Annotated in this window: 96 protein-coding genes and 1 tRNA gene (1 of these 97 only partly in view); 41 read left to right on the top strand and 56 right to left on the bottom strand. The window is 62.7% G+C overall.

Annotated features, from left to right (window positions below; translation table 11 throughout):
* Positions 1–578: the 5' portion of a LysR family transcriptional regulator gene (locus M5G11_RS05475; RefSeq protein ID WP_273910909.1), read on the bottom strand. Its footprint begins 349 nt before the window's first position; 578 of the gene's 927 nt are visible here — the first part of the coding sequence; the start codon lies at positions 576–578; the stop codon falls past the left edge of the window.
* Positions 579–762: 184 nt separating this feature from the next.
* On the opposite strand from M5G11_RS05475, the gene M5G11_RS05470 reads away from it, so the two are divergent.
* Positions 763–1,668 carry a TauD/TfdA dioxygenase family protein gene (locus M5G11_RS05470; protein WP_273910908.1) on the top strand — a complete coding sequence of 302 codons (906 nt, stop codon included), beginning with the start codon at positions 763–765 and terminating at the stop codon, positions 1,666–1,668.
* Between the two features lie 93 nt (positions 1,669–1,761).
* Here the strand turns inward: M5G11_RS05470 and M5G11_RS05465 are convergent, their stop codons facing one another.
* The 4 genes from M5G11_RS05465 to M5G11_RS05450 all read right to left on the bottom strand — a co-directional run bounded on the left by M5G11_RS05465 (position 1,762) and on the right by M5G11_RS05450 (position 9,107).
* Positions 1,762–3,015, bottom strand: coding sequence for an OprD family porin (locus M5G11_RS05465; protein ID WP_273910906.1), 1,254 nt, complete (start codon positions 3,013–3,015; stop codon positions 1,762–1,764).
* Positions 3,016–3,357: 342 nt separating this feature from the next.
* Positions 3,358–4,803: an AdeC/AdeK/OprM family multidrug efflux complex outer membrane factor gene (locus M5G11_RS05460; protein ID WP_273910905.1), complete on the bottom strand. Its 1,446-nt coding sequence runs from the start codon at positions 4,801–4,803 to the stop codon at positions 3,358–3,360.
* Positions 4,800–7,952, bottom strand: a complete 3,153-nt coding sequence (locus M5G11_RS05455; RefSeq protein WP_273910904.1) for an efflux RND transporter permease subunit — start codon at positions 7,950–7,952, stop codon at positions 4,800–4,802. The genes M5G11_RS05460 and M5G11_RS05455 overlap by 4 nt, the downstream gene beginning before the upstream one ends.
* A gap of 3 nt (positions 7,953–7,955) precedes the next feature.
* The gene (locus tag M5G11_RS05450; RefSeq protein WP_273910903.1) at positions 7,956–9,107 is read right to left on the bottom strand and encodes an efflux RND transporter periplasmic adaptor subunit; all 1,152 of its coding nucleotides are present in this window, start codon (positions 9,105–9,107) and stop codon (positions 7,956–7,958) included.
* 257 nt (positions 9,108–9,364) lie between these two features.
* Between M5G11_RS05450 and M5G11_RS05445 the strand changes: the two genes are divergently transcribed.
* On the top strand, positions 9,365–9,997 hold the full coding sequence (locus M5G11_RS05445; RefSeq protein ID WP_273910902.1) for a TetR family transcriptional regulator: 633 nt from the start codon (positions 9,365–9,367) through the stop codon (positions 9,995–9,997).
* 37 nt (positions 9,998–10,034) lie between these two features.
* Here the strand turns inward: M5G11_RS05445 and M5G11_RS05440 are convergent, their stop codons facing one another.
* Both M5G11_RS05440 and pobA read right to left on the bottom strand, forming a co-directional pair.
* Positions 10,035–11,435 (bottom strand): MDR family MFS transporter, encoded by a 1,401-nt coding sequence (locus M5G11_RS05440; RefSeq protein ID WP_273910964.1) that lies wholly within the window; start codon positions 11,433–11,435, stop codon positions 10,035–10,037.
* A gap of 129 nt (positions 11,436–11,564) precedes the next feature.
* The gene (gene pobA, locus M5G11_RS05435; protein WP_273910900.1) at positions 11,565–12,755 is read right to left on the bottom strand and encodes a 4-hydroxybenzoate 3-monooxygenase; all 1,191 of its coding nucleotides are present in this window, start codon (positions 12,753–12,755) and stop codon (positions 11,565–11,567) included.
* Between the two features lie 138 nt (positions 12,756–12,893).
* On the opposite strand from pobA, the gene M5G11_RS05430 reads away from it, so the two are divergent.
* Positions 12,894–13,781: a helix-turn-helix domain-containing protein gene (locus M5G11_RS05430; protein ID WP_273910899.1), complete on the top strand. Its 888-nt coding sequence runs from the start codon at positions 12,894–12,896 to the stop codon at positions 13,779–13,781.
* Here M5G11_RS05430 and M5G11_RS05425 read toward each other — a convergent pair.
* Positions 13,765–13,938, bottom strand: a complete 174-nt coding sequence (locus tag M5G11_RS05425; RefSeq protein ID WP_273910897.1) for a hypothetical protein — start codon at positions 13,936–13,938, stop codon at positions 13,765–13,767. The two genes, M5G11_RS05430 and M5G11_RS05425, sit on opposite strands and share 17 nt — an antisense overlap.
* 74 nt (positions 13,939–14,012) lie before the next feature.
* On the bottom strand, positions 14,013–14,918 hold the full coding sequence (locus tag M5G11_RS05420; RefSeq protein ID WP_273910895.1) for a LysR family transcriptional regulator: 906 nt from the start codon (positions 14,916–14,918) through the stop codon (positions 14,013–14,015).
* Between the two features lie 106 nt (positions 14,919–15,024).
* On the opposite strand from M5G11_RS05420, the gene M5G11_RS05415 reads away from it, so the two are divergent.
* Positions 15,025–15,909 (top strand): MBL fold metallo-hydrolase, encoded by an 885-nt coding sequence (locus M5G11_RS05415; RefSeq protein ID WP_273910894.1) that lies wholly within the window; start codon positions 15,025–15,027, stop codon positions 15,907–15,909.
* Between the two features lie 30 nt (positions 15,910–15,939).
* Positions 15,940–16,554 carry an NAD(P)-dependent oxidoreductase gene (locus M5G11_RS05410; protein WP_273910893.1) on the top strand — a complete coding sequence of 205 codons (615 nt, stop codon included), beginning with the start codon at positions 15,940–15,942 and terminating at the stop codon, positions 16,552–16,554.
* Here the strand turns inward: M5G11_RS05410 and M5G11_RS05405 are convergent.
* Positions 16,538–17,419 (bottom strand): LysR substrate-binding domain-containing protein, encoded by an 882-nt coding sequence (locus M5G11_RS05405; protein ID WP_273910892.1) that lies wholly within the window; start codon positions 17,417–17,419, stop codon positions 16,538–16,540. The two genes, M5G11_RS05410 and M5G11_RS05405, sit on opposite strands and share 17 nt — an antisense overlap.
* 113 nt (positions 17,420–17,532) lie before the next feature.
* On the opposite strand from M5G11_RS05405, the gene M5G11_RS05400 reads away from it, so the two are divergent.
* Positions 17,533–19,170: a 5-guanidino-2-oxopentanoate decarboxylase gene (locus M5G11_RS05400; RefSeq protein ID WP_273910891.1), complete on the top strand. Its 1,638-nt coding sequence runs from the start codon at positions 17,533–17,535 to the stop codon at positions 19,168–19,170.
* Positions 19,146–20,612 carry an aldehyde dehydrogenase family protein gene (locus M5G11_RS05395; RefSeq protein ID WP_420793884.1) on the top strand — a complete coding sequence of 489 codons (1,467 nt, stop codon included), beginning with the start codon at positions 19,146–19,148 and terminating at the stop codon, positions 20,610–20,612. The genes M5G11_RS05400 and M5G11_RS05395 overlap by 25 nt, the downstream gene beginning before the upstream one ends.
* Before the next feature lie 132 nt (positions 20,613–20,744).
* Here M5G11_RS05395 and M5G11_RS05390 read toward each other — a convergent pair whose 3' ends face one another.
* The gene (locus M5G11_RS05390; protein ID WP_273910889.1) at positions 20,745–21,674 is read right to left on the bottom strand and encodes an AraC family transcriptional regulator; all 930 of its coding nucleotides are present in this window, start codon (positions 21,672–21,674) and stop codon (positions 20,745–20,747) included.
* Between the two features lie 205 nt (positions 21,675–21,879).
* On the opposite strand from M5G11_RS05390, the gene M5G11_RS05385 reads away from it, so the two are divergent.
* On the top strand, positions 21,880–22,188 hold the full coding sequence (locus tag M5G11_RS05385; RefSeq protein WP_273910888.1) for a putative quinol monooxygenase: 309 nt from the start codon (positions 21,880–21,882) through the stop codon (positions 22,186–22,188).
* Between the two features lie 39 nt (positions 22,189–22,227).
* Positions 22,228–22,458: a hypothetical protein gene (locus tag M5G11_RS05380; RefSeq protein WP_273910887.1), complete on the top strand. Its 231-nt coding sequence runs from the start codon at positions 22,228–22,230 to the stop codon at positions 22,456–22,458.
* Between the two features lies 1 nt (position 22,459).
* Here the strand turns inward: M5G11_RS05380 and M5G11_RS05375 are convergent, their stop codons facing one another.
* The 6 genes from M5G11_RS05375 to bglX all read right to left on the bottom strand — a co-directional run bounded on the left by M5G11_RS05375 (position 22,460) and on the right by bglX (position 30,716).
* Positions 22,460–23,065, bottom strand: coding sequence for a flavin reductase family protein (locus tag M5G11_RS05375; protein WP_273910885.1), 606 nt, complete (start codon positions 23,063–23,065; stop codon positions 22,460–22,462).
* A gap of 105 nt (positions 23,066–23,170) precedes the next feature.
* Positions 23,171–23,458: a hypothetical protein gene (locus M5G11_RS05370; protein WP_273910884.1), complete on the bottom strand. Its 288-nt coding sequence runs from the start codon at positions 23,456–23,458 to the stop codon at positions 23,171–23,173.
* A gap of 326 nt (positions 23,459–23,784) precedes the next feature.
* Entirely contained in the window at positions 23,785–25,104 is a 1,320-nt protein-coding gene (locus tag M5G11_RS05365) for an MFS transporter (protein WP_273910882.1), read from the bottom strand.
* Between the two features lie 172 nt (positions 25,105–25,276).
* Positions 25,277–26,611, bottom strand: a complete 1,335-nt coding sequence (locus M5G11_RS05360) for a sigma-54-dependent transcriptional regulator (protein ID WP_273910880.1) — start codon at positions 26,609–26,611, stop codon at positions 25,277–25,279.
* Positions 26,605–28,362, bottom strand: coding sequence for an ATP-binding protein (locus M5G11_RS05355; protein ID WP_273910879.1), 1,758 nt, complete (start codon positions 28,360–28,362; stop codon positions 26,605–26,607). Before M5G11_RS05355 ends, M5G11_RS05360 begins: the two co-directional genes overlap by 7 nt.
* Positions 28,363–28,424: 62 nt before the next feature.
* Entirely contained in the window at positions 28,425–30,716 is a 2,292-nt protein-coding gene (gene bglX, locus M5G11_RS05350; protein WP_273910877.1) for a beta-glucosidase BglX, read from the bottom strand.
* A 184-nt stretch (positions 30,717–30,900) separates the two neighbouring features.
* Between bglX and M5G11_RS05345 the strand changes: the two genes are divergently transcribed.
* From M5G11_RS05345 to M5G11_RS05330, 4 genes are all read left to right on the top strand, one after another.
* A complete protein-coding gene (locus M5G11_RS05345; RefSeq protein WP_273910876.1) occupies positions 30,901–31,497 on the top strand; it encodes a LemA family protein in 597 nt (198 codons plus the stop codon).
* Entirely contained in the window at positions 31,497–32,237 is a 741-nt protein-coding gene (locus tag M5G11_RS05340; RefSeq protein ID WP_273910875.1) for a TPM domain-containing protein, read from the top strand. The genes M5G11_RS05345 and M5G11_RS05340 overlap by 1 nt, the downstream gene beginning before the upstream one ends.
* A gap of 30 nt (positions 32,238–32,267) precedes the next feature.
* Positions 32,268–32,885, top strand: coding sequence for a TPM domain-containing protein (locus M5G11_RS05335; protein ID WP_273910873.1), 618 nt, complete (start codon positions 32,268–32,270; stop codon positions 32,883–32,885).
* A 101-nt stretch (positions 32,886–32,986) separates the two neighbouring features.
* Complete coding sequence (locus tag M5G11_RS05330) at positions 32,987–34,204, top strand: class I SAM-dependent methyltransferase (RefSeq protein ID WP_273910872.1); 1,218 nt, start codon at positions 32,987–32,989, stop codon at positions 34,202–34,204.
* A 103-nt stretch (positions 34,205–34,307) separates the two neighbouring features.
* Here M5G11_RS05330 and M5G11_RS05325 read toward each other — a convergent pair whose 3' ends face one another.
* The 5 genes from M5G11_RS05325 to M5G11_RS05305 form a co-directional block, all read right to left on the bottom strand.
* The gene (locus M5G11_RS05325; protein WP_273910871.1) at positions 34,308–35,195 is read right to left on the bottom strand and encodes a DMT family transporter; all 888 of its coding nucleotides are present in this window, start codon (positions 35,193–35,195) and stop codon (positions 34,308–34,310) included.
* Between the two features lie 136 nt (positions 35,196–35,331).
* Positions 35,332–37,872 carry a TonB-dependent receptor gene (locus M5G11_RS05320; RefSeq protein ID WP_273910869.1) on the bottom strand — a complete coding sequence of 847 codons (2,541 nt, stop codon included), beginning with the start codon at positions 37,870–37,872 and terminating at the stop codon, positions 35,332–35,334.
* Positions 37,873–37,988: 116 nt separating this feature from the next.
* Entirely contained in the window at positions 37,989–38,945 is a 957-nt protein-coding gene (locus M5G11_RS05315) for a FecR family protein (RefSeq protein WP_273910868.1), read from the bottom strand.
* Positions 38,942–39,481: an RNA polymerase sigma factor gene (locus M5G11_RS05310; protein WP_273910866.1), complete on the bottom strand. Its 540-nt coding sequence runs from the start codon at positions 39,479–39,481 to the stop codon at positions 38,942–38,944. The genes M5G11_RS05315 and M5G11_RS05310 overlap by 4 nt, the downstream gene beginning before the upstream one ends.
* 208 nt (positions 39,482–39,689) lie before the next feature.
* Entirely contained in the window at positions 39,690–40,718 is a 1,029-nt protein-coding gene (locus M5G11_RS05305; protein WP_273910864.1) for a DUF4917 family protein, read from the bottom strand.
* A 112-nt stretch (positions 40,719–40,830) separates the two neighbouring features.
* Between M5G11_RS05305 and M5G11_RS05300 the strand changes: the two genes are divergently transcribed.
* Complete coding sequence (locus tag M5G11_RS05300; RefSeq protein ID WP_420793810.1) at positions 40,831–41,904, top strand: glycerophosphodiester phosphodiesterase; 1,074 nt, start codon at positions 40,831–40,833, stop codon at positions 41,902–41,904.
* Positions 41,905–41,974: 70 nt separating this feature from the next.
* Positions 41,975–42,616, top strand: coding sequence for a LysE family translocator (locus tag M5G11_RS05295; RefSeq protein WP_273910863.1), 642 nt, complete (start codon positions 41,975–41,977; stop codon positions 42,614–42,616).
* Positions 42,617–42,628: 12 nt separating this feature from the next.
* On the opposite strand, the gene M5G11_RS05290 is transcribed toward M5G11_RS05295, so the two are convergent.
* The 8 genes from M5G11_RS05290 to M5G11_RS05255 form a co-directional block, all read right to left on the bottom strand.
* Positions 42,629–44,338, bottom strand: coding sequence for a SulP family inorganic anion transporter (locus M5G11_RS05290; RefSeq protein WP_273910862.1), 1,710 nt, complete (start codon positions 44,336–44,338; stop codon positions 42,629–42,631).
* Between the two features lie 39 nt (positions 44,339–44,377).
* The gene (locus tag M5G11_RS05285) at positions 44,378–44,779 is read right to left on the bottom strand and encodes a type II toxin-antitoxin system HicB family antitoxin (protein ID WP_273910861.1); all 402 of its coding nucleotides are present in this window, start codon (positions 44,777–44,779) and stop codon (positions 44,378–44,380) included.
* Positions 44,780–44,799: 20 nt separating this feature from the next.
* Complete coding sequence (locus M5G11_RS05280; protein WP_273910860.1) at positions 44,800–45,000, bottom strand: type II toxin-antitoxin system HicA family toxin; 201 nt, start codon at positions 44,998–45,000, stop codon at positions 44,800–44,802.
* A 276-nt stretch (positions 45,001–45,276) separates the two neighbouring features.
* Positions 45,277–45,350 (bottom strand) — tRNA-Gly (locus M5G11_RS05275).
* A gap of 153 nt (positions 45,351–45,503) precedes the next feature.
* Positions 45,504–46,388 carry an alpha/beta fold hydrolase gene (locus M5G11_RS05270; protein WP_273910859.1) on the bottom strand — a complete coding sequence of 295 codons (885 nt, stop codon included), beginning with the start codon at positions 46,386–46,388 and terminating at the stop codon, positions 45,504–45,506.
* Positions 46,389–46,708: 320 nt separating this feature from the next.
* Positions 46,709–47,401 carry a pseudouridine synthase gene (locus tag M5G11_RS05265; RefSeq protein ID WP_273910858.1) on the bottom strand — a complete coding sequence of 231 codons (693 nt, stop codon included), beginning with the start codon at positions 47,399–47,401 and terminating at the stop codon, positions 46,709–46,711.
* A gap of 32 nt (positions 47,402–47,433) precedes the next feature.
* Positions 47,434–47,655 carry a cysteine-rich CWC family protein gene (locus M5G11_RS05260; RefSeq protein ID WP_273910857.1) on the bottom strand — a complete coding sequence of 74 codons (222 nt, stop codon included), beginning with the start codon at positions 47,653–47,655 and terminating at the stop codon, positions 47,434–47,436.
* Entirely contained in the window at positions 47,648–49,135 is a 1,488-nt protein-coding gene (locus M5G11_RS05255; RefSeq protein ID WP_273910856.1) for a sensor domain-containing diguanylate cyclase, read from the bottom strand. Before M5G11_RS05255 ends, M5G11_RS05260 begins: the two co-directional genes overlap by 8 nt.
* Positions 49,136–49,347: 212 nt before the next feature.
* Between M5G11_RS05255 and M5G11_RS05250 the strand changes: the two genes are divergently transcribed.
* Entirely contained in the window at positions 49,348–49,704 is a 357-nt protein-coding gene (locus M5G11_RS05250) for a hypothetical protein (protein ID WP_273910855.1), read from the top strand.
* Between the two features lie 178 nt (positions 49,705–49,882).
* Here the strand turns inward: M5G11_RS05250 and M5G11_RS05245 are convergent, their stop codons facing one another.
* A complete protein-coding gene (locus M5G11_RS05245) occupies positions 49,883–50,989 on the bottom strand; it encodes an enoyl-CoA hydratase/isomerase family protein (protein WP_273910854.1) in 1,107 nt (368 codons plus the stop codon).
* Positions 50,990–51,118: 129 nt separating this feature from the next.
* On the opposite strand from M5G11_RS05245, the gene ung reads away from it, so the two are divergent.
* A complete protein-coding gene (gene ung, locus M5G11_RS05240; protein WP_273910853.1) occupies positions 51,119–51,811 on the top strand; it encodes a uracil-DNA glycosylase in 693 nt (230 codons plus the stop codon).
* Here ung and M5G11_RS05235 read toward each other — a convergent pair.
* The 5 genes from M5G11_RS05235 to M5G11_RS05215 form a co-directional block, all read right to left on the bottom strand.
* Positions 51,797–52,846 carry an AbrB family transcriptional regulator gene (locus M5G11_RS05235; RefSeq protein ID WP_273910851.1) on the bottom strand — a complete coding sequence of 350 codons (1,050 nt, stop codon included), beginning with the start codon at positions 52,844–52,846 and terminating at the stop codon, positions 51,797–51,799. The two genes, ung and M5G11_RS05235, sit on opposite strands and share 15 nt — an antisense overlap.
* On the bottom strand, positions 52,839–54,353 hold the full coding sequence (locus M5G11_RS05230; RefSeq protein ID WP_273910850.1) for a tripartite tricarboxylate transporter permease: 1,515 nt from the start codon (positions 54,351–54,353) through the stop codon (positions 52,839–52,841). Before M5G11_RS05230 ends, M5G11_RS05235 begins: the two co-directional genes overlap by 8 nt.
* Before the next feature lies 1 nt (position 54,354).
* Positions 54,355–54,813, bottom strand: a complete 459-nt coding sequence (locus M5G11_RS05225; RefSeq protein WP_273910848.1) for a tripartite tricarboxylate transporter TctB family protein — start codon at positions 54,811–54,813, stop codon at positions 54,355–54,357.
* Between the two features lie 168 nt (positions 54,814–54,981).
* A complete protein-coding gene (locus M5G11_RS05220) occupies positions 54,982–55,962 on the bottom strand; it encodes a Bug family tripartite tricarboxylate transporter substrate binding protein (protein WP_273910847.1) in 981 nt (326 codons plus the stop codon).
* A gap of 32 nt (positions 55,963–55,994) precedes the next feature.
* Positions 55,995–57,284, bottom strand: a complete 1,290-nt coding sequence (locus M5G11_RS05215; RefSeq protein ID WP_273910846.1) for an OprD family porin — start codon at positions 57,282–57,284, stop codon at positions 55,995–55,997.
* Positions 57,285–57,486: 202 nt separating this feature from the next.
* On the opposite strand from M5G11_RS05215, the gene M5G11_RS05210 reads away from it, so the two are divergent.
* Both M5G11_RS05210 and M5G11_RS05205 read left to right on the top strand, forming a co-directional pair.
* Positions 57,487–58,158: a response regulator gene (locus M5G11_RS05210; protein WP_273910845.1), complete on the top strand. Its 672-nt coding sequence runs from the start codon at positions 57,487–57,489 to the stop codon at positions 58,156–58,158.
* Positions 58,151–59,533: a sensor histidine kinase gene (locus M5G11_RS05205; RefSeq protein WP_273910844.1), complete on the top strand. Its 1,383-nt coding sequence runs from the start codon at positions 58,151–58,153 to the stop codon at positions 59,531–59,533. Before M5G11_RS05210 ends, M5G11_RS05205 begins: the two co-directional genes overlap by 8 nt.
* A gap of 3 nt (positions 59,534–59,536) precedes the next feature.
* Here M5G11_RS05205 and M5G11_RS05200 read toward each other — a convergent pair whose 3' ends face one another.
* Both M5G11_RS05200 and ygfZ read right to left on the bottom strand, forming a co-directional pair.
* Complete coding sequence (locus M5G11_RS05200; RefSeq protein ID WP_273910843.1) at positions 59,537–60,343, bottom strand: HDOD domain-containing protein; 807 nt, start codon at positions 60,341–60,343, stop codon at positions 59,537–59,539.
* 37 nt (positions 60,344–60,380) lie between these two features.
* The gene (gene ygfZ / locus M5G11_RS05195) at positions 60,381–61,322 is read right to left on the bottom strand and encodes a CAF17-like 4Fe-4S cluster assembly/insertion protein YgfZ (protein WP_273910842.1); all 942 of its coding nucleotides are present in this window, start codon (positions 61,320–61,322) and stop codon (positions 60,381–60,383) included.
* A 165-nt stretch (positions 61,323–61,487) separates the two neighbouring features.
* Between ygfZ and M5G11_RS05190 the strand changes: the two genes are divergently transcribed.
* Together M5G11_RS05190 and M5G11_RS05185 are read left to right on the top strand one after the other, a co-directional pair.
* A complete protein-coding gene (locus M5G11_RS05190; protein WP_273910841.1) occupies positions 61,488–61,742 on the top strand; it encodes an FAD assembly factor SdhE in 255 nt (84 codons plus the stop codon).
* On the top strand, positions 61,726–62,178 hold the full coding sequence (locus tag M5G11_RS05185) for a protein YgfX (protein ID WP_273910839.1): 453 nt from the start codon (positions 61,726–61,728) through the stop codon (positions 62,176–62,178). Before M5G11_RS05190 ends, M5G11_RS05185 begins: the two co-directional genes overlap by 17 nt.
* Here M5G11_RS05185 and nadB read toward each other — a convergent pair.
* On the bottom strand, positions 62,147–63,763 hold the full coding sequence (nadB, locus tag M5G11_RS05180; RefSeq protein WP_273910838.1) for an L-aspartate oxidase: 1,617 nt from the start codon (positions 63,761–63,763) through the stop codon (positions 62,147–62,149). The genes M5G11_RS05185 and nadB overlap by 32 nt on opposite strands.
* A 459-nt stretch (positions 63,764–64,222) precedes the next feature.
* Between nadB and rpoE the strand changes: the two genes are divergently transcribed.
* The 10 genes from rpoE (at position 64,223) to pdxJ (ending at position 74,282) form a co-directional block, all read left to right on the top strand.
* A complete protein-coding gene (gene rpoE / locus M5G11_RS05175; protein ID WP_273910837.1) occupies positions 64,223–64,804 on the top strand; it encodes an RNA polymerase sigma factor RpoE/AlgU in 582 nt (193 codons plus the stop codon).
* A 31-nt stretch (positions 64,805–64,835) separates the two neighbouring features.
* Positions 64,836–65,429, top strand: coding sequence for a sigma-E factor negative regulatory protein (locus tag M5G11_RS05170; RefSeq protein WP_273910835.1), 594 nt, complete (start codon positions 64,836–64,838; stop codon positions 65,427–65,429).
* Positions 65,430–65,441: 12 nt separating this feature from the next.
* Positions 65,442–66,407 carry a MucB/RseB C-terminal domain-containing protein gene (locus M5G11_RS05165; RefSeq protein WP_273910833.1) on the top strand — a complete coding sequence of 322 codons (966 nt, stop codon included), beginning with the start codon at positions 65,442–65,444 and terminating at the stop codon, positions 66,405–66,407.
* 312 nt (positions 66,408–66,719) lie between these two features.
* The gene (locus tag M5G11_RS05160; RefSeq protein WP_420793811.1) at positions 66,720–68,099 is read left to right on the top strand and encodes a DegQ family serine endoprotease; all 1,380 of its coding nucleotides are present in this window, start codon (positions 66,720–66,722) and stop codon (positions 68,097–68,099) included.
* Between the two features lie 171 nt (positions 68,100–68,270).
* Positions 68,271–70,070 (top strand): translation elongation factor 4, encoded by a 1,800-nt coding sequence (gene lepA, locus M5G11_RS05155; RefSeq protein ID WP_273910831.1) that lies wholly within the window; start codon positions 68,271–68,273, stop codon positions 70,068–70,070.
* A 5-nt stretch (positions 70,071–70,075) separates the two neighbouring features.
* Entirely contained in the window at positions 70,076–70,930 is an 855-nt protein-coding gene (gene lepB, locus M5G11_RS05150; protein ID WP_273910830.1) for a signal peptidase I, read from the top strand.
* Positions 70,931–71,168: 238 nt separating this feature from the next.
* Positions 71,169–71,858 carry a ribonuclease III gene (gene rnc, locus M5G11_RS05145; RefSeq protein WP_273910828.1) on the top strand — a complete coding sequence of 230 codons (690 nt, stop codon included), beginning with the start codon at positions 71,169–71,171 and terminating at the stop codon, positions 71,856–71,858.
* On the top strand, positions 71,851–72,753 hold the full coding sequence (era, locus tag M5G11_RS05140; RefSeq protein WP_273910827.1) for a GTPase Era: 903 nt from the start codon (positions 71,851–71,853) through the stop codon (positions 72,751–72,753). Before rnc ends, era begins: the two co-directional genes overlap by 8 nt.
* A 57-nt stretch (positions 72,754–72,810) precedes the next feature.
* Positions 72,811–73,494 carry a DNA repair protein RecO gene (recO, locus tag M5G11_RS05135; RefSeq protein ID WP_273910825.1) on the top strand — a complete coding sequence of 228 codons (684 nt, stop codon included), beginning with the start codon at positions 72,811–72,813 and terminating at the stop codon, positions 73,492–73,494.
* Positions 73,495–73,538: 44 nt separating this feature from the next.
* Positions 73,539–74,282 (top strand): pyridoxine 5'-phosphate synthase, encoded by a 744-nt coding sequence (gene pdxJ, locus M5G11_RS05130; protein ID WP_273910824.1) that lies wholly within the window; start codon positions 73,539–73,541, stop codon positions 74,280–74,282.
* Positions 74,283–74,377: 95 nt separating this feature from the next.
* Here pdxJ and M5G11_RS05125 read toward each other — a convergent pair whose 3' ends face one another.
* A complete protein-coding gene (locus tag M5G11_RS05125; RefSeq protein ID WP_273910823.1) occupies positions 74,378–75,760 on the bottom strand; it encodes a heavy metal sensor histidine kinase in 1,383 nt (460 codons plus the stop codon).
* On the bottom strand, positions 75,757–76,431 hold the full coding sequence (locus M5G11_RS05120; protein WP_273910822.1) for a heavy metal response regulator transcription factor: 675 nt from the start codon (positions 76,429–76,431) through the stop codon (positions 75,757–75,759). The genes M5G11_RS05125 and M5G11_RS05120 overlap by 4 nt, the downstream gene beginning before the upstream one ends.
* A gap of 199 nt (positions 76,432–76,630) precedes the next feature.
* Between M5G11_RS05120 and M5G11_RS05115 the strand changes: the two genes are divergently transcribed.
* The 4 genes from M5G11_RS05115 to M5G11_RS05100 are packed head-to-tail and all read left to right on the top strand — an operon-like array spanning position 76,631 to position 82,599.
* Positions 76,631–77,857 carry a TolC family protein gene (locus M5G11_RS05115; RefSeq protein ID WP_273910821.1) on the top strand — a complete coding sequence of 409 codons (1,227 nt, stop codon included), beginning with the start codon at positions 76,631–76,633 and terminating at the stop codon, positions 77,855–77,857.
* Between the two features lie 24 nt (positions 77,858–77,881).
* Entirely contained in the window at positions 77,882–79,159 is a 1,278-nt protein-coding gene (locus M5G11_RS05110; protein WP_273910820.1) for an efflux RND transporter periplasmic adaptor subunit, read from the top strand.
* A 19-nt stretch (positions 79,160–79,178) separates the two neighbouring features.
* A complete protein-coding gene (locus tag M5G11_RS05105; protein ID WP_273910819.1) occupies positions 79,179–82,352 on the top strand; it encodes a CusA/CzcA family heavy metal efflux RND transporter in 3,174 nt (1,057 codons plus the stop codon).
* A 52-nt stretch (positions 82,353–82,404) separates the two neighbouring features.
* Positions 82,405–82,599, top strand: coding sequence for a DUF2790 domain-containing protein (locus M5G11_RS05100; protein WP_273910818.1), 195 nt, complete (start codon positions 82,405–82,407; stop codon positions 82,597–82,599).
* A gap of 269 nt (positions 82,600–82,868) precedes the next feature.
* On the opposite strand, the gene cmoB is transcribed toward M5G11_RS05100, so the two are convergent.
* Positions 82,869–83,825, bottom strand: coding sequence for a tRNA 5-methoxyuridine(34)/uridine 5-oxyacetic acid(34) synthase CmoB (gene cmoB, locus M5G11_RS05095; RefSeq protein WP_273910817.1), 957 nt, complete (start codon positions 83,823–83,825; stop codon positions 82,869–82,871).
* Positions 83,822–84,601 (bottom strand): carboxy-S-adenosyl-L-methionine synthase CmoA, encoded by a 780-nt coding sequence (gene cmoA / locus M5G11_RS05090; RefSeq protein WP_273910816.1) that lies wholly within the window; start codon positions 84,599–84,601, stop codon positions 83,822–83,824. The genes cmoB and cmoA overlap by 4 nt, the downstream gene beginning before the upstream one ends.
* 240 nt (positions 84,602–84,841) lie before the next feature.
* Here cmoA and M5G11_RS05085 point away from each other — a divergent pair, with 240 nt between their 5' ends.
* Positions 84,842–86,068, top strand: coding sequence for an alpha-xenorhabdolysin family binary toxin subunit A (locus tag M5G11_RS05085; RefSeq protein ID WP_273910815.1), 1,227 nt, complete (start codon positions 84,842–84,844; stop codon positions 86,066–86,068).
* Positions 86,065–87,075, top strand: coding sequence for an alpha-xenorhabdolysin family binary toxin subunit B (locus tag M5G11_RS05080; protein ID WP_273910814.1), 1,011 nt, complete (start codon positions 86,065–86,067; stop codon positions 87,073–87,075). Before M5G11_RS05085 ends, M5G11_RS05080 begins: the two co-directional genes overlap by 4 nt.
* On the opposite strand, the gene M5G11_RS05075 is transcribed toward M5G11_RS05080, so the two are convergent.
* Both M5G11_RS05075 and lon read right to left on the bottom strand, forming a co-directional pair.
* Entirely contained in the window at positions 87,072–87,470 is a 399-nt protein-coding gene (locus M5G11_RS05075) for a protease inhibitor I42 family protein (protein ID WP_273910813.1), read from the bottom strand. The genes M5G11_RS05080 and M5G11_RS05075 overlap by 4 nt on opposite strands.
* Positions 87,471–87,564: 94 nt before the next feature.
* A complete protein-coding gene (gene lon, locus M5G11_RS05070; RefSeq protein ID WP_273910812.1) occupies positions 87,565–89,985 on the bottom strand; it encodes an endopeptidase La in 2,421 nt (806 codons plus the stop codon).
* 285 nt (positions 89,986–90,270) lie between these two features.
* On the opposite strand from lon, the gene M5G11_RS05065 reads away from it, so the two are divergent.
* The gene (locus M5G11_RS05065) at positions 90,271–90,717 is read left to right on the top strand and encodes a ubiquitin-conjugating enzyme family protein (RefSeq protein ID WP_273910811.1); all 447 of its coding nucleotides are present in this window, start codon (positions 90,271–90,273) and stop codon (positions 90,715–90,717) included.
* 58 nt (positions 90,718–90,775) lie between these two features.
* Here the strand turns inward: M5G11_RS05065 and M5G11_RS05060 are convergent, their stop codons facing one another.
* From M5G11_RS05060 to M5G11_RS05050, 3 genes are all read right to left on the bottom strand, one after another.
* The gene (locus M5G11_RS05060) at positions 90,776–93,184 is read right to left on the bottom strand and encodes a glucose/quinate/shikimate family membrane-bound PQQ-dependent dehydrogenase (RefSeq protein ID WP_273910810.1); all 2,409 of its coding nucleotides are present in this window, start codon (positions 93,182–93,184) and stop codon (positions 90,776–90,778) included.
* A 46-nt stretch (positions 93,185–93,230) separates the two neighbouring features.
* Complete coding sequence (locus M5G11_RS05055) at positions 93,231–94,586, bottom strand: carbohydrate porin (protein WP_273910809.1); 1,356 nt, start codon at positions 94,584–94,586, stop codon at positions 93,231–93,233.
* A gap of 200 nt (positions 94,587–94,786) precedes the next feature.
* A complete protein-coding gene (locus M5G11_RS05050; RefSeq protein ID WP_273910808.1) occupies positions 94,787–96,829 on the bottom strand; it encodes a TonB-dependent receptor in 2,043 nt (680 codons plus the stop codon).
* A gap of 199 nt (positions 96,830–97,028) precedes the next feature.
* Here M5G11_RS05050 and M5G11_RS05045 point away from each other — a divergent pair, with 199 nt between their 5' ends.
* Together M5G11_RS05045 and M5G11_RS05040 are read left to right on the top strand one after the other, a co-directional pair.
* Positions 97,029–97,250 (top strand): VF530 family protein, encoded by a 222-nt coding sequence (locus M5G11_RS05045; protein WP_273910806.1) that lies wholly within the window; start codon positions 97,029–97,031, stop codon positions 97,248–97,250.
* Between the two features lie 4 nt (positions 97,251–97,254).
* Positions 97,255–97,905, top strand: coding sequence for a Pr6Pr family membrane protein (locus M5G11_RS05040; RefSeq protein WP_273910805.1), 651 nt, complete (start codon positions 97,255–97,257; stop codon positions 97,903–97,905).
* 8 nt (positions 97,906–97,913) lie between these two features.
* Here the strand turns inward: M5G11_RS05040 and M5G11_RS05035 are convergent, their stop codons facing one another.
* The 3 genes from M5G11_RS05035 to M5G11_RS05025 form a co-directional block, all read right to left on the bottom strand.
* Positions 97,914–98,681, bottom strand: a complete 768-nt coding sequence (locus M5G11_RS05035; protein ID WP_273910804.1) for a siderophore-interacting protein — start codon at positions 98,679–98,681, stop codon at positions 97,914–97,916.
* The gene (locus M5G11_RS05030) at positions 98,678–99,250 is read right to left on the bottom strand and encodes a PadR family transcriptional regulator (protein WP_273910802.1); all 573 of its coding nucleotides are present in this window, start codon (positions 99,248–99,250) and stop codon (positions 98,678–98,680) included. Before M5G11_RS05030 ends, M5G11_RS05035 begins: the two co-directional genes overlap by 4 nt.
* 126 nt (positions 99,251–99,376) lie before the next feature.
* Positions 99,377–102,535, bottom strand: a complete 3,159-nt coding sequence (locus M5G11_RS05025) for a transglycosylase domain-containing protein (protein WP_273910801.1) — start codon at positions 102,533–102,535, stop codon at positions 99,377–99,379.
* A gap of 438 nt (positions 102,536–102,973) precedes the next feature.
* On the opposite strand from M5G11_RS05025, the gene M5G11_RS05020 reads away from it, so the two are divergent.
* The gene (locus tag M5G11_RS05020; RefSeq protein ID WP_273910800.1) at positions 102,974–104,389 is read left to right on the top strand and encodes an amino acid permease; all 1,416 of its coding nucleotides are present in this window, start codon (positions 102,974–102,976) and stop codon (positions 104,387–104,389) included.
* Between the two features lie 84 nt (positions 104,390–104,473).
* Here M5G11_RS05020 and M5G11_RS05015 read toward each other — a convergent pair whose 3' ends face one another.
* The 5 genes from M5G11_RS05015 to M5G11_RS04995 form a co-directional block, all read right to left on the bottom strand.
* Complete coding sequence (locus M5G11_RS05015) at positions 104,474–105,595, bottom strand: OpgC family protein (protein WP_273910799.1); 1,122 nt, start codon at positions 105,593–105,595, stop codon at positions 104,474–104,476.
* Between the two features lie 131 nt (positions 105,596–105,726).
* Positions 105,727–106,059, bottom strand: a complete 333-nt coding sequence (locus M5G11_RS05010) for a DUF3077 domain-containing protein (protein WP_273910798.1) — start codon at positions 106,057–106,059, stop codon at positions 105,727–105,729.
* A 312-nt stretch (positions 106,060–106,371) separates the two neighbouring features.
* Positions 106,372–106,950, bottom strand: coding sequence for a hypothetical protein (locus M5G11_RS05005; RefSeq protein WP_273910797.1), 579 nt, complete (start codon positions 106,948–106,950; stop codon positions 106,372–106,374).
* Positions 106,951–107,014: 64 nt separating this feature from the next.
* Positions 107,015–108,634: an FMN-binding glutamate synthase family protein gene (locus tag M5G11_RS05000; protein WP_273910796.1), complete on the bottom strand. Its 1,620-nt coding sequence runs from the start codon at positions 108,632–108,634 to the stop codon at positions 107,015–107,017.
* 207 nt (positions 108,635–108,841) lie between these two features.
* The gene (locus M5G11_RS04995) at positions 108,842–113,113 is read right to left on the bottom strand and encodes a DNA glycosylase AlkZ-like family protein (RefSeq protein WP_273910795.1); all 4,272 of its coding nucleotides are present in this window, start codon (positions 113,111–113,113) and stop codon (positions 108,842–108,844) included.
* Positions 113,114–113,286: the final 173 nt, after the last annotated feature.

The following is a 113,286-nucleotide window of genomic DNA, read 5'->3' as shown; positions in this document are numbered from 1 at the left end:
AGCGGGTAGTCGAACATGTCGTTGGTCGACAGGCTGTCCTTGGCCAGCAGCGGGTGCCCGGGTCGGCAGAAAAACAAACCGCGACGCGGGCTCAGGGGCTGGGTCTGGAAGTTCGGGTCGGCTTCGAAGTGGCGGATGTCGGCGACGAAAAACTCGATCTCCTCACGGCTCAGCGCGCGGCTGAGCTTTTCCCAGTTGTCCACTTCAAAACAGGTGCGCACCTTGGGGTGCGCGCCGATGAACTGCGCCACCGCCTGCGGCACCAGGTTCACTGCGGGCGCCGGGCCGCAACCAAAACGCAATTCGCCGGCATCGAGCTTGGTCATCTGCTGCACTTCGCAGCTCAACTGCGCCGCGCCCTGGACCAGGCGCAGGGCGTGTTGCAGCACCACCTGGCCTTCTGGGGTGGGGCGCAGGTCCTTGTTGGCGCGGTCCACCAGGACACAACCGAACTCGTGCTCCAAGCCCTGGATGCTGCGGCTGAACGCTGGCTGGGTGATGCCCATGGCGTCGGCGGCACGCACGAAACTGCGGTGTTCGGTGAGGGCGATGAAGTAACGCAGTTGGCGAAGATCCATATGCTTTTCCGGCATTCCAAAAATAGGGCGAAGGTATTTGCCGCCACGGGAGACTGAGGTTTTAAATGCAAGCTCTTATTCCGTCAATGAAGCATTAATCTATCTAATAGAGCTTATTTGCATATAGATAGCGCGAGTGTTTCTGAGGCACTTTCCGTGTAAGCCACCCAATGAGGGACGTACCATGAGCAATGCCGCACTCGCCGTAGCCTCTGTCAGCCCTGTGCTGGACATTCACCGGGTCGCCGGGCGTATCGGTGCCGAGATCCGCGGTATCGCCCTGGGCGCCGACCTGGAGCCGGCCGTGATCGACGCGATCCAGGCCGCGCTGGTCGAGCACAAGGTGATTTTCTTCCGGGGCCAGGGGCATCTGGATGACCAGGGGCAGGAAGCCTTTGCCCACCTGTTGGGCGAGCCGATTGCCCACCCGACCGTGCCGGTGCGTGACGGAACGCGGTACTTGCTGGAGCTTGATGGCGGGGAAGGGCGTCGGGCCAATTCCTGGCACACCGACGTGACTTTTGTGGAGGCTTACCCGAAGGCGTCGATCCTGCGTTCGGTGGTCGCGCCGGTATCGGGTGGCGACACGGTGTGGGCCAATACCGCGACGGCCTACAACGACCTTTCGCCGGAACTGCAGGCGTTGGCCGATCAGCTCTGGGCGGTGCACAGCAACGAGTACGACTACGCGGCGACCAAGCCCAATGTCAGTGCCGAGCAGTTGGAAAACTATCGCAAGATCTTTACCTCGACGGTCTACGAGACCGAGCATCCGGTGGTGCGGGTGCACCCGGTCAGCGGGGAGAAGAATCTGCTGCTGGGGCATTTCGTCAAACGCCTGAAGGGCTATTCGCAAGCCGATTCCACACATTTGTTCAGCTTGCTGCAAAGCCATGTCACGCGCCTGGAGAACACCGTGCGCTGGCGCTGGCAGGCGGGGGATGTGGCGATCTGGGACAACCGCGCCACCCAGCATTACGCGGTGGATGACTATGGCACCCAGGGCCGGGTGGTTCGCCGGGTGACACTGCAGGGGGATGTGCCGGTGGGTGTGCAGGGGCAGCGCAGCCGGACCACCAGAGGCGCGTAATCCTCGTACTGTGGGAGCCGGCCTTGCCGGCGAGGGGCCGCCACTGTTGGCGCCGAATCGCCGGCAAGGCCGGCTCCCACAGGTTTGCGCCGTCTAGAGAATCCCGATGGGGTAACTCACAATCAGCCGGTTCTCATCAAAGGCATTGCTGCTGAAGTCCCGGCGCATGGTCGAGTTGCGCCATTTGAACGACAGGCTCTTGAACGTCCCGGACTGGATCACATACGCCAACTCCGACTCCCGCGCCCACTCCTTGCCGTCATCAACGCTGCTGGTGTGCACGTTGTCGCCCTTGATATAGCGGTTCATCAAGGTCAGCCCCGGCACGCCGAGGGCCGCGAAGTTGTAGTCATGGCGCAACTGCCACGAGCGTTCCTGGGCATTGTCGAAGCTGGCGTTGTAGCTGTCGTTGGCCAGGGTGCCGCCGCTGGTGCCGTTGACCCGCAGCCAGGCATCGTCGCCACTGACTTTCTGCAAGCCGACATAGAAGGTGTTGCCACCGTAACGCGCCGACAGCAGCGCCGAAGCAGTGCGGTTGTCCAGCTTGCCGGCGCGTTGCGCGCCGTCTTCCTTGCCGGTGAAATAGCCGAGGTTCGCCCCCAGGGTCCAGTCGCCCAGCGGCTGGCTGTGCACCAGGTTCAGGTACTGCTGCTGGTAGATGTCCTTGAGCTGGGCGCTCCACAGACCGACCATCGTACGTTTTTCATTGAAGCTGTATTCGCCACCGGCAAAGTTGAAGCGGTCTGAGGTAAACGCCGGTTTACCGTTGAGGAACATGTCTTCCATGCTCGCGTCGTTGCGCGGGCTGTTGCCGCGAAACTGGCCGGCATACAGGGTCAGGCCGCTGATTTCCTGCGAGGTGAGCTGCCCGCCGCGAAAGGTTTGCGGCAGCGAGCGGCCATCGTCCGAGCGCAGGATCGGCAGCACCGGCATCCATTCGCCCACCTTCAGCTCGGTGTTCGAGAGCTTGGCCTTGAGCGCCACGCCCAGGCGGCCGAAGTCGTCCGCCGGCCGGCCGTCGTCATGCACCGGCAGCAGGTGCGTGCCCGCCGTGCCTTTGCCGCCGTCGAGCTTGAGCGAGTACAGGCCGAGAATGTCCACGCCAAAACCGACCGTGCCCTGGGTGAAGCCGGACTTGGCGTCGAGGATGAAGCTCTGGGTCCATTCCTCGCCCTTGGCCTGGGCGTTGTTCGGGTCGACGAAGTTGCGGTTGATGTAGAAATTGCGCAAGTTGAGGCTGGCCTTGGCGTCTTCGATAAAACCGCCATCGGCGGCGACGGCGGGTAGTGTGCAAGCCATGGCCAGGAGGCCGGGAACCAGGTGTCGTGCGGGTTGAAGAATGGTCATTGGGTGGTGTCTCTTGTTTTTATGTAAGCCGAAACCGTGCGCTGCGACGGTTGAAGGTCACAGGCCGAGGAACGATCTTTGGGGGTGCGCTTTGGCGAAAGCTGCATTGCGATGGTGGGGGAGTGCGCGGGGGGGAATCAATTCGTTGCGGGCGGAACTGGGCGATCACCGAACGCTATGCATGGTCTTGTAGCCGCTGCCGTCAGGCTGTGCTGGAGTCCGCAGGGCTCCCAGCACTCGTGCGCCTGCTATGCAGGCGAGCGCAGCCTTACGGCAGCGGCTACATGCGGGCAATAAAAAGCCCACCGCAAGGGGTGGGCTCTTGTGCAACACGAACGGCAATCAGCCCTTCGGCGTTTCCACCTTGGCCTGTTGCGCGGTCTGCTCGTACCAGCCGCCACCCAGCGCCTTGTACAAGTTGACCTCGCTGACCAGTTGCGACAGTCGATCAGAAATCAGCGATTGCTGCGCGCTGAACAGATTGCGCTGGGCATCAAGGAAGGTCAGGTTGCTGTCGATGCCGATCCGGTAACGACGCTCGGCCAGGCGGTAGTAGTCCTGGTTGGCGGCAACCAGGTCACGCTGGGCCTGCAACTGCTGGTTGAAGGTCAGGCGCGCAGCGAGGCCATCGGAGACTTCCTGGAAGGCGGTCTGGATGGTTTTCTCATACTTCGCGATGTTGATGTCTTTCTGGATTTTCGAGTAATCCAGGCTGGCCTTCAGGCTGCCGGCGTTGAAGATCGGGATGTTGATCTGCGGCTGGAACAGCCAGGTACCCGAGCCACCCTTGAACAGCCCACCCATGTCCGGGCTCAAGGTCCCGGCATTGGCGGTCAGGCTGATGCTCGGGAAGAACGCCGCACGTGCCGCGCCAATATTGGCGTTGGCAGCCTTGAGCAGGTGCTCGGCTTCCATGATGTCCGGACGACGTTGCAGCAGGTCGGACGGCAAGCCGGCCGGTACTTCACTGAGCAGATCGGCATCGAGTTGCTGCGCTGGCGGCAGGTTGCCCGGAATACCGGTACCGACCAGCACGGTCAGGCTGTTCAGGTCCTGCGCCACCAGGCGCTGGTACTGTGCCAACTTGACCCGTGCGCCTTCAACCGACGTACGCGCCTGGCTCACGTCCAGTGCCGAAGCCACACCCACTTCATTGCTGCGGCTGGTCAGCGCGTAGCTTTCTTCGTAGGTCTTGAGGGTTTCGCCGGTCAGCTTGAGCAGCGCCTGGTCAGCCTGCCAGGTGAAGTAGGCATTGGCGACGCTGGCCACCAGGGCGATCTGCGTCGAACGACGTGCCTGTTCACTGGACAGGTAGGTTTCCAGGGCCTGCTCGCTCAGGCTGCGCACCCGGCCGAACAGGTCCAGCTCGTAGGCGCTGACGCCGACGGTGGCCGAGTACTGGCTGGTGATGCTGGCGTCACCGGTCTGCGAAATGTTCGCCGGCACGCGTTGACGCTGGCCACTGCCATTGGCGGTGACCGCCGGGAACAGGTCCGCACGTGCAATGCGGTACTGCGCCCGGTAGGCATCGATGTTCAGCGCCGCGACACGCAGGTCGCGGTTGTTTTCCAGGGATGTCTGGATCAACTGCTGCAAGGCCGGGTCGTGGAAGAACTGGCGCCAGCCCTGCTCGGCCGCAGCGACCGCAGCCGACTCGGTCGGCGTGTACGCCGGCCCTTGCGGCCACTGGGCCGCCACGGGCGACTCAGGGGCCTGGTAATCAGGGATCAGCGAGCAGCCGCCCAGAATGAATGCGGTGACCGCCAGCGATAATAGGGACTTACTCATTGCCCAGCCTCAGTGCGTGGAGTTTCGGGGGTGGCGTCGGTTTCGGGCTTCTTGCTGCCGAACCAGGACGACACACTGACAAAGAACAGCGGTACCCAGAAGATTGCCAATATCGTTGCAGTCAGCATCCCGCCGATTACACCGGTACCAATGGCGTGCTGGCTACCCGAGCCGGCGCCGGTGGAAATGGCCAACGGCACCACGCCCAGGATGAATGCCAGCGAGGTCATGATGATCGGGCGCAGACGCATCCGGCAGGCCTCGATGGCCGCGTCGATCAAGCTGCGGCCCTGCTCGTGCAGTTCCTTGGCGAACTCGACGATCAGGATCGCGTTCTTCGCCGCCAGACCAATGGTGGTCAACAGCCCCACCTGGAAGTACACGTCGTTGGACAGCCCGCGCAAGCTGGTGGCCAACAGTGCACCGATGATCCCCAGGGGCACCACCAGCATCACCGCGATCGGGATCGACCAGCTTTCATACAACGCCGCCAGGCACAGGAACACCATCAGCAGCGACAGGGCATACAGCGCCGGCGCCTGGGAGCCGGACAGGCGCTCCTCGTACGACAGGCCGGTCCAGGAGTAGCCGATACCGGCCGGCAGTTTCGCGGCAATGCGCTCGACCTCGGCCATGGCCTCACCGGTACTGTAGCCAGGGGCTGGCGCACCGAGAATTTCCATGGCTTCAACGCCGTTGTAACGCGACAGCTTCGGTGCACCGTAGATCCACTTGCCGGTGGCAAAGGAGGAGAACGGCACCATTTCACCGGCAGCGTTGCGCACGTACCACTTCTGCAGGTCTTCCGGGCTCATGCGCGAGGCGGCTTCACCCTGGATGTAGACCTTCTTCACCCGACCTCGGTCGATGAAGTCGTTGACGTAGCTGGCACCCAGGGCAATCGACAGGGTGGCGTTGATGTCGGTAATGGTCACGCCCAAGGCACTGGCGCGTTCGTCATCGACGCTCAACTGGTATTGCGGTTCATCGTTCAGGCCGTTCGGACGCACTGCCGAGAGGATCTTGCTTTGCGACGCCATACCGAGGAACTGGTTGCGCGCTTCCATCAGCTTGTCATGGCCAACACCGGCACGGTCTTGCAGGAACACGTCGAAGCCGGTGGCGTTACCCAGCTCCAGTACCGCAGGTGGCGCGAAGGCGAACACCATGGCATCACGGAACGTGAAGAAGTGCTGCTGGGCACGGGCTGCCAGGTTGAACACGCTGTTCTCGGTAGAACGCTCGCCCCACGGCTTGAGCATGATGAACGCCATGCCCGAGCTCTGCCCACGACCGGCGAAGTTGAAGCCGTTTACGGTGAACACGGAGGCGACGGTGTCGGCTTCCTTGTCCAGCAGGTAGGCACGCATCTCGTCGATCACCACCTGGGTGCGCTCGGCACTGGAACCTGCCGGGGTCTGTACCTGGGCAAACAGTACGCCCTGGTCTTCTTCCGGGAGGAACGCGGTAGGGATGCGGGTGAACAGCCAGATCATGCCGACCACGATCAACAGGTAGGCCAGCAGGTACGGCGCCTTGTGCCGCAACATGTTGCCGACGCCGCGCTCGTAGCTACGCACGCTGCGGTCGAAGTTGCGGTTGAACCAGCCAAAGAAGCCGCGCTTGGCAACGTGGTGCTCGCCTTTGGGGATCGGCTTGAGCATGGTCGCGCAGAGCGCCGGGGTAAAGATCAGGGCGACCAGTACCGACAGGGCCATGGCCGAGACGATGGTGATCGAGAACTGCTTGTAGATCACCCCGGTCGAGCCGCCGAAGAAGGCCATTGGCAGCAGTACTGCCGAGAGCACCAGGGCAATACCGACCAGGGCGCCCTGGATCTGGCCCATGGACTTCTTGGTCGCTTCTTTCGGGGACAGGCCTTCTTCGGCCATCACCCGCTCGACGTTTTCCACCACGACGATGGCATCGTCCACCAGCAAGCCGATGGCCAGTACCATGCCGAACATGGTCAGGGTGTTGATGCTGAAGCCGGCGGCCGCGAGGATCCCGAAGGTACCCAGCAACACCACCGGAACGGTCATGGTGGTGATTACGGTAGCGCGGAAGTTCTGCAGGAACAGGAACATCACCAGGAACACCAGCACGATCGCTTCGACCAGGGTATGGATTACCCCGCTGATCGACTCGGTCACCACCGGGGTGGTGTCGTACGGGAATACCGCCTTCATGCCTTGCGGGAAGAACGGTTCCAGGTCGCTGATGGTCTTGCGCAGGGCCTTGGCGGTATCCAGTGCGTTGGCACCGGTAGCCAGCTTGATCGCGATACCGGACGCCGGCTTGCCGTTGAACTGTGCGGCGACCGCGTAGTTCTCACCCCCCAGGGCTACCTTGGCGACATCGCCAAGACGCACTTGCGAACCGTCACGGTTGACCTTGAGCAGGATCTTCTCGAACTGCTCGGCAGTCTGCAGGCGGGTCTTGCCGATGATGGTCGCGTTCAGTTGCTGGCCGGCCAGGGCAGGCAGGCCGCCGAGTTGACCGGAAGACACCTGGACGTTCTGCGCCGCCACGGCGGTGCGCACGTCGACCGGGGTCAACTGGAACTTGTTGAGCTTGGCCGGATCGAGCCAGATACGCATGGCGTACTGTGCACCGAACACCTGGAAGTCACCAACGCCGGCAGTCCGCGAAATCGGGTCCTGCATGTTGGAGACGATGTAGTTGGCCAGGTCGTCCTTGCTCATGCTGCCGTCTTCGGACACCAGGCCGATCACCAGCAGGAAGTTCTTCACTGCCTTGGTCACGCGGATACCCTGCTGCTGTACTTCTTGCGGCAGCAGCGGGGTGGCCAGGTTCAGCTTGTTCTGCACCTGGACCTGGGCGGTGTCGGAGTTGGTGCCCTGCTCGAAGGTCGCGGTAATGGTCATGCTGCCATCGGAGTTACTTTCCGAGGACACATAACGCAGGTTGTCGATACCGTTGAGTTGTTGCTCGATCACCTGGACCACGGTGTCCTGCACGGTCTGCGCCGAGGCGCCCGGGTAGGTCACGGCGATGGCGATGGCCGGCGGCGCGATGCTTGGGTACTGGTTGATCGGCAACTTGAGGATCGACAACGCGCCGACCAACATGATCACCAGGGCGATCACCCAGGCGAAAATCGGGCGATCGATAAAGAATCTCGACATGGTTTATTCCCCTTTGGCCCCTGCAGTTGCAGCATTGGCCTGGGTTGGCTGGGCAGACTTGACGTTGGTGGCCGGGTTGGCCTTGACTTCAACCCCAGGTTTGACGAATTGCAGACCTTCGGTGATCAGGCGATCACCCGGGTTCAAGCCTTCCTCGATCAGCCAGTCGCTGCCAACGGTGCGGCTAGCCTTCAGTTGACGCAGCTCGACCTTGTTCTCCTGGTTGACCACCAGTGCGGTTGGCTGGCCTTTCAGGTCGCGGGTCACGCCTTGTTGCGGGGCGAGGATCGCGGCGCTGTTGACGCCGGCGCCGAGCAGGGCGTGGACGAACATGCCTGGCAGCAGGTTGTGGTCAGGGTTGGGGAACACGGCGCGCAGGGTGACCGAACCGGTGGTCTGGTCGACCGACACTTCGGAGAACTCCAGGCGGCCTTCGTGGGCATATTGACTGCCGTCTTCGAGCACCAGCTTGACCTGGGCGGCGTTGGCACCCACTTTTTGCAGTTGGCCGCTTTCCAGCTCGCGACGCAGCTTGAGCAGCTCGGCGGAAGACTGGGTCACGTCGACGTAGATCGGGTCGAGCTGCTGGATGGTTGCCATGGCATCGGTCTGGCCGTTGCTTACCAGTGCACCTTCGGTGACCGAAGAACGGCCGACACGGCCGCTGATCGGGGCCATGACCTTGGTGTAGCGCAGGTCGATCTGGGCGCTTTTCAGGCTGGCTTCAGCCTGCAAACGTTTGGCTTGCGCGTCGTCGTATTCCTGACGGCTGACCGCCTGTTCGGCAACCAGTTGCTTGTAGCGCTCGGACAGCGAACGGGTTGATTGCAGGTTGGCCTGGGCGCTGCCCAGGGTCGCCTCGTACACCGACGGGTCGATCTGGTAGAGCTGCTGGCCTTCTTTTACATCGCTGCCTTCTTTGAACAGGCGCTTGAGAATGATGCCATTCACCTGAGGACGAACCTCGGCAACACGGAACGCAGTAGTGCGCCCCGGCAGGTCGGAGGTGAGGGTATAGGCTTGTGTTTGCAGGGTTACGACGCCGACCTGAGGAACCTGCGCCACAGGCGCCGCTTCTTCCTTTTTACAGCCGCTGAGCAGGGTTGCCAGGGCGACGGCGGAAACCAGAGCGGTAACAGCTGGCTTGAATTGCATGAAGATCCTCGGGTCAGAAAGAGCTGAAGACGCTCAAGAGTAATGGAAACGGGATGTCAGAAAAAACCATTCTGAGTGGATAAGTAGCTTACTAACGAATATACTTACATTCATGGTTGTTTGTAAACACCTCTCTTGTGGTCCAGCATGACCCGGGTAGAGCGAATAAAGTCATCCGGGGGCCTTCTGCCAAAGGCTGCACCGGCTTAGAACCCCGATGCCAACAGCGCGTCAGGTCTTGATGAGGTTGTACTGCCATGGTCCGTAGAACCAAAGAGGAAGCTCAGGAAACCCGTAGCCAAATCCTCGAGGCTGCTGAAAAAGCTTTTTACAATCGCGGGGTCGCTCGTACGACCCTGGCGGACATTGCACAACTGGCCGGGGTCACCCGCGGCGCCATCTACTGGCACTTCAACAACAAGGCCGAGCTGGTACAGGCCATGCTCGACAGCCTGCGTGAACCACTGGCAGCCCTGGCCCGGGCCAGCGAGAGCGAGGAAGAACCCGACCCGCTTGGCTGCATGCGGCAGTTGCTGGTGCAACTGATGCAGCAGATCGTCCTGGACCCGAAAACCCGGCGCATCAATGAAATCCTCCACCACAAGTGCGAGTTCACCGATGACATGTGTGACATTCGCCAGCAGCGCCAGACCTCTACCCTGGATTGTCACCGTGACATCATGCTGACACTGGGCAATGCAGTGAAGCGTGGGCAATTGCCGAGCGACCTCAACCCTGAGCGTGCTGCGGTGGCGATGTATGCCTATATTGACGGCCTGATCAGCCGTTGGTTGCTGCTGCCAGACAGTTTCGAACTGCAAAAAGACGCCGACAAGTGGGTCGAAGCAGGGCTGGATATGCTGCGCTTGAGCCCCGCACTGCGCAATTGAGCATTTGTGAGCGATTGTTAAAGTGTGTGCATCTCTCTTAATGACCGCGCAATTCACCATTGGGCAGTGCCAGGGCGGCAGATAAACCCAGCAGCGAAACCGCCGCACTGCCCAGCAATAGATTGCGGAAGGTGCTCAGCAGTTCCAGCTGAACCGCTGCTGTCGCTTCACCGGTCTTCAGGCTGCCGAGCAGCGCTTCGCCGGCCAGGCTCAGGCCGCCATCCTGCAACATCGCCAGCAACAGCGCCGACATGCACGCCACCCCCATGGCCCCGCCGAGCGAGCGGAACAGGTTGGTGGTGCTGGTGGCCACGCCGATGTCCTGGGCTTGCACGGCACTTTGCGTAGCAACCAGCGAGGTCGGGAATTGCAGGCCCGAAGCGATCCCGGTCAACAGCATGAACACTCCACTGAACCATATGGCCTGCGGCGGGCTGAAGGCCATGCCGACAATGGCGAACGGCATCAGCAGCGCACCGCCGAGGATCTGCGGCTTGAAACGTCCGGTCAGGGTAGTCAGGCGCCCGCCACAGTAGGCGCCGATCGGCAAGCCAATCGCCAATGGCAGCAGGTGCAGGGCCGCGCTGTCGGCCCCGGCCCCAGTGATGCTCTGATAGCGCAGCGGCATCAGCATGGTCAGCGAGATAGCCTGGAAGCTGGTGAAGAAGATCGTGCACCAGCACAGCACCGCCACCCGGTTGTTGAACAGTTTCAACGGTAGCAGGGGTTCTGCGGCACGCCGCTCCTGAAGGATGAAGACCGTCAGGCCAAACACGGCGGCCAGCAGCAGGCTGGCCACGGGGCCTGATTGCACGGCCTGGCCCTGACCGATCAGGGTGATGCCGAGCAGCAATGCGCCAAGGCCGAAGATCAGCAGGACGGCGCCGGGGTAGTCGACTTTTGCCTGGCGTTGCGGGGTCGCCAGGCCGCGCAGGCTGTAGCGGGTCACCCACCAGGCGCCCAGCCCGAGCGGCAGGTTCAGCCAGAACACCCAGCGCCACGACAGGTACTCGGTGAGCACCCCGCCCAGCACCGGGCCGGCCACGCTGGCCAGGGCATACATGCTGCTGAAATAGCCTTGATAGCGTCCGCGTTCACGCGGTGGCACCAGGTCGCCAATGATCGCCTGGCTGACTGAAATCATCCCGCCCGCGCCAACCCCCTGCAGCACCCGCGCCAGCACCAGCTGTTCCATGTTCTGCGCCAGCGCGCAGAACACCGAGGCCAGGGTAAACAGCGCCGTGCCGATGAGGATCATCCGGCGTCGCCCATACAGGTCGCCGAGCTTGCCGTAGATCGGCACCGCCACGGTCATCGCGACCATGTACCCGGAGATCACCCAGGCAAGCAGGGCGACATCATTGAACTGGGCGGAAATCGCCGGCATCGACACGGCGACGATGGTCTGGTCCAGCGCGCCGAGGAAAATCGCCAGCATCAAGGCGGCCAATACCGTGCGCACAGCAGGTTGGGGCGTAGTGAGTTGGTTCACGAGCAGCTCGAAGGCAAGTGAATCCCGCCACTGATGCAGCGGGAGCAGGTGCTCGACAGTGTACTCGATAGCTTGCTAAGCGTCTTCGATAGACTCGTATGGCAGGCCCACATAATTTTCCGCCAGGGTCTTGCGCCCCGCCTCGGAGCTGACGAAGTAGTCCAGCTCGGTGTGTTGGATGCGTTGGCTGAAGGCATCGCTGTCCGGGAAGCGGTGCAGCATCGAGGTCATCCACCAGGAAAACCGCTCGGCTTTCCAGATCCGTCGCAGGCAGATGGCCGAGTATTTCTCCAGCAAGTCGCTGCGGCCTTCGGTGTAGACCTTGCGCAGGATGTTGTACAGCGTGCTGACATCGCTGGCCGCCAGGTTCAGGCCCTTGGCGCCGGTTGGCGGGACGATGTGTGCGGCGTCCCCGACCAGGAACAGGCGACCGTACTGCATCGGCTCGACCACGAAGCTGCGCAGCGGCGCGATGCTTTTCTCGATGGACGGGCCGGTAACCATGCGTTCGGCAAGCTCGGCCGGCAGCCGCGATTTGAGTTCGTCCCAGAAACGCTCATCGGGCCAGTCCTCGACCTTCTCTTCGGCCGACACCTGCACGTAATACCGGGTACGTGTCGGTGAGCGCATGCTGCACAGGGCGAAGCCGCGCTCGTGACGGGCGTACACCAGTTCATCGCTGACTGGCGGCGTATCCGCCAGGATACCCAGCCAGCCAAAGGGGTAGACCCGCTCGAAGACCTTCAGCGTATCGGCCGGGATCGATTGCCGGGCGACACCGTGGTAGCCGTCGCAGCCGGCGATATAGTCACAGTCGATGCGCTGTGCGACGCCATCCTTTTCGAAGGTCAGGTAGGGTTCGGCAGACTTCATCCCGTGCGGGCGGACGTTGTCAGCCTGGTAGATCGTGATAGCGCCACTGGCTTCGCGGGCGCCCATCAGGTCGCGGGTGACTTCGGTCTGGCCGTAGATCATCACGCCCTGGCCGCCGGTCAGGCCCTTGAGGTCGATATGTTCGCGGCGGCCATCGAAGGCCAGTTCGAAGCCACTGTGCGGCAGGCCTTCGGCCTCCATGCGCTGGCTGACGCCGGCTTCGCGCAGCAGGTCGACCATGCCCTGTTCAAGCACCCCGGCGCGAATGCGCCCCAGCACATACTCAGCGCTTTGGCGTTCGACGATGATGTTGGAAATGCCGGCCTTGTGCAGCAGTTGGCCGAGCAGCAGACCGGAAGGGCCGGCACCGATAATTGCTACTTGCGTCTTCATGGTGAGCGCATCTTGTTGTTGGTGTGCCTGCATTTTTCGCTTATGAGCGGCAAGCAAGAAGGGACAAACACCCAGCAAAGCGGTACTTTTCACGAATAGGTGCGGTTATCGGACAACGCCGGCGGAGGGCTGTCAGGCATGAGCAAAGCGACGATTCCAGTGTTCAAGCTGTATGGCGACGCCCTGGAGTGGCCTACGCCGGACTTGCTGCACAGCGAGTCGATCCCGGCGCGCAGCCGCCTGCACCACTGGGAGATCGAGCCGCATCGGCACGCCGACCTGTACCAACTGTTGTTCCTTTATAAGGGCCAGGCGCAGGTCGAGCTGGAAGGGCAGGTGCGGGTGCTGGACGAAGCGGCGATCCAGGTGGTGCCGGCCTTGTGCGTACACGGCTTTCGGTTTTCCGAGGACATCGACGGCTACGTGGTGACCCTGGCGGCGCCGCTGGTCGAGCTGCTGCACCAGCAACTGGGCGGTGGTTCAGCGCCCTTGAGCCAGGCCCGCAGCTACCTGGCCGAAGGGGATGCCGTTTACCTCAACAGCCTGTTCAGTACCTTGCAGCTTGAGTACCAACAGCACCAGCCGGGCCGCGACCTGCAACTGCGTTCGCTGATCAACCTGCTGGTGGTATGGGTTGCGCGTCGGCAGTTGCAACGCAGCGCCGGGGCACAGATCACCGAGCGTGGCCGCGAACAGTTGCAGCGTTTCAATCAGTTGGTGGAGCGGGGTTTCCGCCAGCAGCCGAGTGTCGAGCAACTGGCGCATCAGGTGGGGGTTTCGGTGGCGACATTGAACACCCTGTGCCGTGAACTGGCAGGGCAGTCGGCCTTGCAGATCATCCACCAGCGGTTGCTGCTGGAAGCCAAGCGCGACCTGATCTACACCAGCCTGACGATCAATCAGCTGGCAGACAGCCTGGGCTTTGCCGACCCGGCGTATTTCTCGCGCTTCTTCCGCCGCCTGACCGGGGTCTCACCGCGTGACTTTCGTCGCCGCGAGCCCGCTGTGGCTAGCGCAACGCACTGAGGGTCGCGGTATGCGGCACGCAGTGCGCCAGGCTGCAACTGGCGGCTGAATACGGTTGATTGCGCACTTGCTCGACCCGGTAGGCCGCAGCGGCATACAGCCCGACCACGGCGGCGATGGCGAACACGGTGGCACACTTTCTGGATCTCAGGGTCATGACGCATCCCTCCTGCAACCCGCACGCTTGTTCTACCACCAGCATAGTCCAGCCACGGGGCCTGCGCTGGCCAGCTAGAGGTCGTGGTCCCAGAGCGGTTCGGCGGTGAAGCGCTCAGCCAGAAAGTCGAGCATGCTGCGCAGGGTCGCTGGCATGTGCTTGCGCGAGGTGTACACGGCATTGAGGTTCAGTTCGCGGGGCTTGGCATGTGGCAGCAGGCGGATCAGCTCCCCGCTGCGCAGCGCTTCGGCCGCCTGGTAGGTCGGCAGCATCGCCACGCCGGCGCCCGCCAGTGCGGCACGTTGCAGGGTCATGGCTTCGTTGGCGCTAATGTTGCCTTGCACCGGCACGGAGACCGGCTCGCCGGCCACCTCGAAATGCCAGAGGCTGCGGCCGAAATAGGAGTGCGTCAGGCAATTGTGCTGGCTCAGTTCCTGTACCTGCTGCGGCGCCGGGTAGCGCTTCAGGTAGCCGGGCGATGCGCAGATCACCGAGCGGCAGACGCTGAGCCGGCGAGCGATCAGGTTCGGGTCGAGGTCGTTGCTGGTGCGAATCGCCAGGTCGATGCGCTCATCCACCAGGTTGACCGTGCGATCGAGCATCTGCAGATCGACCTTCACCCCCGGGTAGCGCTGCACATACTCGGCAATAGCCTGTACCAGCTGCGCCTGGCCGAACGAGGTGCTGACACTGATCCGCAGCTCACCGCGCGGGGCTTCATCCGGGGTACTGACGGCAGCCTTGAGGTCGCCCGCCAGTTCGATCATCTGCCGGCAACGCGGCAATGTCTCGGCCCCTGCCGCAGTCAGGCTCAACTTGCGCGTGGTGCGTTGCATCAAGCGGGCGCCGACCCAGTCTTCCAGTTCCGCCAGGTAGCGCGAGATAACCGGGCGCGACATGTCCAGGTGGTCGGCGGCAGCCGATTGGCTGCCCAGGTCGACGACAGTGACGAAGACCCGCATTGCAGTGAGACGGTCCATGATTTGCCCGATTTCAGAAACAAACTATGTTCAAGCATCGCATTTTTTGTGACGGATCGTGCAACTAAGCTTCACGCCATCGATCCCCCTTCATAGGAACCGCCCGATGTCTCGATTTGCTTCTTTGCGCCGCCTGCTGCTGGCCGCTGCCACCGCAGGCGTGATGACCCAGGCGTCGGCCGCCGAGCCGGCACTGACCCTGGATGTCTACAACCCGGGCACCAACGCGCTGTTCCCGGTCAGTTCGGTGATCATCAGTGGCAAGCGCGATGCGATCCTGGTCGACGCCCAGTTCGGCAAGGCCCAGGCCGAGCAGGTGGTGCAGAAGCTGCGTGCCGCTGGCAAGCACCTGACCACCATCTATATCAGCCATGGCGACCCGGACTATTACTTCGGTTTGCAGACCCTGACCCGCGCCTATCCAGACGCCAAGGTCGTGGCCTCGCAGGCGACGGTCGAGCACATCCAGCAGACCAAGGATGCCAAGCTGGCCTACTGGGGCCCGCAGATGGGGGCCGACAAACCTGAGCAGGTGATCGTGCCGCAGGTACTCAAGGGCAATACCCTGACCCTGGAAGGCCAAACCCTGGAAGTGCTTGGCCTGGACGGGCCGCAGCCAGATCGCAGCTTTGTGTGGATTGCGTCGATCAAGGCGGTCGTCGGTGGCGTGGTGGTGGCAGAGAACCTGCACGTGTGGATGGCTGATACGCAATCGGCCAAGTCGCATCAGGACTGGCTCGCGACCCTTCAGCGTATCGAGCAGTTGGCGCCGCGCACCGTCGTGCCAGGGCATTACCTGGGTAGCAGCAGCCAGTCGCTGGCGGCCGTGAAGTTCACCGCCGGCTATATCCGTGCATTTGATGAAGAAACCGCGAAGGCGGCCACCTCGGCCGAACTGATCGGCGCAATGAAACAGCGTTATCCGGGCCTGGGTGAAGAAAGCTCGCTGGAGCTGGGTGCCAAGGTCGCCAAGGGCGAAATGAAGTGGTAAGTGTCGTTCAATCCTGATCGGAGGTTTTCCATGAGCAAGATCGCAATTATCGGCGCCACCGGGCGTGCCGGCAGCCAGTTGCTGGAAGAGGCGTTGCGCCGTGGCCACAGCGTGGTGGCTATCGCCCGCAAAGCGCCGCACTTGTATGAGCGGGATGGGGTTACGTTCAAGACGCTGGATGTACAGGATGGTGCTGCATTGCAGGAGGCGGTGGCGGGCAGTGATGTGGTGTTGAGCGCCGCGCATTTTGCGCCGATCCCGGCCCGCTTGATCGTCGAGCCGGTGAAGAAAGCCGGGGTGCGGCGTCTGTTGGTTGTGGGTGGGGCCGGTAGCCTGTTGCTGCCGTCGGGAGGGCGGGTGATTGATACCCCGGATTTCCCGGAGGCCTACAAGGCTGAAGCGTCTGCCGGCAGTCAGTTCCTCGATGACTTGCGCCAGGAGAGGCAACTGGATTGGACCTTCCTGTCGCCGTCGGCGGAATTTGTTGAAGGCCCGCGTACCGGGGCCTACGTGCTGGGCAAGGATCACCTGCTGTTTGGCAGTGATGGTCGCAGCTGGATCAGTTTTGCCGACTACGCCATTGCGATGCTGGATGAAGTCGAGAAACCGGCCCATTCGCGGCAGCGGTTCACGGTTGGGTATTGACCTGATCACACAACCACCCCAACAACTCCAGCAACCCCGGCGAATCCGCCCGGGGTGGCCGGACCAGGTAGTAACCCTTGCCAGTCGGCACGCGCAGATCGAACGGCATCACCAGCCGCCCATTGCGCAAGTCTTCGCCAATCAATGCCCAGTCACCAATCGCCACGCCATTGCCCTGGGACGCCATCGACATCGCCATGTCGAGTGTCTCGAAATGCTGGCGCTTGCCCGTTTGTGGCAGTTCACCTCCCGCAGCAGCCAGCCACATCTGCCAGTCCCGCTCGTTACGCTCCGGGTGCAGCAACAGGTGATGCTCCAGGTCCGCGACTTCACGCAGTGGCAGCGGGCCTGCCAGCAACTGCGCTGAACACACCGGCGTCAGTTGCTCATCAAACAGCTTCAGCACCTGCACGCCATGATTGGGCGGCACGCCATACACCACTGCCGCATCAAACGCCTCATGACGAAAATCCACGCCGTAGTGCATGGTGGTGGTCAGCTCTACCGGCACGTCCGGGCGCAGGGCCTGCCACTCCATCAGGCGCGGCAGCAACCAGCGCATCACGCAGGTCGGCGCCTTGATCTGCAAGGTGGCATTTTTCGCCCCCACCTGCTGCACGCCTTCCTCGATCAAGGCAAACACCTGCTGCACCCGCGGCAGCCAGTCCTGACCTTCGCGGGTCAGGCTCAAGCCTCGCGCCTGGCGCACGAACAGCGCATAGCCCAGGTGCTCTTCCAGCCCGGCAATCTGCCGGCTGACGGCACCCTGGGTGATGTGCAGTTGCTGCGCCGCACGGGTGAAATTGCAGCACTGGGCGGTGACCAGGAAGGTGTGCAGGGCGGGCAGCGGCGGGAGACGTTTCATGTGCTTGAGCCATGATCAGGAGACATGGCTAGTATGAGGATTTTTGCATTGTGCCGGTAGCCGCCCGGCGGTCCAATGCAGCCTTGTTCCAGAACAATCACAGGCAGACGAACATGGCCACATGCGGCGAAGTACTGGTAAAACTCCTTGAAGGCTATGGCGTCGACCATGTGTTCGGGATCCCCGGCGTGCACACCGTCGAGCTCTACCGTGGCCTGGCGCGCTCCAGCATCCGCCACATCACCCCGCGCCATGAGCAAGGCGCAGGCTTCATGGCTGACGGCTATGCGCGGACCCGCGTCAAGCCGGGCGTCTGCTTCATCATCACCGGCCCGGGCATGACCAACATCACCACCGCCATGGGCCAGGCCTACGCCGACTCGATCCCTATGCTGGTGATCTCCAGCGTGCAATCGCGCAACGCGCTGGGTGGCGGGCGCGGCAAGCTGCATGAGCTGCCGGCGCAGAGCAACCTGGTGGCCGGGGTGACGGCGTTTTCCCATACCCTGATGTCGGCCGACGACCTGCCCGCCGTGCTGGCGCGAGCCTTCGCCGTGTTCGAGGGCGCACGCCCACGCCCGGTGCATATCGAGATCCCGCTGGATGTGCTGGTGGAAGACGCAGACCATCTGCTCGATTGCGCGCCAATTCACATCGAGCGTGCCGGTGCTGCACCGGCAGCCGCGGCGAAGATGGCTGCGCTGTTGGCGTCTGCCCGTCGCCCGTTGATTCTTGCTGGCGGCGGCGCCATCGACGCCAGCGCTGCGCTGACGCGCCTGGCCGACTACCTGCAAGCACCCGTTGCCCTGACCATCAATGCCAAGGGCATGTTGCCTGCCAAGCACCCGCTGCTGATCGGCTCGACCCAGTCGCTGGTCGCCACCCGCGCACTGGTGTGTGAGGCCGACGTGGTGCTGGCAATCGGCACCGAGCTGGCGGAAACCGACTACGACATCACCTTCAAGGGCGGCTTCGAGATCCCCGGTACGCTGCTGCGCATCGACATCGACCCGGACCAGACCGTACGCAACTACCCGCCCAAGGTGGCCATGGTCGCCGATGCCGAACTCGCCACCCAGGCCGTGCTGCAAGCCCTGGCCGAGCTGCCGGCACCCGTACGCGCCGCCGATTGGGGCGTTGCGCGGGCCACGCGCTTGCGCGAAGTGCTGGCGGGCGAATGGGACCCGGCCATGCAGGCGCAGACGCTGTTCCTCAACACCATCCTCGATACCCTGCCCAACGCGGTCCTGGTCGGCGATTCGACCCAGCCGGTGTACACCGGCAACCTGACCCTGGACCTCGACCACCCGCGTCGCTGGTTCAACGCTTCCACCGGCTACGGCACCCTCGGCTATGCCTTGCCGGCTGCCATGGGCGCCTGGCTGGGCAGCGCCGCCGAGCCGGGCAAGCGCCTGCCGGCGGTGTGCCTGATCGGCGATGGTGGCTTGCAGTTCACCCTGCCGGAGCTGGCCAGTGCAGTGGAAGCGCAGGTGCCATTGATCGTGCTGCTGTGGAATAACCAGGGCTACGAAGAGATCAAGAAGTACATGGTCAACCGCGCCATCGAACCGGTGGGTGTGGACATCCACACCCCGGACTTCGTCGGTGTGGCCAAGGCCCTGGGTTGCGCCGCCGAGGCGGTGCAGGGCGTCGAGCAACTGCGCGAAGCGCTGCGCCAGGCCAGTGATCGCCAGGGCCCGACCCTGATCGAGATCGACCAGAACCAATGGACGAAGGCGGTGAACGCATGATCGCCCTCAACCAGACGGTCGCGGGCCTGTACATCGATGGTGCCTGGCAGCATGGCCCGCAGTTGCTGGCAGTGACCAACCCGAGCAATGAGCAGCCGCTGGCGCAGGTTGCCGGTGGTGATGCGCAGGCAGTGGAGCGCGCAGCCTTGGCTGCCCAGCAGGCATTCGCCGGTTGGTCGAGCACCAGCGGCGCGCAACGCGCTGAAGTCTTGCGCAGCATTGCCCGTGGGGTCGAAGCACGGCGTGAGCGCCTGATCGAGCTGCAGTCGAGCAACAACGGCAAGCCGCTGGGCGAAGCGGGGATGGATGTCGATGATGTGATTGCGACCTTCGACTACTACGCCGGGCTGGCCGAAGTAGCTGGCCTGGACGTCGACGTGGCCTTGCCGACTGACGATTTCGTTGCCCGCGTGCGCCGCGAGCCGTGCGGTGTCGTCGGCCTGATCGTGCCGTGGAACTTCCCGATGGTGACCACCGCCTGGAAGCTGGCGCCGGCCTTGGCGGCTGGTTGTTGCGTGGTGCTCAAACCTTCGGAAGTCACGCCGCTGGCCGAGCTGGAGCTGGCGGCGATCATTGCCGAGGCGGGCTTGCCCAATGGCGTGTTCAACCTGGTGTGTGGCACCGGGCTGGCCGTCGGCGCGCCGATTGCCAGTGACCCACGCATTGCCAAGGTCTCGTTCACCGGCAGCAATGCGGTCGGCGTGCAGGTGATGCAGCGTGCGGCAGAAACCGTGAAGGGCGTGAGCCTGGAGCTGGGCGGCAAGTCGGCATTGCTGGTGCTGGAGTCGGCAGACCTGGCATTGGCAGTGGAGCTGGCCTGTGCCGGCGGCTTCTTCAATGCCGGGCAGATGTGCTCGGCGACCAGCCGGGTGTTGATTGCCGAGGCGCTGTACGAGGACTTCGTCACTTTGCTCAAGCAGCGTGTGGCCGAGATTCGCGTGGGTGACCCGTTCACTGGCGAGTGGGACATGGGGCCGCTGGTGAACCAGGCCCAGTATCAGCGGGTGCTGGCGCATATCGAGCAAGGCGTACACGTCGGGGCACAGTTGCTGCTGGGCGGGCAACGGCCGGTGGGGCAGCCATGTGGCTACTTTGTCGAACCGACGGTGTTCACCGAGGTGCCGCTGGACAGCGCGTTGTGGCGCGAAGAGATTTTCGGCCCGGTGCTGTGCCTGCGCCGGGTGGCCGATGAGGCTGAGGCGTTGAGGCTGGCCAATGACAGTGAATTCGGGCTAGTCGCCAGTGTGGTGGGGCAGGATCTGCAAGCGGCGCAGCGGGTAGCCAATGGGCTACAGGCCGGGCTGGTGTGGATCAATGCGCCGCAGGTGATCTTCCCGCAGACCGCGTGGGGTGGCTACAAGCAGAGCAGCCTTGGGCGTGAGCTGGGGCCTTGGGGGCTGAGCGCCTTCCAGGAGATCAAGCATGTCGTGAGGGCGGTTTAGCCCCCATCGCCGGCAAGGCCGGCTCCCACAGGAGTAACGGTCTTGCACAATTTTTTGTAGCCGCTGCCGTCAGGCTGCGCTGGAGCCCGTGGGGCTCCCAAAGGCGGCGCCTGCCATGCAGGCGAAAGCAATTCAAAGGGCACTGCGCAATCGCGCCATATCCCGCAACGGCGGCGCGCCATACAGCCGGCTGTATTCCCGGCTGAACTGCGAAGGGCTTTCATACCCCACCCGATACCCCGCCACCGAGGCTTCCAGCCCATCGTTGAGCATCAAGCGCCGTGCTTCCTGCAACCGCAGCTGCTTCTGATACTGCAACGGGCTCATCGAAGTCACCGCCTTGAAGCGGTGGTGCAAGGTCGACGTACTCAGGTTCACCTCCCGCGCCAGGTCATCTATGCGCAGCGGCTTGTGGTAGTGCACGTTCAGCCACTGGATGGCCTGGCACACCCGGTGCGTCTGGGTATTGGCCATGGCAATCTCATACAGCCGCGCACCCTGCTGGCCACGCAGCAATCGGTAGAGGATCTCCCTGCGGATCAACGGCGCGAGCACCGGAATATCCTTCGGCGTGTCCAGCAGGCGAATCATGCGCAGCAAGGCATCGAGCAACTGCGTATCCAGGCGCTCTATATACAGACCGCGCCCCGAGGGCAACGAGGGCACGCTCATGGGCCCGGCCTCGGCGATCAGGTGGTTGATTTCTGCCGGGTCGATGTCCAGGCGAATACCCAGGCTGGGGTTCTCCGGGCTGGCTTCGAGCAGCACGCCGCTGATCGGCATGGCCACCGACACCACCATGTAGTGCAGCGGGTCGTAGAGATAGCGCTCTTCGCCCAGGCACACTTCCTTGCTGCCCTGGGCGAGGATGCACAGGGCCGGCTGCGCCAGTGTCGGCATCGAACGCACGGTATTTTCGTAACGCACCAGGAACAGGTTGGCGATCGCCGATTGCCCGCCGCCTTGTGCCGCGCCATGGCGACGGATCAGGTCGGCAAGCTCCTGGCGCAGGGTTTCCAGCGCAGGATCAAGCGGTGGATGAAGGCATTCGGGGGCTGTCATGGGCAGGTGTTCCTCTGCGGACCTTAGCCAGCATAGGTTTGTGCAAGCCCGAGCGCTAGATGGATGCTGCCGGGTTCTTGCCTGATCCTGCAGCGCGCAGGATCAGGCAAGTCCTCGACAGGAATCGCCTACCGTCCCTTGCGGCTGCCCCCGTAGCCTTGGCAGCCTGGCAGTTTCCCTCTGGCCGTCTTCAGGAGCACCGCACATGACTTCATCCAAACCGGTCAGCCATCTCTCCTTCGTGCGCGCCAGTGCCGGCCGCTCGGTCGAGCTTGGTGAGCGCCTGCAACAATTGCTCGAACCTTGCCGGCAAACGCCAGGTTGCCTGCATTTCAGCCTGCAACGCTCCACCTGCGATGCCGACCTGTGGTTGCTCACGGGGCTGTGGGCCGACCAGTCGGCACTCAACGACTACTTCACCTCGCCCAGCCTGCAACTGTTCGGCGAACTGGCGCAGACACGGCTGATGGACAGCCTCGACTTGCAGACGTTCATGGCGCCCTCGGCAGGTTAGAATGCGCGCTTTCCTGCAACCGATGTGGATGTAACCGGCATGGCACGTAAAGAATTTGAGTCGTTCGAGGCAGTATCGGCAGTGGTTCCGGGCGAGGGTGGCTACAGCGCCGCGATTGCCGTGAAAGGCCTGGGCGCCGGTGGTGCACCACATTTTCACAAAGTGCTCGACGGGCAGACCTTCAAGACCGCTTTGGACGCCGACGAAGCGGCCAGCGCTGAGCTGGCGCGCCTGACCGGCGTCAGCGACGCCGGCGAACTGCTCTGGTGATTCAGATCCCCGGGCGACGCATCTTGAACAGGTTGCCCAGTTCGAAGTAATCCGCCGGGCCGCCACCGCGCAAGATCGGTTCGGCGGCGGCGGTGTCGTAGATCCCGTCTTTGAGCAGGTGCTCGGCAATGTGCACCGCGACCACTTCCCCCAGGATCAGCCAGCTCGGCACCAGCGCCTGCGCGGCCGTTTGCAGCTGCACGATCTGGGTCACCTTGCATTCGAACGACACCGGGCTTTCCAGTACGCGCGGCACTGCAATCACTCGCGAGGCGGCCGGGGTCAGTTGGCTCAAGGCAAACTCGTCGATTTCCGGCGCCACGGCGGCGCAGCTCTGGTTCATGGCTTCGGCCAATGGGCGGGTGGCCAGGTTCCAGGCGAACTCGCCGGTCTGCTCGATGTTGTTCAGGCTGTCTTTGCGCCCGACACTGCAGAAACCGATGATCGGCGGAATGTAGTTGAAGGCGTTGAAGAAGCTGTACGGCGCCAGGTTCAGGCGACCTTCACGGTCGTGGGAGGAGATCCAGCCAATCGGGCGCGGGCCGACGATGGCATTGAATGGATCGTGAGGCAGACCGTGGCCTTTTGCAGGTTCGTAGTAGTACATCGGGGGGCCTTGTGGGCGGAGGGATGGCCTAGTGTGCCAAGACCTGCGTGCCCTGGAAACAACTAAGCCCGGCCGAGGCCGGGCTGTGAAGCACATCGTCAGTGTTTAGCTGATGCGGTGGGCCTGGGTGCGGTCGAAACCGTCTGCGGCAAATTTGCCTGCGCCAGTGCGGTCGAAACCGTCTGCGGCGACGCGGACACCACCGGTGCGATCAGAACCGTCTGCAGCAATTTTGCCTGCGCCAGTGCGGTCGAAACCATCTGCTGCGACGTTGACGGCCTGGGTTTGTTCAACTGCAAAGTTGTGGGCGTTGGTACGGTCAAAACCGTCTTCGGCAAATGCGTTGGCAGCCAGTACCGAGAAAGCGAGGGTAAGGATCAGTTTGGTTTTCATGGTCGTTGCTCCGGGGTAGGTCAGGGGTTGTTTTGTTTCGATGGAGTTGATGCTACGCCGATTAAATTGATTAAAAAGCGCAAAAATTAGCGTCTAAAAATCAGTTTATTCGATGTGTGTGGCGACACAGCCCCTGTGGGAGCCGGCCTTGCCGGCGATTGCTGTGTGACTGTGCCGGCCTCATCGCCGGCAAGGCCGGCTCCCACAGGGGGCATTTCGTTCCAGCCAATACAGCGTGCCCGGGGCGAATTAATCGGGCATTAAGCCGCACAAACTAAAAAGGGGCGCCCATCGCTGGGCGCCCCTTCTCTACAACCCTACTGTACTCAGTCGGTGGTGATCCGCGAATGCTTGCGGGTGTCCTTCATGAACACATACACCAGCAACGAACAGGCAATACAGGCGGTCACGTACCAGTAGTAGCCGGTCTCCATGCCCGCGCTCTTGAACCACAGCGCCACGTATTCCGCAGTACCGCCAAAGATCGACACGGTCAGCGCGTACGGCAGGCCGACGCCCAAGGCACGGATTTCGGTCGGGAACAGCTCGGCCTTCACCACGGCGTTGATCGAGGTGTAGCCACTGACGATGATCAGCGCCGCCATGATCAGGAAGAACGCGCCCCACCAGGTCTGGATGGTGTGCAAGGTGGTGAGGATCGGCACGGTGCACAGGGTGCCCAGCACGCCGAAGGCGATCAGGATCGGGCGCCGGCCGATCTTGTCCGAGAGGCTGCCGATCACCGGCTGCAAGCACATGAACAGGAACAACGTGGCCGCCGAAATGGTGGTCGAGTCGCTGATGCTCATGCCCACCGTGTTCACCAGGTACTTCTGCATGTAGGTGGTGTAGGTGTAGAACGCCAGGGTGCCGCCCATGGTCAGGCCGACCACGGTCGCCAGTTCCTTGGGGTGGCGCATCAGGGTGCGCATCAGGCTTTCCTTGGACTTCTCCTTCTTGGTGAAGGAGGCCGTCTCTTCCATGCCACGACGCAGGTACAGCGCAACCACCGCGCACAGCGCGCCGATCACGAAGGGTACACGCCAGCCCCAAGCGTACAGCTGCTCGGTGGTCAGGGTCTGTTGCAGGATGATCAGCACCGCCAGCGCGATGAGCTGGCCGGAAATCAGGGTCACGTACTGGAAGCTGGAGAAGAAGCCACGGCGTTCCTTGGTGGCCATTTCACTGAGGTAGGTCGCCGAGGTGCCGTATTCACCACCCACCGACAGGCCCTGCATCAGCCGCGCCACTACCAGCAACACTGGCGCAGCCACGCCGATGGTTTCATAGCCAGGGGTCAGGGCGATTACCAGCGAGCCTGCGCACATCAGCAGGACCGAGGCCATCAGCGCGGCTTTGCGGCCCTTGCGGTCGGCATAGATGCCCATCAGCCAGCCACCAATCGGGCGCATCAGGAAGCCCACGGCGAAGATCGCAGCGGTGTTCAGCAGTTGGGCAGTGGTGTCGCCAGCCGGGAAGAAGGCCTTGGCGAAGTACAGCGAGAATGCTGCATAGACGTACCAGTCGTACCACTCGACCATGTTGCCGATCGAGCCGCTGAAGATCGACTTGAGACGACTGGAGGTGGTTTTTTCCGCAGCCGGCGCGATGGCCGCCCCGGCAGGCAGGGAGGTGGAATTATCCATTGCAGGAACCTTCTAGTTGTTTTTGTGGAGCGCGCCGAAACGCAGCCTGATCCGGCTATAGCAGGACCTGTGCCAAGGGCGAAACGCCCGAGCTAGAAGGGTTTGCGTGAAGTTGTAGGCGGAAATCCGCTTATCGCCTGGCCACTGATAAGCAAGATTCCGCCGATCGCGCCTAGGCGCGGTCGAGGAAGTCTTCGCGCAACAGGGCGTGGCGCTGCATTTTCTCGTTGAGGGTGCGCCGAGGCAGTTGCAGCTCTTCCATCACCGCCTTGATGTCGCCTTTGTGCCGGCTGAGGGCTGCGCGCAGGCACTGCGCCTCGAACGCTTCCTGCTGCGCGGCCAGCGATTGCCCAGCTTCGCTCAGCAACGGCTGCGGCTCGCCCAGGCCCAGGGCGTGACGTTCGGCAGCGTTGGCCAGTTCGCGGACATTGCCCGGCCAGTCGTGGCTGAGCAGCCGGCCCAGCTGTGCGCCGCTCAGTGGCGGGGCCGTGCGACCCAGGCGTTCGGCGGCGGAACGCGCGAAGTGGGCGAACAGCAGCGGGATGTCTTCGCGGCGCTCGCGCAGCGGCGCCAGGTGCAACTCGGCAACGTTCAGGCGATAGGCCAGGTCTTCACGAAAACGTCCGGCGCGGGCTTCTTCGAGCAGGTCCGGCTTGGTTGCGGCAATGATGCGCAGGTCGACGCTGATGCTCTGGTTGGCGCCCAGGCGCTCCAGCTTCTGCTCCTGCAACACGCGCAGCAGCTTGGCCTGTTGGGCCAGTGGCATGCTTTCGATTTCATCGAGGAACACCGTGCCGCCGTTGGCGTATTCCAGCTTGCCGATGCGTTTGCCCTGGGCGCCGGTGAACGCGCCGCTTTCGTGGCCGAACAGCTCGGCTTCGAACAGGTGCTCGGGAATGGCTGCGCAGTTCAGCGCGACAAACGGCTGCTCGGCCCGTGGCCCGAAGTCGTGCAGGCAGCGGGCAACCCGCTCCTTGCCACTGCCGGTCTCGCCGCGAATCAGCACATTGACCGGCAGGCTGGCCAGGTCCAGCACCTGCCGGCGCAACTGCTGCAAGCCTTGCGACATGCCCAGCAGGGTGGTTTCCAGCAGCGCCTTCTGGTCGGCCTGTTCGTGCAGGCGATGGTTCTCCAGCACCAACTGGCGCTTTTCCAGGGCCCGGCGCAGGCTGCCGAGCAGGCTCTCCGGGCTGAAGGGTTTTTCCAGGAAATCGTAGGCGCCGTTGCGCATGGCCTCGACCGCCATCGGCACGTCGCCATGGCCGGTGAGCAGAATCACCGGCAGGTCGGGGTCACGCTGTTGCAGTTGCTCGAGCAATTGCAGGCCGCCCATGCCGGGCATGCGCACATCGCTGAGGATCACCCCGGGGAAGTGCGCCGGCAACTGCGCCAGGCAGTCCTCGGCGCGGCTGAACAGCTGGACATCGAAGCCGCTCAGGCCCAGCCATTGTTCGACCGCCGTGCGGATACTGGCTTCATCGTCGACGACTATCACCGAATTCAACATGCAGGCTCCGGATCGATGGGCAAGGTGAAGCTGAAACGGGCGCCGCCAGGCTGGTTCTCGACCTGCAGGCGGCCGCCGGCTTCGTGGATGATGCCATAGGAAATCGCCAGGCCCAGCCCCAGGCCTTCACCGACCGGCTTGGTGGTGAAGAACGGGTCGAAGACCTTGCTCAGGTCGGCTTCGCCGATGCCGCCGCCACTGTCGAGCACGCTCAGGCACCAGTGCTCGCCCTGGGCATCGATACGTACTTCCAGGCGTTTGTAGTGCTTGTCGGCCATGGCATCGAGGGCGTTGCGCAGCAGGTTGATCAACACCTGCTCGAGGCGAATCGAATCGCCCCGCACCCAGGCCGGACGGGCCAGGTACAGCGCCGTGCTGACTTCCTCGGCGCGGATCCGCGGGTCGAGCAATTGCAGCGCCTGGTCGACCACGGTGGCCAGGTCCAGACGCTCGCGCAGGCCACTGGGGCTGTTGCGTGCGAAGGTCTTCAGGTGGCCGGTGAGCGCGGCCATGCGCGTGAGCATCTGCTCCAGCGGCTGCAAGGCCTTGCGCGCCTCGTCGAGACGCTCGTTGTCGAGCAGCAGGCGCAGGCTGGCCAGTTGCATGCGCTGGGTGGTCAGCGGCTGGTTCAGCTCATGGGCGAGGGCGGCGGACATCTGCCCCAGCGCCGCCAGCTTGGTCGATTGCACAAGGCCTTCTTGCGCGGTGCGCAGGTCGCGGGTGCGGGCTTCGACCAAGGCTTCCAGCTCCTGCCGGCTGCGCCGACGCAGGCGGGCCAGGCGCATGCGCTGGTTGATGAAGAGGATGGCGAACACCAGGGTCAGCCAGATCGCCGCCGCCGCGAGGCCGGCATTGCGGCCTTCGTCGCTGGGCTGCGGTTTGCGCAGCAGGTGCAGGGTCCAGCCTTCGGCTTCCAGCGGCAGGCTTTCCCAGAGGTAGTCGAGGTTGCCTTCCGGGCCCTGAACACGCACCAGGTTGCTGTTGTCGTCGAAACGGTTCATCACCTGGCGTTGCAACGGCACCAAGGCCTGCTTGTCGTATTGGCGGGTGGCTTCCAGCTCATTGAAGTCGGCGGCCGACAATGGCCTCAACTCGCGGTAGCGCCAGCCTTCCTGGTTGGCGATGAAGATGATGCCGCGGGCATCGCTGACCAGCAGCAGGTCATTGCCCTGGCCCCATTCACGCTCCAGTTCAGGGAACTCCAGCTTGACCACCATGGCGCCGAGGAAGTCGCCGTGCTCGCTGGTGACCGCACTGGAGAGGAAGTACCCCGGAATGCCGCTGGTGACACCCACGGCATAGAAACGCCCGCTGCCCTGGGTGCGGGTTTGCTTGAAGTACGGACGAAAGCCGTAGTTCTGCCCGACATAGGTGGTCGGCAGGCGCCAGTTGCTGGCGGCCACGGCCAGGCCGGTGCGGTCGAGCAGCTCCAGGGTCGAGGAGTTGGCCGCGCCGTTGATGCGTTCAAGTTTGCGGTTCAGCGCGTCCTGGGTAGCTTCACCCACCGGGGCACCGAGTGCGTTGATCAATTCCGGGTCCAGCGCCAACACGGCCGGCAGGGCGCGGTAGCGTTCGATCAGGGTGTGCAGCGAGGTGGCGTAGAGGTTCAGTTGCTGGCTGGCACGCCCGGCATCTTCGACGATGGCCTGGCGTTCGGCATGGTGCATGGCCCAACCGGCGGCCAGCAGGGTGCCGGCGGTAATCAACAACAGGATCAGGCCCAGGCGCAGGGCACGAAAGGAAAAAGGCATGGCAGGCACTTCCCGGCAATGGGGAAGGCATCCTGGCACTTCCCCGTGAGCATGGCAGCGGCTTACAGCAGTTCGAACGTCTGCTGTTGTACCGCTTGGGAGTCGAGACCGATCAGGATGTTGAAGTCACCCGGCTCGGCTGCGAACTGCAGTTGGTTGTTCCAGAACTTCAGTTCTTCTTCGCTGATGCTGAAGTGCAGGGTGCGTTCCTCACCCGCCTTGAGCATGACTTTCTGGAAGTTCTTCAGTTCCTGCACCGGGCGGCTCATCGAAGCGGCCACGTCCTGCACGTACAGCTGCACCACGGTTTCACCGTCATGTTTGCCGGTGTTCTTCACCTGGATGCTGGCATCCAGGGTCTGGCCTTTCTTCAGGGTCTTGCTCGACAGGCTCAGGTTCGACAGGCTGAAGTCGCTGTAGCTCAGGCCGTAGCCGAACGGATACAGCGGGCCGTTAGGCTCTTCGAAGTACTGCGAGGTGTAGTTGCCTGGCTTGCCCGGGGTGAACGGCCGGCCGATGCGCAGGTGGTTGTAGTACATCGGGATCTGCCCGACCGAACGCGGGAAGGTGATGGCCAGCTTGCCCGACGGGTTGTAGTCACCGAACAGTACGTCGGCGATGGCGTTGCCGCCTTCGGTGCCGCTGAACCAGGTTTCCAGAATCGCGTCAGCCTGCTCGCGCTCCCAGGCCAGGGCCAGTGGGCGGCCGTTCATCAACACCAGGACCAGCGGCTTGCCGGTGGCTTTCAGGGCCTTGATCAGCTCGCGCTGGCTGGCCGGGATTTCCAGGGTGGTGCGGCTGGACGATTCGTGGGACATGCCACGCGACTCACCGACCACGGCCACCACCACATCGGACTGTTTCGCCGCCTTGACCGCTTCGGCGATCATCACCGCCGCAGGGCGCGGGTCGTCAACGATTTCCGGGGCGTCGAAGTTGAGGAAGTTCAGGTAGTCGACGATGGCCTTGTCGCCAGTGACGTTCGAGCCCTTGGCATAGATCACCTTGGCCTGGTCACCCAGCGCGCGGCGCAAGCCTTCACGCACGGTCACCGACTGGTGCGGACGGCCAGCCGCCGCCCAGCTGCCCATCATGTCGATGGGGGCATCGGCCAGCGGGCCGACCAGGGCGATGGTCCCGGCTTTTTTCAGCGGCAGGGTCTGGTTGCGGTTTTCCAGCAATACCAGGCTGCGGCGTGCAACGTCACGCGCGGCTTCGCGGTGCAGGCGGCTGTCGGCATAGGTGTCGGCCGGGTCTTCGCTGGCCACGCCGATGCGCACGTACGGGTCCTTGAACAGGCCCATGTCGTACTTCGCGCCGAGGATTTCCCGCACGGCGTTGTCCAGGTCGGTCTGGCTGACGTCGCCGGACTTGAGCAGCTTGGGCAGGTCTTCGCCATACAGGCTGTCGTTCATGCTCAGGTCGATACCGGCCTTGATCGCCAGTTTCGCCGCTTCGGTGCCGTCTTTGGCCACGCCATGGCGGATCAGCTCGCCAATGGCGCCGTGGTCGCTGACGGTGACACCCTTGAAGCCCCACTCCTTGCGCAGCAAGTCGTTCATCAGCCAGGTGTTGGAGGTGGCCGGCACGCCGTTGATCGAGTTCAGCGCGACCATCACCCCGCCAGCGCCGGCATCAATCGCGGCGCGGTACGGCGGCAGGTAGTCGTTGTACATCTTGGCCGGGCTCATATCGACCGTGTTGTAGTCGCGACCGCCTTCCACTGCGCCGTACAGGGCGAAGTGCTTGACCGCGGCCATGATGCTGTCGGCGTTGGCTGGGCTCTGGCCCTGGAACGACTCGACCATGACCCGCGAGATGCGCGACACCAGGTAGGTGTCCTCGCCGAAGCCTTCGCTGGTGCGGCCCCAACGTGGGTCGCGGGCGATGTCGACCATCGGCGCGAAAGTCATGTCGATGCCGTCGGCGGCCGCTTCAACGGCAGAAGTGCGGCCTACCTTGGCGATGGCGTCCATGTCCCAGCTGGCGGCCAGGCCCAGGCTGATCGGGAAGATCGTGCGATGGCCGTGGATCACGTCGTAGGCGAAGAACATCGGGATCTTCAGGCGCCCGCGCATGGCGGCGTCCTGCATCGGCCGGTTTTCGTCGCGGGTGATCGAGTTGAAGGTGCCGCCGATGCGCCCTGCGGCGATTTCCTTGCGGATCAGCTCACGAGGCATTTCCGGGCCGATGCTGATCAGGCGCAACTGGCCGATCTTCTCGTCTTCGGTCATCTGCTTCATCAGGTTTGCGATGAAGGCATCCTTGTTCTTCAGGGGCTCGGCAGGGGCAGCGGCAAAGGCCGACTGACTGGCCAGGCTGACGAGCAGACCCAGCAAACATAGCTTGTTCATTTATGAGTTCTCTAGGCTTACGGCAGTATTCACGGTGGATACTGCCCAGCCGAAATGGGGGAAGCGGCTATTGTTGTAGTTTGCCGGGGCATCTTTTAGCCGATCGGGCCATCGCGATCCAGCGGCGGTCACGGATTATGCCTCAAGTCCGATGCTTTACGCAGACTCAAGGAGTGTTACCCAGATGCAGGTACTCAACGGTGCAAGGTTCGGGGTGCTGGTGCTGCTTACCAGCCTGCTGGCCGGCTGCGGGATCAACAACATCCCCAACTATTACGAACAGGTCAAGGCGGCCTGGGCCCAGGTGCAGAACCAGTACCAGCGCCGTGCCGACCTGATCCCGAACCTGGTGGAAACGGTCAAGGGCTATGCCAAGCAGGAACAGGACACCCTGACGGCGGTGATCGAGGCGCGGGCCAAGGCGACCTCGATCAAGGTCGATGCCAGCACCCTCGACGATCCAGAGAAGCTGCGCCAGTTCCAGGCGGCGCAATCGCAACTGGGTGGCGCGCTGGGGCGGTTGATGGTGGTGTCTGAACGCTACCCCGATCTGAAATCCAACCAGAACTTCCTCGCCCTGCAATCCCAGCTTGAAGGCACGGAAAACCGCATCGCCGTGGCCCGCAAGGACTTCATCGCCGCCGTGCAGCGCTACAACACCGAGATCCGCACTTTCCCCGGGCGTCTCTGGCACAGCGTGATGTACAGCGACATGCCGATCCGCGAGAACTTCGAGGCCACTGCCGCCGATGCCGACAAAGCGCCTGAAGTGAAATTCTGATGCGTGCATTCAAGGCCGCGCTGCTGCTGGGGCTGCTCCTGGCCAGCGCATTGCTGCGTGCCGAGCCGGTTTTCCCGGCGCTGACCGGGCGGGTGGTGGACGACGCGCACCTGCTCGACGCGGCCAGTCGCGGCCAGCTCGAACAGCTGCTCAGTGCCCACGAACAGCGCAGTGGCGGCGAGCAGGTGGTGGTAGTCACCGTGCCTGACCTGCAGGGCGAAAGCATCGAGGACTACGGCTATCAGCTCGGCCGTTTCTGGGGGATTGGCCAGAAAGGCAAGGATAACGGAGCCCTGTTGATCGTCGCCCCGAACGAGCGCAAGCTGCGCATCGAAGTCGGCTATGGCCTGGAAGAACGCCTGACCGATGCGCAGTCTTCGGTCATCATCAACAGCGTGATCACCCCGGCATTCCGGCGCGGCGAGTTCAGCCAGGGCATTGTCCAGGGCGTGGCGGCGATCATCCAGGTGCTCGGCGGCGAGCCCTTGGCCGAGCCTGCGCGTGCCGTCGGCGGTGGTCGTGAAGACGGCCCGTCCGCCTGGGGGGTAGGGCTGTTCATTCTGATGATCATCATCGTCTTTGCCCTGCAAGGCATGGGCGGCGGGGGCCGTTCAGGCGGAATGGGTGGCGGCTTCGGCGGAGGCTTTGGCGGCCTGGGCGGCGGCCGGGGTGGCGGTGGTGGCGGTTTCAGTGGTGGTGGCGGCGGCTTTGGTGGCGGCGGTTCATCTGGTGGCTGGTAAAACAACAACTAAAGAGAAGTGAACAGCGCTATGGCCCTGCTCAGCGAGTTCGAACAACGTCAGGTCGCCGAGGCGATCGCCCAGGTGGAAAAGCGCACCGATGCCGAACTGGTCACGGTGCTGGCCGCCCGCGCCGACGACTACGCCTATATTCCGTTGCTCTGGGCCAGCCTGCTGGCGCTGGTGGTGCCGGGGGTCATCTATTACCTGATGGGCTGGTTCAGCGGGCACTGGCTGCTGATCGTGCAGTGGGTGACTTTTCTCGTCCTGTGCCTGCTGTTCAGGCTACCGATGCTGACCACCCGGCTGATTCCACGGACCGTACGGCATTGGCGGGCGTCGAACCTGGCACGGCGGCAGTTTCTTGAGCAGAACCTGCACCACACGGTGGGCAGCACCGGTGTGCTGATCTTCGTCAGCGAGGCCGAGCGCTATGTCGAGATCCTGGTGGACGAGGGCATCTCGCGGCACCTGGACGACCAGGCCTGGGAAGGTATCGTGCGCGCGTTTACCGAACAGGTACGCCAGGGCCAGACCTTGCAGGGCTTTGTCAGCTGTATCGAAGCCTGCGGCGATTTGCTCAGCCAGCACGTGCCGCTGACCCAGGAGCGCAACGAGTTGCCCAACCGCCTGGTGATCCTCAACTGAAGCGCTGATCGACAAACGCTGGGCCTATGCCGGGCATCCACGTAAAATGCCCGGCATTGCGCGCCTTTGGCGCCCCCGTCATTCCCGAGGCACCCGTCCCCATGTCCGTAACCTCCACCGCCCAGACCGCGCCGGATGCGCGTGCGCAGTTCCTGGCGCTGCTCTCGACTGCCCTGCAACAGGAAGCCTTCATCAAGCTGGTGCTGGCCCGCCATGTCGGCAGCGAAGCTGATTTGCAGCGGGTTACCGCCAAGCCGTTGGTGGTCAAGGGGCAGGCCAGCCTGTCGTTCGTCTACCGCTACAAGACCCGCGACATCACCCGCAACCTGGCGCTGGATGAAGCGCAGGCGTTGATTGCCGAGCTGTTGCCGGCGTCGTTTCGCAATGCGCACCTGCTCAGCCTGAGCGATGAAGTGCAGCTGGAGTTCAGCAAGAAGGGCAAGCCGATGCTGCACCGCAATGCCGTGCAGCAGGAGCGCCAGGTGCCGGCGGGGGAGCATGACCGGGAGAAGAGACGCTACCTGGAACTGAGCCGGCCGTTCCTCCAGGACCTGGGTGTCACCGACAAGCAGCACGCGCTGATCCCGGCGATGTCGCGCAAGTGGAAGCAGATCAACAAGTTCATCGAGGTGTTTTCCCACGCGCTGAATACCGCGCCGTTGGCTGCGGATCAAGCGTTGCGGGTGGCGGACTTCGGTTCGGGCAAGGGCTACCTGACGTTTGCCATTCACGACTACCTGCGCAATACCTTGCAGCGTGAGGCGCAGGTGACTGGTGTCGAGCTGCGCCAGGACATGGTCGACCTGTGCAATGGCGCTGCGGCGCGCCTGGAGCATCCGGGGCTGGTGTTCGAGCATGGTGATGTGCGCAGCGTGGTGCCGAGTGCGATCGAGGTGATGATTGCCTTGCACGCCTGCGATATTGCCACTGACTATGCGATCCATACCGGGATTCGTTGCGGGGCGGCGATCATCATGTGTTCGCCGTGCTGCCACAAGCAGATCCGCCCGCAGTTGCACACGCCGGGGTTGCTCAAGCCGATGCTGCAATACGGGCTGCACCTGGGCCAGCAGGCGGAGATGCTGACGGACAGCTTGCGTGCGTTGTACCTGGAGGCGTGCGGGTATGACACCAAGGTGTTCGAGTTCATCTCGTTGGAGCACACCAACAAGAACAAGATGATCCTCGCCACCAAGCGCCGCGAGCCGGTGCCTGCCGGGGCGCTGCTGGAGAAGATCCAGGCGTTGAAGGAGTTCTATGGGGTGAAGGAGCATTGTCTGGAGACATTGCTGGTGGCGGACGGGCTGCTGCCCGCCTGACCCTGGATCACTTGTAGCCGCTGCCGACAGGCTGCGCTCGCCTGCAAAGCAGGCGCGGCTTTTGGCAGCCCTGACGGACTCCAGCGCAACCTGCCGGCAGCGGCTACACAGAACGGGGCGCTGGATATACTTTGGCGCGACGCCCCAACACCACGGTCAAAATCACCCCGCCGGCAAACAGCCAGGTAATCGGCTCCACGTGTTCGCCAAAGAACAGGGCCGAAAGCGCGATGGTGAAGAAGATCTGCAGCAGCTGCACCTGGCTCACCCGCGCAATCCCGCCCAGTGCCAGCCCCGCGTACCAGGCAAAGAAGCCGATGAACTGCGAGAACAACGACACATAGCCGAATGCCCACCAGGCCTTCGGGCTGATCGGTGTGCTCTGTTGCAGCGCCAGGTACACCACCGGCCCCAGCAACAACGGGCTGGACAGCACCAGCGCCCAGCAGATCACTTGCCAGCCGCCCATCTCCCGCGCCAGGCGACCCCCTTCGGCATACCCCAGCCCGCCCACGGCAATGGCCGCCAGCATCAACAGGTCGCCGGCCTGGATCTGCCCGGCGCCCATGATCATCGCGTAGGCCAGCACCAACGCACTGCCCAGCGCGGCCCAGGCCCAGAAGGCTTTCGACGGCCGTTCATGGGACAACCACGCGGCATAGATCACCACGCACAACGGCTGCAAGCCATTGACCAGCGCCCCGTGGGAAGCCGGCACCGTCTGCATGGCCCAGGCCGAGAACACCGGAAACCCGAGAATCACCCCCAACGCCACCAGGCTCAGGCCCTTGACCTGTTGCCAGGTCGGCCACTTCTCGCGGCGCCAGAGCAACAGCGCCGCCGCTGGAATCGCCGCCAGCAGGGCACGGCCCAGGCCGTTGAGCAGCGGGTGCATTTCCTCAACGACGATGCGGGTCATGGGCAGGGTGAGGCTGAAGATGATGACGCCGAGCAGGCCGAGGGCCATGCCGGTGTTTTCACGCGAAGACATGAGAGCGCCTTGAAACAGCAGGAAGGTCCCTGCATTGAGCCACAGGCGCGGCGCGGAATCTTGTTACAGCTGGACACAAAGGTGTCCGTACAGTTGCCGCCGACTGCCCGTTGCAGGCAGTCGGCGCAGGCCCGGATCAGAAGAACCGGGTAATGCTGACCTTGGCGTTGCGGCCTTGGCTGTACACGTTCTCACCGCTGAGCATCGGTGCGTAGTCGCGGTTGAACAGGTTGTCGACGGTGAGGTTGACCTCGGTGCCCTTCAGGTAAGGCTGCTGCGGGGTCCATTTGGCGAACAGGCCTTGCACGTCATAGCTTTCGTTGTCGCGCTGATCCCAATATTCATCGCTCTTGTAGTCATCACCTGGCAGGCGGTCGGTCTTGCGTACGAACAGCCCGGTCCAGCCCACCTGTGCATCCCAGCTCGGGATTTTCACACCCAGCGTTGCAACCCATTTGGGTGCTGGCACATCACGTGCCCAGACATTCGGCCCCCAAGGGTCGTTGTAGGCACCGTCATGCTTGCCGGTCATCCACGAGTAGGACAGCGAGCCGAACAGAATGCGCGAATCGTAGTAACTCTCGACTTCAAAGCCCTTGATTACCGAACCTTTGATGTTGCGGTAGTTGGAGTACAGGTCAAAGTTGCAGATTGACGCCGAACCGCCGGCCTGGCTTTGGGCCTCGCAGCGGATGCCACGTGCCTTGAAGATTTCATCCTTGATCTCGTTGCGGAATACCTGGGTACGAATCTGCACACTGTCCTGCTCGGTGAAAACGTTGGACAGGTTGGTGACACTGCCGACACGCACGGCGGTGATGCGTTCCGGGTCGAGGTTGCGGCTACTTGCGGTCTGGCTGCCCAGGCCCTGTACTTCGTATTGCTCGTCGATTACCGGTGCACGCCAGGTCTGGCTGTAGTCGGCAAAGAGCGCGTGTTGTTCGGTGGCGCGCCAGTACACTTTCAGGCGTGGTGACCAACCGCTATAGGTTTGGTCGCCGTAATCGTGGCCCAGTGCTGGCTTGTTGTAGTAAGGCGCATCGTTGCCGTCGCTTTTGTTGGTGACATGGTCATAACGCAGTGAAGGCGTCACGGTCACATCGCCCAGGGTGATGGCGTCCTCGATGTAGAAACTGTTGGTATCGGTTTTGCCTTGCGGCATGAACGGTGGCTGAAAGTAGCCATCGTTGTACGCAGGTTTGCTGTAGCTTGCACCGGGCATCCACATCAACGTATCGCGGTTGTGGCGACGCAGTTGCGTGCCGAGCGTCAGTGCATGTTCCAACGGGCCGGTTTCGACAAGGCTGGTGTTGCGCACTTCCAGCATGCGGTCCTTGTACTCGGTTTCCATCTTGCGCCCGCCAGTGGAGACCTGGAAGAACGCGCTGGCATCACGTTCGTCGGTCTGCTTGGTGTCGGACTCGGAGTAACGCACTTCCAGGTCGATCAGCGGATTTTCAATCGGCTGGTACTTGTAGGTGGTCGACCAGGTGGTGTCGATCGTTTCTCGGTTGGCCAGGTAGCGACGCAGTGCTCCCTCATAGCCGAGCTTGTCAATGTTCGACTGCAGTGGAGGGGTCGGGTAGCCGGTGGACGAGAACGGCGTCCAGCGTTCGTTGCGAGAGCGTGAGTAGGAGAGCTTCAGGCTCTGCTCATCGGTCAGGTTCAGGTTCAGCTTGAACAGGCCACCGTCCAGGTCTTGCGCGGTGTTGGGCAGGCGCTTGGGGTTGATTGGATAGTCACCGTATCGGTCGGGTGGCGTGCCGGCCAGCTTGAGGTCATCACCGTCGCGCTTGGTCAGGTACACCAGCGCATCAGCACGGCCATCGTCGGTGCGACCGAAAAGCGCCGAACTGTAGATCTGCTGGTGGTCGTTGCTGGAGTAACCATATTTGACCATGGCGCCGGTGTTGCGGCCTTCCTGCAGCAGCTCGGGGGCATCCTTGGTTTCCATGCGCACGGTACCACCGAAGCCACCATTGCCGGTCAGGACAGAGTGCGGCCCCTTCTCGACTTCAATACGCTTGATCAGTTCGGGCTCGATGAAGATGGTGCCCTGGGAGTAGCGTTCAAAGCCGCTCTTGGTCGCGCCATCGACGCTTAGCGGAACGTCTTCGGCATCGCCCATGCCCCAGATATTGATTGTCTGGCCACCAGGCTCCTGGGAGCCACCCATGCTCACGCCCGGCAGTGTGGTGAGCAGGTTGGGAATGTTGCTGGGCTGATGGCGATCGATATCAACCTGGGTCAGGGTCGAACGCCCGACAGTTTCCGGGGTGACCTGCTGGCCGTCACCGACGATGCTCAAGGCGCCAAGCTGGATGCCATTTTCATCGGCCGTGCGGGTTACCAGTTGGTCTTCCCTGGGGCGCACCACGTAGGTGTTGCCGACCTTGACCACGGCGAAGCGGCTGCTGGCGAGCAGGCGGGCGATGGCCTCGGCGGCTTCGTACTGGCCATCAAGGGCCGGGGCTTGCACATTGCGCAGCAACGACTCGTCGAACAGCAATTGCACTTTGGCTTGCTGGGCCAGTTGGCTCAGCGAGACGGCCAGTGGCTGGGCCGGCAATTGCAGCTGGACCGGTGCAGCCTGGGCTTGCAGGCTCAGCGCCAGGCAGGCGGCGAGCAGCGAAGGACGGGCAGACAACGGCTTGAAAGGTCGAAACGCATGCAACATGAAATCCCCCAATACGGCGACAAAGGCCAAAAAGGCCTGCAATGAATACGCAGACGGGAGGAAGACGCGGGGCGCTTGAAAACCCTCATATGCGAATGAAAAATATTCTCAGTGTTTTATTTCGAACGTCGCTCGATACGCAGGCGGCCATCGGCCAGGGCTACGGTTTTTACCGGCAACAGGGCAGGCAGGGCATTGAGCAGCGCGTCCGGATCGTTGATGTCGAGGTTGCCGGAGACCTTGTAGCCGGCCAGTGCCGCGTCGGCCAGCACGACGGCCTGCGGGCGGTACAGCGACAGCTCGTCGACCAGGCTGGCCAGCTCGCGGTTGCGGAACGAGACATGGCCATTGCGCCAGTCGGCCACTTCCTGATCACTCAGGGTTTGCCAGCTGAGGCTGCCGCGCGCCAGGTCATAGGTAGCGCGCTGGCGCGCGCCGAGCATGGCCGGGTCGCGGTCTTCGCCGGGGGTATCCAGGGCCACCATGCCGTGGGCGACGCTGAGCACCGTTTCATGCTGGCCACGGCGCAGGTCGAAGCCGGTGCCGACCACCCGCACCTTGGCCGCCCCGGCATCGACGAACAGCGGGCGTTCCTTGTCTGGAGCCACGTCGATGTAGAGCTGGCCCTGGTCGAGGTGGATCATGCGCCGTTCGCTGTCGAAGTCGATGCGCAGGCGGGTGTTGGCGTTCACGCTGAGGCGGCTGCCATCGGGCAGCTCGAGGGTTTGCGCGTCATGGCTGTGGGTGGTCAGGTGTTGCTGGTAGCCGCTGGCAGGCGCGCCGAGGTTGCCGACCAGCAGGGCGCAGAGCAACGCTGCCGCCGCCGACAGTGCCGGGCGCCAATAGCGCGGCTGCCGGCGCACCAGGGCGACCGGCTTGTTCAGTGCCTTGAGCGCCGCAAGGTCGGCCCAGAGCTGTTCGAACTGGGTATACGCGCGCGCGTGTTCGGGCGCTTGCAGCCATTGGTCGAACGCCTTGCGCGCCGCACGCGAAGGCGTGTTGCGGTTATGACTGAACCAGCTGGCCGCCTGGGCATCGACCGAACGCTTATCGATTTCAGGGGTGACGCTCATTCGGGCTGCTCCGTGCCGTTGTCGCCGTCCAGGCGCTGCTTGCAATGCAAGAGAGCGGCGGCAATGTGCTTTTCCACCATGCTGATGGAGATGCCCATGCGTTCGCTGATCTGCGCCTGACTCAAACCTTCAAAGCGGTGCAGCATAAGGGCTTCGCGGCGGCGCGGCGAGAGTTCGGCGAGAACAATTTTCAAATGTTCCAGGCGTTGCTGGGTTTGCGCGTTGGCCATGGGGTCGGTCATGGGCGAGGCGGGCGCCTCGACACAGGGCTCGGCATCTTCGTCCAGCACGGCGTGGCGGACCTTTTGTCGACGCCAGTGATCACGCAGCAGGTTGCGCGCAACCTGGAACAGGAACGCGCGCGGTTGCTCGACCCGGGCCTTGTCGCGGTAGCCCAGCCATTGGGTGAAAACATCCTGGGTAATGTCGGCGGCATCGCTGGCGTTGTCCGTGCGTTTACGCAGGAAATGCAGGATGTCGGCATAGAAACCACGGCAGGGTTCATGCGCAAAAGGGTCGGGTTTGGGGCGCTGCATGCAAACTTTCCAGAGCGTCGCGGCGAGAAAGGTTGCGAATGTTATCGAGAATTATTGTTATTTGCTACGAGGATCTTTGTTGCCCTTATCGCCGGCAACGCCGGCTCCCACAGAAATAGCGGTGCACCTTGCTTCTTGTGGCAGCCACTTTCTTGCACTGATCACTGTGGGAGCTGGCCTTGCCAGCGATCGACCGCGTCGCGGTCGTCTAGCGCCGCCGCTTAACAACCTTGGCCACAGGCGCTGGCACATTCAATTCAGCCGCCCCCAGCGGATGCGTCGAGGCATCGAAAAACACCACTTCAAGCGCCGGGCAATCGGCGAACACCCGGGCAAAGTGCTGCTTCTGACTGACAATCGCCGCCTCGCTCACTGGCACAATGCCAATCGCCACATGCGCGGGGCTGGCCTGCTTGATCGCCCGCACCAGGTGTCGGTCGGCCTGGTCCAGATGGTGCCCGAACACGCATAACCCTTCGCGCTGCCCGGCCAGTTCGCCATAGCACCAGGTCAGGTAATCCGACGCGCGAATGGCGCGCAGCTTGTCGTCGCTGGCGCCTTCGTTGACGAACAGCGGCACATCACCTGGGGTATTGATCGCAAACCCATTGAGCAGCTGGCTGCCGTCGGCGGCGCGCAGTCGGGTGCCGCCTTCCTGGGTTTTGAGCAGGTGCAGGCCGCCGTGCAAGTAGAGCATCCGCGTGCCTTCGCCCCGGGTGCGGCTGATGTCGAAGTCGCCTTCTTCGTCGAACAGGTGGTGAAAGCCCTGCGGCGCAGCGATAACCGCCCAATGACAAAGCAGGTCGTAGTTGCTGGAAAACACGCTGCGGTAAGTGCGCAGTTCGGCATTGATGGCCTGAAGCGTCGAACCCGGCAGCAGCTTCCAGGGGATATGCACGCTGCGTATCGCGTGGATCAGCGCTTCCTTGATCGCGTAGTACCGGTTCAGCGGCGCCGAGGCACTGATCGCCAACGCTGCGTTCACCCGTACCGTGGTGTTCAACGCGCTGAGCACCGGCTCGAACAGCTCGGTGTTCATCGACTTGAACAGCGCCTGGTCAGTCAGCCCCAGTGGCTTGTTGCGCACTCGCTGGGCCAGGTCGAACAACGAGAAGTAGGTAAACGGCCGCCACACGGCGCGGCTGGCACCATTGCCCAGCAGCAATGCGCTGCACGGGTGGCTGCGCTTGAGGTGCGGCCAGGCCGGGAGGTTGGCGTCGAGGTCGGCGAGGGGCATGGGGATCTCGTAGGGTTTTGTTGCAAATCGCAGGGCGCGACTTTAGCACGCAACCGGGCTGTCATCAGTGCCGGCGACTATGCTCGTTGCGGTTCACGCACGAGGAAGCACGATGAAGAACAAGGCAATCAATGGAATGATCTGTGCGCTGTTGCTCAGTGCCGGTGGCCAGGTACAGGCAGGCGAAGCAGCGGCATTGGCCAAGGCGCAAGGCATTCCCTACCCGGCAGTCATTGCCCACCGAGGGGCATCGTTCGATGCGCCGGAGTCAACCGCGCCGGCTTATCTGTTGGCCCGCGATCTGGGCGCAGACTATCTGGAACTCGACCTGCAACGCAGCCGCGATGGCGTGCTGGTGGCGGTGCATGACGACAACCTGCTGCGTACCAGCGACGTTGCCCAGCGCTTTCCCGAACGCAAGGGCAGCCCGGTCAGTGCCTTCACCTTGGCCGAACTGAAGTCTCTGGACGCTGGCAGTTGGTACAACCAGGCCTATCCCGAACGTGCCCGACCCGCGTTCGTGGGGCAGAAAATCCTGACCCTGGATGAAGTGCTCGACATCGCCGAAGGCAACCCGGCGAAAGCCCCGGGCCTGTACATCGAGACCAAGGTACCCAACCTGTTTCCGGGGATAGAGGCTGATTTGCAGGCCGCCCTGCAAAAACGTGGCTGGCTCGACCGGCCGGGGCGGGTGGTGTTGCAGAGCTTCGACCGGGGTAGCCTGGCGCTGTTGCACAAGGCCATACCGCACGTGCCCAAGGTGCTGCTCTTATGGGTGGGCAAAGGCAGTATCGAGCCGGCTTCAGGGCAGAGCTTTGCCGAGTCTGGCGAAGCGGACAAGGCCGCGTTCTATGCGCGTCAGCAGCCCAAGAGCAAGGCGGAGTTCGAACGCTGGCTCGATTATGCCAAGGCGGCCGGGGCGATTGGCACCGGGCCATCGGCGGCCTTGAGTGAAGGTGGTGCGCAAAGCTACGCCGACCTGGTGCAGCCCTGGATGAACAACATGACCCACGACAAGGGCCTGCTGGTGCATGTGTACACGGTCGATGATCCGGTGGATTTCAAGAACGTGATGGAGGCCGGTGTCGACGGCATCTTCACCAATCGCAGTGGTGAACTGCTGCGCTACTACGGTCGACCGCCCAGTGAGGATGAGGGCGCGTTGCTCAGGGCGCACGGCTACTGAGCATCTGGTCGCGCAGGGCAGGGCTGGCGTAGACTCTGGTGTTTTCACCTGCCCCAAGGACCCGGCCCCGATGACCTTTTCCCTGCTGTTCGCCGTGCTTGCCTCCGGCTTCATCTATGGCATTACCCCGGGCCCTGGTGTGCTGGCGGTGTTGGGTATTGGTGCCACGCGCGGACGGCGCGCCGGCGCGGGTTTTCTCTGCGGGCACCTGCTGGGCGATGTGCTGTGGTGCAGTACGGCGTTGGTGGCGATTGTCGGCGCCCGGCAGATCGGCAGTTCGGTGTTCGATATTCTGGGGCTGATCAGCGGCTTGTACCTGTTCTGGCTCGGCATGCGTGCACTGCGCAGCAAACCTGGCAATGGCGCAGGGCAGGATGGGCCGGTACGCCAGCCGTTCTGGCATGGCGTGGTGTTCGGCCTGACCAACCCCAAGGCCTATCCGGTAGCGGTCGCGACCTTCACTGCGTTGCTCTCCAGCCGTACTGAAACTCTGGACTGGTCAATGCTGCCGATGCTGATCGCGTTGAGTTTCGTGGGCGGGCTGCTGGCCTATGTGATCCTGATCGGCATCGTCGGTGCGCACCATGTGCGCACCTTGTACACCCGCTACGAGCTTTGGATCACCCGCGCGTGCGGCCTGATGTTTATCGGCTTCGCAGTGAATGCACTGGTGCACGCACTGCCGGGGTTGCTGCCTTCACGTTCCAGCTGAAGCGTGTAACCGTTACACGGGCTCTGCGCTGGGGCCTTCCCGGCGCAACTTGTTGCGCCACAGCCGGTAAGCCCGGATGCCGGCCCGCACCGAGCCGTACAGCAACCCGGTCTCCATCTCCCGCGCCAAGCCCGAGCGCACCAGCATCCGCAGGAAACTCCCGCGTGCACGGGCGATTCCCAGCACGATGCCCTGGGCGTGCAGCGTGTCGCGCACCTCGCGCAAGGCGGCAATGCCGCTGACATCAATGGAGGTGACCGCCTCGGCATCGAACAGCACCGCCCGTGGATGCTTTTCACGTTGCACCGCCTCCAGCAGACGCATCTTGAAGTAGTCGGCATTGAAGAACAGGATCGCGTCATCGAAGCGGTACACCACCAGCCCCGGCACGGTGCGCGCGTCCTCGTGCTTGCGGATATCTACCTGCCCTTCAATACCAGGCACCCAGCCGAGCACGGCGTCGGTAGGCTGGTAGATGCTGTAGAGCAGGCGCAGGATGGCCAGGGTCACGGCGAGGATAATCCCCGGCAATACGCCCAAACCGAGCACACCCACCGTGGTCAGCACGCACAGCCAGTATTCGAAACGGCTGAGCTTCCAGATCTTGTGCAGCGACTTGATATCGATCAGCCCCCAGCCGGCCATCAGCAGCACGGCACCCAAGGCTGCCTGGGGAATCCAGGCCATTGGGGTGGTGAAGAACATCAGGATCAGGGCGATCACCAGGGCGGCAATGATGCCGACCAACTGGCTCTTGCCGCCGACCATGTCGTTGACCGCGGTGCGTGAGTCGGCGCCGCTGATGGCAAAGCCCTGGGAGGCCCCTGCTGCCAGGTTCGACACGCCCAGCGCGAGGAACTCATGGTTGGCATTGATGGTGTAGCCATGGCGCGCGGCGAAGCTGCGCGCGGTGAGCATGGCGCTGCAGAAGCTGACCGTGGCAATACCGATGGCGTCGCGCAGCAGGCTTTTCATTTCTTCAAGGTTGGTGTGTGGCCAGGCCAGCTTGGGCATGCCGGCGGGCACCGGGCCCAGCACCGCAACGCCGAAGCGATCAAGCCCGAACAGCGCAACGACCACCGTGGCGATGGCCACGGTAACCAGTGCTGCCGGCAGTTTCGGGAAGCGTGTCGGCAGTGCGATCAACAGTGCCAGCCCGGCGATGCCCAGGGCGAAGGTTGGCCAGTGGATTTCGCCAAGGCGCCCCGCCAGGTTGAGCAGGCTGAGGATGAAGCCGTTGCCTTCAATCTGGAAGCCGACCACCTTGCCCAGTTGCCCCGCCAGCAGGCTCAGGCCGATGCCGTTGAGGTAGCCGATCAGGATCGGTCGCGAGAAGAAGCTGGCGATAAACCCGGCCCGGGCCAACCCGGCGCCGATCAGCATCAAGCCCACCAGCACCGTGACGATCACCGACAGTTGCGCCACGCGCTCCGGGTCGCCCATGGCCAGTGGGGCGACGGCGCCGGCGATCATCGCGCAGGTCGCGGCATCTGGCCCGACCATCAATTGGCGAGAGCTGCCGATGAAGGCGTAGATGATCATCGGCAGGATGCATGCGTACAGGCCTACCTGCGGTGGCAGGCCGACGATCTGGGCGTAGGCGATGGCGATCGGGATCTGGATGGCGGCGACCGAGAGGCCAGCCTGAAGGTCCGGGCGGAACCACTCGGCGCGGTAATGCAGCAGATTAGCCAGGCCGGGAAGCCAGCGGGAAAGAAACATGTACAAATCCTTTGACTGTTTCAGGGTAGGGCTGGCGAGTTAGCTGAGTAATTCGCGCAAGGCCGCAGCGGCCAGGAAGCCCGAACGTGAGGCGTAACGATGATCCTTTTGCACGCGATCGTCGATACGTTGCAGCAGGTTTTCCGGGAGGGTGGCGTTGAAGCGCACCGATTTACCCAGGTAGGGGGTGATGTCGAACTCCACCACGGCCCAGATGCCGCCGGCATAGTTGGGGTTGGCAATATGGATATCGACTTCTTTTGCCCGTGGCAGCGGCTGTTTGTCGGCTACCAGGCCTTCGAAGTGCAGGGCCATGGCTTCCAGGGTGTTGTCCAGGGCCTGGGCGACACTGGCGCCGGAGGAATAGCAGCCGGGCAGGTCGGGGATGCTGACGCCGTATTCGGAATCGGCGTCCTTGTGCAGTACGACGGGGAATTTCATGGGCTGGGTCTCCGCATGCATTAGTGAGCAAGCCCGCTGCGGTTAAGCCCGGTCTGTTTGAATATGTTCATGACCGTGCCGATGGGCAGGTCGCTCTGCGGCTGGGGGACGGTAACCCGGCCGATTCTGAGCGCGTGCTTGAACTGATGGTGGCTACCCTTGACCGCGACTTCATACCAACCCGCTGCTTCGATCATCCTGATCACCTCTCGACTGCGCATGCGTCCCTCCATGGAACGATGGTGTGTATCGTACACACTGGTTTCGATTGTGCCTAGCCGGTTCCCGACGAATGCACGGCGTCAATCAACCATGGCAGAGCCGGTGCTTTTACAGGCCGGGATGTGATGCGGGAGGTTGCGTGCAGTAAAGGCGGTGAAGGGTAATACAGGTGCGCAGTGTTGCAGATGAGCCAAATCAAGCTGGCAGTGCGCACAGAAGCAAAACTATGTAGGGATATTTAAAACAGAGGAGGGGTATTACAGGAGGGGAGAAACTGGAGCGGGTGAAGGGAATCGAACCCTCGTTATCAGCTTGGGAAGCTGGAGTAATGCCATTATACGACACCCGCGCGCAGGGCCACTTTGTACCAGAACAGCGCGACGATTTGAAGCTTTTATGCAGAAAACTTCTTTGCGTGCGGCCTGTTGCGCAGGTTTTGCATCATCCTTGGCCCCCAACGGGCGGGTGATGCGGGGTGCTGCACAACAGGCGCCCGTCTCCTTCAGATAGCCAATGCATGCTGGCCCTGCACAGGCAGGTAACGACTACGTGCTTCCCGTGGCGTCGGTTTCAGAAAGCCCAGCAAGACTTCACGCGTATCTCGGCAGGCCGCTTTGTGCTCCATGTCGAGGAAGTGACCTGCACTCTGGATACGGCTGAAGTGGCTGTTGCGCACATGCCGGCCAAACTGGCGCGCATCGTCACTGGTGGTGTACTCATCCCACTCGCCATTCATGAACAGCACCGGGATATCAATCGCCTGGGCCCCCTTGAGCGCACGCTCCAGGTCATGGTCAAGCACCTGGTGGATGTGAAAGTGCATCTGCCGGTATTCGTGGGTATCCAGGCTGCTCACATGCCGATAGTTGAAACGCTTGAACAACGACGGCAAGTGCTTGCCGATGGTGTCGTTGACCAGGTTGCCGACCTGATAGCGATCACACGCCTTCAGGTAGCGGCTGCCACGCTCCAGGTAGTCGCGCATCGGCTCGTTGATCACCGGCGAGAACGAACTGACCACCGCCTTTTCGATGCGCCGTGGCTTGTGCGCTAACGCCAGCAAGGTGCAGGCGCCGCCCCAGGAAAACGACATCAGGTGATCGGCAGCAAAATGGTCGATCAGCTCGAGCAGGATCTGCCCTTCGGTTTCCTTGGTGAGCAAATGCTCATTGCGATTGTGCGCCTTGGACTTGCCGGCATACGGCTGGTCGTACAGCACAACGTTGAATTGCGGGTGCAGGCTACGCACCGTCTGTGCAAAAGAAGCTGTGGTGGCGAGCGAGCCGTTGATCATGATGATCGTTTTTTCGGCGGCGTCTGCGCGATAGAACTCCGTGTAAACCCGGTACTGACCTTGTATATCCAGCACAGCAATTTCTGGCCTCATGTCATCGACTCCTGGCGCAAAAAGGGTATCCGCGCAAGCAAGCCTGCACGTTCTTTATGACAGGTAGGCATTCGCCTTGATTGAAACGGGGGGCCCTTGCCGATCCGTTGCACACTGGTCGACGGGTGTTGTTATTAGGTGGGCAATCTGCCGGACGCCCGGGCTTCAAGGCACAGGTCGCCAGCAAAAAGGTGTCTTAGACTAACGGCGTGACTGGTTGGTCACATGCAGACCGACGATTGGATTCAAGCAGGGAGGTGGCAAACCCGCAAGTGCCATTGGGGCGATTGAACAAATAAATCTGCCGGATGGTGCAGATCTCAGATCGACGCGATCTCGTCCGGGCGCAGCGCTCGGTACTGGCCGGGCAACAGCTCTGGATCAAGCACCAGCGGCCCCATGCGCTCCCGGTGCAGGCCCACGACCTTGTTGTCGTAGAAGCCGAACATGCGTTTTACCTGGTGATAACGGCCTTCAACGATGCTTAGACGGGCGCTGTGACTGCCCAGCACGACCAGCTCTGCCGGCTGGGTGGTGAGGTCTTCGAAGGCGAAGTAGAAGCCCTCGTGAAATTTCGCCACATAGGCCTGTTCGATCGGCTGTTCGGTCTCGACGTAGTACACCTTGGGCAGCTTGGTTTTCGGCTGGGTCAGGCGGCGCGACCACTGGCCGTCGTTGGTGATCAGCATGAGGCCAGTGGTGTTGTAGTCCAGGCGTCCGGCGATGTGCAGGTCGCCCTTGTCCGGTTCGTCGATCAGGTCGAGCACTGTCGGATGCTGCGGATCAAGCGTGGCACTGACGCACCCGGCTGGCTTGTGCAGCATGAAGTAGCGTGCCGGACGCCCGGCCTGCAGCACCTGTCCATCAACTTCCACGCGGCTGAATTCACGCACTTCATGCTTGGGGTCAGCGACTGCAATGCCATCGACACGCACGCGCCGTTCCACCAGTAGCAGGCGAACTTGCTGACGGTTGAAGCAGGGCAGGTTGCTGAGGAATCGATCAAGACGCATGGGTGCAGCCAGGTGCAATACGGGGGTGCAGTTTACCGGTTGGCCTTGCCCTTGGCTGCCTGCAATTGCAGATCGACCTGGGCACAACGCGGGCACAGGCATGATTGATTGCGCAGTTCAGGGGGCAGGGCCTCGATCACCTTGGGGTCGATTGACACGCTGTAGCACCAGCAGGCCTGGGCTGCGCTGCGTGGGTCGGCGAGGCTGCACTGGTTGCTGGCGCCACAGGCAGGGCAGAGGCGGGTGTCATTCATGCTGGGACCTGGACAGTTCGGAGCAGACGCGATTGCGCCCGCCTTGCTTGGCGCGGTACAGCGCGTGATCGGCGCGGGCGATCAGGCTGTGCAGGGTATCGTCGGGCTGCAGCGTGCTCAAGCCAATACTGACAGTCATGCTGATGGCGGTGCCGGCGTAGCTGAAGCTCAACTGCTCGGTACGCTGGCGGATCTTCTCGGCCACGGCGAACGCGGCCGCGCCGTCGACCTCCTTGAGCAGCACGACAAATTCCTCGCCGCCCCAGCGACAGATGATATCGGCGTGGCGCAGGCAGCTCTCCATGACCCGGGAAAACTGGCGCAGCACTTCGTCGCCGGCCAGATGGCCATGGGTGTCGTTGAGCGATTTGAAACGGTCCAGGTCGAGCATCAAGGTGGCCAGCGGCATCGGCTCGCGTTCGGCCTCAAGCAGCGCCTGCGCGGCCAGCAGGTCGAAGGCGCGGCGATTGAGCAGGCCGGTCAGGCTGTCGCGGGTGGCCAGTTCCTGGATGCTGTTCTGATGGCGTCGCACCATCGCATTGAGCAGCGAGAGCACCACCAGGGTGATCACCGCGCAGATCACCAGGTTGATGTAGAGCGACTGGCGCACACTGTTCAACGCTGCCGTCTCGTGCTTGTCGACGAACAGGTACCAGTTCAGCTCCGGGATCATCCGCACATTGAGGAAATGGCTGTGGCCGCCGCTGCTGTATTCGTGGCTACCAGTAATGGGGGTGGGCATGCGTTCAAGCAGGTTGGCGAGCTTGGAAATGTCGCGCAGTGTGGTGCCGCTACGTGCGCCATCGGGCCCCCCTGAGGAACCTGTGAGAACCAAGCGGCCCTCGGTGTCGACGAAATACACCGTGCGCTGGTAGCGCTGCTGATAGTCGTCGATCAGGCGTACCACCGATTCCACGGTGAGCCCGACCCCTGCCACGCCGATGAACTGCTGGTTGTAGTCAAAGACCTTGTAGTTGATGAACAGGGTCAGTGCGTCCTGGTTGGCCATGTCCAGGTCGACGTTGATCTCGTAGGGCGCCTGCATGTCCCGCACCCGTGGGTACCAGCGGTCGCGTGGGTCTTGCGGGTTGATCTTCTTCAGCACGCCTTTGGACTGGTAGTAGGTGCTACTCGCCTCTGAAACGAAGAAAGCCGTGTAGGCATGCTGTTGCGCGGCGGTCTCGCTCAGGTAGTGGGTGATCCTGGCGCTGTCCTGTTCACCGCCGATCACCCAATCGCGCAGGAAGGTGTCCTGGGCCATCATCGAGGAAATCACGATGGGTCGCAGCAGGTCTTTCTGGATTTCCGAGTAGACGTTGTCGGAGGTCAGCGGCAGTTCGGTGTTGATGATGTGGTCACGCACCGAGCTGCGTGAAGAGAAATAGCTGATCAGCGATGTGGCAAAAAAACCGCACCCCAGCAATACCAGCAACGCCAGAAGCAGGGATCGTTGCGAGAGCATGGCGGAGCGAAGCAGCATGGGAGTTCCGGGAGCTATTTTTGTGATTGCATTCTAGAAGCTAGCGGCAGAAATAACTGGAGGTATTTTGCGGTTATTAGCGTTGTTTCAATTTATTTCGAAAATCGCACCGGATCGCGATTTCGCTGTCTGATGCAATGTCGACGAAGCATTGCCCGTCGACGCCGACCAGCGCCGCTGGGATGTGCAGTTTCGCGGTCCAGGAGGCCGCCATGTATCGTCGAATTTTGCTGATTGTCTCGCTTGCATTGCTGACAACCGCTTGCGCACCCTATTACGGAGGCCAGGACTACTACCGCACCGAGGTGTACAGTGCTGATCGCTATGGTTACCCGGGTTACTACCGGCCGGCGTATCCGAACAACTACTACAACCGTGGCTACTATGTCGTGCCGCCGCAACCGCGCTACTACGCGCCGGCGCCGCGTTATTACCGGCCGGCACCGGGGCCGTATTACAAACCGTATCCTGGGCGGGGGTATGACTCGCGTTACCATCGCCAGGGGCCTTCGCGGGGGAATCAGGACCGCAACCGGGATGGATGGCCGGATCGGAACTGGCACCGTTGAGGGTGGAGGCGATTTTTAACCATCACTGACGCTGCGGAACAACTTCCTTGCACAAGCCTCTGTGGGAGCTGGCATTGCCAGCGATCGGCGGGGAACCCGCCGTCATCAATACCGGCCTCATCGCCGGCAAGGCCGGCTCCCACATGCCTCTCCACATGTCGCTATGGCAATAAAGCGATCACACTAGATCCGCCAGCGGGTGCCGTCCCTCCCAAGCTTTGCTGAAATGTGCCTCAACCACCGCCGTGGGCACCTGGGCAATCTCTGGCCAGTGCCAATGCGGCTTCTGGTCCTTGTCCAGCAAGCGGGCCCGCACCCCCTCGCTGAACTCCGGATGCCGGCAGCAGTTCAAACTCATCGCATACTCCATCTGGAATACCTGCCCCAGCGACAGGTAACGCGCCCTGCGGATCTGTTGCCACACCAGGTGGGCCGTCAACGGGCTGCCCTCCATCAAGGTCTGCGCCGCCTTGGCCAATACCAGGTCATCCTGCTGGCGCAATTGCGAGATCGCCCGCCAGGCACAGGCCGGGTCGCTGACATCCAGCAATTCATCGATCCGCTGCCGGCGCGGTAGCCATTGCGCGGCAGGCAGGTGGTCGCGGGCCTGCAATTGCAGGGCCTTGAGCAGGCTGTTGAGCTGCATGGCCGTCTGTTCCTGCCAGTTCAACTGCAACAGGCCGTCAATCAACTCCTCCTGCTGCGCTTCCGCCATGAACCGGTCTGCCAAACCCAGGTCCAGCGCGTCGCGGGCATTGATCGGCGCACCGGTCAAACCGAGGAACAACCCCAGCCGACCCGGCAGCCGGGAGAGAAACCAGCTGGCGCCGACATCCGGGTACAGGCCGATACTGATCTCCGGCATCGCCAACCGGCTGCCGGGGGTGACGATACGAATGCTCGCGCCTTGCAGCAGCCCCATGCCACCGCCCAGCACATGGCCATGGCCCCAGCACAGCAGCGGCTTGGGGTAGTGGTGCAGGCGATAGTCGAGACGATATTCCGCGGCAAAGAAGCGTGCGGCCAGGGGCGGGACTTCCCCTGGGTGGGCTCGGCAGGCCTCGACCAGGCTGCGCACATCGCCACCGGCACAGAAGGCCTTGGGCCCGTTGCCGCGTAACAACACACAGACAATCGCCGGGTCGTCGGCCCAGGCATTCAGGTGCTCATCGAGCACCTCGATCATCGGAAGTGAAAGGGCATTGAGCGACGCCGGCGCATCCAGTGTGGCGATACCGATGCGGGCCCCATCAACGCCGGTGAGTAGTTCGAACTGCACGGCCATGGGCAACCTCACTAGGGTTATCCCGATAAGTATGGCCGCTGGGCGTGAATGTGCCGGTCGCCGGTCGGATCGATTGACAAGCGCGGGCAGCTTTCCTAGTGTCCGCCCCATTGTTGACCGGATGACCCCATGACTGACGACGACCGCATCAAACTCGAACCCAGCTGGAAGCACGCCCTGCGCGCCGAGTTCGACCAGCCTTACATGCACGAGCTGCGCGAGTTCCTGCGCCAGGAGCACGCTGCCGGCAAGGAAATCTACCCGCCAGGCCCGCTGATTTTCAGCGCCCTGAACTCCACGCCGCTGGACCAGGTGAAAGTGGTGATCCTCGGCCAGGACCCCTATCACGGCCCAGGCCAGGCCCATGGCCTGTGCTTTTCGGTGCAGCCGGGGGTCCCCACGCCACCGTCGCTGGTGAACATCTACAAGGAATTGCAGCGCGACCTGAACATCGCCATTCCCACCCACGGCTACCTGCAACACTGGGCAAACCAGGGCGTGCTGATGCTCAACACCACCATGACCGTGGAACGCGCCAATGCCGCCTCGCATGCCAAGAAGGGCTGGCAGTTCTTTACCGACCGGATCATCGAGGTGGTCAACGAGCACCAGAACGGCCTGGTGTTCCTGCTCTGGGGTGCCCATGCCCAGAGCAAGCGCAGCTTGATCGACCCGGAGAAACACCTGGTGCTGACCTCGGTGCATCCGTCACCGCTGTCCGCCTATCGCGGGTTCATCGGTTGCGGGCACTTCAGTCGCACCAACAAGTTCCTCGAGCAGAACGGCCAGGCCCCTATCGACTGGACCTTACCGGCGCTCTGAGGGCACGCTGCGCTCACCCGCCCAATGCCGGAACAACGGCTCGGCGAGGAACAGTACGAACAACAGGCGCATGACCTGAAGGGCGGTTACCAGCGGCACTGACAGTTGCAGGGTTTCCGCCGTGAGGCTCATTTCGGCAATGCCGCCGGGCATCATGCCCAGGGTCAGCGAGCGCAGGTCCAGTTGCGTCACGGCGCTCAAGACCCAGGCGGCCAGCGCCGCGATCAGCATGGTCAGGGCCGTGGCGATCATCGTGCGGCCCAGGAAGGACGGTGCACGGCGGAAGAACGCACGGTTGAAGTGGCAGCCCAGGCCGCTGCCAATCAGCCACTGGCCGATCTGGCTGGCGCCGTCGGGCAAGCCCACGTGCAGGTTGCCGCTGATGCTGATGACCGATGCCACCAGCAGTGGCCCGAACAGCCAGGGGTTGGGTTGCCTGAGGCGCTGCCAGATGAAGGCGGCCAATACGCCCAGCGGTGCAATGACGGCCAGCCAGCCCCAGTCCACTGCGCCCGCATGCCTCAGCGGCACGCCATCGCCGAGCAGGAACTTGAACGCGGCGGGCACCAGCAGCACCACCGCCAACACCCGCAAACTCTGCGCCGCCGCAACGCGGCTGAGCACCGCGCCGTTGCGTGCGCCGAGGTTGACCATCTCCCCGGAGCCGCCCGGCATGCTGGAGAAGAACGCGGTGGCGCGGTCTTCCCCGGTCCGGCGCAGCAACCACACGCCGAGCAGGCTGGACACACTGGTGATCAGAGCGCCGAAGAAGATCAAGCCGAAATGACTGGCGACCTGCTCCACCACTTGCGGGGTGAAATGCAGGCCGATGCCGATGCCGATGATCCACTGGCCGCCTTTGCGGCCATGGGGTATTTCGGTGATCTGCCAGGGGGTCAGGCAACGCACCAGGATGATCGCCAACAACGAGCCGACCATCCACGGCAAAGGCCAGCCTACGCAGCTGGCCAGGTACCCGCCGGCCAGGCCGACCAGCGGGGTTGCCCACCACCGTTTCAGTGAACGGTCAGACATTGGCCAGGGCGCGGCGCTGGGCACTGCGCTTGCGCCAGATGCGCATCAGCGGCAGCACCAGCATCAGTGCGACCAGGGCCCACACGCTCATGCTGATCGGGCTGGCCCAGAGGATGTGCAGTTCACCGTTGGAGATCGACAGTGCACGGCGCAGGTTCTGCTCCATCAGGCCACCGAGGATGAAGCCCAGCAGCAGCGGCGACAACGGGAAGTCCAGCTTGCGCAGGATGTAGCCGAAGATGCCGATGGCGATCATCAGGAACAGGTCGAAGGTGGTCGCATGCACGGCATACACGCCAATCGCGGTAATGATCGCGATGATCGGCACCAGGGCCCAGTTCGGCACCGCCAGGATGCGGGTGAACAGACGCACCATCGGGATGTTCAGGATCACCAGCATGATGTTGGCGATGAACAGCGAGGCGATCAGGCCCCAGACGATGTCCGGCTGCTGCTGGAACAGCAACGGGCCCGGGGTGATGTTGTACAGCGTCAGTGCGCCGATCATCACTGCGGTGGTGCCCGAGCCGGGTACGCCGAGGGTCAGCATGGGCACCAAGGCGCCGCAGCAGGAGGCACCGATGGCGGTTTCCGGAGCGGCCAGGCCGCGCTTGTCGCCTTCACCGAAGGTGCCGCTGGCACCGGCCAGGCGCTTCTCGGTCATGTATGCCACGGCGCTGGCGAGGGTGGCACCGGCCCCGGGCAACACGCCCATGAAGAAGCCGAGCAGGCCACAGCGGATGTTCACCCAGAACACCGATGCCGCTTCCTTGAAGTTGAACAGCATGCGCCCGGTGGCTTTCACCGCCTGGTGGCCGTGGTGGGTTTTTTCCAGCAGCAGGAGGATCTCGCTGATGGAGAACAGGCCCAGGACCAGCACGACGAACTGGATACCGTCGGCCAGGTGCACGCTGTCACCCGTGAAGCGGTACACGCCGCTGTTGGCGTCGATACCCACGGCGGAAAGGAACAGGCCGATCAGCGCTGCGATAAAGGTCTTCAGCGGTCGGTCACCGGCCATGCCGCCTAGCGCGACGATGGCGAACACCATCAGCACGAAGTACTCCGCCGGCCCGAAGGCAATCGCCCATTTCGCCAGTAGCGGGGCGAACAGCACCATGCCGCAGGTGGCGATGAAGGCACCGATGAACGAGCTCCATGCCGACAGCGACAGGGCTACACCGGCCAGGCCTTTGCGGGCCATCGGGTAGCCGTCGAGGGTGGTCATGACGGTCGATGCTTCGCCAGGAATGTTCAGCAGGATCGAACTGATCCGGCCGCCGTATTCGCAGCCCAGGTACACCGCGGCCAGCAGGATCAGTGCCGACTCCGGTGGCAGGCCGAGGGCGAAGGCGATGGGGATCAACAGCGCCACGCCGTTGATCGGGCCCAGGCCCGGGAGCAGGCCGACCACAGTGCCGATCAGCGTGCCGCACAGTGCGGTAACCAGGTTGTACGGGGTCAGGGCGACGCCGAAGCCCTGGCCCAGATAGCCAAGCGTATCCATATCAGTTCTCCAGAACGTCGAGCAGGCCGAGGGGCAGTGGCACATCCATGGTGCGGTCGAACAGCAGGTACAGGGCGATGCTCATCAGGCTGATGATCGCCACGCTAGGCAGCCAGCGACCGCCATACAGGCGGGCCATCGGGATGCCGATGAGGATGCTGCTGAGGATGAAGCCCAGCGATTCGAAGGTAGAGGCGAATACCAGCAGCAAGAGCACGCAGGCGCCGATCTTGATCAGGGATTCGCGGTCCAGTTCCGGCTCGTCGTCCTTGCGCACGATGGGCGTCGGGCGGATGGCCAGGTACAGCAGGCCCAGGCCCATCAGGCCGAGCATCAACAGCGGGTAGGCGCGTGGGCCGACCGGCTCATAGGAAAAGGCAGCCTGGTAGGGCCAGGCCATGACGGCCAGGGTAATGCAGACCGCCAGCAAAATCAGGGCGAAGCAGCGTTGCAGGATCATAGCGAATCCTCGCGGACAGGCGTCGCCCCTGCGGGGGCATCGCTGGCAAGGCCAGCTCCCACAGGGGCAACGTCATGAGCAACTTTTAAGGTTTACCAAGTGACCTGTGGGAGCCGGCCTTGCCGGCGATGAGGCCGGGCATGCAGCACCGCTCCTACAGGCAAGCGCTTACTGAATCAGCCCGAATTCCTTGGCCAATGCCTTGTAGTCCGCCACTTGCTTCTTCACGTAGGTGTCCAGTTCTGGGCCGGTCATGGCGAACGGGAACAGCTCGCGCTGGTCACGCAACTTGGCAAAGTCCTCGGACGCCAGCAGCTTGTCGAACGAGGCTTTCCACCAGTCGTATTCCTCATCGCTCACCTTCGGCCCGACATAGAAGCCACGTACCACCGGCCAGACAATGTCGTAGCCCTGTTCCTTGGCGGTCGGGATTTCCTTCATTTCCGGCTCGTCCAGGCGGTTCTCGGCGAACACGGCCAGCAGGCGCATGTCACCGCTCTGGATGTGCGGCATGGAGTCGGAGATGTCGGTACTGCCCACCTGGATATGCCCGCCGAGCAGGGCCGTGGCAATTTCGCCACCGCCTTCCAGGGCCACGTAGCGCAGGTCACGCGGGTTGATCCCGGCGGCCTTGGCGATCAGCGCGGTCTGCATCCAGTCCTGGCTGCCCACGGTGCCGCCGGAGCCGATCACTACCTTGCTTGGGTCTTTCTTCAACGCCGCGACCAGGTCGTCGAGGGTCTTGTACGGCGAGTCGCTTTTCACCGCAATCGCGCCGTAGCTGGTGCCGACCGCCGCCAGCCAGCGCACGGCGTTCTCATCGAAACGCCCGAACTTGCCTTGGGCCAGGTTCAGCAGCGAACCGCTCGACCAGGCCACCAGGGTCCCGGCATCGCCTGGGCGCTGGGCGACGACGGCGTTGTAGGCTACTGCGCCGACACCGCCGGGCATGTAGGTAACACGCATGGGTTTGCTGAGGATCTTCTCGTTGACCAGCGCGCTCTGTACCAGCTTGCAGGTCAGGTCGAAACCACCACCGGGGGATGCCGGGGCGATGCATTCAGGACGTTTCGGTTCAGCAGCCAGTACCTGGCCGGCGAACAGCAGGCAGCCAGTGGCAAGAGCGATTCGGCGCAGTGAAAAAGTCATTGTTGATCTCCGTTGATTGTTGTTATCGGGGATTACCACAGCGCCACGCTGTAACTCACCAACAGCCGTACTTCATCGGCATCGCGGGCAAAGCTTGAGCGGTAGGTGGCGTTACGCAGGCGCACGGCGACGTTTTTCAACGCGCCGCTTTGCACTACGTATTTGAACTCGGTGTTGCGTTCCCACTCTTTGCCTTCGCTGCCATTGGCCAGGCTGACGTTGTCGCCGCTGATGTAGCGGCTCATGAAGCTCAGGCCTGGAATGCCCAGTTTGGCGAAGTCGTAGTCGTAGCGCACCTGCCAGGACTTTTCATCGGCCCCGGCGAAGTCGTTGATCTGCACGAAGTTGACCAGGTACGGGTCGGAACCATCCACGTAGGGGAAGGCGCTGTCGCCGGACATGCTCTGGTAGGCCGCGCTGAACTTGTGGCCGAGCAGGGCGTAGCTGAACATGCCGTTGAGCGAGGTGTTGTCGATCTTGCCGCCACGGGCCTGGCCCTGGTCGTCGCTCAGTGCCAGGCGCAGGTCGGCGCCCAAGGTGCCGGGGCCCCAAGGCTGGGTCGCGACCATGCCGACGAAGTGCTGGTTGTAGACATCGTCGAGCTGGGCGAAGTGGTAGCTGCCGGTGATGCGATCGGTGAACTTGTAGTCCAGGCCCGCGAGGTCGAAATGGTTGCCGGCAACCGAGCCGAGAAAGCGGCTGTTCTTGTTGTTGAGGGCAATGTCTTCCCAGTTGGTGTCATCGCGGTCCTTGGCTTTCTCCAGGCGTCCGCCGGTGAAGGTCAGGTTCTTGATTTCCTTGGAGGTCAGCAAGCCGCCTTCGAAGGTCTGCGGCAGGATGCGCCCGTCGTTGGCCTTGAGGATTGGCAGTTCCGGAAGCAACGTGCCGACTTTGAGTTCGGTGGCCGAGATCTTCACCTTGCCGGTCAGGCCGAGCTTGGAGTACTCATCGGCCGCCTTGCCGTCATCGTGGGTCGGCAACAGGCCGCTACCGGTGCGGTCCTTGCTGGAGTCGAGCTTGACCCCGACCATGCCCAACGCATCCAGGCCGAACCCGACCGTACCGTCGGTGTAGCCGGACTCGAAGTTGAGCATGAAGCTCTGGGCCCATTCGTCGCGCTTGGATTGCTGCTTGCTGGTGCCATCGCGGAAGTCGCGATTGAAGTACATGTTGCGGGTCTCGAAGGTCGCAGTGCTGTCTTCGAAGAACGCGGCCTGGCTCAGCGGGGCGACGCCGACAAGGGCAAGGGCGCTGACAACGGCAGTGGGGCGGGTGTGCAAACGACGGATAGGCGCGGACGCCTTTGGCTGCATGGACAGCATCGTGGAGTGACTCCGTTATTGTTCTTATTGGGTTCGAACACTGCGGTTCGATCTACGGCACCCGGAAAGGGCCGTTTGTCGATGCTAGGGGCTGAACCTTTCGCTAACCTTTCAATGCGTTTTCGTGGAATCGATGGCTTCACAGGCGCGCCGTCCTCTGTAAACTCCGCGCCATTGACCGCGACGCGACCAGGAGAAACCCATGCGTGTGCTGCTCGTCGAAGACCATCTGCAGTTGGCCGAAAGCGTGGCCCAGGCCCTGAAAAGCACGGGCCTGACCGTCGATGTGCTGCACGATGGCGTCGCCGCCGACCTGGCCCTGGCCACGGAGGAATATGCCGTGGCGGTGCTGGATGTCGGCTTGCCACGCATGGACGGCTTTGAGGTGCTGGCGCGTTTGCGCGCGCGCGGCAAGACCGTGCCGGTGCTGATGCTCACCGCCCGCAGCGACGTCAAGGACCGGGTCCATGGCCTCAACCTGGGCGCCGATGACTACCTTGCCAAACCGTTCGAGCTGACCGAGCTGGAGGCGCGGGTAAAAGCCTTGCTGCGCCGCAGTGTGCTGGGCGGCGAGCGCCAGCAGCGCTGTGGCCCGCTGGTCTATGACCTGGATACCCGGCGCTTCAGCCTCGGCGATGAGCTGCTGACCCTGACCTCGCGTGAGCAGGCCGTGCTCGAGGCCATGATCGCCCGCCCGGGCCGGGTCATGAGCAAGGAGCAGTTGGCTGCCCAGGTCTTTGGCCTGGACGAAGAGGCCAGCGCCGACGCCATCGAAATCTACGTGCACCGCCTGCGCAAGAAGCTCGATGGGCATGCAGTGGCAATCGTCACCTTCCGCGGGCTCGGCTACCTGCTGGAGCATCGCGATGCGTGACGCCGGCAGCCTGCGCACGCGGCTGCTGTGGAACCTGGCCCTGCTGCTGGTGGTGTTGATGGTGGCCAGCGGCCTGAGCGCCTACTGGAACGGTCGCGAAGCGGCCGACACCGCCTATGACCGCACCTTGCTGGCCTCGGCGCGGACCATCGCCGCTGGCCTGTCCCAGCGCGACGGCACCCTGAGTGCCGATGTGCCCTATGTGGCCCTGGATACCTTCGCCTACGACAGCGCCGGGCGGATCTACTACCAGGTCAACGATATCCACCAGAAGCTGATTTCCGGCTACGAAAACCTGCCAGCGCCACCGCCCGGCACCCCGCGTACCGACGATTATCCGGCCCTGGCGCGCTTCTACGATGCCCGCTACCTGGGGCAGGACGTACGCGTGGTGAGCCTGCTCAAGGCGGTGACCGAACCAAACATGAACGGCATGGCCGAAATTCGCGTGGCCGAGACCGAGGAGGCGCGGGTGCGCATGGCCCGTGGGCTGATGGCCGACACCTTGTTGCGCCTGGGCATGCTGGCGCTGGGGGCGTTGATGCTGGTGTGGTTTGCCGTCAGTGCCGCGCTGCGCCCGCTGGAACGCTTGCGCAGCGCAGTGGAGGAGCGTCAGCCGGACGACCTGCGCGCCTTGCCGTTGGTGCAGGTGCAGCAGGAGCTGGGGCCGCTGGTGCGGGCCTTGAACCATTTCACCGAGCGCCTGCGTGGGCAGTTCGAGCGTCAGGCACAGTTCATTGCCGATGCCGCCCATGAGCTGCGTACGCCGCTGGCTGCGCTGAAGGCGCGGGTCGAGTTGGGGCTGCGTTCGAAGGAGCCACAAGTTTGGCACGACACCCTGGAGTCGGCTGCGCAGGGCACCGACCGGCTGACCCACCTGGCCAACCAGTTGCTTTCATTGGCGCGGGTGGAAAACGGCGCGCGGGCGATTGCCGAAGGCGGCGCGCAGTTGCTTGATCTCAGCCAGCTGGCGCGTGAACTGGGCATGGCCATGGCACCGCTGGCGCATGCGCGCGGCGTGGCCCTGGCCCTGGAAGCTGAAACCCCGGTCTGGGTACGTGGTGAGCCGACCCTGCTCAACGAACTGCTGAGCAACCTGGTCGACAACGCCCTGGCCCATACGCCCAAGGACGGCAACGTGATCTTGCGGGTCAGCGAGCCGGGCGTACTGGAAGTCGAAGATGATGGTCCAGGCATCCCGGAACAGGAGCGTGAGCGGGTGTTCGAGCGCTTCTACCGGCGCAGTGCCCAAGGCACGGGGTTGGGCCTGGCCATCGTCGGCGAGATCTGCCGGGCGCACCTGGCGCAGATCAGCCTGCATGACGGCGAGGGTGGCGGGCTCAAGGTACGGGTCAGTTTCCCCCCGGCGCAGTAAGCCCTAGCGGAACATGTGCCGGGCGCCCAGCAGCTCACCAATCGACAGCTGGCTGCCGGCCGGCAGGTTCAGGTGGCGGTAGGCGGGCAGGGCGGCCAGGGGGCGTTCACGGCCAACATCGCTGAGCGCGCGAGCGATCTGCACGACATCCACGTAGTCGACCTTGTTGCTGTGCCGGTCGAGGTCCTGGACCTGGCTGGGCAAGCCGGCGAGCAGCTCGGGGAACTCCCAGACGCTGAGGATCTTGTCGCCCAGCACCGGGTGGATCTGCTCGATCACATGGTTCAGGCACACCGGGTCGGACAACAATTCGTTGTGCTCTTCGGCGTAGGTCAGGATCGGCAGCACGCCGATCTGGTGGACCAGCCCGGCCAGGGCACCCTGGTCAGGCTTGAGCTGGGTAAAGCGCATGCACAGTTCATAGCTGATACCGGCAACTTCCAGGCTGGTTGCCCAGATTTCGCGCATTTTCTGCTCGACCACTTCGGAGCGGGCATGGAAGATCTGCTCGATCACCAGGCCGATGGCCAGGTTGCAGCTGTAGTTGATGCCCAGTCGGGTAATGGCGGTCTGCAGGTCGGTGACTTCGGTAGCCGCCCGCAGCAGCGGGCTGTTGACCACCTTGATCAGGCGCGCAGCCAGGGCTGCGTCACGGCCGATCACCTTGCTCAGCGCATTGACGCTGATCTCGGTGTCTTCTGCCGCTTCGCGGATGCTCAGGGCCACTTCGGGCAGGGTCGGCAACACCAGATCGTCGTTGTCGATGGCCACCAGCAGCTGCGTCCTCACCATCTCGGCCAGCGTGTTCATCGTTGGTTTTCTACCGCGTTCATGGAGGGAGTCTGGCTCAACGCTGGATCTCGCGGTCACGGTCCAGTTCATAAGGCAGGGACAGCAGCGTCAGGCGCGGGCCTTCCTTGCTGCCCAGGTGCAGGTTGTTGTCTTCCACTGAGTCAGCCGTCAACACCGCCAGCAGTTCGCTGCCCTGTTCGCTGCGCGCAGCCAGGACCACCTCACCAATCGAGGAGCCGTGGGTTGGCGAGAAGATCTCGGTACCGGGGGCCGGCAGGGTGTCGCTGTCCAGGGCCACGCGGTACTGGCGGCGCTTGAGCTTGCCCAGGTACTGCATGCGCGCGACGATTTCCTGGCCGGTGTAGCAGCCTTTCTTGAAGCTGACGCCGCCAACGGCTTGCAGGTTGATCATCTGCGGGATGAACAGTTCGCGGGTCTGCTCCATGACCTGGCCGATACCGGCGCGAATCTGCCCCAGCAACCAGCCGTTCAGATCGCCCTCTGGCAGGTGCGTCAGCAGTTGCTCGCGCACGGCGTCGGCTTGCGCTGCGGGTACCCAGAGCTCGATGCGCCGGGGTGACGCGGCGATGGCGATCAGGCCGTTGTGGCGGGTCGTTGCATCGGTTTGCGCCGGCACTTCAAGGCCCAGTGCCTGCAGCGCGGCGTCGCCATCGTGCAGGCCGAAACGCGCCCAGGCGGCTGATTCGTCGGTGAGCTTGGCTTTGGAGAACACTGCGTATTTTTTCAGGTCGGCCAACTGCGGTTCCAGCAGCTCGCGGGCCATCGCCAGGAGGAAGCCATCGGCCTCGGGCAGGATGCGGAAGCTCGATTGCATGCGGCCCTTGACCATGCAGCGGGCGCCAAGGCTTGCAGTGTGTTCGTTGAGGTAACTGATGTTGCAGGTCAGCTGACCTTGCAGGAACTTGCCGGCGTCAGAGCCGCGGACGGCGAGGACGCCCTCGTGAGACAGGGGGCAGAAAAAAGCGGAGTCGGCCATGGGTCATCGCAGGTAAATAAGACTGGAGGCCATCATAGAGGGCTACCGGCAAAATAGGTAGCAGGCTGGGGACCAGTCATCATCTGGCAACATGACACGCGACCAACGCCTTGTGCCCATGGCAAGCGGGGCCTGTATACTGGCCGCCTATTCGAGGAGGGCCCGATGGTCGAACAAATTGAACTCAACCGTCTGTTTTGGCATAGCCGCCGCGGCATGCTCGAGCTGGACGTGTTGCTGGTACCTTTCAGCCAGGACGTCTACGCCACGCTGAGCAAGGAAGACCGTGAGTTGTACTGGCGCCTGCTGGGCTGTGAAGACCAGGACATGTTCGGCTGGTTCATGGAGCGCAACGAGTCCGAAGACCCTGAGCTGCAACGCATGGTTCGCATCATCCTGGACCGTGTCCAGCCCAAGTGACCGTTTCGAATGCCGCTGGCAAGGCTCGAAAAGCCTGCTGGCGGTGTACCTCGCCTGCCAATTGTTCGCCTTGGCGGCATTGCTGATTCTCGATATTCCCCTCTGGACAAGCCTGGTTGGCGCACTGCTGTGCCTGGCGCATGCCGCCTGGGTGATCCCGCGTCGTATTCTGCTCAACCACGCGTATGCCGTTACCCGTTTGCGCCGTGATGCGCAGGGTTGGTATCTGTGGCGTGCGGCGGATGGCTGGCAGCCGGTGCAGTTGCTGCGCGACAGCCTGGCGCTGCCCGGCCTGGTGGTGCTGCGTTATCGCCGCCAAGGGCGCCGCCTTGGCGAAAGCCTGTGCATTGCCCATGACGCGCTGGAGCCGGTGCAACACCGGCGCCTGCGTTTGCGCTTGAAGTTCAGTCGGCGTAGGTGGGCGGCTGCAGAATAGTGTCGCGGGCCTCGGCGAGCATGTCGGGGTAGTCCAGGGTGTAATGCAGCCCGCGTGACTCCTTGCGCTGCATGGCCGAACGAATCATCAACTCCGCCACCTGGGCCAGGTTGCGCAGCTCGATCAGGTCGCGGCTGACCTTGTAGTTGCTGTAGAACTCGTCGATCTCGTCGAGCAGCAGACGCACCCGGTGCTCGGCACGTTGCAAGCGCTTGTTGGTACGCACGATGCCGACATAGTCCCACATGAATCGCCGCAGTTCGTCCCAGTTGTGCGCAATGATCACATCCTCATCCGAGTCGGTGACCTGGCTGGCATCCCAGCATGGCAGGGCCAGCGGCATGTCTACTGCCGCCAACTTGGCGACGATGTCCGCCGAAGCCGAGCGGCCGTAGACGAAGCATTCAAGCAGCGAGTTGCTGGCCATGCGGTTGGCGCCGTGCAGGCCGGTGAAGCTGGTTTCGCCAATGGCGTACAGGCCCGGCACGTCGGTGTGGCCCTGATCATCGACCATCACGCCGCCGCAGGTGTAATGCGCGGCGGGCACTACGGGAATGGCTTGCTGGGTGATGTCGATGCCGAAGGTCAGGCAGCGTTCATAGACTGTCGGGAAGTGGCTTTTGACGAACTCGGCCGGCTTGTGGCTGATGTCCAGGTACACGCAATCCACGCCCAGGCGCTTCATCTCGTGGTCGATGGCACGGGCGACGATATCGCGCGGGGCCAGCTCGGCACGTGGGTCGAAGCGCGGCATGAAGCGCTCGCCATTGGGCAGCTTGAGCAGGCCGCCTTCACCACGCAGCGCTTCGGTGATCAGGAAGCTCTTGGCCTGCGGGTGGTACAGGCAGGTCGGGTGGAACTGGTTGAACTCAAGGTTCGCCACGCGACAGCCGGCGCGCCAGGCCATGGCGATGCCATCGCCGCAGGCGCCGTCCGGGTTGCTGGTGTAGAGGTAGACCTTGGCCGCGCCACCGGTGGCGAGCACGGTGAAGCGCGCGCCGAAGGTGTCCACTTCGCCGGTGCTGCGGTCGAGCACGTAGGCGCCCAGGCAGCGGTCGCCGTCCAGGCCCAGGCGGCGCTCGGTAATCAGATCGACGGCAACGCGTTGCTCCAGCAACTCGATGTTCGGGCGCTGGCGGGCCTGGGCGAGCAGTGTGGTGAAAATCGCCGCGCCGGTGGCATCGGCCGCATGAATGATGCGCCGATGGCTGTGGCCGCCTTCGCGGGTAAGGTGGAACTCGAAGCCGCGGTCATCGTCGCTGGCGTGCTCGTCACGGGTAAAGGGTACGCCCTGGTCGATCAGCCACTGGATGGATTCGCGGCTGTGCTCGACGGTGAAGCGTACGGCATCTTCATGGCAGAGCCCGCCGCCGGCATTGAGGGTGTCTTCGACATGCGACTGTACGGTGTCGGTGTCATCGAGCACGGCGGCCACGCCGCCCTGGGCCCAAAAGGTCGAGCCGTTGGCCAGGTCGCCTTTGCTCAGGACGGCGATGCGCAGGTGGCTGGGGAGGGTCAGCGCCAGGCTGAGGCCAGCGGCACCGCTGCCGATCACAAGAACGTCATGTTGGAATTGTTGGCTCATGTCTTGGAATTTCCGCGCGAGGGCGACCACGAAGGACACTAGTATAAGGACGGGGGTATCGGCACAATGGTCAGGCGTTTATGGCATTGTGAAACTATCGTGAATCTGGGGTGGTTGCCTTTATAGCAGCCTCAATGCCCTGATTTCCATGGCGTCTGTTATGTCCTGACGGTGTTATGTGGGAACTTTCCTGGAATTGCGTGTATCCATAGAAGGTTGCCTGTAGGTCAGGGCGCCGCAGCAATGGGGCGCGACGTCAGTTTCGGCACTGCCCATGTATTGCGAAAACCGATTATTTACGCAGCCGGCCGTGACCGCGCTGCGTTTTTCGTGCGAGCCGACCAAGGGCCGCAGGAAACTTGCCGGGAGGGGAGAACTTTTGCGAAAAGCCCGAGTCTATGGTTGCAAGCCTGAACGATGGCTGATGCAGCGCCCCTCCTGGTTTACCGAGGAGAGTTCATGCTAACCCAGGAAGAGGATCAGCAGCTTGTCGAGCGCGTTCAGCGTGGCGACAGGCGAGCGTTTGATCTGTTGGTGCTGAAGTATCAGCACAAGATTCTCGGGTTGATCGTGCGTTTTGTGCACGACACCCACGAAGCCCAGGATGTGGCGCAAGAAGCGTTCATCAAGGCTTACCGTGCGCTAGGCAATTTTCGTGGAGACAGTGCGTTTTACACCTGGCTCTACCGGATTGCGATCAACACGGCGAAAAATTACCTGGTGTCCCGCGGTCGTCGGCCACCGGATAGTGACGTAAGTTCCGAGGATGCAGAGTTTTACGATGGCGATCATGGCCTCAAAGACCTCGAGTCCCCAGAACGTGCGCTGCTGCGTGATGAGATCGAAGACACCGTTCATCGAACCATCCAGCAGCTGCCAGAAGATTTGCGTACGGCATTAACTTTACGTGAATTCGATGGTCTGAGTTACGAGGACATTGCGAGCGTCATGCAGTGTCCAGTGGGTACCGTGCGCTCTCGAATTTTCCGCGCTCGGGAGGCCATTGATAAAGCCCTGCAGCCGTTGTTGCAGGAAACCTGAGACAGCGGCGACAGCCAAGAGAGGAACCGCCATGAGTCGTGAAGCGTTGCAGGAATCGCTGTCCGCGGTGATGGATAACGAAGCGGATGAACTGGAGTTACGCCGGGTACTGAGTGCCGTGGACGACACCGAAACCCGTGCCACCTGGTCGCGTTACCAGGTAGCCCGCGCAGCCATGCACAAGGAGTTGCTGCTGCCTAAATTGGATATCGCCTCGGCGGTGTCTGCTGCACTGGCCGAAGAAGCCACGCCGGTCAAGGTCGCTCGCGGCCCTTGGCGTACGCTGGGCCGTCTGGCGGTAGCCGCCTCGGTCACGGTTGCGGTACTGGCAGGTGTTCGCCTGTACAACCAGGACGAAATCACGGGTGCCCAGTTGGCTGCACAGCAACCGGCACAACCTGGCCTGAACATGCCTCAGGTCCAAGGCCCGGCGGTTTTGGCAGGCTATAGTGAAAGTGCCGAGCAACCTACCGGTCCGATGGCCAATGGTGTGCTGCAGGGTCAAAGCGGCTGGCAAGACCAGCGTCTGCCAGGCTATCTGCGCCAGCACGCTCAGGAAGCTGCCGTGAAAGGTACCGAAAGCGCTCTGCCCTATGCCCGTGCGGCTAGCCTGGAAAATCGCTAAGTAAGGAGGATCATGCGCGCGCTACCTTTCATACCGCTCTTGCTCGGTGTAGGCATGGCGATGCCGGCTCTGGCCGCCAACTCATCGACAGATGCCGCCGACTGGCTCAACCGGTTGGCGAAGGCCGAGCAACAGCAGAGTTACCAAGGTACTTTCGTTTACGAGCGTAATGGCAGCTTCTCCACCCACGACATCTGGCATCGGGTCCAGGACGGCAAAGTCAGCGAGCGGTTGTTGCAGCTCGATGGCCCGGCCCAGGAAGTCGTGCGTGTCGATGGGCAGACCCAGTGCGTAAGCGGGACCCTGGTGCAAGGGGTAGGCAATGCGACGGAGTCGTCGGCGCGTGTGCTCGATCCACTGAAGTTGATGAATTGGTACGACCTGAGCGTGGCCGGTCACTCTCGAGTGGCTGGCCGTGATGTCACGATCATTACCCTCAGGCCGCGTGATCAACATCGCTACGCCTTTGAAATACACCTGGACGACAAAACTGCGTTGCCGCTCAAATCCTTGTTGATCAACGACAAGGAGCAGTTGCTCGAGCGCTTCCAGTTCACTCGTCTGGATACCGCTGATATTCCGGACGACGCTGAGCTGCGGCCCAGCGGCAACTGCAAGCCGGTTGCCCAATCGGTGGCCCGTAGCAGTGAATCGGTGGCCGGTTGGCGTTCCGATTGGCTGCCGCCAGGGTTTGAGCTGATCAACAGCAGCGTACGCAAGGACCCTGCGGGTAAAGGCGCTGTCAGTAGCCTGATGTATGACGATGGCCTGGCGCGCTTCTCGGTGTTCCTGGAGGCCGTGGATGGCGCTGCCGGGGCGGATGTTCGCACCCAGCTTGGCCCGACTGTAGCGGTATCGCGCCGCCTGACCACGCCCAAGGGCGAGGTGATGGTGACCGTGGTGGGCGAGATTCCAATCGGCACCGCCGAACGGGTAGCCCTGTCGATGCGGGCACAAGATGCCCAGGCCAGTCAGTGAGCTGCTGACCATTGAGCGAACACACGAGGTGAAGCTTGAATGATCGGCAGGCCGCTGAGACCCTGAAATGATTGGTAAGCCTTCAAGTTTGCAAAATCATCCAGAATTTTCTATAGGTCAGTCCCGAAAGGGTCTGGCCTTTACTGCTGTTGCAGCATCAAGAATGCCGATGCACCGAACCCGGTCGCAGCCCTTTGGGAGTGCTACCGGGTTTTTTGCATTTGCAGGCCGCTTAACCACGCTCGTTGTGACGGGAGCCGTATGTCAATACCACGCTTGAAATCCTACTTATCGCTGGTCGCCGCCGTGCTCATGCTCGGCCAGGTCGTCAGCGCGCAAGCCGAAGCCCTGCCGGACTTCACCACCCTGGTTGAGCAAGCCTCGCCGGCCGTGGTGAACATCAGTACCAAGCAGAAGCTGCCGGATCGCAAGTATGCCGCCGGCCAGATGCCCGACCTTGAGGGCCTGCCGCCTGGTCTGCGCGAGTTCTTCGAGCGCAACATGCCGCAGAACCCGCGTTCACCGCGTGGCGACCGCCAGCGCGAAGCGCAATCGCTGGGTTCGGGTTTCATCATCTCCAGCGACGGCTACATCCTGACCAACAACCACGTGGTGGCCGATGCTGATGAAATCATCGTCCGTCTGTCGGACCGCAGCGAGCTGCAAGCCAAGCTGGTCGGCACCGACCAGCGCACTGACGTAGCCCTGCTGAAGGTCGAAGGCAAAGACCTGCCGATCGTCAAGCTGGGTGATTCCAATAAGCTCAAGGTCGGTGAGTGGGTGCTGGCGATCGGTTCGCCGTTCGGCTTCGACCATTCGGTGACCAAAGGTATCGTCAGCGCCAAGGGCCGGACCCTGCCCAACGACACCTATGTGCCGTTCATCCAGACCGACGTGGCGATCAACCCGGGTAACTCCGGTGGCCCGCTGTTCAACATGAACGGCGAAGTGGTCGGGATCAACTCGCAGATCTTCACCCGCTCCGGCGGCTTCATGGGCCTGTCCTTCGCGATCCCGATCGATGTGGCGATGGACGTCTCCAACCAGCTGAGAAAAGACGGCAAGGTCAGCCGCGGCTGGCTGGGCGTAGTGATCCAGGAGGTCAACAAGGACCTCGCCGAATCCTTCGGCCTGGATAAGCCTGCCGGTGCCCTGGTAGCCCAGGTGCTCGACGATGGCCCTGCGGCCAAGGGCGGCCTGCAAGTGGGTGACGTGATCCTGAGCATGAACGGCCAGCCGATCATCATGTCCGCCGACCTGCCACACCTGGTCGGTAACCTGAAAGACGGCGCCAAGGCCAAGCTGGACATCATCCGCAACGGCAAGCGCCAGACCCTGGATGTGACCATCGGTGCACTGCCGGATGAAGACCCGGACGTTACCACCACGGCCAACGGCGGCGTTGAGCGCAGCAGCAATCGCCTGGGCGTGTCGGTCGCCGACCTGACCGCAGAGCAGAAGAAAACCCTGGAGCTCAAGGGTGGCGTTGTCATCAAGGAAGTGCAGGATGGTCCGGCAGCCTTGATCGGCCTGCGCCCGGGTGACGTGATCAGCCACCTGAACAACCAGGCGATCAGCTCGGCGAAGGAATTCACCGAAATCGCCAAGGACCTGCCGAAAAACCGCTCGGTTTCGATGCGAGTCCTGCGTCAGGGGCGCGCGAGCTTCATCACCTTCAAACTGGCTGAATAAGCCGATTTGAGCGGAAAAGGGCGGCCATGGCTGCCCTTTTTTGTGTGCGCCGACAAGATGAAAGCGCATTGTCCGACAACATGGAATCTCCCATAACCTTGCGGTATCAGGTACAATTCCCGGCTATTTTTCGGCGGGCGTTCGGCCTGCAGCCATTTTGAGTGTTGACCCGTGAGTGATTTGAGTCATATCCGCAATTTCTCCATCATCGCCCACATTGACCATGGCAAGTCGACGCTGGCCGACCGCTTCATCCAGATGTGTGGCGGCTTGTCTGCCCGCGAGATGGAGGCCCAGGTACTCGACTCCATGGACCTGGAGCGTGAGCGCGGGATCACCATCAAGGCGCACAGCGTTACCCTGTCGTACAAGGCGAACGATGGCATCACCTACCAGCTGAACTTCATTGACACCCCCGGCCACGTTGACTTCACCTATGAGGTCAGCCGTTCGTTGGCGGCCTGTGAAGGCGCGCTGCTGGTGGTCGATGCGGGTCAAGGCGTGGAAGCCCAGTCGGTTGCCAACTGCTACACCGCCATCGAGCAGGGCCTGGAAGTCATGCCGGTCCTGAACAAGATGGACCTGCCACAGGCCGATCCGGACCGTGTGAAGGACGAAATCGAGAAAATCATCGGTATCGATGCCACCGACGCCGTGGCCTGTAGCGCCAAGAGCGGCATGGGCGTGGACGAGGTGCTCGAGCGCCTGGTGCAGACCATCCCGGCGCCAACCGGCGACATCGAGGCACCGCTGCAAGCGTTGATCATCGACTCCTGGTTCGACAACTACCTGGGCGTCGTCTCCCTGGTGCGCGTGCGTAATGGCCGCGTGAAGAAGGGCGACAAGATCCTGGTCAAGTCCACCGGCAAGGTGCATCTGGTCGACAGCGTCGGTGTATTCACCCCCAAGCACACGCAAACCGCTGACCTCAAGGCCGGTGAAGTGGGCTTCATCATTGCCAGCATCAAGGAAATCCTTGGCGCGCCGGTCGGTGACACCCTGACCCTGAGCTCGACCCCTGACGTCGAAGTGCTGCCAGGCTTCAAGCGCATCCAGCCGCAGGTTTATGCCGGTCTGTTCCCGGTATCGTCCGAAGACTTCGAAGACTTCCGCGACGCCCTGCAAAAGCTGACCCTGAACGACTCCTCGCTGCAATACTCGCCAGAAAGCTCCGATGCCCTGGGCTTCGGCTTCCGTTGCGGGTTCCTCGGCATGCTGCACATGGAGATCATCCAGGAGCGCCTGGAGCGCGAGTACGACCTGGACCTGATCACCACGGCGCCAAGCGTAATCTTCGAGGTCAAGCTCAAGACCGGCGAAACCATCTACGTCGACAACCCGTCGCGCCTGCCGGACGTCTCGGCGGTCGAGGACTTCCGTGAGCCAATCGTGGCCGCGACCATCCTCGTGCCGCAGGAACACCTGGGCAACGTCATCACCCTGTGCATCGAGAAACGCGGCGTCCAGCGCGACATGCAGTTCCTCGGTTCGCAAGTGCAGGTGCGTTACGACCTGCCGATGAACGAAGTGGTGCTGGACTTCTTCGACCGTCTGAAATCCACCAGTCGCGGTTACGCCTCGCTGGACTATCATTTCGATCGCTACCAGTCGGCCAACCTGGTCAAGCTGGATGTCCTGATCAACGGTGACAAGGTCGACGCCCTGGCGCTGATCGTGCACCGCGACAACGCGCACTACAAAGGGCGTGCGTTGACCGAAAAGATGAAAGAACTGATTCCTCGGCAGATGTTCGATGTGGCAATCCAGGCCGCCATTGGCGGGCAGATTGTGGCGCGCACGACTGTCAAGGCGCTCAGAAAGAACGTACTGGCCAAATGCTACGGTGGCGACGTGAGCCGTAAGCGCAAGCTGTTGGAAAAGCAGAAGGCCGGTAAGAAACGCATGAAACAGGTCGGCAACGTGGAAATTCCACAGGAAGCCTTCCTCGCCGTGCTCAGGTTGGATAGTTAGGTCCTATGTCGCTAAATTTCCCGCTGTTGTTAGTCATCGCCGTCGCGGTCTGCGGACTGCTGGCCCTGATCGATCTGCTGTTCCTGGCCCCGCGTCGGCGGGCGGCGATCACCACCTATCAGGGCAGCGTCAGCCAGCCTGAAGTGGCGGTGCTCGAGCAGTTGAACAAGGAGCCGTTGCTGGTCGAGTACGGCAAGTCGTTCTTCCCGGTGCTGTTCATCGTGCTGGTGTTGCGCTCGTTTCTGGTTGAGCCGTTCCAGATTCCGTCGGGCTCGATGAAACCAACGCTGGAAGTGGGCGACTTTATCCTGGTCAACAAGTTCTCCTACGGCATCCGCCTGCCGGTGATCGATAAAAAGGTCATCGAGATTGGCGATCCGCAGCGCGGCGATGTAATGGTGTTCCGCTTCCCGAGCGATCCGAACGTCAACTACATCAAGCGTGTGGTCGGTCTGCCGGGCGATCAGGTCCGTTACTCCAGCGACAAGCGCCTGTACGTCAACGGCCAGGCGATTGCCGAGCAGTTGGTCGGCACCGAGCCGGGCACCCTGGGCAGCGCCGAGCTGTACAAGGAGAAGCTGGGCGAGGCCGAGCACCTGATCCGCAAGGAGATGAGCCGCTACCGCATGCCGCCTGATCAGCAGTGGGTGGTCCCGGCGGGTCACTACTTCATGATGGGTGACAACCGCGACAACTCCAACGACAGCCGCTACTGGGATGATCCGAACATTCCCAAGGAGCTGCTGGGCATGGTCCCGGACCAGAACATCGTCGGCAAGGCCTTTGCCGTCTGGATGAGCTGGCCGGAGCCCAAGCTGAGCCACTTCCCGAGCCTCTCGCGAGTGGGTCTGATCAAGTAACACCATAACGGCGCTGTCCAGGGACAGCGCCGAATGCTTTTCTGGCATAGGCTGTATCCAACAGGCCCATGGGCCGCACCGGTACGCCATGCCGTCAGGCATGAATCAAAACAGTCTTTCAGGATCTGCATTTGAACAACGCGTTAAGCATGACGGCATTGAGCCGGTTTGAACTGTGTGGGCCCGACGCTGTGGCGTCGTTGCTGACCATCGACCACGAACTGTGCGTGGGTACTCTGTGAGCGTTCCCTTGAGCCGCCTCGAGCGCCAGCTCGGCTACACCTTCAAGAACCAGGAGCTGATGCTGCTGGCCCTCACGCACCGCAGCTTTGCCGGCCGCAACAACGAACGGCTGGAGTTTCTGGGCGATGCGATCCTCAACTTCGTTGCCGGCGAGTCGCTGTTCGAGCGCTTCCCGCAGGCCCGTGAAGGCCAGTTGTCGCGTTTGCGCGCACGCCTGGTCAAAGGTGAGACCCTGGCGGTACTGGCCCGCGGTTTCGACCTGGGCGAGTACCTGCGCCTGGGCTCCGGCGAGCTGAAAAGCGGCGGCTTCCGTCGCGAGTCGATCCTCGCCGATGCCCTTGAGGCGCTGATCGGTGCGATCTACCTCGACTCCGACATGCAGACCGCGCGGGATCGGGTGCTGGCCTGGCTGGCAGGTGAATTCGAAAGCCTGACCCTGGTCGACACCAACAAGGACCCAAAAACCCGCTTGCAGGAATTCCTGCAGTCGCGCGGTTGCGAACTGCCCCGCTATGAAGTGGTAGATATCCAGGGCGAGCCGCATTGCCGGACGTTCTTCGTCGAATGCGAAGTTACCCTGCTGACTGAAAAAAGCCGAGGGCAGGGCGTTAGCCGGCGTATCGCTGAGCAAGTAGCGGCCGCCGCAGCACTGATCGCCCTGGGCGTGGAGAATGGCAATGACTGAATCGAATACTACCCGTTGCGGCTACGTCGCTATTGTCGGCCGTCCGAACGTGGGCAAATCGACCTTGCTCAACCACATTCTCGGGCAAAAGCTGGCGATCACTTCGCGCAAGCCGCAGACCACCCGCCACAACATGCTCGGGATCAAGACCGAAGGTGATGTGCAGGCGGTCTATGTCGACACCCCCGGCATGCACAAGAGCAACGAAAAGGCGCTCAACCGCTACATGAACAAGACCGCCTCGGCAGCGTTGAAAGACGTCGACGTGGTGATCTTCGTGGTCGACCGCACCAAATGGACCGACGAAGACCAACTGGTACTCGAGCGGGTGCAGTACGTGCAGGGCCCGGTGATCCTGGCGATCAACAAGACCGACCGGATCGAAGACAAGGCCGACCTGATGCCGCACCTGCAATGGCTGCAGGAGCAACTGCCGAACGCCGAGATCGTCCCGGTATCGGCGCAGCAGGGGCACAACCTCGATTCGCTGGAGGCGCTGATCGCCAAGCACCTGCCGGAGAACGAGCACTTCTTCCCGGAAGACCAGATCACTGATCGCAGCAGCCGCTTCCTGGCCGCCGAGCTGGTACGCGAAAAGATCATGCGCCAGCTCGGTGCAGAGCTGCCGTACCAGATCACCGTCGAGATCGAAGAGTTCAAGCAGCAGGGTCACGTGCTGCATATCCATGCCCTGATCCTGGTCGAGCGTGATGGCCAGAAGAAGATCATCATTGGCGACAAGGGCGAGCGGATCAAGCGTATCGGTACCGAGGCGCGCAAGGACATGGAGCTGCTGTTCGACGCCAAGGTCATGCTGAACCTCTGGGTCAAGGTCAAGGGCGGCTGGTCCGATGACGAGCGCGCACTGCGCTCGCTGGGCTACGGCGACCTGTAACCCCCTCAGGCCCGACACCGTCCGGTGTCGGGCCGACTTTCCTTCGAAGCGCATCCCATGGAACTGCCAGACGGCCAACCGGCCTACGTGCTGCACAGCCGAGCCTACCGGGAAACCAGCGCACTGGTCGACTTCCTGACTCCGCAAGGGCGCCTGCGCGCAGTGTTGCGCCGTGCCCGTGGCAAAGGCGGCAGCCTGGCGCGGCCGTTCGTGCCGCTGGAAGTGGAGTTTCGCGGGCGCGGCGAGCTGAAGAACGTCGGGCGCATGGACAGTGCCGGGGTCGCCGCCTGGCTCATTGGCGATGCGTTGTTCAGCGGCTTGTACCTCAACGAACTGTTGATCCGCGTGCTGCCCGCCGAAGATCCCCATCCCACCTTGTTCGAGCATTACGCCGCGACCTTGCAGGCCCTGGCGGCCGGCCGCCCGCTGGAGCCGCTGCTGCGGGCCTTCGAGTGGCGTTTGCTGGATCAACTGGGCTACGGCTTTTCGCTTACCCAGGACATCAGCGGCGATCAGGTGGTAGCGGACGGCCTGTACCGCCTGCAAGTAGACGCCGGGCTTGAGCGCGTCTACCTGGTACAGCCTGGCCTGTTCCATGGCGCTGAGCTGGCGGCCATGGCCGAGGCCGACTGGGCGGTGCCGGGCGCGTTGGGCGCGGCAAAGCGTTTGATGCGCCAGGCATTGGCGGTGCATCTGGGCGGGCGGCCATTGGTCAGTCGCGAACTGTTTCGCAAGCGCTAAGCACGTCGTATGCTGTGAGGCTCAATTTCCAGGAGAGTCTCTTCGTGACCCACAGCAACCGCATCCTTCTCGGCGTCAACATCGACCACGTGGCGACCCTGCGCCAGGCCCGTGGCACGCGTTACCCCGACCCGGTCAAGGCCGCGCTGGACGCCGAAGAGGCCGGTGCCGACGGCATTACCGTGCACCTGCGCGAAGACCGCCGGCATATCCAGGAACGTGATGTCCTGGTGCTCAAGGACGTGCTGCAAACGCGCATGAACTTCGAAATGGGCGTGACCGAAGAGATGATGCAGTTCGCCGAGCGCATTCGCCCGGCGCACATCTGCCTGGTCCCGGAAACCCGTCAGGAACTGACCACCGAAGGTGGCCTGGATGTCGCGGGCCAGGAAGCGCGGATCAAGGCGGCGGTGGAGCGCTTGTCGCGGCTGGGCTCGGAAGTATCGCTGTTCATCGATGCCGACGAACGGCAGATCGAGGCCTCGCGGCGTGTCGGTGCGCCGGCGATCGAGCTGCACACCGGGCGTTACGCCGATGCCCATACCCCGACCGAAATGGCAGAAGAGCTCAAGCGGGTGGCCGATGGCGTGGCGTTTGGCTTGGCCCGGGGGCTGATCGTCAATGCCGGGCATGGCCTGCATTACCACAACGTGGAAGCGGTGGCGGCGATCAAGGGGATCAATGAACTGAACATCGGCCATGCGCTGGTGGCCCATGCGCTGTTCGTGGGCTTCAAGTCGGCGGTGGCGGAGATGAAGGCGCTGATTCTGGCAGCTAGCAAGCACTGATACCGGGTTGATGCTATCGCCGGCAAGGCCGGCTCCCACAGGAGATTCTGGTGAAGGCTGGAGATCTGTGGGAGCCGGCTTTGCCGGCGATGGGCCTAGACCGCAAATACCAGGCTAAACCGCGTAGGCCCTTCAGGCGCGTTGCTCACCTCGACCCGCCCCCCATGCACCTGCATGATCGACTTGACGATCGCCAGCCCCAGCCCCGTCCCACCTTCCAGCCGCGAGCGTCCGCTGCCGGCTCGATAAAACCGTTCGAACAAATGCGGCAAATGCCCCGCAGCAATCCCCGGCCCACGGTTCTGCACCCAGCACTGCAAGGTGTTGTCGCGCAATTCAATCCCCACATCGATGGGCTGATCCGCCGCGCCATAACGAATGGCATTGCTCAACAGATTCGACAACGCCCGCTGCACCATCAACCGATCTGCCTGCACCGTGCCCCAGCCCTGAACGCGCAATTCGATGCCGCGTGCCTCGGCGCTGATCGAGAACAGCTCGGCAATGCGCGCCACTTCATCGGCCAGTGCCACCGGCTTGAGCTGGATCTGCGTAGTCGGCTGGTCCACCTGGGCCAGGAACAGCATGTCGGTGATGATCCGGTTCAGCCGCGTCAGCTCCTCGATGCTGTCCTCCAGCGCCGTACGGTAGTCCTCCACTGAGCGGGTGCGCGACAGGGTGACCTGGGCCTTGCCCATCAGGTTGCTGATCGGCGTGCGCAGCTCATGGGCCAGGTCATCGGAAAACTGCGACAGCTGCTGCACCCCGCCATCCAGGCGGCCGAGCATCACGTTGATGGCCTGCGCCAGTTCGCGCAGTTCCTGCGGCAGGTCTTCTTCGGGCAGCCGATGCCCCAGGTCCTGGGCCGACACCTGCCCGGCAATCCGGCGAAACCTGCGCAACGGCGCCAACCCGCGCTGCACCAGTTTCCACGCGGCAAAGCCGATCAGCAGCAACAGCAGCGGCAGGGCGATCACCGTCGAGCGCAGGTAGGCTTGCAGCAGGCCACGGTCGTCGGCGCGATTGACCGTCAGCAGCACGCGCACCGGGGTGCCATCCTGCAACTTCATCAATTTCGCCGCGGTCAGCAGGTTGTCGCCATTGCTGTCGGTCCATTCGCTATAGCGCAACGTGCTCGACGCCGGCACCTGGCGCAGCGACTCGGACTCCAGCGCCGGGCCCAGGCTCAGCAGCCCCGAGTGGCGTCCGGTCTGGGCGACAATGTTCAGGCTCAGGTCGTCATGCCCCATGACCAGGTCCAGCAGCGGGTGGGCCCGGGATGCCAGGTCATTGGCCTTGAGGTCTGCGGCCAGGCTGTGCTCGATCTGCTCCATCTTGCGTGCGAGGATCTTGCCGGCCCGGCTGTCCAGCTCATGGTCCAGCGCCAGCACGGCCAAGCCGGCCAGCAGCACCACCAACGCCGCGCCCATCAGGCTGACGCTCAGGCCCAGGCGCAGCGATAAACGCGTTGACCTCATTCGCGCGCTTCCAGCACATAGCCGACGCCGCGCAGGGTGTGGATCAGCTTGTTGTCGAACGGGTCGTCGATCTTGGCCCGCAAGCGGCGGATCGAGACTTCCACGACGTTGGTGTCGCAGTCGAAATTCATATCCCAGACCAGCGAAATGATCTGCGTACGTGACAGCACCTCGCCGCTCTGGCGCATCAGCAGGTGCAGCAGGGCGAACTCCTTGGCGGTCAGGTCGATGCGCTGGTTGTCGCGGTAGGCGCGGTGCCGGCCGGGGTCCAGCTCAAGGTTGGCGACCTTGAGCGTGGTGGGTTGCAGGGTCTGCTCACTGCGCCGCAACAAGGTGCGGATACGCGCCAGCAGCTCGGGAAACTCGAACGGCTTGAGCAGGTAGTCGTCGGCCCCCAGGTCCAGGCCCTTGACCCGGTCAGACAGCCGGCCGTGGGCCGTGAGCATCATGATCCGCGTTGCCGATTCGGCGCGCAGGCGCTGCAGCACGGTCCAGCCGTCCAGCTCCGGCAGGTTCACGTCGAGGATGATCAGGTCGTACGCCTGTTGCCGGGCCAGGTGCAGGCCATCGGCACCGGTGCGGGCGCAATCGACGATATAGCCGTTCTCGCTCAGGCCTTGTTGCAGGTATTCGGCGGTACGGACTTCGTCTTCGATGATCAACAAACGCATGGCGGGTTCTCGTGGCAAGACATTCAAGGACGGCGATTCTCAACCCTTGAGCCGCTTCAGGGTCAAGCGGCAGCGCGCAGTCTAAGCCAGGCTGCGCGCTCAGTGGCGTGGATAACGGATTTGTAATCTTCGGGTCATGTTGACGATAAAGCCCCCTCCCTAGAGTGCTCGCTCCGAAAAAGACAGCGGGAGCAAAGCCATGGTGAACGGCGGGAAGTGGATAGCGCTGGGGCTGTTGCTGATGGCAGCAGCACCGGCGGCCCAGGCACAGGCGTTGACGCTGGAGGCTGCATTGCGCACAGCGCGTGACAACAATCCGGACCTGGCGGCAGCCCGTTGGGGCACCGCGATTGCCGACGGTGACCGGCTGCAGGCTGGCGTGTTGCCCAACCCCGAGTTGAGTTGGGAGGTGGAAGACACCCGCCGTGAGTCGCAGACCACCACGGTCAGCCTCAGCCAGCGCTTCGAGCTGGGCGGCAAGCGCGGTGCGCGAATCGAAGTGGCCGAGCGCGATCAGTCGCTGGCCGCACTGGAGCTGGAGCGTCAAGGCAACGTACTGCGCGCCGAAGTGCTTGAAGCGTTCGATGGGGCCGTGCAGGCACAGGAGCGGCTGGACCTCGCCGAGCAATCGCTGCGCCTCACCGAACGGGGCTTGCAGGTGGTGCAAGGACGGGTGCGGGCAGGCAACGCCTCGCCCATCGAGGCGACCCGTGCGCAGGTGCAGGTCAGCGAAATTCGCCTGGAGCAGACCCGCGCGGCGCAAGAGCTGAGCGTGGCCTATCAGCAGTTGGCCACGGTGACCGGGACTTCACAGGTCACCTTCGAACGCGTGGCGTCGGCCCGTTTGGCCGAGGCCGCATTGCCGTCGAATGAGCAATTGCTCGCCCGCCTGGAGCAGACCGCCGAGCTGCGTGTAGCGCGCTTGCAGATCGAACAGCGCGAATCGGCCCTGGGCCTGGCGCGGACCCAGCGTATCCCCGACCTCACGGTCAGCGTTGGCAGCAAATACAGCGAAACCGACCGCGAACGCATCAACGTGGTCGGGGTGTCCGTGCCGTTGCCACTGTTCGATCGCAACCAGGGCAATGTGCTGGCCGCCGCCCGGCGTGCCGACCAGGCCCGCGACCTGCGCAATGGCACCGAGCTGCGGGTGCGCAGCGAGGTGATCCAGGCGCTGGCCCAATGGCGCACGGCGGTGGGCGAGGTGGAATCCTTCGAACGCTCCATCCTGCCGGCGGCGCAACAGGCGGTAGATGCAGCCACCCGTGGTTTCGAGCGCGGCAAGTTCAGCTTCCTCGAAGTGCTCGATGCCCAGCGCACCGTGGTCGCCGCACGCACCCAATACCTCCAGGCCCAAGCCACCGGCACCGCTGCACGGGTGCGCCTGGAACGCATTTTTGGCGACCTGGCCCTGGCCAGTCGCTGACCCCCTGATTGCCGAGGAAACTGCATGAACAGGAAATACATCACGTTGGTGGCGCTGACCCTGGTGGCCGGAATCGGCCTGGGTGTCGTGCTGGGGCGCCAGGTCGGCGGCCCGTTGCTGTCGGCGCCTGCGGCACACGCCGAAGGTGACCATGACGAAGAAGGGCATGGCGAAGAGGGACACGGCAAGGAAGGACATGCTGAAGAAGGGCATGGCGCGAAAGCTGGCAAGCAAGCCGCACACGGCGAGGAGGGGCATGCAGAAGAGGGCGAAGAGGGGCACATCAGCCTGACCGAGGAGCAGATCTCGGTCGCCGGCATCGAGCTGGCCACGGCCACCCCGCGTACCCTGAGCCGGACCTTGAACCTGCCTGGCGAAATCCGTTTCGACGAAGACCGCACTGCGCACCTGTTCCCGCGTGCCTCGGGGGTGGTCGAGTCGGTTGCCGTTACCCTCGGCCAGCAGGTCAAGGCCGGCGACCTGCTGGCAGTGATCGCCAGCCCGCAGATCTCCGAACAGCGCAGTGAGCTGGCTGCCAGCCAGCGTCGCCTGGAGATGGCCCGTAGCACTTATGGCCGCGAGAAAGACCTGTGGCAGGAAGGCATCTCCGCCGAGCAGGACTACCTGCAAGCCCGGCAGGCCTTGCAGGAGGCCGAAATTGCCCAGGCCAACGCCCGGCAGAAAGTCAGCGCGCTGAGTGGCAGCGTGGTGCTGGCCGGCGGCAATCGCTACGAGCTGCGGGCGCCGTTCGCCGGGCAAGTAGTCGAGAAGCACCTGGTGCCGGGGGAAGTGGTCAGCGAGACCACGGCGGCGTTCACCTTGTCTGACCTGGGCAAGGTCTGGGCAACGTTCGGTGTGGCCCCGCGTGACCTGGCCAAGGTCCGGGTCGGCATGCCGGTCACGGTGTTCGCCAGCGACCTGGGCGAAGAAACACGCGGCAGCATCAGCCATGTTGGCAGCCTGCTCGGTGAACAGAGCCGGACCGCCACCGTGCGCGTCACCCTGGACAACCCGCAAGGTGCCTGGCGGCCGGGGTTGTTCGTGTCGGTCAAGGTGCCGACCGAACAGTTGGACAACACCCTTGCGGTGCCGGTGCAGGCCCTGCAGACCCTGGAAGAGCGCCCGACGGTATTCGTGCGCAATGCCGAAGGCTTTGCCGCGCAAACGGTCGAGACCGGCATCAGCGCCGACGGTTTCGTCGAGATCCGCCAGGGGCTGGCTGCCGGTCAGCAAGTAGCGGCACAAGGCAGCTTTGTCCTCAAGTCGGAGCTGGGCAAGGCCAGCGCCGAGCACGCTCACTGAGCCCTCACGAGTAATCGCCATGTTCGAACGCATCATTCAATTCGCCATCGAGCAGCGCCTGATCGTGTTGCTGGCGGTGCTGCTGATGGCTGGGCTCGGGGTCGCCAGCTATCAGAAGCTGCCGATCGATGCCGTGCCTGACATCACCAACGTCCAGGTGCAGATCAACACTTCGGCGGCAGGCTTTTCGCCGTTGGAAACCGAACAGCGCATCACTTTCGCCATCGAAACCGCCATGGCCGGCCTGCCGGGCCTGGAGCAGACCCGTTCGCTGTCGCGTTCGGGGCTGTCGCAGGTGACGGTGATCTTCCAGGAAGGCACCGACCTGTTCTTCGCCCGGCAACTGGTCAACGAGCGCCTGCAACAGGCGCGTGAACAGTTGCCCGAAGGGGTCGAGGCGCTCATGGGGCCGATCTCCACCGGCCTGGGGGAAATCTTCCTGTGGACGGTGGAAGCGGCAGACAACGCGCGCAAGCCCGATGGCAGCGCCTACACGCCAACCGACCTGCGCGAGATCCAGGACTGGATCATCAAGCCGCAACTGCGCAACGTGCGTGGGGTGGCCGAGATCAACAGCATTGGCGGCTTTGCCAAGGAATACCAGATCGCGCCGGACCTCAAGCGCCTGGCGGCCTACAAGCTGACCCTGACGGACCTGCTGACCGCGCTTGAGCGCAACAATGCCAACGTCGGCGCCGGCTACATCGAGCGCCAGGGCGAGCAGTTGCTGATTCGTGCGCCGGGCCAGTTGGCCGGTATCGACGATATCGCCAACATCGTCCTGAGCACCGTGGATGGCACGCCGATTCGCGTGCGCAACGTCGCTGAGGTCAATATCGGCAAAGAGCTGCGCAGTGGTGCGGCTACCGAGAATGGCCGCGAAGTGGTGCTGGGCACGGTGTTCATGTTGATCGGCGAGAACAGCCGCACGGTCTCCCAGGCGGTTGCCAGCAAGCTTGCCGAAATCAACCGCACGCTGCCTGAAGGGGTCAGCGCCATCACGGTGTATGACCGTACCCACCTGGTCGACAAGGCCATCGCCACGGTCAAGAAAAACCTGGTGGAAGGGGCGATCCTGGTGGTCGCGATCCTCTTCCTGTTCCTGGGCAACATCCGTGCAGCGCTGATTACCGCCATGGTGATTCCGCTGTCGATGCTGTTCACCTTCACCGGCATGTTCAGCAACAAGGTCAGCGCCAACCTGATGAGCCTGGGCGCGTTGGACTTCGGGATCATCGTCGACGGTGCGGTGGTGATCGTCGAGAACGCCATCCGCCGCCTGGCCCATGCGCAGAAGCATCACGGGCGTTTGCTGACCCGATCCGAACGCTTCCATGAAGTCTTCAATGCCGCCCGTGAGGCGCGTCGCCCGCTGATCTTCGGGCAGTTGATCATCATGGTGGTGTACCTGCCGATCTTTGCCCTGAGCGGGGTCGAGGGCAAGATGTTCCACCCGATGGCCTTCACCGTGGTGATTGCCCTGCTGGGTGCGATGCTGCTCTCGGTGACCTTCGTGCCGGCGGCCATTGCGCTGTTCGTGACCGGCAAGGTCAAGGAAGAAGAGAACCTGCTGATGCGCAGCGCCAAGCGCGGCTATGCGCCGTTGCTGGACTGGGTGATGGCGCATCGCAAATTGGCGTTCGGCCTGGCCGGTGCTGCGGTGGTGTTGTCGGGGGTGCTGGCCAGCCGCATGGGTAGCGAGTTCGTGCCCAGCCTGAGCGAGGGCGACTATGCCTTGCAGGCGCTGCGGGTGCCGGGCACCAGCCTGAGCCAGTCGGTGCAAATGCAGCAGCAGCTGGAAAAAAGCGTGATGGAGCAGGTGCCGGAGGTGCTGCGGGTGTTCGCCCGGACTGGCACGGCCGAGATCGCTGCCGACCCGATGCCGCCGAACATTTCCGACAGCTACGTGATGCTCAAGCCAAGCGATCAATGGCCTGATCCGAACAAGTCGCGTGAGCAGTTGATTGCCGATATCCAGCGTGCGGCGGCGCGTGTGCCGGGCAGCAACTATGAGCTGTCGCAGCCGATCCAGCTGCGCTTCAACGAGTTGATTTCCGGGGTGCGCAGTGATGTCGCGGTGAAGGTGTTCGGCGATGACATGGCCGTGCTCAACCGCACGGCCACGCAGATCGCCGCGACCTTGCAGGCGGTGCCCGGTGCGTCGGAGGTGAAGGTCGAACAGACCTCCGGCCTGCCGGTGCTGACCATCGATGTTGACCGCGACAAGGCCGCGCGTTACGGCCTGAACATCGGCGATGTGCAGGACACCATTGCGGTCGCGGTGGGCGGGCGCCAGGCCGGCACTTTGTATGAAGGCGACCGGCGCTTCGACATGGTGGTGCGCCTGGCAGACGACGCGCGTACCGACATCGAAGGGTTTTCGCAGCTGTTGATCCCGGTGCCGGCCAATGCCTCGAGCAGCGGCCAGATCGGCTTCATCAGCCTGTCGGAAGTGGCGCGGGTCGAGTTGGTGCAGGGCCCCAACCAGGTCAGCCGTGAAGATGGCAAGCGCCTGGTGGTGGTCAGTGCCAACGTACGCGGGCGGGATATTGGCTCGTTCGTGGCGCAGGCCAGCGAGCAGATCGACGCGCAGGTCACCATCCCTCCGGGTTACTGGACGCTCTGGGGCGGGCAGTTTGAGCAACTGCAATCGGCGGCCAAGCGCTTGCAAGTGGTGGTGCCGGTGGCCTTGCTGCTGGTCTTCGCCCTGTTGTTCATGATGTTCAACAACCTCAAGGACGGCCTGCTGGTGTTCACCGGTATTCCGTTTGCGCTGACTGGCGGGGTGGTTGCGTTGTGGCTGCGCGACATACCGTTGTCGATCTCGGCGGGGGTGGGCTTTATTGCCTTGTCGGGGGTGGCGGTGCTCAACGGCCTGGTGATGATTGCCTTCATTCGCAGCCTGCGCGAGCAGGGCCGGCCATTGCGGGTGGCGGTGGATGAAGGGGCGTTGACGCGGTTGCGTCCGGTGTTGATGACCGCGCTGGTGGCGTCGCTGGGCTTTATTCCGATGGCATTGGCGACCGGTACGGGCGCTGAAGTGCAGCGGCCGTTGGCGACGGTGGTGATTGGCGGGATTCTGTCATCGACTGCGCTGACCTTGTTGGTGCTGCCGGCGTTGTACCACTGGGCGCATCGCAAGGAAGAGGAGTTGGATGACGAGACTGTAATGTCCGGCTCACCTTCTCGTTAGCTGCGGCTGCTTAAGATTGAACAGTCTTGAAATTTCTCACGAGGTTGGATCAATGAAACTGTTCAAATTTGCCCTGATTGCCGCGCTTGCCCTGGGTAGCACCACGGCCTTTGCCGAAGGCGGCGCCGAGCGCTCCAAGGCGTTCTGGGAGCAGTTCCGCCTGAGCCAGGAGCAGGTGCACGGCAGCAAGACCGACAATGTGGTCAAGGATCAACGGCCAGAGCAGGAACGCGTGGTGCAGGAGTGAAGTGATTCGTGTCTTTGGTTGGATGGACTTTTGGCGCCCGGATGGGCGCCTTTTTTTGTCCTTGAAACCCATCGCGGGATATTCACTGACCCTGTGGGAGCAACTGTCTTGCACAATTTTTGTAGCCGCTGCCGCCAGGCTGCGCTGGAGCCCGCGAGGGCTCCCAAAGGCGGCGCCTGCGTTGCAGGCGAGCGCAGCCTGACGGCAGCGGCTACATTTGCCTGCGATGAGGCCTTGTGGGAGCGGGCTGGTCCCGCGATGCTTTTGCTCTACTTGCGTGCAACCAGCACCGCACGGCGCGGTGCCGGCAGGCCTTCAAGGGTCAGGCTCGAATCGTTCGGATCAAGGAAGTCGCCCAGCGACTGATAACGCATCCAGTCGGTACTGCGCTGCTCTTCAGTGCTGGTGACACTCACGTCGACACAGCGCACATCGCTGAACCCGGCCCGGCGCAACCAGCGCTCCAGCGCCGGCACCGAAGGCAGGAACCACACATTGCGCATCTGCGCGTAGCGGTCCTCAGGCACCAGCACCTGATTCTCGTCGCCCTCGATCACCAGCGTCTCCAGCACCAGCTCACCGCCCTTGACCAGGCAATCCTTCAGCGCCAGCAAATGCTCGATGGGCGAACGGCGATGGTAGAAGACCCCCATGGAAAACACGGTATCGAAGCCTTCAAGGTTGGCCGGCAAATCCTCCAGGGCAAACGGCAGGTGCCAGGCCGGCAGCGTTGGCAAGTAGCGCTGCACGGCCTGGAACTGGCAGAAGAACAGCCAGTTCGGGTCCACGCCAATCACGCTGTCAGCCCCGGCACCGAGCATGCGCCACTGGTAGTAGCCATTGCCGCAACCCACATCGAGGATGCGCTTGCCGCGCAGGTCCAGGTGCGGGGCGACCCGCGACCATTTCCAGTCCGAGCGCCATTCGGTGTCGACGTGCACGCCAAACAGGTCGAACGGCCCCTTGCGCCAGGGCGACAAACCCATCAGCGCGGTGTGCATCTGGGCCCGGGTCTGCGCGTCGCAGTCGCTGTCCAGGCGCAGGCCGTTGACCAGGTCGATCTCGCTTGGGGTCACGGCCGGCAGGGCGTCCAGCGCGCTTTGCCAGCGCTCCAGGTCACCGTGGCCTTTTTCCAGCTTGGCATCGAGTTGCGCTTGCAGGCCCTTGGACCATTCAGCCAGGGGGGTGCCCGCCATGCGGCGGACCAGAGGGGACAGATCAATCATGGCAAGGCAATCAACGAGGCAAAGTTAAGGCACTGGAACCACGGCACGACCTTGGAGAAGCCCGCAGCGAGCAAGCGCTCGCGGTGCTCTTCGAGGCTGTCGGGTTTCATGACGTTTTCGATGGCGCTGCGCTTCTGGGCAATTTCCAGTTCGCTGTAGCCGTTGGCGCGCTTGAAGGCGATGTGCAGATCAGTGAGCAGCGCGTGCTCCTGCATGTCTTCAAAGCGCAGTTTTTCCGAGAGGATCAGCGCACCGCCTGGTACCAGGGCCTGACGAATCTTGCCGAGCAGTTCAAGGCGTGCCGGTGGCTCGATGAATTGCAGGGTGAAGTTCATCGCGATGACCGACGCCGGCTGCAAGGGCAGGGCGGTGATGTCGGCCTCCAGCACCTGCACCGGCAGCAGCTCCTGGTGCATCGAGTCCTGGGCTTTCAGGTATTCGGCACAGCGCTCGACCATGGCCGCCGAGTTGTCCACGGCCACTACCCGGCAACCGTCGGTGCGCACATGTCGGCGCATCGCCTGGGTCACGGCACCCAGCGAGCTGCCCAGGTCGTACAGCACGGTATCGGGCTTGGCGAACTGTGCGGCCAATACGCCGATGTTCTCGACGATGGTCGGGTAGCCGGGCACCGAGCGCTTGATCATGTCCGGGAACACCCGCACCACGTCTTCGTTGAAGGCGAAATCGGGCACCTGGTCCAGCGGTTGGGCGAATAGACGGTCGGGTTCTTTGCTCACGGTACAAGTCACGGGGTGGTCGAACAGGGGCGACATTCTAGCCAAGAGCGCGAGTGATGCCTATGACAGTCGACCGTCAATCATCGATTGGGTGTACGGGATAGTTTGGGCTGTCCGACGCCAGTCGCTGAACGGCCGCACGAGGAGGGGGAAAACCAAACACGAGGTACAAGACAGGTCCTTCAACACGCTTGGGTAAAGGCCGATGTTTTATTGAACGAAAAGTTTTTACCGTAGTGACTCCACGGTCTGAATTCTTGCGAGCTGGCCGTATCTGTGAAGGTTATCGAAGTTGGGGGTTTAACGATGTTGGCGAGTGAGATGGAAGTAATGGCAGGGCAATTGAGTCCTGAGGAAATGGTTGAGAAAGTGCCGGAAGCTACGCTTGATATGTTTGCAGGTCGAGCTAATAACTCCTTGGGTGAAGGTCTGATTTTCACCAGGAAGCACGTGGTGGCCATCAAGTCTTATATTCGGCGGGTGCAAGAGCTTCCGACCACGTTGGAAGCATTTGAGCACTTGGATACGGAATGGGTGGGTTTCAGCTTGGAACACGTAGGTCGGGTGTTTGACAATTTGCGTACCCATATAAAAGCCTGGGATGTACTTGAGGATGCGACAAAACTGCTGGGCATAGAGCTTACGGGTTTTGCCGGCAGCTTTTGTGAAGAAGGGCAGTCACTGATTGATATTGTTAAACAGACTGAAGCTTACAAGGCCGGCGGAAAAACGCTTTTGGAAATATGGGAGCACTCCGCTACCTATACGCCGATGGCATTGGGAGGCCGTGATGCAGAAACAGTCAACAGTAATATCCGCTATACCTTGCAATTGATGAGAGATGATCTTGCTGAGTTGAAAAAGCGGACGGCTGATGTACGTACAAGGGCTGACGAGTTTGGTGATGCAATCAAAGAGAAACATCTGATTGAGGTGGGGCGATTGATTTCGCAGCCGCAAAGGAATTATCCGGAATTGATGCTGGATATCAGGTTGCAGCTGGATGAACTTGACAATAAGATCCGTATAAAAAACAAAGAATATGAAGATTTCCTTTGGCTGGGGTTGTCGGGGCTTGCCTATTTGTTGATAGGTGGCGCGATTACAGGTGGCATTTATGGTCCAAAGGCCGAAGTTGCCCGAAAAGAAAAGGATATTTTAATTGTTGAGCGTAATGCGCTGTCTTTCAAGCTGGAAGAGTTTAGTCCCTTTGTCTCTCTGCTTGAAGGAATTAAAAGCTCGTTCTCTGAGCTCGACACCAAGTTGAGGGAGGTTTCCGTTGCGGTGAACTACCTTGAAGATATGTGGAGGACAATTGATACTGACTTGGAACGCTCGATAAAACATTTAGTTGCTATTAATTCCGATGTTGAGCTGTTCATGTTTTGTCGGAAAATGCATAAGGTAGTGTCGCCGTGGGAAAAGATAGGAGATATTTCTGGGCGGTTATCTGAACTTTTTAATGAGATGGTTGAAGAGCTTGACAAGGAATATTCAGAATGAATGGAATTGATGTGAGTATGCTGAGTGAGGTACCTGATTTTGCTTTGATGAGATCAATCTATGCCGAGTTGCAATCGGTGGTCCCAAAGAAAGTGCATGGGCTGAACCCGTCGATTCGGGGTGGTGTACTGGATAACTACAAGAATATTGGGCGGGCTGACAGCATTTTACGGGACGGGTTGATATTTGGCATTGCGGCACTCAACGACCTGGGTGTTGAGGCGACACTGGCAGAACTCAGCAACTTGCGCAGTCTGCCCGCCATAGACCCGGCGCGGACTGAGCGCGAAATTCGCATGATCGAGCAAGACCTTGAGTTCGAAGGGCTGAAGTTACGCGCTGAGCTAAATGAACGTGGTGCTGAGGTTAATAATCAGCTGAAAAAACTGCGAGCTTACCAAGCACCGGTGGTTGATGCGCGCACAATCGAGTTGGCGCAAGAGATGCGGGCGCTTGAAAAAGCACTCGAAAGCGAGCACGCGAAAGCCGCAAAGCTCAAGGCGGAAGTGGATGCGTTGGAAGTGGTGATCCTGGCATTCAAACGACCTTCCCTCAGTAGCATACTGGAGGGCGTTATTCCACCGCGTGAAAAAATTGAGGCGGCTGTCAAACTGGCGACCCTGACAAAGCCAGACCTCGACGTGCTCAATGTGCTGCTGGATTCGATTCGCGAAGGCATCGAATTTATCTCAGCCGGTCAGAGCTATGCTGACGTGGTCAAGACCCACACGCGAGCAGTCAGGCAAGTCGAGGCGACGAACCACTCTATAAGTACGTTGTCGCAAACCAAGGGGTACGCTGAGCTCGAAGTCGTGTCTTTGTCATTCGTACCGCAAGTCAATAGCTTGTGTAGCCAATGGCTCGACGAAGCGGAAAAATTCAACCAAGGGGTCTCGCGTCTGTTGACGCCGATTGCGAATAGCCCGTCTTACAAAGAGCTTTGTGATGCGCTGCTGGCGTTGACGGCATACTTTCAACGCCTTTCGCAGGGGTTGCGCTCGGCTTAACGCACCTTGATCACGCAATCAAACGTCTGCACCGGCCGCACTTCTGGCGCCCACGGCTGCTGATACACCAGGATCAGGTGGCTCTCACCGGCCGTCTGGGCCTGGAAGCGCCATACCGATTGCCCGGCGCTGCCGACGATGCCGGTGGTTTCCGGGTTGCTGTAGACCTCCGGCCCGAGGCTGCGCAAGACGTTGGCTGCCGGGTTCTGCAACAGCCAGCGATAGCCGGTGCTCGGGTTGCTGGGGAGGATCAGGTTCAGCGGCTGGCCTACCTGCAGTTCAACAGGGCATTGCGCCTGTTTTTCCAGGTTGACGACCTTGGTCGCCGGCGCTTGGTGTGCGCAAGCAGTGAGCAGGGCAAGGCCCAGGGGTAGCAGTAAACGGGCGGCAGTCATGGCGGCTCCGGAGCGAAGACAGAGGCGCAGCATACCCCAAGTTGTCGAGATTTCCAGCGCCCCGCGCCGGCTACCGGCGCGGGGGTGGTGCCGGTTAGAACAAGACCTTGGCCACGTCGCTGAAGCGCTTGGCGAAGTGCACTTCCAGGCCTTGCTTGAGGTAGTCGGGCAGCTCTTCGAAGTCGCCGCGATTGGCCTCGGGCAGGATCAGTTCGTGGATCTTCTGCCGGCGTGCCGCAATCACCTTCTCGCGCACCCCGCCAATCGGCAGTACCTGCCCGGTCAGGGTCAACTCGCCGGTCATCGCCACGCCTTTCTTCGGTGCCTGGTCACGGGCCAGCGACAGCAGCGCACTGGCAATCGTTACCCCGGCACTCGGGCCATCCTTGGGCGTAGCACCTTCGGGGACGTGCAGGTGGATGAAGGCTTCGTTGAAATAGCCCGGTTCACCACCATAGCGTTTGAGGTTGGCACTGACATAGCTGTAGGCGATCTCGGCGGATTCTTTCATCACATCGCCCAACTGCCCGGTGAGCTTGAAGCCGCGATTGAGCGAATGCACGCGCGTCGCTTCGATGGGCAAGGTCGCGCCGCCCATGCTGGTCCAGGCCAGCCCGGTAATCACCCCTTTGCCGGAGAGCACCTGCTCGCTGCGGAACACCGGGATACCCAGTGAGGCTTCGAGGTCCTTGGGGCCGATCTTGATCTTGGCGTCGGGGTCTTCCAGCAGTTGCACCACGGCCTTGCGCACCAGTTTGAACAGCTGTTTCTCCAACTGGCGCACGCCGGCTTCGCGGGCGTAGCCCTCGATCACGGTCCGCAGCGCGCTGTCGCTGATGCTCAGGTTGTGCTTCGACACGCCGGCCTTTTCCAACTGCTTGGGCCACAGGTGACGCTTGGCGATGGCGAGCTTTTCCTCGGTGATATAGCCGGACAGGCGAATCACTTCCATACGGTCGAGCAACGGGCCGGGGATCGAGTCGAGGGTGTTGGCGGTACACACGAACAGCACCTTGGACAGGTCCAGGCGCAGGTCCAGGTAATGGTCGAGGAATTCGACGTTCTGTTCCGGGTCCAGGGTTTCCAGCAACGCCGAGGCCGGGTCGCCCTGGTAGCTCTGGCCCATCTTGTCGATCTCGTCGAGCATGATCACCGGGTTCATCACCTCGACCTCTTTCAAGGCCTGCACCAGCTTGCCCGGCTGGGCGCCGATGTAGGTGCGCCGGTGGCCCTTGATCTCGGCCTCATCGCGCATGCCGCCGACGCTGAAACGGTAGAACGGCCGCCCAAGCGATTCGGCGATGGACTTGCCGACACTGGTCTTGCCCACGCCCGGCGGGCCGACCAGCAGCACGATCGAGCCGCTGATCTCGCCTTTGTAGGCGCCAACGGCGAGGAATTCGAGGATGCGGTCCTTGATGTCATCCAGGCCCGCGTGGTGTTTGTCGAGCACCTTGCGCGCGTGCTTGAGGTCGAGCTTGTCGTCGCCATACACGCCCCAGGGCAGGGCGGTGGCCCATTCCAGGTAGTTGCGCGTGACCGCGTACTCCGGCGAGCCGGTTTCCAGAATGCCCAGCTTGCCCATTTCTTCGTCGATGCGCTTTTGCGCCTGCGCAGGCAGGGTCTTGCCTTGCAGGCGCTGCTCGAACTGTTCGAGGTCGGCGCTGCGGTCGTCCTTGGTCAGGCCCAGCTCCTGCTGGATGACCTTGAGCTGTTCCTTGAGGAAGAACTCACGTTGATGCTCACCGATCTGCCGGTTCACTTCGGCGGAGATCTCGTTTTGCAGGCGCGCGACTTCGACTTCCTTGCGCAGCATCGGCAGGACTTTTTCCATGCGCTTGAGCATCGGCACGCAGTCGAGCACTTCCTGCAACTGGTTGCCGGAGGCGGAGGTGAGCGCGGCGGCGAAGTCGGTGAGCGGCGAAGGGTCGTTGGGGCTGAAGCGGTTGAGGTAGTTTTTCAGCTCTTCGCTGTACAGCGGGTTGAGCGGCAGCAGCTCCTTGATCGCGTTGATCAGGGCCATGCCGTAGGCCTTGACCTCATCGGTCGGCTCGCTGGGCTGGTGCGGGTATTCGACTTCGACCAGGTACGGCGGGCGATGGTGCTTGAGCCAGGTGCGGATGCGCACGCGGGTCAGGCCCTGGGCGACGAATTGTAGCTTGCCGTTCTCGCGGCTGGCGTGGTGCACCTTGACCAGCGTGCCGTACTGCGGCAGGGCCGAGGTGTCGAAATGGCGTGGGTCTTCGGGCGGAGAGTCCATGAAGAACAGCGCCAGGGCGTGGTGCGGGGACTTGGCCACCAGGTCCAGGGTTTCTGCCCAGGGTTCTTCGTTGACGATTACCGGCAGTACTTGCGCCGGGAAGAACGGGCGGTTGTGGATCGGGATGACGTAGACCTTGTCCGGCAGTTGCTGGCCGGGCAGGGCCAGGCGCTGGCCGTTGTCGTTGGAGGCTTCGAGGTGTTCGACTTCGGCGTGTTCTTCGGGATGTTCCGGGAGATCCTGCTGGTCGCTCATGAGGCACCTGCGTGAATGACTATGGTGCTTAGATGGGGAGGGTGGGCGGAGGTTTCAATGGTTGGGGTGGTATTGGGCTGTGAGGAGCAACTGTCCTGCCCATGTTCCTGTAGCCGCTGCCGGCAGGCTGCGCTGGAGCCCGTCAGGGCTCCCAAAAGCGACGGCTGCACCGAGGCGAGTACAGGTGCAAGTCGACAGGTTCACGGTGGCTGCAAAGTCACCTGCGCTGTTGTAGCTTAGCCAGCGTCCGGCCACTCGACAGGTCGTTTTCAGGGGAATTGCTCAATGAATGCGCTGCAACGGATCCACAGGGAATTGGCTGACATGTCGAAAAACCCGCCGGAAAACATCAGTGCCGGCCCGGTTGGCGACGATTTCTTCCACTGGCACGCTGCGATCATGGGCCCGCAGTACAGCCCCTATGAGGGCGGCGTGTTCCACCTGGCCATCCACTTCCCCGAGGATTACCCGGCCCAGCCATTTACGCTGCGCTTCAAGACCGCCATCTACCACCCGAACGTCAGCAGCGACGGGGCATTGGCGCTGGATATCCTTGGGGAGAACTGGTCACCGGCACTCACGGTGGCGAAAGTGCTGCTGTCGATCAGCGCCTTGTTGGTCGAACCCAACCCGGATCAGCCGATGGCCGCAGCCATTGCGGCGCAATACCGGCAGCAGCCGGCGCAGTTCGACAAGGTCGCGCGGGAGTGGACCGATCAGCACGCCATGTGAAGGGCAAACCAAAACGGCTACCCGAAGGTAGCCGTTTTGTTGTCCAGCACTGGCTGCTTCAGTCAGCCAGTTTGTAGGCGATCACATAGTCGCCCATCTTGGTGCCCAGCGAGCCGTGGCCCCCGGCAACGATCAGCACGTACTGCTTGCCGTCCTTGCCGGTGTAGGTCATCGGCGTGGCCTGGCCACCCGCCGGTAGGCGCGATTTCCACAGCTCCTTGCCGGTGTTGCTGTCGTAGGCGCGCAGGTACTGGTCCAGTGTGCCACTGAGGAAGCCCAGGCCACCGGCAGTGACGATCGAGCCACCCATGCTCGGTACACCGATCGGCAGGCCGATCGGGATCGGCGAGCTGTCACGGCTGGTGCCGTTCTTGTGCTTCCAGACCACTTGGTTGGTGGTCAGGTCGATACCGGCTACATAGCCCCAGGCTGGCGCCTGGCAAGGTACGCCGAGCGGCGACATGAACGGGTGCATGATCACGGCATACGGGGCACCGGTGTTTGGCTGCACGCCTGCGGTTTCGCTCTCGCGCTTGCTGTCGGCGGCGACTTGCGCGCGCGGCACCATCTTCGAGACGAAGGCCATGTAGTTCGGGCTGGTGAACAGCAACTGGCGAACCGGGTCCACCGACACGCCGCCCCAGTTGAATACGCCGACGTTGCCCGGGTAGATCAGGCTGCCTTGCAGCGATGGCGGGGTGTACTGGCCTTCATAGCGCAGCTCGCGGAACTGGATGCGGCAAAGCATCTGGTCGAACGGGCTGGCGCCCCACATGGCCGCTTCGGTCAGGTCCGGGCCGAGCAGGTTCAGGTCCGAACGGGCCTGGGTCGCTGCGGTATGGTCGCCTTCGACCGCGCCTTGCGGGGCCGGGATTTCGCGAATCGGCACGATGGCGCTGCCGTCGCGACGGTCGAGCACATACAGGCTACCTTGCTTGGTCGGGGCGATCAGTGCCGGCTTGACGCCGTCAGCGGTCTTCAGGTCAAGCAGTGTCGGCTGGCTGCCAACGTCCATGTCCCACAGGTCGTGGTGGGTGAACTGGTAGTTCCAGCGCACCTTGCCGGTGGCCAGGTCGAGGGCGACCATGCCTGCGCTGAACTTCTCGGCGCCCGGGGTGCGGTCGGCGCCCCACTGGTCAGGGGTCTGGTTGCCCAGCGGCAGGTAGACCATGCCCAGCTTTTCGTCGACGCTGGCCAGCGACCACATGTTCGCCGAGTTGCGGCTGTAGGTCTTGCCCGGGGCGAGCGGTGCGGTGTCGTCCGGGCGGTTGCTGTCCCAGTTCCACACCAGGTGACCGTCGTGCACGTCATAGGCGCGGATCACCCCGGACGGCTCGTTGGTCGACTCGTTGTCGGTGACATGGCCACCGATGATCACCAGCCCACGGGTAATGGCGGCAGGCGAGGTGGAGTAGTAGCCACCCGGGGTGAACGGGCCGATGCCGGTGCTCAGGTCGATCACGCCCTGGTTGGCGAAGCCTTCGCAGACCTTGCCGTTGTCGGCGTTGATGGCAATCAGGCGGGCGTCGGCGGTCGGCAGGTAGAGGCGGCGCGGGCAGGCGCGGGCCACGGCCTGGCCGGCTTCGCTGACTTTCGGTACCGGGCTGCCGTCGGTGCTGACGTAGTTGTTTTCGTCGTAGTACGAGACGCCACGGCAGGTCATGTGGGCGAAGCCCTTGAAGCCGACCGGGCTCTTGATCTGCGGGTCGAAACGCCAGATTTCCTTGCCGGTGTCCGGGTCCAGGGCCAGCACCCGGCTGTGCGCGGTGCAGGCATAGAGCATGCCGTTGGCCTTCAGCGGGGTGTTCTCGTTGGTCAGCTCGACCGGGTCGCCGGCGGTCGGCAGGTCACCGGTCTGGATGCGCCAGGCTTCTTCCAGCTTGTGCACGTTGTCCGGGGTGATCTGGCGCAGCGGCGAGTAGCGGTCACCGTACTCGCTGCGGCCATAGGCCTGCCATTCGCCGTCGGGCATGTCCGGGGCAGTGCTGCTCATTTCGCTACCGTCGCGACCGAGCTTGCCCTTGATTTCACCCGGGTAGGTGAACTGGCTGGCAATCGCCGTAGCACCAGACAGCACCACGGCCAGGCTCAGCAGGCCGGTGTGCGCCTTGGACGGCTCACCAGTCAGCGGGCGGCGGGCCCACGGCAGCAGCAACACCACGCCCAGGGCGAACCACAGTGACAAACGCGGCACCAGTTGCCACCAATCCAGGCCGACTTCCCACAGTGCCCACAAGGTGCTGCCCAGCAGCACCAGGCCATACAGGCCAAGGCCTTCGCGGCGCAGGGCGAGCAACAGCAGGCCGGACAGGGCGAAGCCAATCCCGGCAATCAGGTAATACCACGAGCCACCCAATTGGCTCAGCTTGATGCCGCCGACCAACAGGGCAATGCCCATCAGCAACAGCAGCACGCCGAGCAGTCTCGGTAGCCAGCGGGTTCGACTCAGGGCACTGTCGGTGCTCATCGTGTGTTCTCCGTTAGGTTGAAAAAGTCAGGGGCCAGGGCCCGGTTCAGAAACTGCTCTGGATCTTCAGGCCGCCGATCAGCGCGTCATCGACCTGGCCGACGCCGCCCGGATGGCGGATGTACTGCAGGTTCGGGCGCACGGTCAGCCACTCGGCCAGGTGGATGCCGTAATACAGCTCGGCGCTGTACTCGGTGTCCTGGACGGGCAGGAAGGCGGCGTTCTGGTAGTCGTAGACGGCATTGGCCTGGTTGCGGGCCTCGGCGTTCTTGCGGTAGGCCGGGTTGACGTGCACGCGGGCCAGGGCGAAACCGATGTCGTCCTTGGCGCGGGCATCGAAGGGGCCCTTGTACACAACACCTGCCTGAACATAGTTGTCGATGGCATTGGTCTTCTTGTCGTGCAGCGTGGCATTGGCGAATACGCTCAAGCCACGGGAGTGGTCGCTGGCCAACGACGTCACCTGCTGCTGTGCCCCCAACCAGAACCCATGCTTGCTCGAACTGCTGCGATAGGCCTGGCCGCTCAGCGCTGCCGGTTGGTCGTTGCTGTCCTTGTAAACGTCTGTCGCGTTGGCATTACTGTAGTAGTAACCGGCGCGATATTCCCCTTTCAGGCCATTCAGGGCCGGGCTCCAGACCAGTTCGACCGGGAACACGGCGCCCTGGGTGCCGCTGCCACTGAGCTTGAAACCGTTCTCGCGGTCCAGGTTGGAAGGGTTCTGCTCGTAGGCGCCGACTTGCGCGTAGAGCTCAGGCGTGAGCTGGTACTTGACCCGCAGGGCCCACTGGCTGACCGGCCAGTTGTACCAGATGCTGCCGGCCCAGTTGCCGACCTGCGAGCCACAGAACGCCAGGTTCTGGAAGTCGCAGGGGAAGCTGTTGAAGTCCTCGCCCTGGCCGAAGCGGCCGAATTTCACGTCGAGTGCGCCGTCGAAGTACTTCTGCTTGATCCACAGCTGGGTCAGGCGCCAGGTCTGGCCACGGCCCCAGACTTCCTGGGCCGAGGTGAAGCCGCCCACGCGCGGGTCGTTGATCCGGTCATTGCTGATGTTGTTGCCGTGACGCTCGGTCACGGTCAACTGGAATTCGCTGTCTTGCCAGCCAAGGATCTTTTCCAGGTCCATGTGGCTGCCCAGGGTGAACTGGTCGCTGTAGCGAGCGGTGTTGCTGTGGTCGTAGCCACCGCGCAGGTTGGCGCCCATTTCGCCGACATAACCCAGGGTGAAATCGTAGCCGCGTTCGGCAAGCTCCGTGCGGGTGCCACCCCAGTCGCCAAGCATCCAGGGCGAATCGCCGTCGAACAGCTGCGCCGCGTGGGCAGTGCAAGCCAGGCTGCTGACCGTCAGGGCCGACAGCAGGGTCGTCGTGGCGAGGGGACGGGAACGAGTATTTCGAGGCATGAGATAGCGCTATCTTTTGATTATGGAAAAAACGGCAAATATCCCGGCGTGCAAGCATCGCCAGGATCAAGTTAACAACAGGCTTAACTGAAGCGTTTCAGCGTGCGACGGGAAGGATATAGACGAATTTGTAATAAAAAAAGACAAATCGCCGAGAGGCACCGTTGCCGGAAAGGTAACAATCCGGCAACGGCAGGGGCTTAGAAGGTCGTGCGCAGGCCGACTTCAACACTGCGCCCAGGGGCTGGGGCGATGTCGCGCAGGATCGAGCTGGCGTAGCGTACGGTCTGGTCGGTGAGGTTCTCGCCACGCACGAAGGCCAGCCATTGGCTCTCGCCGATGTCGAAGCGATAACCGACGCTGGCGCCCAGGGTGGTGTAGCCATCGGTGCTGGTTTCGTTGGCCGGTTTGCGGTGCTGGGCACTGGCGTGCTGCACATCGACGCGGGCCTGCCAGCGTTCGAGCTCCCAGACCAGGCCGCTATTCAGGCGCAGTGGGGCGATGCGCGGCAGGTCTTCGCCAGTGTCGAGGTTCTTGGCACGGGTGTAGTCGCCGGAAAGCTCCAGGGCGAAGCTGCCGTAGCGGTTTTCCAGGAGTTTCCAGCGGTCCTGCGCCTCGATGCCGTAGAAGCGTGCGCGCACGCCCTGGTAGAGGTATTCGGGGACATCGCCGTGGTCGTGGTCGTGATCATGGTCATGGTCATGACCGTGGTCGTGGCCTTCGCGCAGGTTGCCGCTGCCGATCAGGCCGATGTAGTTGCGAAAGTGGCTGTAGAACACACCGACACTGCCTTTGTGCGTGCCGTTGTCGAAGCGCAGCGCCAGGTCGCTGGAGATCGCCTTTTCCTTGTTCAGGTCGGGATCACCCACCTCGTAGGTGCCGGTGGCGACGTGGGCGCCGTTGGCGTACAGCTCGTAGAAGGTCGGGGCGCGCTCGGTATAGCCGAGGTTGGCGGCCAGCGACCAGATCGGCGTGAACTGGTAGACCGCCCCGGACGACAGGCTGGCGGCGTTGAAGCTGCTGGCACTATCCGCCTCGGCGAAGCGCTCGCTGCCTTTGCTGTCCGGGTCGACGCGAGTGTGTTCAAGGCGGGCGCCCAGGCTCAGGTTCAGGCGCTCGGTGGCTTGCCATTGCTCCAGCATGAACACGGCGAGGCTGTCGGTATTGGTGTGCGGGACGAAGGCCTCTTCACCCAGTGCGGAGAACTCGTTGCGGCTGACCTGTGCGCCAATCACTCCTTCAACCGGGCCCAATGGCTGGTGCCTGGCTTCGACGCGGGCCTCGTAGCCTTTGTTCTTGAAAGTGGTGTGGACCTCGCCGCTTTCCATTTCTCGGTGTTGGTAGTCGGTGTAGCCAGCATCGAATTTCACCGCGCTGAACGGGCCGTCGAGATCACGCAACTCCGAGGCAAAGGCGTAGTGGTCCTGCTGCATGTCCAGGCGTACGCCAGGTTCGGCGACTGAGCCGTAATTGGAGTCGTAGCGGCTGTAGGACAGGCCGGCGTAGCCGTGGTCCCAATTGTACGAACCACCGATAGCGCCGCCATCCTGGCGACCGTCGCTGTTCTCCAGGCGTTTGCGATCGCCCACGTTATCGGCATCGCGCACCTTGGAACTGCGGGCGTAGCCGGGGATGCGCAGGTCGTTGAACTGCCGGCTGTTGGCGTCCAGGTGCAGGGCGAAACGCCCATCTCCGACTTCCAGCTTGCCGGCACTGCTGCGCGTGGTGTCGGCGCCGCCGTAGCGCAGTTCACCGGCACCGTGGATGCCCTCGATGGGGCTGTCCGGGATGCGGTTGTCGAAGGTGTTCACCACGCCGCCGATGGCATTGCCACCGTAGAGCAGGGCGGCCGGACCGCGGATGATTTCCACGCGTTCGACGGTCACCGGGTCCAGTGGCACGGCATGGTCGTAGGACAGCGAGGATGCATCCAGGGCACCCACGCCATTGCGCAGGATACGAATGCGGTCGCCATCCAGGCCACGAATCACCGGGCGGCTGGCGCCAGGGCCAAACCAGGTCGAGGCGACGCCGGGCTGGTTGTTGAGGGTTTCGCCCAGGCTGCCTTTTTGCTCGAAGGTCAGTGCATCGCCTTCCAGCACGCTGCTGGGGCTGGCCAGTTGCGTGCTGCCCAACGGGTTGGCGGTGATGACCTGGGGTTGCAGTTCTACGGCCTGGCTGAGCGGTGAAGCCAGCCACAGGGCGGCGGCGAGGGGGGAAAGATGAAGCGGGAGGGGACGCATGGTGAAGTCCTTGGCAGTTATCGTTTTCGTTATAGTATAACATTAACAAAAAACATTAAATCCCAAAGCGCTGGCTAGAGCCTTCGCGGCGACTAGACTGCGAACAAAGCGTCGTTGAAACAGGAAAGTAACGTTCAGGTGCAGACGCGCCGCCGTGCCTCGGCTAAGGTGCGCACCTTTGGTTGGCTGGAGCACAGGCATGACTGCCGGGAACAACAATCCACTGCATGGCGTGACGCTGGAACAGATCCTCACTGCGCTGGTGGCGCACTACCAATGGGAAGGCCTGGCGCAGCGCATCGATATCCGCTGCTTCAAGAGCGACCCGAGCATCAAGTCGAGCCTGACCTTCCTGCGCAAGACGCCGTGGGCGCGGGAAAAGGTCGAGTACCTGTACGTGAAACTGCAGCGCGGACGCTAACGCCGTGTCGCGACGCTTCTGGATTGGCGCGGCGGCCGGCCTGGGCTGGGCCGCGCTGAGCATCCAGATGTACCTGGTGTTGCTGGCACGCTGGCAGGACCAGGCCAGCTTGCTGGGCGGGCTGGTGAATTTCTTCAGTTACTTCACCGTGCTGAGCAACATGCTCGCGGCGACAGTGCTGACTTATGCAGCGTTCGGTCGTGATTGCGCGGCGCGACGTTTCTTCCTGAGCCCGGTGATCAGCGCCGGTATCACCACAAGCATTGTGCTGGTCGGTTTGGCCTACAGCCTGCTGCTGCGCCATTTATGGACACCACAAGGCTGGCAGTGGCTGGCCGACGAACTGCTGCACGACGTCATGCCGCTGCTGTTCGTGCTGTATTGGTGGTGGGAGGTGGCGAAGGGCAGCTTGCGCCTGAAGCACTTGCTGCTCTGGCTGCTGTATCCGCTGGCGTACTTCATCTACACGTTGCTGCGCGGGCACGGGATCAGCTTCTATCCCTATCCCTTTGTCGATGTGGTTGCCTTGGGCTATGCCCAGGTCGTACTGAACGCTTTGGCGATTCTCGCCGGCTTCATCATGATCGGGCTGCTGCTGATCGCCCTCGACCGATGGCAGGGCAGGCGCCTGGCACGTGCCAGCGCACAGCCCTGAGGCCAGCGTCAGTCGTCGTCGCTTGAGTCCAGGCGCCAGTAGGCGGCGGCCTTGAGTGCATCATCCTTCAGGCCTTTCTCTTCCAGCAGCAGGGCCTTTGCCTGACGGGTCAGGGATCTTTCCAGGGCAACCCAGCCGTACAGCGAGCCGGCAGGCAAGGTCAGCCCCTTGAGCACGGCCAGCAGATCTTGTTGACGACGCTGAACCCAGATCACTTCGACCTCTGCCTGGCTCGGCAGCGGCTGCTGCTCGGCAGCGTCTTCGATCTGAACCACCACCAGCACGTGGCGACCCGCCGGCAGTTCTTCCAGGCGACGGGCTATAGCCGGAATCGCGGTTTCATCGCCGACCAGCAGGTAACTGTCGAAGATATCCGGGACCACCATCGAGGCACGCGGGCCAGCAACCACCAATGTCTGGCCGGGTGCCGCCTGGGCCGCCCATGTAGAGGCAGGGCCATCGCCGTGCAGGACGAAGTCCAGGTCCAACTCGCCAGCTGCCAGGTCGATGCGCCGTGGCGTGTATTCACGCATGGTCGGGCGCACGCCTTCGTTGGCCAGTGGGTCGTCCAGTGCCGCTTGTTCTTCTGGCGTGCAGGCGAACATCAATTTGACGTGATCGTCGGTGCCCACACTGACGAAGCCGGCCAGTTCCGGCCCGCCCAGGGTGATGCGACGCATGCGCGGGGTCAGCTCGACGACACGCAGTACATCCAGGCGGCGACGTTTGATCTCGTGGTTGACGCGATGGATACCGAGGTTTTCGCTAACACTCATTCGGGTTTCTCCTGAGGGGCGGTTGCCGGGCCGGCAACGATGGCTTTGGCGGTGTCGTTGAGCAGGGTGCGTACCCGCTCGATCTCTTCCGGGTTCCAGCGGCCGGCATGCATCTGCAAGGCGTGGCGCAAGTTGTGCACGGCTTCGTGGATTTCTTGCGGACGGTCGTTGACGCGCAGCGAGCGCTTGCTGACTTCGATGCGCATGCGCACGCCGTCAAGGGCGATGGACTGCTCGGCAAGGGAGGTGCGGCCGGCCGGGGTGATGTTGTAGAGGCGCTTGCTGCCCTGGGTTTCGCCAATGATCAGCTCGCTTTCTTCGAGGAAGTTCAGCGTCGGGTAGATCACCCCGGGGCTGGGGCTGTAGCCGCCGTTGAACAGGCCTTCGATCTGGCGGATCAGGTCGTAGCCGTGGCACGGCTGCTCGGCGAGCATCGACAGCAACAGCAACTTGAGGTCGCCGGGGGCGAACACGCGGGGGCCGCGGTCGCCGCGCTCACGGCCGTGCGGACGGTCGAAACCGTCATGACGCTCGCCAGGCTCGCGATGAGGGTGGTGGTGATCACGCATGAAATGTCTCCTGTCTGCGTAAGATATATCTCTAGATATTACTTAAGATATATCGCAAAGCAAGCCGGTATCAGACGCGCGGTACGCGTCGATACCTTTCAGGAGACGAAAAGGGCAGGTCGATCTTCAGTGCACGCTGGCCACCGAGGCCTTGCTTTCAGCTGTTACGGGCGGGGCGCACAGGGTGTTCTGGCCCGGTTCCAGGTACGGCATGAGGATCGGCGCCATGCCCTTGAGCACCTGTACCGGCAGCGCCGAGGTGAATTTGAACGCTTCGGCGGCGCGCCCCGGAACAAAGGCGGTGAGCGTGCCGAAGTGGTTGTCGCCCAGGTAGAACACGAAGGTCGCGGTGCGGTTCAGCGAGCGAGAGCCGATCAGCCGGCCCCCGGCGCCGAAGCTTTCGATGCGGTTGTCCCCCGTGCCGGTCTTGCCGCCCATGACCAGCGGGGTACCGTCGACCGTCTTGAAGCTGCCCGATACCCGCCGCGCAGTACCGGCATCGACCACTTGTGACATGGCCCCGCGCAAGGCCCGCGCGACTTCCACCGGGAGCACCCGCACGCCGCGATCCGGGTCGCCGGCCAGGCGCACTTCATAGGGGGTGTTGGCGGCGAAATGCAGGGTGTCGATACGCAACACCGGCAGGCGAATGCCATCGTTCTGGATGATCCCGACCAGCTCGGCCAAGGCTGCCGGGCGGTCGCCGGAGCTGCCGATGGCGGTTGCCAACGACGGCACCAGGTGATCGAACGGATAGCCCACCTGCTTCCAGCGCTGATGGATATCGAGGAACGCCTCGATCTCGACCATGGTGCGGATGCGGCTGTCACGCGCGCCTTTGTGCCGGCTCTTGAACAGCCAGCTGTAAACCTCCTGGCGCTCGAAATGGCTGGCCGCGACGGCGTCCTGGAAGGTCGCACTGGGGTTTTTCAGCAGGTAGCCGAGCAGCCACAGGTCCAGCGGGTGCACGCGGGCGATATAGCCCTGGTCAGGCAGGTCGTATTTGCCCGGCCCGTAGGCCAGGTACCAGTCGGAGAGGCGTGCCTCGGTGACCGCATCCTGCTTGTTGGTCGGCAGCTTGCCGTTGACCTGCACGTCCTTTTTCAGGTGGGCGCGTACAAAGGAATTGAAGGTGGCCTGGTCGGATTCGGGGAACAGGTAACGGTGCACGGCGGCCAGGCGAATCGGCGTGACGCGCAGGCTGTCGAGGAAGGTGTCCAGGCGCTCCTGGGAAGTTTTGCGCTGGTACTTTTTCCAGAACCGACGCATGAAGTCGGTGCCTTCGCGGTCGGCGAAGCGGGCCAGGTATTCCTGGCGACGCGGCTCGGCATCATCCTTGAGCAGCGGGCCGCTGTTGCCCGGCGCCTGGTAGGTGCTGTAGCGCACCAGGTCGCGCATCAGGCGAATGAACGGCAGGTTGATCGATTCGCGCAGGGCGTCTTTCAGGGTCGGGATGCGCCCGTTGTCTTCCTTGCGGAAGTTGTTGAACACATGCAGGCCGCCACCGGTGAAGAAGGCTTCGCCCGGGCTGGCCGAATACTTGCGGTTGAGCGCCGCATCGAGCATGTCGGTAACGTTCTGGTCCTTGTTCTGCATCAGGTAATCCAGGGCCCAGCGGGTGATGAAGTCAGTCTCGGCGACTTCCACTTTCTTCAGGTCGGCTACGGGTTTGCCGGCATAGCGGTCATGCAGTTCGGCAACGATCTGCAGGTAGCTGGTCAACACCCGAAGTTTTGCGGTCGAGCCCAGTTCCAGCTTGCTGCCCTCGTTGATGTCGAACGGCTGGTCGGTGCTGTCGGTTTGCACGCGCACGCGCGAGCCGTCCGAGGTGCGTTCCAGCAGGGTGAAGCTGTAGCGCACCTGGGTGGTGCTGGTCGGGGTCAGCAGGCGTTCGCCCATCAGCCCCATCTTCTGCGCGAACTCAGGGTCGGCAAGGTTTCGCAGGTACTGGCTGACCTGGGTTTGCAGCTCTGATTGCAGGGTACTGGTGGCCGACAGGTCGAGGCGGTCGAGGTCATACAGTGGTCGGTTGAGCATCGACGACAAGCGGCTGCGCGCCACGCTGATGCCCTTGTTGGTGACGATCGGCACAATGGTCGGCTGGGCCACCCAGTCGCGGAAAGTCACCTTGCTGGCCAAGGCGGCGTCAGTCAGCGATCGGTCGATGATGTTGTTGGCGGCCAGCAGGCGGATATGGCTGTCGGTCAGCTCGGCCAGTTCATTGCGCCCCTTGGACAAAAAGTGCGAAGGCCGGCGCTGGGCGATCATCAGCGACAGTACCTGGCGCAAGGCCAAGCCACGTTCGGCGAGGCTGGCCGGGTCGCTGGAGGTCGAGGACAGGCTCTGGTTGACCTTGGCAAAGTCGGCGCCATACCAGACCCGCAAGCCTTCGGCCATGCCGTGTACTTCGCCGTGGCCGGGTACGGCTGAAAGCGGCACGCTGTTGAGGTAGTCACGCACGATGCGCTGGCGCGCGTCGAGGGTTTGCGGGCCATCCTGATAGGCTCGCACGCTGGCGGAAATCATCTGGCGGATCTTTTCGCCACCCGAGACCGTCAGGCCGTCTGGCGAGTGCCGGTACTTCTCCAATTGGGTCGCCAGGGTGCTGCCGCCAGCCGACTGGCCGGGCAGGGCGAGGTACTTGGCCACTTGGCTGTAGGCCGCCATGGCGAAGCGTGGCCAGTCCACGGCCGGGTTGGCGCGAGGGTCGTTGGGGTCGAGCAGGTCGCGGTTCTCGATGAACAGCAGGCTGTGCACCATCACCGGTGGGATCGAGGCGAAGTCGGGGTAAAGATACTGCGGGTAGTGGTACTGGTAGACCGCATCACCCTTGCAATCGGTGATCGCCAGGCCGGCCTGGATCTTCTCGGTATAGGGCACGAAAAAACCGTGCTCGGCATAGTTCATCAGGGCCGGGGAGAAGCGTGTCTGTTCGACCACCACATAGTCGCGCTTGAGCAGGCGCGGCAGGAACTCGCCAATGGCGCTGTAGCCCAGGCGCATGTCGAACGGGCCTTCGCCCGGGTACATGATCGAGTCCGTTGAGCCCTTGTGCATGGAATAGCTGAGCGTCGCAGCGAATTGGCTGAACTCGCGCGATTGCACCTTGGAGCTTTGCATTTCGCGGTAGCCAGCAACCCCCAACGCCAGCAGAAAGATCAGCAATACCAGCCAAAACAGCCACCACCAACTGACGCGGCGAGTCGGTGTGGGCGAAGGCGAGTCATCCGGCTGTACAGAGGGTGCTTGCGTCATGCCTGGATCCGATTGCCACTGTGCGCCCATAATTTTCAGCCCGGCTACGATTGTTCATCTCGCTTGCCTGAAGCTTAGACGCTGGTCGGCAATGGTGAAAAATTTGTAGGAATTCAGCCGTTAATACGTATGCCATGTCTGACACATGCGCCTTTAGTGGGACTGGAAATGCCCCGTTTTGGTGCTATGTTAGCCGCCCGATTTCCTGGATCCGCTGTGGTTCGGGGAATGTCACTCCGTAATAGCGGTTATTGCCGAGACTTCTCGCTGAATATCGTGGTTTTTATAGTGAAAAGATCGGTAGTGGCCTTTCTATACTGCTCGCCCCTTTCGCTCTGCCCAGGCCAGGTTGCCAGGCAGGCGGGCCCCGCTCACAAGGCGGGGGCCGGCGAGGCGTTGTGTTGCTTATCGGCGATGCATTGCCTGCACGATGGGTTATATCCAATAACAAAATGAGGTTGTATTTCTATGCCAGTCGGCAACCACCCTTCTCATGGTGAGACCGCCCAAGGCGGCCCACTCAAGCGAGAGCTTGGCGAACGTCATATTCGCCTGATGGCGCTAGGCGCCTGTATCGGTGTCGGCCTGTTTCTCGGTTCGGCCAAGGCCATCGAAATGGCCGGCCCGGCGATCATGCTGTCGTACATCATTGGCGGCTTGGCGATCCTGGTGATCATGCGCGCCCTTGGCGAAATGGCCGTGCACAACCCGGTCGCCGGCTCCTTCAGCCGCTACGCCCAGGACTACCTTGGCCCATTGGCGGGCTTCTTGACCGGCTGGAACTACTGGTTCCTGTGGCTGGTGACCTGCGTCGCGGAAATCACCGCGGTGGCCATCTACATGGGCATCTGGTTCCCCGAAGTACCGCGCTGGATCTGGGCCCTGGCGGCCTTGGGCAGCATGGGCGCGATCAACCTGATCGCGGTCAAGGCCTTCGGTGAGTTCGAATTCTGGTTCGCCCTGATCAAGATCGTCACCATCATTGCCATGGTCTTCGGCGGTATCGGCGTGATTGCCTTCGGCTTCGGCAACGACGGCGTGGCCCTGGGGATCTCCAACCTGTGGAGCAATGGCGGCTTCATGCCAAACGGCGTGACTGGCGTGCTGATGTCGCTGCAGATGGTGATGTTCGCCTACCTGGGCGTCGAGATGATCGGCCTGACCGCCGGTGAAGCGCGCAACCCGCAAAAGACCATCCCACAGGCCATCGGCTCGGTGTTCTGGCGCATCCTGCTGTTCTATGTCGGCGCACTGTTCGTGATCCTGTCGATCTACCCATGGAACGAAATCGGCAGCCAGGGCAGCCCGTTCGTGATGACTTTCGAGCGTCTGGGTATCAAGACGGCGGCGGGCATCATCAACTTCGTAGTGATTACCGCGGCGTTGTCGTCGTGCAACGGCGGCATCTTCAGTACCGGGCGCATGCTCTACAGCCTGGCGCAGAACGGCCAGGCGCCGGCGCAATTTGCCCGCACCTCGAAAAACGGCGTGCCGCGCAATGCCTTGCTGTTGTCGATTGGCGCGCTGCTGCTGGGCGTGCTGGCCAACTACCTGGTGCCTGAGAAGGTGTTTGTCTGGGTGACCGCGATTGCCACCTTCGGGGCGATCTGGACCTGGGCGATGATCCTGCTGGCGCAGCTGAAATTCCGTGCCGGCCTGAACGAAGCCGAACGTGCTGCCTTGAAGTACCGCATGTGGCTATGGCCGCTGAGCTCGTACCTGGCGCTGGCGTTCCTGATCCTGGTGGTGGGCCTGATGGCGTACTTCGAGGAGACCCGCGTGGCCCTGTACATCGGCCCGGCGTTCCTGGTGATGCTGACCGTGCTGTATTACGTGTTCAAGCTGTCGCCGAAGGCTGAAGGGGTTGCGCTGGCGCAGTCCTAAAAGCATCGCCGGCAAGGCCGGCTCCCACAGGGGTTTCATCCACCTGTCGGAGCCAGCCTTGGCGGCGAAGAGGCCTCAGGCCCCTTAGGCGGTTACCTGAACCGGCCGACCCAAGCGCTTGTTCACATCCAGCCAAACCGCCAGCAACACCATCAGCCCCACCCCGGCCAGCGCCGTCAGCACCTGCACCGGCCAGACGTCCCCGCCCAGCGCATTGGCCATGTCCGCCAACGGCGCCAGCAGCACCCCAAAGCAGAACACCTCCAGCGAATATCGGCCCATGCGGCAGCTTTGCCGTGCCAGCCAACTCTGCACCCAGGCGCCGGTCGGCAGCAGTTTCGCGGTGCAATACGCCAGTGCCAGGAAGTGCAGCAGGCGTGCCGGCGACAGGTTGGTCTTGCTGATCGGGTACAGCCATTCGCTGAGCAGGCGCGGCATCATCGCGTCATGTACCGCAGGCCAGCGCCATGACAGCGCGATCACCGCGCACACCAGGACGTAGGCTGCCGACACGCAGAACAGCGGTTGATGGTGCAGGGGTCGCGTCTCCACCGGCTTGTCCCGCTGCGCATTGATCGCCACCGCTCCGCCCAGGATGAACAGCAACTGCCAGGCCATCGGGTTGAAGAACCACACCCCGCCTTCCTGGGCGGCCAGGTTCCACTGGAACATCGGTGCCAGCAGGTACAGCGCCACCGACAGCCCGACCACGTATTCGGCCTTGCGCAGCAGCAACGGCAGCACCAGTGGCAGCCCGAGCAATAGCAGGATGTACAGCGGCAGCGGGTCCATCAGGTTGGGTTTGAAGCGCAGTAGCAGCTCATCCACCAGTGCCTGTTGCGGGTTGCCGAGGAAGTAGTAGAGGCCCATTTCCTGGATCATGTCGCGGGTTTCGACATGGTTGTTGGCGACGAAGACGATGCCCATCAGCAGCACCAGCAGGAAGATGTGCACGATGTACAGCACCCATGCCCGGCGCAGGATGCGCACGCTGGCGACCAGCCAGCCGTCGCGCAGGGCGATCTTGCCGTAGGCCAATACCGAGGCGTAGCCGGCCAGGAACACGAAGATCTCGGCGGCGTCGCTGAAACCGAAATTGCGCACCGTGACGTTGGCCAGCGGGTTGCCGGGTATGTGATCCCAGAAGATGAAGATCAGCGCCAACCCGCGGAAGAAGTCGATGCGGTGATCGCGACCGTTGTTCATGATGGTGACTCTTGGCGAGGGTGGTTCAAATAAGGATAGGTCCCCGCACTGCGAGGTTCCGCGCCGCTGATCGTTGCTGATCAGCGGCGGGGAGGGTGTAAAAAATCAGTCAGCTTTGCAATACAAGCTTGTTACTTGATGTCTCCCGCCGTTGCATCGGGTGCCCTTTTTGCGTCTTGGCGTGATAGTTCGGCGCCGTCGAGTAGCGCATCCACGAGCCCTTTGGACATTTCAGTGGCGTGCAGGATATTCCAGAGAAAGCCGCGCAACTCCGAAGGGGCACGCTCGCTGGCTGCCTGGGCAGTGTCCAGGACACCTCTGAGCAGGATTGATGCATGAACCAGGGCATCTTCAGCTTCTATGCCACTGCGTACGGCAAAGAGTGGGGCGTGGCCTGCGTCGCAGGAACCGAAGGCGGTAAGTGCGGTAATAAAGTGAGGTGGATCAGGGACGATTTTTTTCATTGTTTAGCTCCCGGGAGAATGGAGCTACCACTGGCCTTCCTACGGGCTTGGGGTGGCAGCCGTACGCGGGGTAGGAATACCGGGACCCCAGGAGCGCCCGGCCATGCCGAAGCATGCCCGCGCACAGCCGCCATAAACTCAAGCGCTGTCACAAATACACCACCCTATGAAGATGGCGTTTGTACGCTTTGGGATCTTCGGGTTCCTACGCCCGGTCGCTGAATTGGCAGCGACTGGGGGAGGCTAGGTGATGATTCGGCTCGAAGATACAGGAAAATTCTCCGATTCACGTAGGAAATGACCTTGCGCGAGTCAGCCGGTACCACCAATGGCTATGGTCATGAATACGACATCGAGTGAAAAAATGACCACTAAAGCAACCCAGCAAGTAGTTGAGCGACCATAGGTTCCGAAAACGCATTTAAGAAAAACCAGCGAATAGAACAAGTAAATCACTGGTGTCAGCAGTGATATTACAAGGGCGGCCCCGGTAACACCGATGTGACTCATGTTGCTTTTTATCAGGTATATCAGCGCTACAAAAAATGCCGCGACAGCCGCTACATTGCCGTAGTGGCTCAGTATCAGGTCAAGGTATTTCTTGTTTTTATACTCTTCCGTGTCGATGTGGTTATTGATGATTTTTTCTAGGTCGATTTGCTTTTCTCTGACAACGAATAATGCAATTCCACAAATGAATATGGTGACAGAAAGGAGAATTACTGTTGTGGTGTCGTGGGCCGGCCAGTGTGAAAAGTCAGCTGTACCGTACATTGCAGCGGTAATCAAATAAGGGAGTAGTGCGAGTACGCTCGTCAGTAATAGCAAGCCCAAACTTGCCAAGTAGTTATTTGGGTTTTGTTGTGCTGAGCGCTCGATAGGGTCGTTCAAGTAGCTGTCCTTGCAGGGTGTAATTGACATTGAGTGTTCGCACATCAGCGGTAGCTAGCCCCGTTTAGGCGGCAGCTACGTCCCGCGGCTCAAAGCTGTCCGCCCGCGCCATCTGCCACATCCGCTGGTAGAACTCGCCACTCACCTCACCGGTCAGCAACTCGCCTGGCTTGAGGAACACATGCAACTGCGAGAACAATTTGATCTCGGTGGCCGACATGCGCCGCACCAGGTGTTTGGCTTGCAGTTGCGACGGATGCTCCAGGCCTGCGGCCGCTAACATTTCGGCCAGCGCCTTGAGCGTATTGCGGTGGAAGTTGAACACCCGCTGGGCCTTGTCTGGCACCACCAGCGCGCGTTGGCGCAGGGCGTCTTGCGTGGCCACGCCGGTCGGGCACTTGTTGGTGTGGCAGCTTTGCGACTGGATGCAGCCAATGGCGAACATGAAGCCACGCGCCGCATTCGCCCAGTCGGCGCCGATGGCCAGCACGCTGGCAATGTCGAAGGCGCTGACGATCTTGCCGCTGGCACCGAGCTTGATCTTGTCGCGCAGGTTCAAGCCGACCAAGGTGTTGTGCACGAACAGCAGCCCTTCACGCAGCGGCACGCCGATATGGTCAGTGAACTCCACTGGCGCAGCGCCGGTGCCGCCTTCCTTGCCGTCGACGACGATGAAGTCCGGGAGGATGCCGGTTTCCAGCATGGCCTTGGCAATGCCCATGAACTCCCACGGGTGGCCCAGGCAGAACTTGAAGCCCACCGGTTTGCCGCCGGACAGCTCACGCAACTGGGCGATGAACTGCATCATTTCAATCGGGGTGGAGAAGGCGCTATGGCGGGACGGCGAGATGCAGTCCTCGCCCATCATCACGCCTCGGGTCTCGGCGATTTCGCGGGTCACCTTGTGCTTGGGCAGGATGCCGCCATGGCCGGGCTTGGCGCCCTGGCTCATCTTGATTTCGATCATCCGCACTTGCGGGGTGCGCGCCTGTTCGGCGAAGCGTTCGGGGTCGAAGCGCCCGTCCGAGGTGCGGCAACCGAAGTAGCCGCTGCCCAGCTCCCAGGTCAGGTCGCCGCCGTGTTCGCGGTGGTAGGGGCTGATGCTGCCTTCGCCGGTGTCGTGGGCGAAGTTGCCGAGCTTGGCGCCCTGGTTGAGCGCGCGGATAGCGTTGGCACTGAGCGAGCCGAAGCTCATGGCCGAGATGTTGAACACCGAGGCCGAATACGGCTGGGTGCATTGCGGGCCGCCGACAGTCACCCGGAAACTGGTGGGGTCACTGAGTGGGGCCGGGCGCATGGAGTGGCCGATGAACTCGAAGCCGGATTGATACACGTCGATCAGGGTGCCGAAGGGCTTGTCCGAGGCTTCGTTCTTGGCCCGGGCGTAAACCAGCGAGCGCTGGGCGCGGGAGAAGGGCAGGGCATCGCTGTCGGACTCCAGCAGGTACTGGCGGATTTCCGGACGGATGCCTTCGACCAGGTAACGGATATTGCCCAGGATCGGGTAGTTGCGCCGCACGGCGTGGCGGCTTTGCAGCAGATCGAACAGGCCGATCAGGCTGAGGATCAGCGTGGCCAGGGTGAATGGCCAGAGCCAGTCGTGGTCAAGGAAGGGCAGGCTGGCGAGGGTAAACAGGACACAGGCGGCGAAGAAGGCGTAACGGCTGAGAAGTGACAGGCTCATGCAGGTTCCTTGTTTGGACGTGTCCGAGACAAGACCTTATATCGAATAGGGGAATGGAAGCCAACCATTGCGGGAGGCAACTGAACGTTACGAGCCTCCACCGACCCCTGTGGGAGCTGGCCTTGCCAGCGATCGAGGGCAAAGCCCTCGCAGTCAGTGCTAGCCTTATCGCCGGCAAGGCCGGCTCCCACAGGGCTCCAGCAATCTTCAGATTCCAGGGTCGCGGATCAGTGCATCGCGCAACTTCACCTCTTCCTCCAGCCAATACTGCTGCACCCCCGCCACCAGCGCCGCCACCGCCACCCCGTCGCGGTACAGCAACCGATTGCCACTGACCGTCGCCACCTTCTGCCCCGGAAACAGCGTGCCCACCAGGTTCAATGGGTCGGTCGCCCCGACCACCACCAGCGCGCCGTCCAGCGGCCGTCGACGCACCTCGCGCAACAAGCCAATCGCCTCGGGCAGGGCAAACTGCTCCCCGGCCAAGCCACTGACAAAGCGCCCGCCGCGAATCTCCCCCCGCGCCTCCAGGCGATGGAAGGTACGCAGCAACTCACGCCAGCTCGGCAGCCACGCCGCCTCGCGCTCCAGCAAGCGCCAGAACACCACGCCATAGCGGCGCAGCAGCGTACGGGCAATATGTTCCAGGGTGTCGCCGGGGTTGTCCGGCACACTGGCCCGGCGCAACAGCGCCCAACGCCCGGCATCGTCCATCCCGCCAAACACCGGCCCGCGCCCACGCCGGCCACCCCGCGCCTGACGCTTGCTGGCCGGGGTAATCAAGGTACGCAGCCCGGCAAAGCTGTCGGCACTGATCAGCCCGGCGCCCACCAGCTCCTGCAAGGCGTTCTCCAGTTCACTGGGCAGCAGGTGCGCCTCGTCGCGCAGCTCATCGAAGAACAGCGCGCCATGCTGGCTCAGCGCCGAATGAACACGCTGGGTACGAGGCGACAAGCTGTCCACCTCAGCACTGGTTCCCAGGTTCTGCCACAACCCGAGACGGGCACGTGGCAGCAGCACGATCGGTGTGCTGCGCAAGGTCGTCGTCGAGGCTTTGCCGGCCGCTGCCAGGCGTGCCCAGGTGGTCTTGCCAGCACGGCAGGCTTCATCCAGCCAGCGTGGGCTGTAGTCACTGATGCGCCCGGGCAGCAGCTCGCTCTCCCACGATCCGGCCGCCGCCTGATACCCCTCCAGTTGCGCCAGCACCTCGCTCAATGCCGCATTGCCCTTTAGCCGACTGGTGGGCGAGAGGTGCTGCCAATCAAACAGGAAACGCATGAAATCCTGCAGGCTGACCGGCTCGATTTCCCGGCGCAGGCGCTTGAGGGTGTAGCGGTGGATGCGCGCCAGCAGATGCCGCTCGCACCATTGTTCTTCACCCTGGCCAGGGCAGAACTGGCCGCGCATGACATAGCCTTCAGCCTCCAGGCGGGCCAGCGCCTGCACCACCCGGGTAACAGGCAGTTGCAATGGCTCGGCAATCGCCGCCACGCTCATTGGCCCGAACCCGCTCAGCCGGGCACGCACCAGCTCCAGCGTGGCACTGTCTTCGTCGATGGCCTGGTCGAAGCCCGGCAACGCCGTCAGGGCCGGCACAACCACGGCCTGCGGGTAAACCGCGAGCAAGCCGGTCAGGCGCTCGCGGGCCACCCACAGCCTGCCACCCTGCGCCAGCTGCAGGCAACCTGCCCGTCCACTGGTGGCCAGGGTATTCAGCCAGTCTGGCCAGCCCGCATTCGCGGCGGCCTCGTCACGGGTGACCGCCGCCAGGCTCATCAAGGCTTCGTGCACTTCGTCCGCCGAGGCCGGGGCGGGCCAGGCTTCGATGCACACGGCGACGATGGCCTCGGGGTCGAGGGCGCCGAGGTCATCGGCGTCTTTGGGTTCGTTCCAGCGCCGGTTCAGCACCGCTTGCGTACGTCGCTCTTCCAGCGGGGCATCGTCGAGGAAGGCATAGGGCCGGGCATTGAGAATTGCCGCTGCCAGCGGTGAAGGCGCAGGCAGGTCGCGGCAGATCAAGGTGATCTGCTTGCGCTCGATGCGCCGCAACAATGCCAACCAGCCTTCGCAGTCCATCGCTTCATGCAGGCAGTCGTCCAGTGTCTGTTCCACCAGCGGGTGATCGGGGATCTCGCGTTCCCCGACGATGTTTTCCAGGCACGCCAACTGGTCGGGGAAGACCGCGGCAGTGAGGTCTTCGCTTTTCATCCGCTGGATCTGCGGGGCGATCTTGCGCCCGCTGGCAAAGCGCGGCAGCGCCAGGGAAACCCCGGCGTTCCAGCGCCAGCGTACGCCGAACAGCGGCGCGTCGAGCACCGCCTGAATCAACAGGTGCTCGGCGCTGGCGCTGGGCAGGTAGCGCCAGACTTCATCCAGGGCAAAGCTGTGGCCGGCCGACAGCGACAGGATGATCGCGTCCTCGCTGGCAGCGGCCTGCAATTCGAAGTTGAAGGTCCGGCAGAAGCGCTTGCGCAAGGCCAGGCCCCAGGCGCGGTTGATGCGGCTGCCGAACGGCGAATGGATGATCAACTGCGTACCGCCGGACTCGTCGAAAAACCGCTCCATGATCAGCGTGTCCTGTGAGGGCAGGGCGGTGAGTACCTGACGGGTTCGGCCGAGGTATTCCAGCAGTTGTTCGGCGCTGTCATGCCCCAGGCCAAGGGCCTCGCCCAGCCAGTCGATCAGTGGTTGTTCCTGGCCATGGCTGGCCTGCAGGCGCTGGTCGATCTCGGCTTGCAGGCGGGCGACGGCGGCGGACAGCTCATCGCTGCGCCCCGGTGCTTCGCCGAGCCAGAACGGGATGGTCGGCGGCTGGCCCTGGGCGTCCTCGACCCGCACCTTGCCCGGCTCGACCCGCAGGATGCGGTAGGAGGCATTGCCCAGCTGGAAGATGTCGCCGGCAATGCTCTCCACGGCGAAGTCTTCGTTGACGCTGCCGATGTTCAGGCTTTGCGGCTCAAGCAACACGGCATAGTCGGCGTTGTCGGGGATGGTTCCGCCGCTGGTCAGCGCCGTCAGCTGTGCGCCACGCCGCCCGCGCAACTGGCCACTGACCGCGTCGCGGTGAATATAGGCGCTGCGCACGCCCTGACGACCGTTGTAGCCCTCGGCGAGCATGCGCAGCAGCGCCTGAAAGTGAGCATCGTCGAGTTCGGCGTAGGGCAGGGCGCGGGCTAGGCAGGCGAGCAGTTCGGCTTCGGGCCAGGGCTGGCAACTGACCTCCGCGACGATCTGCTGGGCCAGCACATCCAGCGGTGCGCGGGGGATGTGCAGCTCATCCAGTTCGCCGCGCCGTACGCAGTCGAGCAACGCCGCGCATTCGATCAGGTCGTCGCGGGTGGTGGGGAACAGGCGGCCTTTGGGCGTGCCCTCGACCTGGTGGCCGGAGCGGCCTACACGTTGCAGAAACCCGGCAATCGACCCCGGTGAGCTGATCTGGCAGACCAGCTCGACTTCGCCGATATCAATACCCAGCTCCAGCGCGGCGGTGGCCACCAGCACTTTCAGCTCGCCGCGCTTGAGGCGTTGTTCGGCGTCCAGGCGCAGCTCCTTGGCCAGGCTGCCGTGGTGCGCGGCGACGGCCGTGTGGCCGAGGCGTTCGCTCAAATGGCGAGTCAGGCGCTCGGCGAGGCGGCGGGTGTTGACGAACACCAGGGTGGTGCGGTGCTCGCCTGCCAGTTGCGCGAGGCGGTCGTAGACCCGCTCCCAGACGTCGTTGGCCATCACTGCGCTCAAGGGCAGCGGCGGTACTTCGATGGCCAGGTCGCGCTGGCGGGCATGACCGATGTCGACAATGGCGCAGGGGCGTTGCGGGCCGGTCAGAAACTGCGCAACGCGTTCGACCGGGCGTTGCGTGGCGGACAGGCCGATGCGCCGCAGTGGGCGGTTGCACAGGGCTTCGAGGCGTTCGAGGGTCAGTGCCAGGTGGCTGCCGCGCTTGTTGCCGGCCAGGGCGTGGATCTCGTCGACGATCACTGTGTGGACGTTGGCCAGGCCTTGCCGGCCGGAGGCCGAGCCAAGCAGTACGTAGAGCGACTCGGGGGTGGTGACCAGGATGTGCGGCGCTTGCTTGCGCATCGCCACGCGTTCTTTTTGCGGGGTGTCGCCGGTGCGCACGGCGGTGCGGATGGCGGGGGCTTCAAGGCCTTGGGCGGCGAGTTCGGCGCTGATCCCGGCAAGGGGGGCTTGCAGGTTGATCTGGATGTCGTTGGACAGCGCCTTGAGGGGCGAGACGTAGACCACCAGGGTTTGCTCGGCTAGCGGGGCTTGCCTGACCAGTTCGTCCAGTACGGCGAGAAAGGCGGTGAGGGTTTTGCCTGAGCCGGTGGGGGCGGCGACCAGCACCGATTGCCCGTCGCGGATCAGCGGCCAGGCCTGGGCCTGGGCGGCGGTGACCGTCGGGAAGCTGCGTTGGAACCAGGCGCGTACGGCGGGGTGAAACGCGTCCAGCACCGGGTGTTTGTGTGCAGGGAGGTTCATGGGCTGTTTATGCGGCTGTTGGCGGTGGGTTGCAAGGGGCGTTCGTCTGGGCAGATGATTCTCAGCGGCACATTCAACCCTGTTGGGCATAGGTCGGCTCCTATGTAGCCGCTGCCGTGAGGCTGCGCTCGCCTGCAACGCAGGCGCCGCTTTGGGAGCCCTTGCGGACTCCA

It is taken from the genome of Pseudomonas fontis (assembly GCF_028656955.1).
Lineage (GTDB): Bacteria > Pseudomonadota > Gammaproteobacteria > Pseudomonadales > Pseudomonadaceae > Aquipseudomonas > Aquipseudomonas fontis.
Note: the sequence above shows the minus strand (reverse complement) of the source record. Positions and strands in the feature narration are given on the sequence as shown.

What these genes read in the sequence shown, in the direction of transcription:
- M5G11_RS05470 (WP_273910908.1), top strand. Translation starts at nt 763, where the DNA reads ATGAGCAATGCCGCACTCGCCGTAGCCTCTGTCAGCCCTGTGCTGGAC.
- M5G11_RS05465 (WP_273910906.1), bottom strand. Translation starts at nt 3,015, where the DNA reads ATGACCATTCTTCAACCCGCACGACACCTGGTTCCCGGCCTCCTGGCC.
- M5G11_RS05460 (WP_273910905.1), bottom strand. Translation starts at nt 4,803, where the DNA reads ATGAGTAAGTCCCTATTATCGCTGGCGGTCACCGCATTCATTCTGGGC.
- M5G11_RS05455 (WP_273910904.1), bottom strand. Translation starts at nt 7,952, where the DNA reads ATGTCGAGATTCTTTATCGATCGCCCGATTTTCGCCTGGGTGATCGCC.
- M5G11_RS05450 (WP_273910903.1), bottom strand. Translation starts at nt 9,107, where the DNA reads ATGCAATTCAAGCCAGCTGTTACCGCTCTGGTTTCCGCCGTCGCCCTG.
- M5G11_RS05445 (WP_273910902.1), top strand. Translation starts at nt 9,365, where the DNA reads ATGGTCCGTAGAACCAAAGAGGAAGCTCAGGAAACCCGTAGCCAAATC.
- M5G11_RS05440 (WP_273910964.1), bottom strand. Translation starts at nt 11,435, where the DNA reads ATGCTGGCGATTTTCCTCGGCGCGCTGGACCAGACCATCGTCGCCGTG.
- pobA (WP_273910900.1), bottom strand. Translation starts at nt 12,755, where the DNA reads ATGAAGACGCAAGTAGCAATTATCGGTGCCGGCCCTTCCGGTCTGCTG.
- M5G11_RS05430 (WP_273910899.1), top strand. Translation starts at nt 12,894, where the DNA reads ATGAGCAAAGCGACGATTCCAGTGTTCAAGCTGTATGGCGACGCCCTG.
- M5G11_RS05425 (WP_273910897.1), bottom strand. Translation starts at nt 13,938, where the DNA reads ATGACCCTGAGATCCAGAAAGTGTGCCACCGTGTTCGCCATCGCCGCC.
- M5G11_RS05420 (WP_273910895.1), bottom strand. Translation starts at nt 14,918, where the DNA reads ATGGACCGTCTCACTGCAATGCGGGTCTTCGTCACTGTCGTCGACCTG.
- M5G11_RS05415 (WP_273910894.1), top strand. Translation starts at nt 15,025, where the DNA reads ATGTCTCGATTTGCTTCTTTGCGCCGCCTGCTGCTGGCCGCTGCCACC.
- M5G11_RS05410 (WP_273910893.1), top strand. Translation starts at nt 15,940, where the DNA reads ATGAGCAAGATCGCAATTATCGGCGCCACCGGGCGTGCCGGCAGCCAG.
- M5G11_RS05405 (WP_273910892.1), bottom strand. Translation starts at nt 17,419, where the DNA reads ATGAAACGTCTCCCGCCGCTGCCCGCCCTGCACACCTTCCTGGTCACC.
- M5G11_RS05400 (WP_273910891.1), top strand. Translation starts at nt 17,533, where the DNA reads ATGGCCACATGCGGCGAAGTACTGGTAAAACTCCTTGAAGGCTATGGC.
- M5G11_RS05395 (WP_420793884.1), top strand. Translation starts at nt 19,146, where the DNA reads ATGGACGAAGGCGGTGAACGCATGATCGCCCTCAACCAGACGGTCGCG.
- M5G11_RS05390 (WP_273910889.1), bottom strand. Translation starts at nt 21,674, where the DNA reads ATGACAGCCCCCGAATGCCTTCATCCACCGCTTGATCCTGCGCTGGAA.
- M5G11_RS05385 (WP_273910888.1), top strand. Translation starts at nt 21,880, where the DNA reads ATGACTTCATCCAAACCGGTCAGCCATCTCTCCTTCGTGCGCGCCAGT.
- M5G11_RS05380 (WP_273910887.1), top strand. Translation starts at nt 22,228, where the DNA reads ATGGCACGTAAAGAATTTGAGTCGTTCGAGGCAGTATCGGCAGTGGTT.
- M5G11_RS05375 (WP_273910885.1), bottom strand. Translation starts at nt 23,065, where the DNA reads ATGTACTACTACGAACCTGCAAAAGGCCACGGTCTGCCTCACGATCCA.
- M5G11_RS05370 (WP_273910884.1), bottom strand. Translation starts at nt 23,458, where the DNA reads ATGAAAACCAAACTGATCCTTACCCTCGCTTTCTCGGTACTGGCTGCC.
- M5G11_RS05365 (WP_273910882.1), bottom strand. Translation starts at nt 25,104, where the DNA reads ATGGATAATTCCACCTCCCTGCCTGCCGGGGCGGCCATCGCGCCGGCT.
- M5G11_RS05360 (WP_273910880.1), bottom strand. Translation starts at nt 26,611, where the DNA reads ATGTTGAATTCGGTGATAGTCGTCGACGATGAAGCCAGTATCCGCACG.
- M5G11_RS05355 (WP_273910879.1), bottom strand. Translation starts at nt 28,362, where the DNA reads ATGCCTTTTTCCTTTCGTGCCCTGCGCCTGGGCCTGATCCTGTTGTTG.
- bglX (WP_273910877.1), bottom strand. Translation starts at nt 30,716, where the DNA reads ATGAACAAGCTATGTTTGCTGGGTCTGCTCGTCAGCCTGGCCAGTCAG.
- M5G11_RS05345 (WP_273910876.1), top strand. Translation starts at nt 30,901, where the DNA reads ATGCAGGTACTCAACGGTGCAAGGTTCGGGGTGCTGGTGCTGCTTACC.
- M5G11_RS05340 (WP_273910875.1), top strand. Translation starts at nt 31,497, where the DNA reads ATGCGTGCATTCAAGGCCGCGCTGCTGCTGGGGCTGCTCCTGGCCAGC.
- M5G11_RS05335 (WP_273910873.1), top strand. Translation starts at nt 32,268, where the DNA reads ATGGCCCTGCTCAGCGAGTTCGAACAACGTCAGGTCGCCGAGGCGATC.
- M5G11_RS05330 (WP_273910872.1), top strand. Translation starts at nt 32,987, where the DNA reads ATGTCCGTAACCTCCACCGCCCAGACCGCGCCGGATGCGCGTGCGCAG.
- M5G11_RS05325 (WP_273910871.1), bottom strand. Translation starts at nt 35,195, where the DNA reads ATGTCTTCGCGTGAAAACACCGGCATGGCCCTCGGCCTGCTCGGCGTC.
- M5G11_RS05320 (WP_273910869.1), bottom strand. Translation starts at nt 37,872, where the DNA reads ATGTTGCATGCGTTTCGACCTTTCAAGCCGTTGTCTGCCCGTCCTTCG.
- M5G11_RS05315 (WP_273910868.1), bottom strand. Translation starts at nt 38,945, where the DNA reads ATGAGCGTCACCCCTGAAATCGATAAGCGTTCGGTCGATGCCCAGGCG.
- M5G11_RS05310 (WP_273910866.1), bottom strand. Translation starts at nt 39,481, where the DNA reads ATGCAGCGCCCCAAACCCGACCCTTTTGCGCATGAACCCTGCCGTGGT.
- M5G11_RS05305 (WP_273910864.1), bottom strand. Translation starts at nt 40,718, where the DNA reads ATGCCCCTCGCCGACCTCGACGCCAACCTCCCGGCCTGGCCGCACCTC.
- M5G11_RS05300 (WP_420793810.1), top strand. Translation starts at nt 40,831, where the DNA reads ATGAAGAACAAGGCAATCAATGGAATGATCTGTGCGCTGTTGCTCAGT.
- M5G11_RS05295 (WP_273910863.1), top strand. Translation starts at nt 41,975, where the DNA reads ATGACCTTTTCCCTGCTGTTCGCCGTGCTTGCCTCCGGCTTCATCTAT.
- M5G11_RS05290 (WP_273910862.1), bottom strand. Translation starts at nt 44,338, where the DNA reads ATGTTTCTTTCCCGCTGGCTTCCCGGCCTGGCTAATCTGCTGCATTAC.
- M5G11_RS05285 (WP_273910861.1), bottom strand. Translation starts at nt 44,779, where the DNA reads ATGAAATTCCCCGTCGTACTGCACAAGGACGCCGATTCCGAATACGGC.
- M5G11_RS05280 (WP_273910860.1), bottom strand. Translation starts at nt 45,000, where the DNA reads ATGCGCAGTCGAGAGGTGATCAGGATGATCGAAGCAGCGGGTTGGTAT.
- M5G11_RS05270 (WP_273910859.1), bottom strand. Translation starts at nt 46,388, where the DNA reads ATGAGGCCAGAAATTGCTGTGCTGGATATACAAGGTCAGTACCGGGTT.
- M5G11_RS05265 (WP_273910858.1), bottom strand. Translation starts at nt 47,401, where the DNA reads ATGCGTCTTGATCGATTCCTCAGCAACCTGCCCTGCTTCAACCGTCAG.
- M5G11_RS05260 (WP_273910857.1), bottom strand. Translation starts at nt 47,655, where the DNA reads ATGAATGACACCCGCCTCTGCCCTGCCTGTGGCGCCAGCAACCAGTGC.
- M5G11_RS05255 (WP_273910856.1), bottom strand. Translation starts at nt 49,135, where the DNA reads ATGCTGCTTCGCTCCGCCATGCTCTCGCAACGATCCCTGCTTCTGGCG.
- M5G11_RS05250 (WP_273910855.1), top strand. Translation starts at nt 49,348, where the DNA reads ATGTATCGTCGAATTTTGCTGATTGTCTCGCTTGCATTGCTGACAACC.
- M5G11_RS05245 (WP_273910854.1), bottom strand. Translation starts at nt 50,989, where the DNA reads ATGGCCGTGCAGTTCGAACTACTCACCGGCGTTGATGGGGCCCGCATC.
- ung (WP_273910853.1), top strand. Translation starts at nt 51,119, where the DNA reads ATGACTGACGACGACCGCATCAAACTCGAACCCAGCTGGAAGCACGCC.
- M5G11_RS05235 (WP_273910851.1), bottom strand. Translation starts at nt 52,846, where the DNA reads ATGTCTGACCGTTCACTGAAACGGTGGTGGGCAACCCCGCTGGTCGGC.
- M5G11_RS05230 (WP_273910850.1), bottom strand. Translation starts at nt 54,353, where the DNA reads ATGGATACGCTTGGCTATCTGGGCCAGGGCTTCGGCGTCGCCCTGACC.
- M5G11_RS05225 (WP_273910848.1), bottom strand. Translation starts at nt 54,813, where the DNA reads ATGATCCTGCAACGCTGCTTCGCCCTGATTTTGCTGGCGGTCTGCATT.
- M5G11_RS05220 (WP_273910847.1), bottom strand. Translation starts at nt 55,962, where the DNA reads ATGACTTTTTCACTGCGCCGAATCGCTCTTGCCACTGGCTGCCTGCTG.
- M5G11_RS05215 (WP_273910846.1), bottom strand. Translation starts at nt 57,284, where the DNA reads ATGCTGTCCATGCAGCCAAAGGCGTCCGCGCCTATCCGTCGTTTGCAC.
- M5G11_RS05210 (WP_273910845.1), top strand. Translation starts at nt 57,487, where the DNA reads ATGCGTGTGCTGCTCGTCGAAGACCATCTGCAGTTGGCCGAAAGCGTG.
- M5G11_RS05205 (WP_273910844.1), top strand. Translation starts at nt 58,151, where the DNA reads ATGCGTGACGCCGGCAGCCTGCGCACGCGGCTGCTGTGGAACCTGGCC.
- M5G11_RS05200 (WP_273910843.1), bottom strand. Translation starts at nt 60,343, where the DNA reads ATGAACACGCTGGCCGAGATGGTGAGGACGCAGCTGCTGGTGGCCATC.
- ygfZ (WP_273910842.1), bottom strand. Translation starts at nt 61,322, where the DNA reads ATGGCCGACTCCGCTTTTTTCTGCCCCCTGTCTCACGAGGGCGTCCTC.
- M5G11_RS05190 (WP_273910841.1), top strand. Translation starts at nt 61,488, where the DNA reads ATGGTCGAACAAATTGAACTCAACCGTCTGTTTTGGCATAGCCGCCGC.
- nadB (WP_273910838.1), bottom strand. Translation starts at nt 63,763, where the DNA reads ATGAGCCAACAATTCCAACATGACGTTCTTGTGATCGGCAGCGGTGCC.
- rpoE (WP_273910837.1), top strand. Translation starts at nt 64,223, where the DNA reads ATGCTAACCCAGGAAGAGGATCAGCAGCTTGTCGAGCGCGTTCAGCGT.
- M5G11_RS05170 (WP_273910835.1), top strand. Translation starts at nt 64,836, where the DNA reads ATGAGTCGTGAAGCGTTGCAGGAATCGCTGTCCGCGGTGATGGATAAC.
- M5G11_RS05165 (WP_273910833.1), top strand. Translation starts at nt 65,442, where the DNA reads ATGCGCGCGCTACCTTTCATACCGCTCTTGCTCGGTGTAGGCATGGCG.
- M5G11_RS05160 (WP_420793811.1), top strand. Translation starts at nt 66,720, where the DNA reads ATGCTCGGCCAGGTCGTCAGCGCGCAAGCCGAAGCCCTGCCGGACTTC.
- lepB (WP_273910830.1), top strand. Translation starts at nt 70,076, where the DNA reads ATGTCGCTAAATTTCCCGCTGTTGTTAGTCATCGCCGTCGCGGTCTGC.
- era (WP_273910827.1), top strand. Translation starts at nt 71,851, where the DNA reads ATGACTGAATCGAATACTACCCGTTGCGGCTACGTCGCTATTGTCGGC.
- recO (WP_273910825.1), top strand. Translation starts at nt 72,811, where the DNA reads ATGGAACTGCCAGACGGCCAACCGGCCTACGTGCTGCACAGCCGAGCC.
- M5G11_RS05125 (WP_273910823.1), bottom strand. Translation starts at nt 75,760, where the DNA reads ATGAGGTCAACGCGTTTATCGCTGCGCCTGGGCCTGAGCGTCAGCCTG.
- M5G11_RS05120 (WP_273910822.1), bottom strand. Translation starts at nt 76,431, where the DNA reads ATGCGTTTGTTGATCATCGAAGACGAAGTCCGTACCGCCGAATACCTG.
- M5G11_RS05115 (WP_273910821.1), top strand. Translation starts at nt 76,631, where the DNA reads ATGGTGAACGGCGGGAAGTGGATAGCGCTGGGGCTGTTGCTGATGGCA.
- M5G11_RS05110 (WP_273910820.1), top strand. Translation starts at nt 77,882, where the DNA reads ATGAACAGGAAATACATCACGTTGGTGGCGCTGACCCTGGTGGCCGGA.
- M5G11_RS05105 (WP_273910819.1), top strand. Translation starts at nt 79,179, where the DNA reads ATGTTCGAACGCATCATTCAATTCGCCATCGAGCAGCGCCTGATCGTG.
- M5G11_RS05100 (WP_273910818.1), top strand. Translation starts at nt 82,405, where the DNA reads ATGAAACTGTTCAAATTTGCCCTGATTGCCGCGCTTGCCCTGGGTAGC.
- cmoB (WP_273910817.1), bottom strand. Translation starts at nt 83,825, where the DNA reads ATGATTGATCTGTCCCCTCTGGTCCGCCGCATGGCGGGCACCCCCCTG.
- cmoA (WP_273910816.1), bottom strand. Translation starts at nt 84,601, where the DNA reads ATGTCGCCCCTGTTCGACCACCCCGTGACTTGTACCGTGAGCAAAGAA.
- M5G11_RS05080 (WP_273910814.1), top strand. Translation starts at nt 86,065, where the DNA reads ATGAATGGAATTGATGTGAGTATGCTGAGTGAGGTACCTGATTTTGCT.
- M5G11_RS05075 (WP_273910813.1), bottom strand. Translation starts at nt 87,470, where the DNA reads ATGACTGCCGCCCGTTTACTGCTACCCCTGGGCCTTGCCCTGCTCACT.
- lon (WP_273910812.1), bottom strand. Translation starts at nt 89,985, where the DNA reads ATGAGCGACCAGCAGGATCTCCCGGAACATCCCGAAGAACACGCCGAA.
- M5G11_RS05065 (WP_273910811.1), top strand. Translation starts at nt 90,271, where the DNA reads ATGAATGCGCTGCAACGGATCCACAGGGAATTGGCTGACATGTCGAAA.
- M5G11_RS05060 (WP_273910810.1), bottom strand. Translation starts at nt 93,184, where the DNA reads ATGAGCACCGACAGTGCCCTGAGTCGAACCCGCTGGCTACCGAGACTG.
- M5G11_RS05055 (WP_273910809.1), bottom strand. Translation starts at nt 94,586, where the DNA reads ATGCCTCGAAATACTCGTTCCCGTCCCCTCGCCACGACGACCCTGCTG.
- M5G11_RS05050 (WP_273910808.1), bottom strand. Translation starts at nt 96,829, where the DNA reads ATGCGTCCCCTCCCGCTTCATCTTTCCCCCCTCGCCGCCGCCCTGTGG.
- M5G11_RS05045 (WP_273910806.1), top strand. Translation starts at nt 97,029, where the DNA reads ATGACTGCCGGGAACAACAATCCACTGCATGGCGTGACGCTGGAACAG.
- M5G11_RS05035 (WP_273910804.1), bottom strand. Translation starts at nt 98,681, where the DNA reads ATGAGTGTTAGCGAAAACCTCGGTATCCATCGCGTCAACCACGAGATC.
- M5G11_RS05030 (WP_273910802.1), bottom strand. Translation starts at nt 99,250, where the DNA reads ATGCGTGATCACCACCACCCTCATCGCGAGCCTGGCGAGCGTCATGAC.
- M5G11_RS05025 (WP_273910801.1), bottom strand. Translation starts at nt 102,535, where the DNA reads ATGGGCGCACAGTGGCAATCGGATCCAGGCATGACGCAAGCACCCTCT.
- M5G11_RS05020 (WP_273910800.1), top strand. Translation starts at nt 102,974, where the DNA reads ATGCCAGTCGGCAACCACCCTTCTCATGGTGAGACCGCCCAAGGCGGC.
- M5G11_RS05015 (WP_273910799.1), bottom strand. Translation starts at nt 105,595, where the DNA reads ATGAACAACGGTCGCGATCACCGCATCGACTTCTTCCGCGGGTTGGCG.
- M5G11_RS05010 (WP_273910798.1), bottom strand. Translation starts at nt 106,059, where the DNA reads ATGAAAAAAATCGTCCCTGATCCACCTCACTTTATTACCGCACTTACC.
- M5G11_RS05000 (WP_273910796.1), bottom strand. Translation starts at nt 108,634, where the DNA reads ATGAGCCTGTCACTTCTCAGCCGTTACGCCTTCTTCGCCGCCTGTGTC.
- M5G11_RS04995 (WP_273910795.1), bottom strand. Translation starts at nt 113,113, where the DNA reads ATGAACCTCCCTGCACACAAACACCCGGTGCTGGACGCGTTTCACCCC.